The sequence below is a fragment of the Halalkalicoccus paucihalophilus genome, assembly GCF_001593955.1.
In the GTDB taxonomy this organism is placed as follows: Archaea; Halobacteriota; Halobacteria; order Halobacteriales; family Halalkalicoccaceae; genus Halalkalicoccus; species Halalkalicoccus paucihalophilus.
Map to the genome: position 1 here is coordinate 170,663 of NZ_LTAZ01000017.1, position 115,343 is coordinate 286,005.

The window sequence follows — 115,343 nt, forward strand, 5'->3', positions numbered from 1 at the left end:
TTTTGTGACAGGGAAGTCCCAGCGCCAGCACTTGCTCGGTATCGAGTGCCGCTGCGGCGACGGCTGCCGTCACCGTTGAGTCAATTCCGCCGCTCATTGGGACGACAACACCCTCCACGTCTGCCTCCTGGACACGCTGGCGAACGAATGAGACGGTTTCTTCCCGAATCCGCTCGGCCTCTGCTGATTCGACCAGAAATCGTTTCTCATCTCGATCTAGATGTGAGTGATTGGTATTCGTTTTATACGCTATATTATGACCATATTTATTCTTCTATCAGTAATAACGAACCAACTGAGGATATATAAGCACTATCCTTAAACAAGCAAAGGATATATCAGAATCCGAAAGCCTCTAGCTCACACCGCTCGTCTACTGGCACACTAGAGACGATCAATGCTCAGTCAATCCTGACGCTGAATTGGAGTGTTGCGCGTAAGTACTATAGGACACTGTTATCGATCGCCTGTTGGTGCTGTGCTTCCTGTTGCTCGACGACGACAACCTCGCGATCCGTTTCGTGGAGTCGGGTTGCAATGGTCTTCCCGAATGTCCCGTATCCACAAATGATGATGTGATGGTGCACTGGGACACCTGCTGGATCATCTCCCAGATGGGTACCGCGTCTGTGGATTCAGTGGCGCCTCTGGTGGAGCTATCACCGCGACAGCCGCCTGGTACGGCTCCTTTCGAATGCTCAGACACCGAAGGGTGTACTAGAGGGACTGTGGAGCGACATCGCTGCGACCACTGGCTGGGAACAGTGGGTAAACACCGCCGCAGTGGTGACAGCACGACTGGACCCAGGTGGACTTCTAACCCCCTCTCTAAGTCCATATCTCGTTCTCGACGGCAGTATAGCCCACCAACAGCTGTCTACGATCCTTTCCGAGCACATAGGGTTCGATGAATTCCAACAGTTGCTTGCTACTGATAACCAGCCTCCCCGTCTCTTTGTCGGCGCTGTCGATCCCTTGAATGGATACCCGGCTACGTTTACAAACGAAGGAGTAACCCTGGATGCGCTACTAGCCTCTACCGCTCTTCCCACGCTATTTCGTGCCGTCGAGATCAATGATCGTCCCTACTGGGACGGCGTGTTCGCGCAAAATCCTCCAATCCGCCAGTTCGTCACGACGGCGGCCCTTCCTCCGATCGACGAGCTCTGGATTGTCCAGCTAACCCCGCAATCTGTCGATGAAACGCCGACCACAACCGAAGCGATCGCAGACCGAATGGCACAGCTCGTCGGAAATCTCTCACTCCAGCACGAACGCGTCTTCATCGAGATAGTGAGCGAGTGGGCCGCCAACGGGTACTTGCCGGAAGATCGATTCGCCACGACGACGATTCGGACTATCGCCCTCCCCCAAGACAAGGCCGCAGCATCCACTGTCGATCGACGGCGCTCGTTCGTTGAATCCCTCTTTGCTGACGGTCGTACGGAGGCCATCCACCTGCTCGAACAACTCGAGATCTATCCTCACGCAGTCGAAACGTGGTGTCTCAAGCGCGTGGAGTGATGGACTCCGTCGGATCGCGCGAAGTCGCCATGTGACACGCCGAGGAATGCGCGCTTCGATGAGTCTCGAAGATGACGACTGAAAGGAAGTTGTGGCGCTGTTGAAATCCAATGAATTGGATACGGTACTCGGTGAGGCAGTTGAACTTCCGATACAGTACTTGTCACACGTCGGTTAACTATAGTACTAAGGAAGACACACGCCCACCACTCTCCAAGGTATTCGCAGTTGGAACGGATTACTGACGTTTATCGTCCTTCTCGTCCACCTCCTTCCAATGGCCGGGCTCAACGCCGTGGATTTCTCCTTTCGCCTCGCGTTTACCCGGCCAGAACGCAATCAAAAAGACAGTGATATAGAACAAAGCCAGCACTGTTGCGACGACCAGGCCAGGGATCCCCGGGAGCGCCGCGGCCTGAGTCCACTGTGCTCCGGGGCTAAAGAGAGTGATCTTAGAGACCCAGGCGAGCCCGACGACAACAAACAGTAACGCGTAGACCCGACGGACCCGACGAGACAGGGCTTCAAGGTATGAGACCTTGAATGTCGGCTGACGAAGATCGTCACTGATTTTTTCTCTCCAATTCGGATGGTATTCGACGTCTGCGGGATTGAAGACGTTCGCGAAGACGTTCTCCTCAATGAACCGGACTTGAGACCGCCATACGTCGAAGAACCGATAGCGTCGGACTTCGAAAAAGAGGAACATACCCAGCAGTATCAGCCCGATCAGCAAGAGGTACGCCGGCATACTCTCGCTTGCAAACACTATTGAGAGCAACGCGGCGATCAGGGTGATTGCCCAGTCGGTTGTTCGGTCGAGCCGATCCTGTGCCCGTGTCGTCTGACTTACACTCCCTCGATAAAAATGCGGGAGGACCGAAAGGAACGCTTCTGGATCAGCGCCGGCATTGGCCGCAACCTCCTCATCGTGAGCATCAAGTCGGTCGGATGTCTCGTCCATATCAATTGCACACCTCCGACGGGGATAACGCTCTCTACGTGCCCAATACAGTGAGACAAGCATCATCTGCTCTGCTATAAATTTCATCCCTAATCTATAAATCTTATATTAGATAGAAAAAGAAGCTTCATCGAAATAACAGCGACGATGGGCTGAATGCATTCTCCGGGGCTTGTTTAGATATTCAGCAGGCCAGTCCTGACAACATCCAAAGAGCCAGAGTCCTGTCTCGATAACTGTACTTCATCAATCGGGCCTCTGTCAGCTAGCGTTTGGAGGCGATCAATGGCCCCAATCTGGGGTGGATTGAGTCCACTGGGGCCCAACGTTCGCACTCGAACGACCGCTCGGACTGGGTTTCTGCTCAGAGATTTCCTCCGCTTGTTGTCTGCTGTTGGCAGACATACTGAGTCCCTGTCCGATCGACGTGATCCGTTGTGGTGAGTATCTGGAGTAACGGGTAGAGGGTGATCTTCTTCATTCCGAGTGCGGCGTGCAGCTCATCGATTGTTGCTTCATTCTCGACCCGTAAATAGAGGTAAACGAGTTTGGCGTCGGCTGTATCGAGCGTCTCTGGCAGGTTGAGGTCTGCGTGTCGCTGGTGCTGTGATTGGGTCTGGATCACAGTGATGGATCGCTCGCCAGTTCAGTAAACAGCCCACCTGTCACACCACCGTCTTCATGCTCCGGGTGATGTAAGCACCGAATCTCCTCGTTGACTACGACGAGCTTTTTCCCACAACGTTTCGTCTACTCGATGTCGTCTTTTTCGAGCTTCTCGAGAAAGTTCATGATACGGGCCACAGTCTGACCATTATACCGAGGTGGGAGGTACAATTACGAGTGGTACGTAGCTCCGAAAGGCTGCTTAGGCCAGTTTCCAGCAGGGAATCTACGAAAACGGAGCGACAGTGGGAGTTCGCCTACACTACTTCGCTAGAGAATCGTCGGTCTTAGAGGTCGCGGGGCTGAACGGTCTTGCGATCGTTGTCTGTGGCTCGTTGGGCTGCATCCTCGAGTAATTCTTCGACTTCCTCGTCGAGTGAGTCGTAGAAATCCGACGCGACGTTCTGATCATCGAGCGTCTCTTTGACTGCCGACTGAACGATGAGATCTGCCATCAACTGCTGTTACAGAGGGTGCTACTGTATGCTTTCTGTTTGGGATACCATGAAAGAGCATTAGTAGAACCGCTCTGGAGACGCGTGGAGTTACTAACTGAATCACGAACTCCTATCATCCAGAATTTCACGCGTTAATTGAATCGATTGAGATTCGCTTCCAACGCAGTCATGGAGCTATTGAGCAATAACTGGGGTGGTATACCAACCATGGTTATTATTAGCACAGACGGCGTATACAACTAGTGTCAAAAATACACTATCTTCGGGCCCGACTCCCGATATAACACAGAGGAGAGTTTCCAATGCAATCTTCAGACAGTGACCGTACTCTCACCTTGCCCGCAAGTAGTACCAGTGACCACAAGACAGCCCGTTCTAATATAAACCGATTGTATCGAAAACGGTTGTTCGAGACATTGAAACAAGCCATTCAAACCGGCCATAACGGGGTCGATATTGTTCATCTCGACCAGGAATCCAGGACCGGACTCAGGCTGAATGTATGGCAGGCAACGAAATGGAAAACAGAACCCCCAGCCATATCTGCAAACCACTGCCGAAGATACGATTTTCGCTATTATGATCGCGAAAAGCTTCTTGCTTCCCTGTCGCAGGGCGAATGGCCCGGTGTCCATGAAGGGAGACACATTTTACCGGCTGAATACGGGCAGAAATGGCAGCCTAGTTACTCCCTCTGAATCTCGCACGTAGTTTCTGACAGAGATTAAGTAGATGGCTACCCAGAGCGACACATCGTTCGTCTGTATCTCTCGATCCTCCAAGTACAATCAACAGGTGTAAACTAACCTCTGATACGTAGTATATGTAACTCTATGGCCATGTAAATTTTTCAAATGAGTGCGTGGTTTTCAAAACGGAGAAAACTATATCACGCTGCTTTAGGTGTCATCGCACGGAAGGCCAGCACGGCACCAACCACGAACACGAGTGTTGCGAGGTAGATGGGAGCAAGGTGTGTCACCCAGTTATGTGCGAATCCACCCAGATAGTGCATCGGCAGAGCGAGCGCCAGCGCAACGACTGCTGCTGTGACGGCAGTCACCAACGCCCACAGCTGGCCGGTGCGGACGCCATACCAAGCTAACGCTGCGACCGCAACGCCGGTAGCGATGATGAACCCAGCGAGGGCGACATGAAGATGGGTGATGTAGTACACCGCTTCTGGGTTTGTCCCAGCCAATTCAGCACGGGTAAGGCCATCAAGCATGTGCACCCCGAGTTCGAATCCACTACCGATGAGTGCGAGAACCAAGAAGACGAGGCCGTAGCCAACGAAAGCCACCCCAGCAAGGGCCATCATAAGTGATCCATTCCGTAATCGGGAACTGGTTTTGATTTCTGTTTCCCGGGACGGTATTGTTGGTTGCTTTGTAGCCATATTCTACACTGTTTATCATTATGGTCTACAAAGAGATATACTATTCTATGGCAAGACCATCACGTCTGATAACTGACGATCCATCTATAGTAAGAAGGCTAAGTATACTGTACTCACCGATGATTCGGGCGATCGATAAGTATGCTATCACGCCAGAGGAGTACATTGCTGGCCGGGAGCTAAAACATCGCATTTAACTTACTCCCTGAGCGACAGTGCCCTGCTCTGAAGAAGTGATATATTCTTCTCAGTGAGTCGCAAGTAGATACGAGAAATCACATATCAATCTATCTTTTGTGTGAATTTCGTTAAAATGGACGCTATAATTGTGCAATATCCAGAATCATGAAACACGGATGTGAAACCTAGCAGGGGCACGGAGAATAGAATCGCAGGTAGTCCAAACGTTGTATGACTCAGCAGCCGTCCGCCTGCTGTACAAGATGCGACAAACGACGAAGCCACATTATTAGATGACCTCCGGCGAACCGTCAGCGACAGTCGACTCCTTATGGAATATCTGCAGGTGACAATAGAGCTGGTGCATGATATATGATTCTATCTGAAGACTGAAAACAACAGTATTCTGCTGGAATATGTATTATCTATTCGGACTAAATTTTCTCTTCTTTAAGATACGTTGATAAGGAGCGTAGCTCCGAAGTATCCCTTCCAAAGGCATCAATGTCGTTGTGATCAGTCACGTTGGACATCTCCAGTGATCGGGCCTGATTAATACCGAAGGGTATCCATGGAAGGGGCTCAGCCGCGTAGAGGCCAACCTGTGCGAGCCACATCGGCACCGAGACAATCTTGACGGATTTTCCTTCTGCTTGATAGAGCATCCGAGTGACCTCACCAAACGACAGTACTTCCGGCCCCCCAAGATCGTATTCCTTGCCGCCATGTTTCTCCTTTTCGAGTGCGTCAGCGGTGATGCGGGCAACGTCTTCAACCCAAATTGGCTGAAATGTCGGTTCATCCCCTCCGTTCGGAAGAACGGTCACGTAAGGGGTAGTGTACGTTTTAATGAACGTAAAGGTCTCACTTCCCTCTCCAAAGATAAATGATGGACGCAACACGACCCAGTCGAGATCTGAGTACTCGATGATCATATCACCGAGCCCCTGTGTCCGCCAATAGGCAATTGGACTCTGCATTGTTGCTCCGAGCGAACTCATCTCAACGTATCGATCGACGTCGTGTTGACTTGCAGCGTGGGCCGCATTTACTGCACCGCCGATACAGACTGTATCGTGAAACGTCCCAGGACGAGGTTCGTGAAGTGGTGGGAGCGCCGTGAGATTGACAGCGGCATCCTGATTCTCGTATGCATCGACAATCGAGTCATAATCTGTCACATCACCAGTTTTCGTTTCAACCTCATCGGGGAGTACGTCAGGATCTGGTGATCGGGAAAGCGAGGTTACCATGTGACCACGCTCGACGAGTTCGGGACAGAGATAGCGTCCAACGAATCCATCACCACCTGTAACGAGTATATTCATTGTTCTCCCCTCCCAGCGGATGCTCGTACCTGCTTACTACCCAGTGTTTCGGAGAGAGGTAAAGAGGTACGTTGAGCAAACGACCCATTTGAAGAGAACCGTCGATACACAACAGCGCTAATGAGCGCAACCAGCACGAGTCCGACAGAGATCAGTTGCGTGGGATGTGTGATCGCCCAGAGCAGGTAACTCCGGCTTCTCGCTCGCTCATCGAATCGTCCGTGGACACCATAGTCCGTTTCATCGTCGACCGGTTCCCAGAGGTTGTACTCCCTGCCGGGATCCTCCGGCTCGACAGTCATCTGTGCTCCCCATCCGGATCGGGCCAACAAGTGATCGAGCCACCGAGGGACGAGTCGATTACCCAGTATTGCCTTCACCGTTGACCGCCCGACCCACAGTTCGTCGCGATCATGATGGGCCACCCAAACGATGGCATCCGCCGCGACTTCGGGCTGATAGATCGGCGGGACGGGCTGGGGTTTGTCTGGGAGGCGACTTTTCACCCACTCGAACTGTGGTGTGTTCATTGCCGGCAGTTGAACCATCGACAGTTGGACGTTGCTCTCGTCGTGGAGCAGCTCGGTACGCACTGATTCAGTGAACCCCTGAATGGCATGTTTTGAGCCACAATACGCCGACTGTAACGGAATGCCACGATAGGCCAGCGCCGACCCGACTTGGACGATCGTGCCCTCGTCTCGTGGCACCATTCGATCAAGCGCGACTTGCGTGCCGTACACGCAACCGAGATAGGTCACATCGGTAACTCGATGGTACTCATCGGCTTCCATTTCGTTCGCCGGCGAGAACACGGAGGTCATCGCATTGTTCACCCAGACGTCGATCGGGCCGAACTCGTTTTCGACAGTCTCTGCTGCTGCTTCGACCTGATCGGCGTCGGCAACGTCAGTCGGAACGACTAAGGCCTCACCACCTGCCGCTTCAACGTCTCGTCGCGCACCCTCAAGTCCCGTCTTACCGCGTGCGAGGAGGCCGATCCGCGCTCCCCGTTCGGCGAAGGCTCGAGCTGTCGCTCGACCGACGCCGGCCGATGCTCCTGTTACCACAACGACTTCGGATTGGTTCATTGTGTCCATATGGATCATTTCCTGTATCTGTTCAAACAATGTAGCGTGGCCACCATTCGCCGTACTGGTCCCGAATCGTTCCGCGGGGGATACTAAGGAGGATCAGCAACAAGCCGATGAGGGCGCCATTTGCCGTCACGAGAATCGGCGCACCAAATACCCAGGGCGCCGCGATCACCCAGACACCGAGTGGGAGATTGAGGAACCGAACGGCACGTGCCGGTTCGCCCGTCGCAATGACGGTGAACGAGACGATGAGTGCACCGACGAGGTGGCTACTATTGACCAGTGGTCCCTGTGTTCCAAAGACCGCCGGTGAGAGCATCAACCAGAAGCCCAGCGCCATCGCACCCAGCAAGTACCAGGGAATCGAGACCCCCCAAAACATCCCCGCGGGCCGATCGCGCTCCGAGCGCGTCTCTCCGTTCAGGCCGGCGTCCTCCTCAGAGAGATTTCCGCCCATCCAGAACGCGTGCCAGAGCCCGACTCCCTCACTCATTCGGCGCTTGAGGAGCTGCATCATCGCGACGACCTCGTCGACGGTCAGCGAGATCATCCAGAGCATCCCGAACGCCGAGAGCAGACAGAGCGTACACCACGTGCCCACGAGAAGCGGCTGGAAAATGACGAGCAATACCTGGACAAAGCCAAGCGGGATGACGACGATCCCGAAAAAGGAGACCATCCACGGCATCGTTCGCCAGCGGCTCTTATCTCCCATAAAGCCCATCAGCCCCTCAATGGCGTACGCGACCGCACCCAACCCAGCGTCCGAGACGGGAAACGCCGCCGAGACGCGCGAATCGAGTATCTGGACGGTGCCATCTCCGAAGAACGGATCCCAGACGAAATCGATGTGTCCGAGCTGGTAGGCGGCCATGTAGCGCGAGACGAAGAACCCGAAGAGTCCCAGTGCGATCAGTGGGGCGCGCTGGGCTGCGGTCGAGGGGTTGTACGACCAGCCCGGGGGGACAGTCGCGCCGTCCATCTCCATTCGCATCATGATGATGATCGAGAACGTAATCACCAGGATGCCAACGAGCGTATCGTTCAGGTAGCCGGCGGCTGTCGGTGCGTGGAACACGAGCGGTGCCATTAGCAGCCAGAGCCCCACGAAGGCGTTGGCGTACGACGCCCAGGGATTCTCCCGTACGAGCGTCACCGTACTTAGTCCAATGAGAACAACACCGGTGACAATGTCACTCACCGACAGGAGTGTGCTCTCGTAACCGAGGGTGAACGGACTGAATAACAACCAGAGGCCAAACGAGATGACACCGTACTGGATCCACCGTTCTTTAAGTGGATGGTTGAGCATCATCTTGCCCGGTTCTTGCATCTCACCATTCGACGAGTCGTCGTGGTGATCCTGCTCGTCAGTCTCCGACGATCGTGTCGTATGGTTTTCGGTCATTGGGTCTCACTTCCAGCTTGGGATCGTGTCGTACAATCGGACGCTGCACTGCCTTGCGTGTCTCTTCTCGCACCGTTTTCGGCGGGTGGTTTCGCATCCGCTTCGTCCGGGTTGAGCCCGCTGTCGGACTCTGTCGACAGAGCGAGTGCCCCGTTTATGAGCCCAATATGACTGAACGCCTGCGGGACGTTGCCGAGTTGAATACCCTCCTCGGAATCGACCTCCTCGGAAAGAAGACCGAGCGGGCTCACATGCTGTCTCGTGTCCTCGAATATCGCCTCCGCCTCGTCTACCCGTCCGGACTGAGCCAGCGCTGAGACAAGCCAGAACGAACAGAGGAGGAATGCACCCTCCTCGCCGGGGAGTCCGTCATCGCCCTCGTAGCGCATGACCAACCCACCATCGACAAGCAACCGGTCCAGAATTGCGTCGATCGTAGACTGGACACGACTGTCGTCGGCCGGAAGAAAGCCGACGAGTGGAATCAGGAGACTCGTCGCGTCGAGTCGGTCCTCGTCGCCGAACGCACTCACGAAGCTCTCGGCCGTTTCGCTGTACCCCTTCTCGAGGACGGTCTCCTTGATCTCGCGCCGGCACGTCTCCCAGCGATCGGTAGGCGCGTCGAAGTCGGTCTCTGCGGCGATTTTAAGCCCGCGGTCAAGGGCGACCCAGCACATCATCTTCGAGTAGACGAACTGCTGACGGTCCGTTCGCATCTCCCAGATGCCTGCGTCAGGCTCCTCCCACGCCTCACACACGTAGTCGATGAGATCATACATCGCCGTCCAGTCGTCCTCGTCGACGGTCTTCCCGTAGCGCGTCGTCTCGTAGATGCCGTGAATCAGTTCACCGTAGACGTCGACCTGGTGCTGGTCTGCCGCCGCGTTACCGACGCGGACGGGTGCTGATCCACGGTATCCCGAGAGGTGATCGAGCGTCCGTTCGTCCGGAACGGGATCGCCATACACGCTGTAGACCGGGTTGACGTCCGACGGAGGCCCACGCGAGCAGTGGGTCAGACAGAGATCAAAGTAGTCCTTCGCCTCCTCGACATGCCCTAGTTCCGTGAGTGCCCGCACGGTGAACGCCGCGTCTCGAATCCAGTTGTACCGATAGTCCCAGTTCCGTACGCCCCCGATATCCTCGGGAAGCGACGTTGTAGGAGCTGCACAGATCGCGCCCGTTTCGTGGTTGATCAGGAGTTTGAGAACGAGCGCAGATCGCACGACGTCCCGGTGCCATGGTCCACCCACCGAACATTCATCGCCGTCCGAGCAGGTATGAACCCAGTCTCGCCAGTAGTCAACGACGTCGTCGAGAATCCCCTGGTGGTCGTCTGATTCGAGGGGCGGTTCGTGGCCATATCCCAGGACGAACCAGTGGGTATCTCCTTCCTCGAGAGTGACCGTCGTTCCCGCACTCTGCGCTGAGACCGACAGCGGAACCGAGCTCGAGAGCACCGTGAACTCCTCGTCTCCCCGCGCGATCGCTCCCTCTTGGATGGACTCGAAGGTCGGCGTCGTCCGAGCGTACTCGAACCGAGGCGTGAAATCGACACGGAGCTCGACCTGACCGTGCTCGCACGTCACACGTCGGAATATCGTCTCCATCGGCGTTTGGTCTTCTCGAGCGAGCGGCGGGACAGGCATGAAATCGGTGACCGTCGCCTGACCTGAGACCGTTTGAAAGCGCGTCTGGAGCACGTTCGTTCGGTCAACGTACTCCTGAACCGCCTCGAACGATCGTGTCGGTTGGACGGTGAAGTGGCCACCTCGCTGATCATCGAGAATACGAGCGAAGATGCTCGAGGATTCAACGTGGGGAAAGCAACACCAGTCGATCGCCCCGTCAGAGCCAACGAGCGCGACCGTCTCCAGATTGCCGATGATACCGTACTCTTCTAACGGTTTGTATCCCTCATCGTTCGACTGTACCCTGTTCGAATCTCGTGAGGTCATTGTGACATCTCGTCTGAGGAGGAAGTGGCCGACCGTTCTATACGAGGTGCTGCATAGACGTTATACCCCGCGAATGCTACTACCAGTACGCCTACAGAGACACTGTTCCACAGTGCTCTACCGGAGATCCCATAGACGAACGGGGCGATAATAAGCCAGCCTCCAAGGACACCATTGATTGCTGCTACGCGTCGGTTGATGGTTCCCTGTGTTCGCTCGGAATAGTAGTTATACCCCGCCAGGATCACAATTATCCCGCCGACGAGGGGGTCGTTCCAGTGGTCTATTGCTAGAGCATCTAGGAGGGAAGCGACAATGAGCCAGAGGCCCAGTACGCCGTTGAACGCTGTGATCCACTGTAATGGAGATCTCATTAGGAAATATCGGGGACAGGTCGGGACGGTGATCTGATTCTAATCGATGGCTTAGGCTGATGCCATCTCGCGGCAGGTTTCCGCGCACTCACGGAGCACGTCAGCACAGACCTGGCAGTGCTCAGCATCATGGCGCTCACATTCCTCGGCGCATTCCTCACAGGCTCCCGCAGTGACCTCAGCGAACTTGCTACTGTAATTGGAGTCGCGCGCCATGAATCGAGCGTGGAGCGTCGTGAGGTCGGCGACGTCCCGACAGAGGCGCAGACACTCAGCCATCTCCTCGCCTTCGCCAGCACATTCATCAGCGCACCACTCACACGCCTGAGCGCACGTGAAGCACTCATCGATACAGTCGGCGGTCGTACCTTCCACGTGATCGATTTGGGTTAGCGCCATTGCAGGTTACACTATGAGAGGGCCATACTTTGTTATCCGTTCCCCAGGTTCAGGCGCTAATTAATGAGACGGGACTAATGCCGGCTTAGGGTGGACCAGATAATCCATGAGGTCCATCGGTAGAGCGCTTCACAGGGGGTTTCGATAGTGGCGTGTACTGTCAGTCTGTTGTAGCAGATGCGCCTTCGGGACTGTCTCTAGTGAGTGGCACCCTATCTAATATCGGGTAGTAATATACGGTCGGATCAAGCCGGCACCGGATTAAAGGGATCACCTACTCTTCTCCCGGATATAGTGGATACAACGATTCACACACTCGGTGCGATCTTTGCGATTATCGGCGGGACTGGAGCGGGGCTACTTTCGGTCTTAGTGTGGAACGTTCTTCGTGAATCCCCGTTTGGCACTATTATCGCTCTCCTTTCGATAACGATGTCCGGGATGATCGTCTACCATGTCGTTTTGTTCGCCGTTGGGGCTGATTCATTCTTCTTGGATACGTTTCGAAGTGCTTTACAGACGATCCTCGCCATCTTCCTCTGGTTGGTCATCGTAACGCATCACCAACTTCAGCACACCGCATCCGGGTCCGGAGGCTGATTCCAGATGCTTAATATATCTCTGTTTACTGCGTACAATCTTATAATAGGGCTGGTAACGGGAATTGGCATCATCTATTTCCTCCTGTTCAAACAGACCGTTATAGAGTACCGAGGATTTCTCTTCATGACGATCACTGGCTTAATGCTGTTTCTCGTTGGCGGACCCGTCGTTGAGGTCGTCTACCCGAAGTTCGTCCACTGGGTTCATGGTATTGCAGCCGTGCTCGTCATTCTTGGCCTGTATAATCCGGTGCAGAACGACTCGCGGCACGACCTCTGGACGGAGATACTGCTGAAGGATCCAACGCAAGTGCGACGGGCTTCTGAATGGATGCTTCCAGTTGACGATGCAGTTCTCAGCTTATTTCATACTACCGACCTTATTCTGACGCCTTCTATTGTCGCATACAATATCGATTATAGTCGGGATGAAGTGAATCGCCGACTAACGGAGTTAGAGCAGCGAGGTTTCGTCGAGAAGGTCGAACGCGGGAAGTATCGAATAACCGCGTTAGGAAAACAGTATATCGAGGGACCGGCATCGTCTGATCTCAGGAACCATCTGCAGTATCTCCGGCAAGCTCACTCCAAACGATAACTCTATGTCGTCCTATGGGATCGGTTCGCCTATCTACCGTTATTTTGTATTGCGATAGGTTGAGAGCCCACACTCTATATCCGATAATGCGTTGAGGCTGGCCTGCTATCTATGTATCACCAGAAGAATACACCCAAGTACGAGCAAAGTTAGTGTCGATGCTGGCCACATAGATGCACGAAACGGATAATCCGATACTCACCGGGCCGGTTTGCCCCGACACCTATAGGAGGATGTTCAGCGGACTTGACTAACATGTGCATATCGTGACCGAACTCTGTAGCTAGGCCTCACTAGTTTATTCGTTCGGACTTGATCGCTCTCAGACGCAGTCACTGGTTGAATCTAGCAGAGGGTCGGCTTGCGGCTAGCCATCGTTCAACGACAGCACTGCTAAGCGCAACCCAGCACAAGCCTGGCAGAGACCCGTTGCTTAGGATGGGTAAGCACACCGTGTCATCACAAATGTGGTCTACCAGATTTGAGATATTTGCTGGTGCTCATTCGGTTTTAGGCTACTTCGTACCCCTCTCTCAAGAGCCCTATATTTCGCTGAGGAGGTTCCTAGCTTCCTCTTGAAGAGATTGTTGGAGGGATCCATCTTCAACGAGTTTCCGAAGCATCGAATCACACTGTGCGGTGCCGAGAGAACGGAGTGCTTGCTGTCGAAACTGATCGTCTATATCCTCATTTGATACAAGTCTCGCGAGTTCATCGCACTCGTTTGCCAGTTTTAGCTCGTGAATGGCATCCATTCGATCGTCCTGATCTGCGGATGCGTTAGCAGCAAGCTCAACACACTCCGTCGGTGTTCGTGAACTCATACGATTCAGTTCAATCTCGCTATCAATAGTCTTTGAGGAAAACGGACGGTCAAGATCTCTTCCAATCGCCGTCAATCATTAGAGAAGTGTCTCAAACAGACGCGTAAATAATAGATGCAGCACGACTCAGTCGAAATTTGAGTACTCAATAACCATATCACCGAGCCCCTCTGTCCGCCAGTAGGCGATGATCTGCGGTGCCGTATCCCTCGTAAGTGCTTTTATGACCCAGTTTCACTGTTACTACTCGTTTATAAGCCCAAAAGTTGATAATGAATATAGATGTTATGGCGATATGCCCCAATGTGATGGGTGTGGTGAACACGTGACCGTAGATTTCCACCGTGTGTTCGCTGATAATGATGGAGGCTCTATGGCTGTCCGGCTTGTATGAGTACAACGGCAATCAAGAACGGGAAAGCAACTGGCCTGTAAGTCATTCTGGTCACCTTGTGTAACAAAAGATCGTTACAGGAGAAGTGGATTGCACAAGGTACTGTCGGACTAATCACACCGTGGTGTGATATGGTTCCGAAGGTAGAACCAGCAAAATCGTTTCTACTCCCTCCACTACTACTGTACTATACTAGATTTGTTCAGAGTTATGACTAGGAGAGGAGGGCGTGCGTGGGATAGTTGTCGTCGACTATGCTCCTTGTTGTTGTCCCGTTGTTAGGTCATCACGCTCTCTGTAGGGGGTTGCTCAATATCCCGATCACAACGATCGTGATAGCGGTCGGCTGCTTCCTCCTCGACCACGACGAGTTTCTTCCCGCGCCGCTTGGTTTGTTCGACGTCGTCCTTTCCGAGCTTCTCGAGGAAATCCATGACACGGGCCACAGTTTGCGTGTGTGGCTTCGTTCCTTTCATCGCGGTAAGACCTTCGTGATGGTTCGACTATCGAGCACGAGCCCAGCAGGTGCCTTCTCGGCGTAGTCACGAACGTCCCGAGCAATGAACCGAGCGCGCTCCTGGTTCGACGTGAGCTCACGATCGGCGACGTGCTCGGGGAGCGCACAGATCCGCTCAAGCGGTGTTTCGACGTTTTGTGACTCCGTTGTTGTCTCCGCCCCCGAAGCGCCGTTGTTGGAAGCGAGCGCTTGTACGTCGTCGAGTCGACTGTGGGCTCGATCAACGTCCTCCGTCGTGTTTTGAAGGATCGATCCCACGGGAATCCCGGCGATCCAGATATCCGTCAGGCCTGCAGTGTCGCCGTCTGCGTTGATCTCAATGGGGTCGTTGTCGCGCTGGGCTTCAAGCTCCTCGATGCGGTCGTCCTTGCGTTCGACTTCGGCCTCGAATTCTGCAACGCGGTCGGTAAGCGTTTCGAGCTGTTCACAGACGGACTCAAGGGTTGGGTCGTCGGTCGTCGCAGGCTGGTCAGTGGCGGTGCTCTCAGGGGTCGTAGTCGTGGATTCAGTCATCGGAAATGCGGTGTGTCGCAAGTGAGACAATTGCGTCCGTCTCGTGGCTAATAGCGGACGATACGGACGCGTGGCTGATTGGAGTGAATACGCTGGAGAGAGACGCGTCTCTCAGTCTGTAGCGAGCGCTGTCGCTGTGGGAATGTCCACTCATTGCTTGTGTGGACTACTCCTGCTGGCTGTGAGCGCTCGTGCCCGTTGCGTGGCGCCTGGCGCGCTGGAACTCGCCGATTGCTGGGTCGGAAGGGGAATCAGCAGTCTCAGCCTGAACGTGGTGGGGGCCCCCTCTTAGCGAGTCGCATTCGCTCTGAGAGACGCTACGGCAGGTCCGACAGCAGTGTGCGCTCGATATTTCGAGATCGGCGAACGCTACGCACGTGTAGTCTGTGTCGGGCGAACAGTTGCACAGTGGTGTCCGCTGCTATCCAATCAAAAGCATACTTGAGACCGTACTAAGCCACCCAGGAATTAGCTGGGCCTCACGATAGATAATCGGATCGCGAAGAATAACTGTATACAGTTGAACGCCAAACCCGCTGGTTAATCCAATAAGCCCCGACACTCGGAGAGCGTTTGCGAAATTACTCATGGTAGATGAATGACTGGAACACTGTGATCAGGTACCATCTACGTTTCCTGTGATAATAATTCAAAGACTGCAGTACTTACTACTCTTGATAATGTGGGTGTATCAGTCATTGACTTTACCACTGAAGATGCCTCACTCGAAGAACTTTTCATGAATTATACGACTGATTAGCCGAATCAGTTGGGCAAAGCAAATTCGGAAATGAGCCAGTCACGAAAGGCGATTATTGCACAGGGAAGGATATCAGAGAATGATCTGACTGACTTGATTTCACGCCAAACTTCGGCGACCATACTGATACGTAGAACGTGCGAATCTAACGCGCTCACTCCATCAACTAATAAAGTTATGATTGAGCCACTGCTGAATATACATCGCGTACCTCTCAGGGAGGCAACAATCTCGCGACAGGAAATGGTTCACAGAGATCGCGAGGTACACACAATAGAAGGGGGTTTTACTCCGGAGACGGTACTCCACGTGGACAATGGTCGTTCTACGCAGACGGGGGGATGCCGCTTACGTTATCGCCGTCGTGTCCGGGGCTCACTTCGTCTCGCACATCTTTCTGTTGGCGTTTCCACCGCTGTTCCCGTTGCTCGCCCGGGAATTCGGGCTTTCGACGGCTCGACTCGGCCTCCTGATTACGGCAATGTACGTCCCCACCCTGCTGTTTCAACTCCCCGTCGGTGACCTCATCGACCGGATCGGCGCACGGCGCGTGCTCGCGAGCGGCATCGCGGTGACTGCACTCGGAATCGCGCTTGCGGGGCTCGCCCCGAACTATCCTGTACTGCTCGCCTGTGCGTTTCTCTCTGGGATGGGACAAACCGTCTTTCATCCCGCCGACTACGCGCTGCTCAGCACCGTCACTGAAGCCTCTACCGAGGGAACCGCGTTCAGCATCCATACTTTCGGGGGGTACGCGGGCTTCGCCGCCGCACCCGTTGTCGTCGGGGGCGTGGCGCTCGCGATCGGCTGGGAGATCGCTCTCATCGCGGTTGGATTGATTGGGGCCGGGTACGCAGTGGTCGTTCACCTGACGGTAGAGGCCGTGCACACTCGGACGATCCGAGCCCGCAGGCCCGACGAGCCTGGATCGTCTCCCGACGCCAGCGAATCAGTACGGGAGACGATCGGGGCGTTGCTGACGTTCGCTCGACGGTCCAAGATGCTCCTGGTATTCAGTTTCTACCTGGTGACCATGATGGCATTCGTGGGGTTCCAGTCGTTCACCACGGTGCTCGCGGTCGAGACCTACGGCTTCGACGAGTCAACGGCGAACAGCCTGCTGACGGCGCACCTCACGGCAACCGCCATCGGCGTCCTCGTCGGCGGGCCCCTGGCCGACCGCCTGCCGGTCCGCGAAATCCTCGTCGCGATGCTCCTCTCAGCCGCGCTCAGCGTGTGGGCCCTTGTCATCACCGGCGTCTCGAGCCTTCTCCTCGCGGGGGCGCTGTTGTCGATCGTCGGGTTGCTGCTCGGAGTCTCGCTTCCCTCCCGGGACAAGTTCGCGAACGTCGTCGCCGACCGCGGTGCAGCAGGGAAGAGTTTCGGCTTCTTTTTTACGGGGCTCTCGTTGGGTGCTGTGGTCAGTCCTGTCTTCCTCGGGGCGGTCATCGATCGCTCCTCGCCGTCGGTCGCGTTCCTCTTCGTGGGGGGGTTCCTGATCGTGGCCGTCGTGGTCGTGGTCGCCGCTCACGTTACGGGAATCGGCCACCCGGTGCAGGAATCGACTCGGAACGACGATTGAGACGAGTGACTTCGGTGAACGATGACACTCTACGGAATTGGACTGGGGCCGGGTGCGACCGACCTGCTCACCGTTCGCGGGGAGCAACGACTCGAATCGGTCGACGTCGTCTACTCGCCAGGACGACTGTCACGGCGCGTCGCAGCCGAGTACGTTCCCGAATCGAAACTGAGTGACCTCGAGTTCCCGATGACGACCGATTCCGATGAACTGCAGGCGGCTTGGAAGACGGCAGCTGCGGAAGTCGCCCCGAAAGCCCGAGACGCCGACGCGGCCTTTGTCACGCTCGGCGATCCATGTATCTACTCGACGTTCGGACACCTGCGTCGGACGCTTCGTGACGAGCATCCTGCTGTCGACGTCGAAGTCGTTCCCGGTGTTAGCAGTGTGACGGCGTTCACCTCGGTCCTCGGGGTTGACATCGACGCCGGCGCGGAGTTGACACTATGCGAGGCGACCGACGGTGCAGCACCTACCGGTCCGAATCGGTTGATCTGTTCAAAGTGACCGACGCACCGACGACCCACGAAAAGCTGACTGCGGCAGGGTATGAGGTGACGTTCGGTCGGCGACTCTTCAGGGATACGGAAGAGACCCTCGTTACGAACGATCCCGGTGATGTGACCGGTCAGGACTACTACACGCTTGCCTACGCCGAGAAACAGGAGTCGACCGGATCTAAGTGATGCGCGAACGCTGTCGGTCGTCCGAGTGGGATCAATGAGAGACGGCCTCAGGCGGTGACGCCAAGGGTTTCTAGGTCTTCGGCGGAGTATTCAGCGCGGAGTTCTTCCGTCGAGTGTTCTTCGAGAACCTCCGCTCGCTCTTCGTCACTCATCTCGGTCAGGTCGCTGAAGCAGTGGCACATTGCAACCGTATCTAGGTGCCACAGCTACTAAATACCTTTTAGCACACTTCTCGGGTTTATGTAATACGGAATCTGAGGTAGCAACGATTAGCAATTCTAGGGCCCACATTAGTTGTTCCGACACTGGTTAGTAAAGGATACCTCCACGTAGTGAGTCTTTATTAACTCCACACCATAAAATCATAGCTCTTATTATCTATATCGCTAGTGTTAATAACAGATGCCTCGATACACCCGACGACGCCTCGTCGCAGCCGGAATCGGATACACCACTATCGGCTCTCTCGCTGGCTGTCTCTCGAACGACGCCGCCTCCACTGATTCAGGTAGAGACGGACCACAGGCCCAGTCTTCGTTCTTCGTGTTCGGGGAACTCGCTAGTCAGGTCGCGGGCGACATCGCGACGGCTGAGACACTCGTCCCGATCGGCCAACACGGCCACGGATGGGAACCCGGCCCCCAGATCCAGGGAACGGTCCTCGACTCGGACCTCTTCGTCTACGGAATGGAAGGGTTCCAGCCGTGGGCCGACGACCTCGTGACGAGTCTCCGTGACGACGATACCGGCGTCGACATCGTTGCTGCCGGTGCTGGTATCGACCTCATCGAAGGCGGGCGCAGCCACGATCACGGTCACGACGAAGGCCACGACGGTGACGGAGAACACGACCACGAGGAAGGCGACCACAGCGAACACGAAGGTGAGGAGAACGACACCGGCCACGAAGGGGAGGGTGGCCACGACCACAGCCATGCTGGCGGGGGGGACCCGCACTTCTGGCTGGACCCAATACGAGCGAAGCAAGCCGTAGACAACATCCAGAGCGGGTTCGCCGACGTGGACAGCGATAACGATAGTACCTACGGCGAGAACGCCAACGCGTATCGGTCCCGACTCGATGAACTCGACGAGTCGTTTCAGTCCGCGCTGGAGAGCGCCTCGAAAGACGTCGTATTCGTCGCTGGTCACAACGCCTTCCAGTACCTCGGCCAGCACTATGACTTCGAAGTGCAGACGCTGACAGGACTGTCACCGGACGACCAACCGACTCCGAAGGACATCGAGCGGGCCCAGGAGATCATTGCCGAGCACGACCTCCAGTACGTCTGTGCGGATCCGCTTGAATCCCAGACGGCGGCGAACCAGCTCGTTGAAGAAACCGACGCCACCGAAGTCCTGCCACTGACGCCGATTCCCGGACAGACCCAAGAATGGGCCGACGAGGACTGGGGCTACGTCGAGATCATGGCAAATGTCAATCTCGAGACGCTGAAGCAGGCACTCGACGCAGAATGAGCGACACCACGTCTGGAGACACGGAATTGGAGTGGGACGGGAACGCCGAGCCCGGCCCGTCAGAGAGCCCTCGTTCGGGATTGATGGCACTGGTCGTCGGCCCGGCGGAGAGACCCGTCTGTACGATCTATCCGCCGGACGTGGCCGTACCGTATCGGACGATGACCTGGATTACGGCGTACGGGAATGCGTTCGTCGACCTCGACGACTACCGATGACGACAGTAATGACGGAGAAGGAACCGTCGGCGGAGTCACTCATCAGTGTCGACGTTGTCACATTCGGCTACGGAAATGTCTCGGTTCTCGAGTCGGTGTCGATCGACGTCGAATCCGGGTCCTTCCTCGGATTGATCGGGCCGAACGGGAGCGACAAGAGCACGTTGCTCGATCTGATGCTCGGACTTCGTCGACCAAGCGAGGGAACGGTTTCACTGTTCGGCGAACCCGCCCACGAGTTCGATGCCGGTGAGCGAATCGGATACGTCGCACAGGACGCGACAAAGGTGGCGCGCGATACGTCGGTCACGGTTCAGGAGGTTGTCGAGATGAGGCGTTACCCGTGGCGGCTCTTCGGCCGATTCTCGGTAGAGGACCGGCGAGCGGTCGACGAACCGACGGTCGGCGTCGATGCCGAATCCAGAGAGGAGTTCTACAGCCTCCTGGCCGGCCTAAATGCAACCGGGTTGACCGTCATCCTCATCGAGCACGACATCGGCGTCGTCACCACCTACGCAACGGATATCAGGTGTCTTAACCGTCAGCTGTATTTCGACGGTGACCCGAGCGCGTTCGTCGAAACGGACGCTCTCGCGCAAGCGTACGGAACTGACCAACATGTCCTCTACCACGACCACTGACCATGATACAATCCTCCTCTCTGGACGCCAACGTGCTGTTCGATGAAGTGACCACAGTCCTATGGATCGGTGGCATGCTTCTCGACGGCGTCGAATGGTTCCTTGAGCACGTCTTCGGCGCCGGAATGGACGTGCTGGCTGATCTGCTCGGCACGCCGATGCTCGGGTATCCCTACATGCAGCGAGCCTACCTTGCTGCGGTGTGTATCGCCGTTATCGGGCCGGTCGTCGGTACGTTCCTCGTCCATCGAGAAATGGCGATGATCGGCGACACCCTTGCACACACTGCTTTCGCCGGTGTCGCCGTTGGGTTGTTCCTTAATTCGGCCCTCTCGCTCACGCTGTCCCCGCTGCTTACCGCGTTCGTAGTCGCAGTCGTCACGGCACTACTCGTGGAGTTGCTCGTCGAACACGCCGGGGCATACAGCGACACTTCGCTGGCAATCGTCCTGACAGGGGGGTTCGCCGTCGGCAGTATCCTCATCACAGCAACCGACGGTGGCATCGCGGTCGGCATAGACGCCTACCTGTTCGGCAGTCTCTCAACCGTCTCGACAGAGAACGTCGGTATCCTCATCCTGATGAGCATCCTTGTAGGCGGTCTCGTCACGATAGCATATCGACCACTGCTGTACGTTACATTCGACGCGGTCGCCGCACGAGCGGCGCGGCTGAACGTCAGTCTGTACAAACGCCTCATGGTCGTGCTCACAGCACTTGTTGTCGTTAGTGGGATGCAGATCATGGGTGTGATCCTGGTCGCCGCGATGCTCGTCGTTCCAGTCGCCGCCGCAACAGAGGTAGCACGCAGTTTCAAACAATCCATCCTACTCGCGATACTAGCCGCCGAGTTCGCGGCGATAACCGGGGTTACACTATCGTACGTCTATGGAATCGCTGCTGGTGGTTCAGTTGTTATTGCGGCAATCAGCGTGTACGCCATCGCTCTCGCTTCCCAGAAACTGACATACTGGCTGCCAAGTGTACGACGCAGTAGACACCGACCTGAACAGTCTCAGAAGGAACTTGGAGCCGATGGAGGCAAGCAAGAATGACCGCGGGGTGACTATCTTGCTTAGAGTAATTGATCCCGTATCCGACTGAGACGAGGCAGATGATCCCCGCCGATTTCGATGAGCCCTACATTGTGGGCTGCAAGGTAAACGAAGAGCGCCCCAAAAAAGGTCGCCGGCGTCAACAAGAAATGCCAGAGGAGAGTGTTGGTCGCCTCAATGCCAATTTGACGTAATGGGACGTCTGTGCGCTCTAGTACGTACAAGACGGCGGGATGGACGACATAGATGCCGACAGCGTATTTCCCCCATGATGGTACTGACGTAGATCGGCCAAGATTGGGCCGTGAGAGAAGAAAGAGGAACAACGAGAAAGTAAGGAACGCAGTACTGATTGTGTAACTCGCCGTATAGGTTCCCTGGGCAAGCGTCTCACCGGTAAGGACATAGCCAAGAACGTATCGTTCTCCGATGTGAAGGATACTAACCAAGATAGTGGCACCGAGGTAGAATGAACTGTGCGCAGAGTTCGGTTGCCAATCGGATGCAGCAATCCAGTAGCCGAGACTAGTATAAAAGAATCCAAAGAAGAGTGCATCTCGAGTCTCAACGGGAATATCGACGAACATTGTATAACTCGCTCCCAGTAAGCCGATGATATGAAGGGCCATTGAGAGGGGCAGAAGGTATTTTGTCGTCTTCGAGAGAATAGCGAGGTAGATAAATCCAAGCGAGAACAGTAATGCGGGAAGAAACCAGAGAATCACTGAGATAGAGGTGCCATAGTAGAGCAGCTCAAGCGGTGAGATGAACTCGCCGATTCTGAGCAGACTACTCTGGACTAACGCTTCGGTGTCAGTTTCTGTGCGACTGACAGTTCCAGCGAGAAACACAGGAAACGCAAGCAAGAGTCCGAAGATGTATAGTGATGTGATCGTGGTCGCTCGCTTGATGAAATACGTCGTTGGGTCACGGTGGACTGCTTTAAGCGCGAAAAAATACCCGGAGGTCACGAAGAAGAACGGAACTGCGAATCGCGCTGTACTGTCTATAAGGAAGTTGAGGGTGTTGCCGTAGACTCCTAATCCTCTAAATGGGTCTGTATGGATCGAGACAATGAAGATCATCGCGATTATTCGCATCGAATCGATACTCCATATTCGATCGGCCATAGGTTGAGAGGAGACGATTCTGGTTGTGGGCTTTTCGGTTCATTGGATAAGAGTTAAATTATCATGTGGAAAGTGGGCAGGTCGTTCAAGGTCGAAGCTGGAAAAGAGATAATAATAATATAGAGTTTCAAATATAGCTTCTGGAATGTGAACTCCTAAATGAAGTCACTGAGTCACAGGACCAATCGTAATGGAAATGACCGCAACAGTTACATCTTCTTAGCAAGTCTACACACATGGTGATATGTGATATATTAACACATGTCACAGGGTAATATGGTAGTAATCAAACCGATGAAACCGATTGGCAAAGTGATCAAGACAGTTGGGAAGGTCATGTCGTCTGTTGACAAGGCAGTGCGGCGCGATGGACGCCAACGGGATCAAGACAATCAGCGAGACAGGAAACGGCGGAACAACCGGCGAGAGAGAGGGCGACAGGACAACCAAAGGGACCACAGACGGCGGGACGAGACACCACCGCCACGACGGCGAGATCACCGAACTGACGACCGCCAGCGGGGGCGAAATGAGCGCGACCGAACACAAGTGCGTAGCCGCAGGGGGAGCAAAGCTAAGCGAGACGAAAGCAAGTAAGGGCAACGCTAGATCTCTCCTTGAGGTCGGCTACAGTATCACCTATCTCTTGGCCCCATGCCGATACACTCACGTAATCGATTCAATCAGCTCAAAACCGTCTTTGAACGTGATCTGGTAAGTGAATCCTGCTGCTTCAACGGCCGTAACGACCCCCTGACCAGCATCGGTGTCTGTCGTTACAAGACATACTGATGGTGCCGATCCCTGGAGAAGGAGTTGGACTGCGACGCCTGCGAGTGCGGTGTCTGCCCGCTCGATTTGGTCTTCAGGCCGATTGGACGAATTGGCGATGTGACATCCTCCCCGCCGTGAACGACGGGGCTTCCCACAAGACCGACCTTGCTGAGTTGGGTATTTGCAGGGTCGCACACCGACGAGGTGCTGGCACTGCCACAGTGCCGTTACTCCTATCCCTGAGCCGCAGTCGTTTCGGTCGTTTCGGTTCCGACCAAACGCGGTTCCACTCGGGTTTTCGGGATTCAGAGGTACCTGATTCTTTAACGTCGGATAAACACAGATACCCCCCCCCCGAAAGCACCTAAGCCTACCGATTCGGGGGGGTTTGCGAACCGCGCGGCGATTCACGCCCGCCGTAAACGGCGGGATTCTCTCGCCTAAGAGAGATAGCTTTGTGTCCTATCCATCACCGTTGCTATCGTGCTGTTTGTATAGTCAAGTTCCTCAGAAACAGTCACCCAGCCACTCGTGATTGCACTGTCAATCGGTATCTGTCCCGGTGTACTCTGTGCTGGTGCACCGGTGAGCTCCTCGTAGACGTGCTGTGGAACGACGAACGTGATCTGGTTGTGCGTTGCAAAACGTTCAAGAGCAGTGTATTTGGTATTCTCTTGGCGGCCACATGCAATGAACAACCCTGAATCAGCAATCCAGGCAGTACTATCGGACGGAGTACTCATAGAAACAGGCCCATCTATGAATCGCGATTAGCTGCTTCAGTCCGAGCGTTTCGAATCTGGTCGAAATAGGGATCGTGCGTGCGCATGTCCTGAATGACCTCCCGGAGTGCGTGCAAAACGGCGATTCCAACTGCCGGTTGGAGATCGAGCTCACGAGCAGCGACCCGTTCGGTCATCTCGCCGTCTACATATAGAACTGCGTACGTTACCGCAGCAGCAAGTTTGCCGAGGCCGTATCTCTCGACCACAAACGCGAGATCCCGATCGTTCGACGTGCGACCAACGGCTTCGATAAGTGTGGGGGTAATCGTATATGTATCCCCGTCAAGGTTCGTGGTTAGCCTGATCGGGGTTGCCGTGTAGGTGTGGGTTTTCTGTGATTCATCACGCGTGAGCAGTCCTAGATCGACGAGTGTTCCTGTATCAGCGTATACTGTCGTGCGTGGTGTCTCCAGGTCAGCGGTGATTGTATCAATCGTTGCCTTGTCCTCGCGAAGGATATACGTATAGAGGCGGGCGAGGCGTGGCTCTTCGAGTACGTGAGCCACAGAGAGGAGCCTATTGATCGCTCGTTCCGAAGCGCCGATAGCCTGTGACATACAATTCATGATTTGTGTATTGAGTAACAACTCTTGTTACGGGAAGTGCGGTATGGCGTCGTAACGAAAGCAGACAGTAGAATACTATGAGGCCTTGTGCAACGGGATGCATCAGAGGAGGAGAGTTGTTGCACAAGGCGCTGTCTAATTGATCACACCGTGGTGTGATATACTTCCGAAGGTAGAACCAGCAAAATCATTTCTACTCCTTCCACTACTACTAATCCAAGGGAAGGCTGCTCGGAGTTGTGACTAGGAGCGGAGGGCGTGCCCGGGGTGGTTGTCGTCGACTATGCTCCTTGTTGTTGTCCCGTTGTTAGGACATCACGCTCTCTGCGGGGGGTCGCTCAATATCCCGATCACAACGATCGTGATAGCGCATAGTCGCCTTTAACCTATGAAGGTATGATTTCTTCCTACAGCCTCTGTCTGCTTGATTCCACCCTTTTAGAACTTCTTTGAGCAGTTTGAGAAGAGATGTCTTACCCCGTTCGTTTGGGAAAGCCAGCATTATAATATATATGTTGTAAATAAATTTATGCATTCTGATAGTGATATTCTAAGTGGCTAATAAGAATACAGTCTCACGGCGGCAGGTGATGAAAGCAGTAGGAGGAGGAATAGGTCTCACAGTTGGTTCAAATGCTTTTGCTACTAGAGCAAAGGCAGTAGACTCTGTTACAGTACGCCAGAACAATCGTGACTTGCGGGGTCAACAAGAACGCTGCATAATCAGCGAGGATCTCCATTCCGCGCTGAAAATGACAATAAATGGACAAGTACGTGTCGGAGGACAGAATGATGAGACAAAATACGAATCCGGGTTGTATACAGTTACGGAGACCAGTCTTGAATCGACTACAGTCGAGATGAGTAAAGACGGATTAGACCGGCTTGGCTTTACGAACAATTCATCTGGATTTGTTGATCCGAATGCACCCCACCCAGAATATGAGACGAGAAGGATGGCGGACAAAAAAGATGAATACGTCGAGATACTCGTCGACAATGAGGAGCAGTCAGACCTAGTTGCGTGTGCACCTCATGGGGGTTGGATCGAATACCGAACTGATGCGCAATCAGCATACGTTGCTACTGCATTAGACGTAACTGAATGGTCATGTGCAGGTTACAACAGTGGAGGAGGAGCATATGACCGATGGCACATTACGTCAACAGCGATTGATAGACGGTCGTTCCCGAAGCTAGACAGTATTAGCGATCGAGAATTCACGCACGCAGTGAGTTTCCATGGGTTTTCCCGCTCGGGAATCGTAATCGGTGGCAATGCAGATAATCACCTCAAGAAGAAAGTGCGTGATAAAATAGACTCACTGACTAATGGGAAGTATGATATCACTCTCGTTGATAGTGATAGTCCTTACTCGGGTACTTCCTCCGAGAATTTCGTCAATTGGCTCACTAAAGACGGAAATGGACTTCAAATAGAGCAAGGGTGGGAAGCACGGACTACTGATTGGAAAACGATTGCGACAGCGGTTGCCAAGGTATATAGAAATGAGATTGGGTAAATTCTGATAGAATATAATATGATTTTACTATTCTACTAAGAACATTCTTTATTGAAGTTTTACGTGTGAAATGGCATATCATTTGACTATCTATAGTGTTATCAATGCACATCTACCGTTAGACATCCCAGCGACTAAAACAGTTCAAAGCATAGGAAGCCGATACGATGATCAGAGGGAGGGGGAAAGTAGATAGTGCCAACAAGGTAACGTATAGCTTCAGACCAAGCATTCTCTTTCGGAGAGAAACAGAGAAATGATTGCCGCGGTTGCAATTACAGTCCTTGGATTACTGCTTGGAATCGGAATCGTACAACGAACAGGACTACGCGTAGGGGGGGTTATCGTAGTTCCGCTGCTAGCTGTTTACTCGCTATATACGATCGCGGCATTACCACTATTTGTTCTTAGTACGGTGATAGCGTATATCGGCGTTGGGCTAATCCGGAGTCGGACGTTGATTCATGGCCGGCAATTGCTTCTGGCAAGTCTGGGCGTCGGGGTTACTGTCCCATTAGTCTCAACAGTCGTTTTTGAGATCTGGCCACTATTCGATAGTCTTGCTGAAATAGCCTTTATTGGAACTATTCTCCCTGGGATTGCTGCCTATAACTTCCACAAAATCGGTACAGAAGATCGCCTAACGGATATTGCGGTCAGCTTTGGTGTTCTCGGAGGTCTAATGATCTTCGGTGCAGCCCTTGTCAATCCGACGCTCGCAACATCAGTGAGTCCCGGACTGACATCGATCTTGTTCACACCCAGCTCCGATATTGCTCAGTTCAACGGGGCTGTCCGAGGTGCAGTTGCCTCAGCAACGTTCCTACCTCGAGAGCCAACCGTTCTTTTGCTGTTAGCGGGACTAGTTGCCTCTGAGAGTGCACATTCACGGTGGGGTGTTCGAACTGGTGGTTTGATCGCTGTTCCACTATTAGTCGTGCTGGCGTTGACCAACGTGTGGACAATCCCAGTATATCTTGGTGGACTTGTGGTTGTCTATGGTGCGATCAATCTAATTCATCGACAGACACTCTTGTATGGCCGTGTGCTCCTTAGCCTCGGACTTGTTGTATCAATGCTCTACGTCAGTGTTGTTGCGGCTGTACTCAGCACTGTCACTGGATTTCTCCTGTATTTCACAGCGATTCTGGCAGGTGTTGGGGCCTACAATTATCACATGGTCGCACCGGCTGAGCGTCTCGAATCGGCTGTACTCGCAGCAGGATTGTTCAGTGCATTAATCGCGGTTACCCGAGTGCTCGTTGAGCCGACCGAAGTTGGTGCGCTTGCAACGGTTTCCTCAATCCATATGGCGGTCCTTGGAGGGAGCGTTATCGGGGCTTGCTATGCAATGTATCGACTCGAACAACGACGCCGTCCGGTCGCACGGCACCATAGTAGAGGGATGAACATTTGAGATGGCATCCAGAAATCTTAATCAATCCGAATCAACCACCGAACCGCTCCGACAGCGAATCGCAAACCTCGTTGAGACGATTACGACGGGCTGCACTCGTGGACGCCACCACCAGAATCGGCTCGATGAAATCGACCCGAAAATCGTTGTTTCAGGTACAAGAGGGAAATCCAGCCTCACACAGTGGCTCTACGAAATCCTCCAGTCGCGTGATTACAATACGTTCGCGAAGATCACGGGCAACCGACCAGTCACGGAACATGGGGGAGAGACGTACGACATCAAACGAGGCAATCGTGTCACATTATACGAGAACGAACGTGAGCTTCGAAAGCATACCCCTGAGGACGCAATGGTCGTCGAGAATCAGGCGATCTCGTCGTACACGACTCGGATGGTCAACCGGTCATTTACAGATGCTCGCGTCGTCGTTCTTAGCAACGTTCGAGAGGACCATCTTTCGACGCTTGGTAGTGACCGCTATCAGGTTGCTCGAGGACTCGTCCGTGCGATTCCAGCAGGAACGCATGTCGTAAATGCTGAACGGGATCCACATCTCCGATCGTATCTTGAAGAAGAAATTCATCGGCGTGGAGCGACCGTTTCGCATGTCACTGTCCCTGAAGAATACGAATCCATTCCGGGAATCGAATCGATTTATGCGCTGAATCACGTGCTTGCGGCGATCGGTGAAGCGCCCCTCACAGAGGATTCATTGGAAGCATATCGTGATGAGATGCGTGTCGAATGGACGGACCTTCCAAACGGGAAAGTGTACAATGCTGCAGAGGTCAACGACGTGCAGTCGACCGAGATGGTCCGTCAGGCTCTCTTGGGTGGAAACGAGACTACAGAGGAAACACCTGTTACACCGTTTCTCTACTTGCGGGGTGATAGACGTGGAAGGACGGTTTCGTTCTTGTACTATCTCAACGAGCTCTACGAGGAGAACGAGCGCGCATTCGAGACGGTGCATGTTGGTGGCGAGACGACTGAGGTATTCAAACGAAAAGCCCAGTTCCCGGTTGAGATCCACAATACCGATGTTGAGAGTGCTGGAGAAGTATTGGATGCGCTGCTTGAGACTGGATATCCCGCATTTCTGATGGGCAATACAGTCGCGGAATTCATGCGCGAGTTCGAAACTGAGATCGACCGTCGCGAGAGTGTCACACAACTCGATGTTCAGTCCCAACAGACGGTTGGAGATATGGCCACCACTATCACTGATGGTGGATATCCTAGAGAGGAGCTTCCGGGGCCTCCAGTACCATCTCCCCAAGCCAAGAACGAATCTAATCACGACGGAGAGTGATGGTATCTACCCTCGGAAGGCCCACTATCTCGGAGACGGTCCGTGAGAGATCGGCATATACCTCCCCGATAGCGGGTTGTCTCCGGTAACCGTGAGTGGATGCGATCTAAGGGGGATTCCGCCCCCTCGATAGCCCGTTTTACGCAGAGAGGGTGCTGTGCGATGGGGCTCTCTCGAAGACGGGCTCGAATTGAGCGAGAAAAACAGGCAGTATACACACGCATATAATGGCAAAAGATACGACCAATTCAAAGCAGTCACGACGCGGATTCCTCGGGGGGTTAGTTGCAACACCCGTTTTACTGGGTGGGGCAGTCAATGCCTACGAATCCTCCGCTCGTGATGAATCAGTACAGTCAGTCAACTCTCGAGCGATCGATCGATCGGGTAGTCAGACAAGCGCGACACTTGGCTATCCGATTGATGACGAACAGTTCAATGCAGAGACGTTCACATACGTCTCCGCTGATAGCGACCTGCTCGGTGAGGTCGGTCGAACGGTTGGTGAACAAATTCGCCTTCGACGTACCGACGAGGACACGAAAAACGAGTACGCCGTCTATACGGTGCGCGAAGAGAAAAACGAAGGCGAGCAACTCGTTCGATCGAACGATGCCGGACGTGCCCGGCTCGACATCGCAAATACCTCGTGGGTCCAGACAGGTGATCGTCGGTTGTTTTGCCCGCGGCCACAGCAAGATGCACCGATCAACGACGAGGACGAAACGACCATCGAAGTCGATCCAATGGTCGTCCATCCCGAACTCGATGAGAGTGAGGCACGCGAGCAAAACGAATATATCGAATTCGGTGATCAAGCCGGCTCGAATGCGATCATCCTTGCACCACACGGTGGAGACGTTCAACCTGAGACGGATCGTCAGGCCGAACACGTCTCGAGTCTCCTCGGGGAGGATGTCTCCCTATGGGGAACCAAGGGCTATCGAAAGGGTGGCGGTGCATTCATCCGCTGGTACGTGCCGTCCTACAACATGTCGTATACCTCGTACCCGTTCCTTGCCGAGATGGCAGAGACGGAGTACGAATACGCTGTCGCGTTCCACGGAACCTGTACCAAGAACGTCCAAATCGGAGGACAGGCACCGGAAGGCTTCCGGGTAGAAATCCGAGACGCAATAAACAGTGTCCTTGAAGAAAAGAATGCACAGCAGCGTGCAGTTCTTGGAACCGGCGAGCATCGTGTTGATGGCGATAACACGCTCGCCAACCGTCTTGCAACTCGGTGTGGCGTCTGGATTGGTCAGGACGAAACAACGCGTGCGAAACACGGTGAGGAAGTTGCTACGGCAGTTGCGGATGTCCTTAACTCGCGCGTCTGAGTATAGGATCTTCCCCCATTTGGTACTCGAACGGAGTTAGTTACACTCCGTTTTTTATTCGCTGCTTGAATCCAGATTGCTTGTTTCTTCGGCAAGTGGCGACCAACTGACTTCCTGATTAGCTTCGCCCGAGGGCTGATTGGCTCTAAGGTCAGCTGTTATTTCCCCATCCAGATAGAGGTGATCGTACTGACGGCCACCGGAAATAGAAGGGTCAGCCCACTCAATCAGTCGAATATCGTCGAGGAGAACTTCACGAATGCCGCCTTCTTCCGGTGGCTCTAAGAAGAAGAACATATCAATGAATTCGGCGTTTGTTGGCGGATCGAGATGCCAGACGAGTCGGTGCCACTCTCCAGTGCTCGAATCCGGTTCGAGTGATTCAGTCGTGAAGGAATTACCCCGACTCTCGTCATACCATGAAACGAGAATTTCGAAGTTCGCGTTCTCGGAATACTGATAGAGCAGACTGAGTGTATACCCCTGTTCATTCTCCAGAACCGGGAGGCGGTATCGGGGAGACAAGAGTGTTCGATCCTCATTACCCTCATGCCGAGTTAATCGGGCACCAGCATGGCCGTTGTGACCGATATTCGGCGTTATCGTGGGATCTGATTCCCGCCCATAACGCCAAAGAGGACCTTCAAACCGTTGTCCGTCGATAGTTGTGTCCTCAAAATCACCCGTAAGAAGACGATCACGACCGAGTTGAGCGTCCCCACTCGATACCGATATCTCCTCGATCCAACCCTGCTCCCGAGTATAGATTGATTCGGTACCCTCGAACGAACGCTGTTCCTGGTTAGTAATGGGATTCTCATCAGATTCGAAGGCTGGGCCTGTCGTCCATAGTTGATGCTCGGATAGATGTACGGTGTCTGGGGAGTGACCGGCGGTAGTTTGGAGAACGTGATCTCGCGGACGTCCGGTAATACCTTTTGGGAGATAGCCTTCCAGAAGGACGGGTTCGATCGATGTCTCGACGACACCATCTGCAGTCACGTGAGCGGTAAAGACATAGGAATCAAGCGTTTCCCAGAGTTCTTGATCAAAGACAAAGTTACCTAAGCTCCATGCGATTGTCCCATCCTCATATGATTCAATTCCACCGGCTACGTGAGGATGGTGATTAACGACTAAATCGGCACCAGCCTCGATTGCTTCTTCGCTTAGTGTTCGTATTCGCTCATCGGGATCGCGTGCATACTCATCGCCACCATGGATCTGGACGACGACGGCATCAGCGTTCTCCGTTGCTTGTTGGACGGCTGTTTGAAGACGATCGGACGTTGGCTCTGCAACCCCAATCGAAGCAGGGAGTGTCCGTTGTTCACCGTTGTGTTCGAAACGGTGTTGACTCGTCTCACTCTGGTCAGCCGACCAGTCAATCTCGACACTCTCGCCAACGATCGTTGTGCAGGAGATATAGGCGACTGTTAGTCCATTCTCTTCGATATAGGCCGGCTCCCATGCCTCGTCACTAGAAAATCCCGCACCGGAATAGGCAACGTCGTGTTCATCCAGCGAATCGATTGTATCTTCTAATCCAATATCAAGGGCGTCAAAAACGTGGTTATTACCGAGTGCAGTATATTCAATACCCGCTTCAGCAAGTACTTGGGCTGCAACGGGATGGCTGACATATGAGTATGTTTTCTCGGGATGACGGAGGTCAGTAGTCGTAAGCGGTGTCTCGAGATTGATCGAAGTAATATCGCCTGCTGCCAGAAGGGGTTGGATCCCCTGTAGTATTTCACGGTGGTCTTCAAGCCGTGTTTCAGGGTTGATCTGATAGCGAGGGGAAAGCGAATCGTGGTTTGGCTCGTAGAATCGCCGTCCAAACATCACATCGCCGGTAAATTGGAGCGACACTGCTCCTTCTCGTTCAGTCACTGTCTGGGTAACTGTCTCACCAGGACCGACAGCCTGCATTTCAGTTAGATACTCCTCGTGCCCAATTCGGAGCCACACTGGTCGCTGAAGGTCAATCGAGAAAGATCCGTCTTGGTCGGTCGTCGTGTCTGCAATAGTGGTATCCCCCTCCCGAATTGCTGTAATGGTTGCGTCGGTAATCGGATCGCCGCTTTGTGTAGTAACGGTACCACTTACCGGACTTGAATCTGGGAGTGACTCGTCGGATTCAGCACCTCTATCGGTTAATCCAAGATCTGATACGCAGCCTGCTGTACCGGCACCAATACCGGCCCCTAGTCCCCCCAGAACAGCCCTCCGATTAAACCCACTACCCATGGTACTAAGCTAGAGAAGGAAATTCAAGACAGTTCGCTTCTCTGATCCCTTTGCTAGTGATTCTGTAGTTGTGTGTCGAATAGATCCAATCAGACGATATCCGTTCGTCTCATGTACTGCGTTATATTACAACTAGAATATCGAATGATAAAGGAACGAATATAGTGGATACAAGCCTGCGTTCTTCTTATGCTTGATAAATTCTAGTATTTTTGTTCCTTGGTAAAGCATATGTGTGATTAGCGTAAATTCACTACAAATGAAATGGCTGCAGGAGTGGTTACCCTCTGTTTCGTTTGAGAATGTACGTGCGCGAAATTTCGAACGCTGTGTAGAGCAAGGGGCAGGAACACGGATTGTCGATCAACAATCAACTGCCACTGGACAACGGGTAACAGTCCGTCTTGCCCCGGATTCCTCGATCGATCAAGATCTCCTACAACTCATCAATACATCGAGTGTCGAGATGATCGGTATATCTACTGAAGAGGGTTCAACCTATCTTAAAGTTGAGATAGACTGACTATCTAATCACACCGTGGTGTGATATGGTTCCGAAGCTAGAACCAGCAAAATCGTTTCTACCCCCTACACTACTACTAACCCAAGGTACGACTCTTCGGAGTTGTGACTAGAGGAGGAGGGCTTGCCCGGGGTGGTTAGTTCGAACTGTGCGCCTTCCTTTTGGTCCGTTGTTAGGACATCACGCTCTCTGCGGGGGCGTGTTCGATATCCCGGTCACAACGATCGTGATAGCGGTCGGCTGCATTCTCATCGACCACCACGAGCTTCTTCCCACGTCGTTTGGTCTGTTCGATGTCGTCTTTCCCAAGCTTTGCGAGGAAGTTCATGACACGGGCCACAGTTTGGGTGTGGGGCTTCGTTCCCTCTGCAGCGGTGAATCCGGACGAGTAACGAACTAGTACCTCAATCGACGGCTGGTTGTTCGGGGAGACACCCTGGCTGCGACATGAAGAACGGAAACCGTTAGCGCTCGGGTCGCGGAGCGGTCTCGTATCGTTTGATGTCGTCTGTCTTCTCCACTCGATCGTAGATCTCGCGAAGCGTGTCTTGTGCCCGGAGGAGCTTGTGCTCATCGAGGAACTGCCGACCACTCTCACAGATTCCGTAGAACTTGTACGGGAGGTTATTCTTCCGGCGATCCTCGGGCAGGAGGACTTCCTCGACGATGCCAGCGTTGACGAGCTGCTGGAGGTGCTGACGAATCGTTGTCTGGCTCTTACTCGGGTTGACGTAGTCGAGTTCTTTTAGCGTCGGCAGTTCCGACGGATGCCCGAGGATGTCCTGGAGGAGCGCGAATCGCGTCTCCTGGGTGACGACATTGAGCCGCTCCCGAACGGACTCCAAGTCGCTTGGCGGATGATCGGATGTACTCATTACACCACAATTCGTGTAGTGCGTGCAAAAGTGTTTCGCTCAAATGCGAATCGGTCTATGGCGATACGGTGGCCGATGTATTCGCTACATTGAAGCAGAGTACGGGAGAACGCTAGGTGAAATGAGTGAGGACCCGGTCACTGTCGATGAACTCGCCGCGAAAGCCGATGAGTATCTGCACGAGGCCTCACTTACACCGGAGGAATACGAAGCGCTCAAACAGAGTGTTGCGGAGCTCACACCGATCTTCTCAGCTGAGAATTCGTACTTTGTTCTCGGCAGCTACGGAAAACCCGAAATTCGTCGTCTCCAGCTGGTGAAAGATCGATTCAACCGGCAGCCCGGTGCATACGCGTTCCTGATGGTCGACATTCGAAGCGAATGGACGAATACCTACCTCAAATTCCGGCTGCTTGCCGATTACACTGACATCATCGTGGGCATCGCCGAACACGCCCAGGGCGGCTTCCTCGTCGAGCAGGGCTACTTCACAGCCCTCGAGAAGTACTTCGCGAAGACTCACGTGTTCAAACGCGAGTACAACACAGTAGATGCGGACGCGATTGACACGAACGTCGATGTCGAGAATCCCTACAGTGGAATGCAGACCGCGATCTTCGAGATGCTCGACGATGCTGGGCGTCTCTGTCAGTGGACAACTGAGGACGACCTCATCAACTGTGCCGAGGCTCTCGTGAGTGATCAGGAATACCGGTAGACAGAGACGAATCGGTAGCTCACATCCCCGACGTTACTGTCATTTCTCCACGAAATCCTGTGTACCGATGGCCCAGACACCGAGTGACATCCTCCCCGGCCTAAAGGCCGGGGCTTCCTACAAGGGAAGGCTTCTTCGAGGTTTCAGGACTGTAGTCCGCAAGCGTCGTCTGTCGGGGTTTCCGACTCGGCGAGCGGTGTCCTGTGGCACTGTCACAAGTGCTCCCGTCCTGTGGAGAGTCATCGGTGTGCGGTTTCAGCGCGCACCTCTCTCCCCACGGGTTGACGCGGTCGGCGATGTTCGCCGCCGCGTTGATGTCTGCTTGATACTCCGAAACCCAACACTCCGAGTTCGTACAACGGAACTCGGCTTGAGAACCACGCCGACCGATGTGTCCGCACGCGTGGCACGTCTTCGAGGTGTACGCCGGGTTGACGAACCGGACCGGGATGCCTGCGTCAAGCGCCTTATCCTCGATCCTCCCGGTAAGGCGAGCGAAGGCCCACGCGTGAAGGCGTCGGTTCATGTACTTCCCGTAGTCGAGTCGTTCCCGGATGTCCGACAAGTCTTCAAGGACGATTACGGGGTCGTCGAAGGTTTCGGCGTATTCGACGGCACGCCGAGACGCCTTCTCAACGATGTCCGTTAAGGCGTTTTGGTAGTACCTTCGCAATCGTCCGACTATCGAGCACGAGTTCAGCAGGCGTGTGCTTGACGCTCGCTGTAACTGAATTGGGACGTACCCCAACGAGATTGCCGACGAATGAACTGCACTGTCTCATTCCCTCGACGAGTGCCAGACCGTCTAAAGAGAAACGGTTGAACGGTCGGTGAGAATGCTTCTGAAAGTGTCCCCACACTCCCGGAGTCCCTCTCAGAACCCATTTAGTGAGCTCCGCACTGTTCACTTTCACCACGGTTGGCACGTGCTTTTGACGGTAGGAGACCTGTAGTCAATTGGAGCCTGTCACACGCTCCATACCCGTCGATACTACCGCCAGATCACCTCTCAGAGCAACTGAGCAGTCCAATCTGTGAGTAGTGATTCGGAGCGAAAGTTCCCGAGCACGGACGAACTCGTCCAGCACAGGCGGGGAGATGAACGGGCGTTGGTTACTGTCACTGCGCGCCACAAGCGATTCAAACTAATTAGAGATGAGCACATACGCAAAAACACCATCATCTAGAGAACAGACGCCCGATCACGATCACGACCAGCGGGTCTGTCGTTCCCCGAACTGCTTTAGTCGCGAGGACGTGCAGCTCGTGCAGGCGTTTGGCGAACCATCTCCGCTCTGTCGCTCCTGCCGCCGGCTCTATTTGGGGGTGAGTTCATGAGCTCAGAAAAGCTGTTGTCTGAGCAAACGGCACTTGAGCGCGTACCGCGGTGGGAGCAACAAGCAGATCCTCGCCCAGCGGACTGTGAGTGTCTCCCGACGTTCGACGATCTCCCCTGTTGGCCCTGCTACCGAGACGGCTTCAGGACACCAAATCCCGACGCTGAATCGGATGCATGAGGGCAGTGTTCAGTTCTCATCTCGACCAATGATAGACTTCTATTGAATGGTATCCTATCAAGTCAACTAGCCAGTTCTTTCTGACCAGCCTAGCACTGTCGAATGATTCTTGCGAATAGGTATTGATATACCAGAGGTGGACCGGTTCCAGAACACACGACAGCCCGATTGGGAGTGGTGGAGCAGACTCTGGCCAACACCCGGCGCAACCCTCCGTCGTCTCGGGATCGAGCCCGGAACCTCACTTGCAGAGGTCCCCTGTGGTAACGGCTATTTCGCACTGCCTGCAGCCCGAATTACCGATTCAGGCGTCGTGTATGCACTTGATCTTGATGAAGAATTACTTAATGAACTCGAAACACTCGCCGATCAGCAAGACATCGAGAATATAGTGCCGATCCACGGGGATGCGCGGACACTCACAGAGTATCTTCCGGAGCCCGTTGATACGGTATTGATGGCGAATACGTTTCATGGGATTGAGGATAAAGAACCGTTCGTCCAGCAAGCCTTCGAAGCCCGCCATTCTGATGGACGGTTTATTATCGTCAACTGGCTCGACTTACCGCGTGAAACCACGACGGTCACCGGTGAACCCCGTGGCCCACCAACCGACCTTCGACTCTCACCCACTGAAACGGCGTAGTCCTTCATGTCTCGAATGGTAAAGATCCATAGAGACAACGGACTCTCCAAGGTGGCGGTCTATCTGCCAGCTCCGTTCCACCCAGGCACGGATTTAAGCGTACTGCCGTTCAAATCAGTGTATGGCCGCAGAACTCTCCGAGCGGGTTCGTGAGATCGCACAAGCACGTGATCTCTCCGAGTCAGCGGTCTTCGAACAAGCGCTTGAACGCGGACTCGAATCGATCTGGGAAGACGTTGTCCTCTCGGCATACTTTACTGGTGAGCTCTCGAAAGAAGAGGCCATTGAGCATCTTGGACGAGCGAAAGTCGAACGGGCAGACCGTGAACAAGAGATCGTTGAAGAAGACGTGGCGTGGGGACTTAACGGGTGAGTACCGTCGCGGTTGTGATACAGGCCCTCTCATTCATCTTGCAGAGATTGACGCCTTAGGCCTGCTAGAGACAATCGATGAGTTGCTTGTTCCGGAAACAGTCTATGAAGAACTGACAGCAGGCGGACTTCCCACAGGATTTGACTCGATTGGGACGACTCGAGTAACAGCTGATACTGATTCGATCGAGGCGGACCAGGTAAACGACCACGGGCGCGGTGGCCCGTGGCTTTTGTTGTTCCCTCAGCCTATGCCGATAGCACTCCACGCGAAGCGATTTCGCGGGATGAGGATGGGCGGTTTACAGAGCGCCCCGACCCAGACAGGCTCACCTTCCGAACAAATGGTTGGGTTTTGCGAGTCCGGTAATTAACCGATTCAACATCTACGCCAGCGTGGTTCGCCCACGCTCGCCACGCCACGTTCACACTCGCGTTCCGGTCAGCATGGTCTTGCTGAACCTCACACGAATCATTCGTACACCGGAACCGCCGACCTTGACGGTATCCACGGTGTCCACAACACGAACACGACTTCGAGTTGTACGGTGAATCCACCGTTTCACACGGAATCTGGTTCCACGTTGCTTTGTAGCGAACCTGTTGCTCGAACTTGTGGAACGGCAGTTTGTGCAGACGCCGATTCATGTATGTTCCGTACTTGATGGCGTCTCGAATCCCACTCAAGTCCTCAAAGACGATGACTGGGTTCGAGAACTGTTGGGCGAACTCCACCACGACACGGGACATTCGGTGAAGAATCCACTCTGTGTAGCGTTCTTCTTTCTCTCCGATTTGGTGGTGGATGGAGTATTGACCGTATTCTTGACAGCGTTTGGTGATGGTGTGGTAGCGTTGGCGTTCGGCTTTCACCGAGCCGTAGTCAAGCACGAGCGTTCCGAGTGTGTCCATCGTTTCACGGTTAAGAGCGGTGAGGGCGATGTTTCGCTCGTTAATATCTACGCCGACGAGTGTGTCCGTGTCTTCGGGTTCAGGTATTTCGATTTCTGTTTTGACCGTGACGTGTAGGTAGTACACGCCATCTCGGTACAGAAGTTCGGCCTGCCCTAACGACCACTCATCTTCAGTCAAGGCCGATTCAATCAACGCGAGGTCTTCCGGTCGTCCTCGAAGGTGTCCTTTCACCTTCTTGTACGGCTTTGGACTCACACGGAACGCTACTCGGCCAGTCTCGTCGTTGTAGGTGAGGCGGTAGCCTTCGGTGTGCGCCATAACAAGTGGGTAGGCTCCTTTCTTGTCCGTGGCTGGTGGCGACGGTTTCCCGACGTTGGTGTCGTCTTGGTCGTACCACCAGTTGAGGAGTTCTTTGTAAGAGTCCCACGCTTGCAGAGCCTTAGCGACGACCGCGCACTTGTTGTTCCGAAGGAAGTTGTCGCGGTCAACCTCGCGTTGAATCTCGGTCTTGTTATAGCCGTCTTGTTTGAGTCGGAGTGTGTCGTTGGAGATGTCTCGTGCGGTGAAGCGGGCATCTTTGAGCCACGACCGCTCACCAGACTCTATACAGAGCCGGGTGCGTGCGGTCTTCGTGACTTCTTCGATACCCATACTTTGACTATTGGATTTAGTATTAATAAAAGTAGGGATTAGGATGGAGGAGTACAGGAGCCATGCACATTCGATTAGTTTGTGTAAGTATCACTTTGTGTGGTGTCCGAAGTACCGACACCTCGTACTGGGACTTGTCAAAGACGAGGTGACAGAGTTGTTCACGGAGACAGCCGACCACTTCGGACACGAGATACTTGCGTTGGAAATCGCGGATGTCCACGTACACTTGTTTATCCAGACTGACCCAAAACACAGTCCGTCTGATGTTGCTCGGCAATTCAAGTCGTACTCTGGGAAGCACATTCTTGAACGGCGTCCAGAAATCCGCGAGTCGTATTTCTGGGGCGGTGGATTTTGGAAAGTAGGCTACTACGTCGGGACAACTGGCGCGGTATCAGAGGAAGTTGTTCAGCGGTACATCGAACAGACAGAACATTAAGCAGAGTGTCGGACTTCACCCCCGCGTCCGGTGACGCGGGGAACTCGCCCTTGAAACCAGTTAGATCCGGGCGAAACCGCCGCTCTTGCAGTTGCGACTGCACACGATGCGATTCTATTGACTGACGATCTTGCGGCTCGCGACACAGCGACGTCAGTTGGTATTGAGGTCCACGGATCAATTGGGATTATCGCTCGTGGGTACGCGGAGAATCGTCTCAGCCAAAATGAGGCAGCGGAGTTAATGCGAGCACTTCAGCATGAGACGAGCCTCTTTCTCACCGATGCTATCGTTGAACAAGGGATTGCGCTACTCAGAGGCGACAGTAATGACGAATAGGAACGGATCCACTCTTCGTAGATAGTGGACGAAAGAACAGAAAGGGAGGCTCGTCACTTCTGCACTTTTTTGGAAAGAAGTGGTCGGCGTTGTCTGACTAATCACACCGTGGTGTGATATACTTCCGAAGGTAGAACCAGCAAAATCGTTTCTACTTCCTCCACTACTACTATAACGGGAGGAGGCTGCTCGGAGTTGTAACTAGGAGCGGAGGGCTTGCCCGGGGTGGTTGGTTCGAACTGTGCGCCTTCCTTTTGGTCCGTTGTTAGGACATCACGCTCTCTGTAGGGGGTTGCTCGATATCCCGATCACAACGATCGTGATAGCGGTCAGCTGCTTCCTCCTCAACCACGACGAGTTTCTTGCCACGTCGCTTTGTTTGCTCGACCTCGCCCTTGCCCATCTTCGCGAGGAAGTCCATGACACGGGCCACAGTCTGCGTGTGGGGCTTCGAACCTTCTGCGGCAGTAATCACCTTGGCGATCGTCTGGCTATCGAGCACGAGCCCAGCAGGTGCCTTCTCGGCGTAATCGCGAACGTCCCGAGCAATGAAGCGAGCGCGTTTCTGGTTGGTCGTGAGCTCGCGATCGGCGACGTGCTCCGGGAGGGCACAGATCCGCTCAAGCGGAGTGTTGGTCTCGTACGACTCCGCCGTGTCCGTTTCCGCCCCTGAAGTACTGTTGTTGGAAGTGACCGCTTCTACGTTGTCGAGTCGATTGTGGGCTTGATCTGCGTTCTCTGTCGTGTTTTGGAGGATCGATCCCAGCGGAATCCCAGCGACCCAGATATCCGTGAGGCCCGCAGTGTCGCCGTCTGATTTGATCTCAACGGGAGTGTGTTCATGTTGGGCTTCGAGCTGCTCGATGCGCTCGTCTTTGCGTTCGACTTCGGCCTCGAGTTCTGCGACGCGGTCGGTGAGCGTTTCCAGCTGTTCACAGACGGCCTCGAGGGTTAGTTCCTCAGTCGTCGGCTGGTCAGTAGCGGTACTCTCAGCAGTCGTGGATGTGGGTTCAGTCATCGGAAATATGGTGTGTCGCGAGTGAGACGATCGCGTCCGTCTCGTGGCTAATAGCGGACGATACGGACGCGTGGCTGATTGGAGTGGATACGCTGGAGAGAGACGAGTCTCTCAGTCTGTAGCGAGCGCTGTCGCTGTGGGAATGTCCACTCATTGCTTGTGTGGACTACTCCTGCTGGCTGTGAGCGCTCGTGCCCGTTGCGTGGCGCCTGGCGCGCTGGAGCTCGCCGATTGCTGGGTCGGGAGGTGAATCAGCAGTCTCAGCCTGAGCGTGGTGGGGGCCCCCTCTTAGCGAGCAGTGGTCGTTCTGATAGACGGTGAGGCAGGTCCGACAGCAGCGTGCGCTCGGTGTTTCGAGATCGGCGAACGCAACGCGTGTGTAGTCTGTATCGGACGAACAGTTGCACAGTGGTGTCCGCTGCTCGTCGTCGCGCTCGATATGGTAGGTGGTGTTTGTGAGTTCTGGTAGGTCGGCGGTCGGAACGAGTGCTACTGGCCCGTCAGTGATGGCTGATCCCTCGCTTGGCGGGCTTGTTTGGATCGTGTGGACGTCCGAAAGGATGAGGGCCCCGTCGTTTGAGTGTGCTGTTGTCGTGAGGCGGGTCGCAAGGAGGTACTCACTGTATCCGAGTGTCGGTGAGGAGATGGTCTGATGGGCACAACTAGGACAGGAGAGCCCCGAGAGTGTGTAAGCTGATGCGCCCTCTGGACAGATTGCAAGCAGACTACAGCGATCGTCGGCGTCAAATGAGTGATTACAGTGGATGCATGTTGACTCTGACGGGAGGCGAGTGCCGGTGAATAGTTGGGCGAGGCTAGTGTCGATCTCGACTCGCATTAGGTGATCACCTCGCCGATCTGGTGGTTTGCAGGCGGTGCTATATGGTCAGCTGGTACCGTGAGAAAGCATTTATCCTCAGGGTACCGTGGTTTTGATGGCGTCATACTGGGTTGCCTTGGGTGGTCTGTACAGGACCAGGCAGCCATCGACGCTCTCCGCTGTGACAAGGGACTGCTCACATTCAATGTGGCACTTGGGTTGTGAGCGGTCCTCTATCTGCGGAGTGGAATAGGCCATCGACGAGCTCAGAACTTCCCCGAGTCGTACGTCGATTTGCCCTCAGTCATGTACATCCAGACCGAGTAGTCCCAGGGATATAGTTGCATTCCGTGACACAGTGTAGGAGGGGGTGCAACATTCTGTTAACCGAGTTACAATAACCACGAAAACAGCACTACTACGCGGACGGCTCGTTCATGAAGTCTGAGACAGGAACTGCATTATCACGATACTGGTTGTACATCGTTTCTACCCAGTCGAAAAATTCAATGGTATCCCCAGTTAGTGCTGCACTCAGATGTCCCTCCGAACCGTGAGCGCCAAACATTGCATGCAGATCCCCAAACATAGCGATCCCTACGTCGATAGATTCTGGATGAATCAGTAATCGGAAGTTATCCGCCTCGATCCCACGCATGTAATCGTCGTTATATTTCGTCGCGATATTCTTCAGGACCGTTGGATCAATAATCAGCTCGACTTCCGTTCCTTCTTCTAACATTCGTGCTGCATGCGTATTCATCACGGGACTTACGATCGGCAGCATTCCCCGGAGAGTATCTACTTCAAGCATACTGGCTTCAATGAAATCGTTCAAAACTGCATGCGGATCGTACTCTGTTGCCGTTGCTAGTGTTGAGGATTCAAGCACTTCAACAGGGATTGAGACATCATCATCCTGGAGTTGGTCGAATAGCTCCTTTTTCTCTGTAACTTGTTCAATATTCTCCTCAAACGTGTCGTAGTGACTGATGAGTAACTCTCCCGTTAGCGTGAGTTCAAATTCACGCGTGCTTTGCTCTTCTACCCATCCAGCTTCCTCCATTGCCTCTAATGAGCGATGAACGGTCGAGCGCGCGAGGTCACACCGTTCTTGTAACTCATGTTTACGGGCAGGTCCAGTAGAAAGAGTGCGCAACAGTTCGATACGGCTTCTTGAGGAGACCAATTTTGAGATATTTTCGTATGGGTTCGGCTTCATCGCGTCTCTCTTCATGAGGATCCCACCAAAGAATTACGCTCTCCGTCGTAATTTTGTCAATATAGAGAATGGTACTACAGTGCAGTCCGGTGATTGACTGCAAGCGGGACATATAACCGCATCGTCTCCCTCGTATCCTGTGATGGGGTCCGATCAGCCACCGGGTCTTAGCGCTCCTCTTGGTATCCGAAATCTCCTCGAGGTATATCGAGATCCGTTCGATATTTTTCCAGATTGGAACGACAAATACGGCGACTTCGTGAAAATTGAGACGAGTAAAGGCCCCCACTATCTTCTCTTTCATCCATCGTACTTCGATCAAGTACTAGTCGAGGATTTTGAACGCTATGGCAAGGGGACGATCCAAGAAGAAATTTTCGAGCCAATTACCGGTTCGAATAGTCTTCTTCTCTCCTCTGGAGATCAGTGGCACGAACGTCGCGAGATGATGCAGCCAGCATTCCAACGTGAGCAAGTCGCGACGTACGTTGATACGATGGCGTCCTATACAGAGGACCATATCCAGAGCTGGACTGCAAAGCAGACAGTTGCCATCGATAAGGAAATGACCCAGCTCTCACTTGCAATTCTCGGACAGACGCTCTTTGGAGAGGATATCCGAAATCGCGATGGGCCCATTCGCGAGGCTGGTGAGGCGATTGCTGATAAGACGGATGGATCCTCGATCAATTTCTATCTCCCAGATTGGCTGCCAACTCCAACCAATCGGCAGTTCGACAGTGCGATTGAGGCATTCGATCGCGAACTTGAGCAACTTATCAGAGAACGAGAGGAGGCGTTACAGGAGTCTTCAGCCTCTACCGTTGGGGACGATTTACTAACGAAGTTCGTCCAAATCCGTCAACGGGAGGGCGGTGAAGTGATGGATATTGCGACGATTCGGGATAACCTCAAGGGGCTTGTACTCGGTGGCCGGGATACCGCTGCACTTGCACTTACCTATACATTGTATCTTTTAGCGCAGCATCCAGCAGTCGCTGATCAGGTCTATCGGGAGTGCCAAGAGGTTCTTGGGGACGAGCAGCCAGATATCGAAGCACTCGCCGATCTTGAATATACGGACGCTGTAATCAACGAATCGCTCCGTCTCTATCCTCCAGTGTATGGTCTATTTCGGGAGCCTCGAGAACCAACAGAAATTGAGGGGTATAATATCTCCACAAATGCAACAGTGGTTCTCCCTGTATTTGCCGTGCAGCGCGATGAGCGGTGGTATGAGGATCCAGACACGTTTGATCCGGAGCGATGGCGAGGAACGTCGGATATCAAAGCAGAAAATCCGAACTTCGCGTACTGTCCGTTCGGTGGTGGACCGAACGTGTGCATTGGAGAAACGTTCGCAAAAGCCGAGCTCAAAACAGCGCTGGCGGCGATCCTTCGTGAGTGGGAACTTCGACCAGTAACGGAAGAGTTCGAACGGGCAATCGCGATTACTGCTCAACCTCGGGAAGAGCTGCTTGTTGAGGTTACTGAGCGGTAATCATACAAAAGATACTACAGTAATTTCTTCGCCGAAGATAGAACAGACGGTTTTTTTCAGAAATATAGAAGAACTATATGGCCTATCAAGAGAGAGGTAGCTATGACGAATCGTCTCGATCGGCCGGGTGTCGATCTCGTCCTTGGATTCGGCGAGCGGAATACACCCCGACCATGTGCGACCGATGACTGTGAGCACGATGCCGACTACTACATGCTGACTGATGACGTACTCTCGGAGTACGTCTGCGAAGTGCATCTTGAGCGGACTGTCGAACGAGCACAGGCCTGAATTCCCTTCTTGGTCAATAACGGAGTCCTATTCACTCCGTTTAGCTCAATAGCGACTGAGCGGTTCAGTGGTCAGTTGCTTTGCCATTCTTGATCGCCGTCGCACTCAGACAGTTGGGACAGCCAGAGAGCGTCCCGTCGTTAACGGCGAATACGACTTACTGTCTGATATCGATAGGAGTCCTGCGCTTCGGCCTCGCCGCTGATGATCCCTCGCTCACGGTCTGTTAGCAACGCTCGTTGTTTGCTTATGGTAGTCTATCCTACCATACTCTATCTTGTATATACGGGAATATAATATCCTCTCCATTATTAACGTTATATCAATATAATAGATTTAATAAATTGTAGATATACTATACAAATAGAGATATCCGATGCTAGTGGGCGTAAAGTCGCCCCGGTGGTAGAGATACCGAGGCCGGGTTTCTAGGGATCAAAACCCATGAGCACGAAAAACGCCGACACAAAAGAAGGTATCGACAAACGAACGCGCCGGACGGCCGTCGAAAGCATGAGCATCGACCGCCACGCCGGCGAGCCCAGCGAATTCGATGTCTACAGCGAGAGCGGGACCGTCTACCAGGCCTGATCACCGAGACGTGCGAGTGTCCCAATGCCACCTATCAGGACGGCGCGTGCAAGCACCAGCGTCGCGTCGAGATGGCACTCGGCCAGCGCGACGTGCCCGATCTCGACGAGGAGACGGACGTCGAGATGATGATCGCCGCTCGCGAGCAGTACCGCGGGCTGGGTGATTCGACAGTCGAGCACCGTCCGGCCGACGATGCCGTAGTCCTGACCGACGGCGGTGTTGCGACCGAGACCGCCTCGCAGGACACTGACGTCGATGGGCCAACCATTACCGGGCCGTGGACGGAACCGGCCGAGCAGGGTGGTGCGGAGTACTGGCGGTGCGAAGACTGTGGGCGAGAATCGCTGCGACGTGGGGATGTCGAGCGCTCGGAGTTCCACGCCAAGGAGTGCACGCTCCGCTGAGTTCCCAAGACGGCTCATCGGAACTAGCGAACGAATCCAGCCAGTGGTTCTCTTACTCGCCGACACCTGTCAGAAACGACGTGCGAGTTAGTATAGAAGGGAACGGCATAGCGGGGTGGTTGCGGGATACACCGATTTCGGAGGTAAGTAATGTGCGTGCTGGAGCACAGTCAATCTCTTTTATGGCTCGTTGGATACGGCTGGAATAGTAAGATGCGTAACTACTGCGTAGTGTGTGAGTGGTCAGCCAACCCACAGAATAGGGCGACACAGCAGGGGCATCCAGCTATTGAGCACTTCCTCGCGACCGGCCATTCAATTGCCTCTGACAGACAGAGCTCGGATTCCTGCGACAGCAACTACCAAATACAGCACGTCTTGAAGTAGCGCCTCAGACGCTCGTGTCCAGACGCGTTGCAGGTGCGACGGGAGGGGTAAATTCCGCAATAATTATTGTCTGTTTGACATTATACCCTGGTGACCAAGTGGGTGATTGACATGGTATCGGATCGAAGTGACTGATGGACCATTACACTGTGCACTCATGGCGTGATGGGTCCTAGGGAGGAGGGCGACGTTCCGACTCAGACTGCCTCTGACATCACCCTGAGTCGCCTCGTGGATGAGCTCATCCTCCCCTTGCTGCCAATTTCGTACTTGAGGGGGAGGGGAGGATAGTTGTGCCTCTGACAACCGGTCCCTACCGGCAGACTAGTATAGAGTCACTAACACATAGACCCTTCGTAGACTACCTCAACCAGTTATACCAAGTAGCAAAACATCACCGAATCGAGTCGCATTCACTATCGGACATCGTGGACACCACGTCTCTTCAGAAGAGAGACTTGGTATCATACATTATAGCTTGGTGGACCAGGCTATTGGTTCATAGGTATAGGCGGAGTAACACGATATGGACATCATCTTCAGACGCGGATCACGGTGAGAGACGGTCCTGGGACCTGATGTCCGGGCCTCTGACAGCCATTGGAGCGACACCGTCGCTCCACACGCCGCTCTCATTATTCCTTTGCACCCGATAACGAACACTCACAGCAACGACGCTACATCTCCGGTGTTTGCGCACTGGAAAACTGGACCGTATTCGAGGCGAGGGTTACGATCGCCCGCCGAAGCCGTTCGGTGATCGCTTGATCCGATACCCCGAGTTCCTCCGCTAACTCGAGCGTCGTACACTGGCGTGGGATCTCGTAGTAGCCCCGCTCAATCGCCAGTAAGAGCGTCTCCCGTTGGACTGGCGTCAACCCGAACCACGGACCACTGTCCGGGCGCGTTGGATTGTAGATGCGCGCGACATCCAATGCGATCTGCGCTTGGTTACAGTAGCGCTGGAAATCCGACAGCGACTCGTGAGACGGGAATCGGAGTTCGAACTCCCACTCGCGTGGGGTACCCGTCGCACTCAGGACTTGCGCTCCCTGTTGTTGGATCGCTTGAAAGAGCTGGTCCGTCTCACCGTTCCATTCCAGCGCGTACAACGTCTTGTTCTCGAGGGTGTCGATTTCCGAGATTTCGTTGACAACATCTTGATCGGTGAGATTGGCCGTGAACGTATCGCGATGAGAGTTATGCACCCAGAAAAACGGGATCGCGGTCTCGCCCATCGGAACCATACTCTCGAGCTCGATGGCGATTCCGGAGACGACCTCGAGAGCTTGCCCTAACCCGAAGTCTTCCCCAGGCACTGAGAGTTCGGCAATGACACTCATGTAACGTCCTTGAGAACCGTATGTGGAGAACGCCTAAAAGTAGGCGACTTGGTATACCACCCTATCATACTAGCACTTTATATGGGACATGGTATACCAGGTTAATGTAGGTTATTAGACCATAGTCATATAGGGGCCGGGCTCGGAGGGAGTACACGGACCGGATGAGAAGGTCACACTGGTATCGAGAGGAGACACGCTTACTCCACAGACAGGGGTCGATCAGCCTGGCCACTCAGATCATACCGCATCATGGACGATTTTGAAACAGGAGCTGAAACGGTCACCACAGAGGAAGCGTTCACTACCGCACTGCAGAAGCTTGTTCAGGCAGCCTACGCAAACGGGGTCGACATCGAGGGAGGGTGGGAGTGTCGGACCACAACCGATGATCCGGACTGGGAGATCATGATTCTCGAACTCGCGAAAAAAGGCTCCCATGGACGGGACGGTGCTGACGGTGGTGGATGACGCATGAGCGTCATCGCTGAAATCCAGATCGAGGGCAATTTCGTCCTCAGTGAATTGCTCGCGGAGCTGCCCGACGTTCCGATCCAACTCGAACGGGTGGTTCCAGCCGGGGAGCGAACGGTGCCCCTGATCTGGATCCATACGGACGAGCCCGAACCAGTCGAACAGCACCTTCGTGAGCATCGGTTGATCGAGTCGATCACCCAACTTGATGTCTTTGAGGATCGAGCATTGTATCGCATCGAGTGGACTGAAGAGCCCGATAGTATCTTCAATGAGATCCAGTCGAAGCGAGCGGATCTCCTTGATGCAGTAGGGATGGGCAGTACGTGGACGTTCGAGCTCCGATTTCCGAGCCATGAGGCGCTCTCGGAGTTTCACTCTCATTGTAAAGAGGCAGGCCTCCCGCTGTCAGTCAATCGTATCTATCGGCCGAGCAGTGCTGAGTCACCCGAACGCTATGGATTAACTGATATCCAATATGACACACTCCTTTCAGCGCTGAAGCAGGGTTACTTTACGGTTCCGCGGGAGATAACCTCCAAGGAGTTAGGGGCGCAACTCGGGGTATCGGATCAGGCGGTGACCGAACGGATCCGCCGCGGGACCACGAATATCCTGTCCCACATTCTGGTCTCACCAGACGACACCTGACTGAGCGAGCAGGGGCACTATCAGTGGGGTCGGGTACCGAGCCACGAGAACTCACTGTTGCAGGTGTACTTACGAATGGCTCACTTCTGGCGATGATGGAGCAATCTCGTAGACCATTACCTCTAGATCAGGTCGATCGTCGTACCGGCAGACCCAGGTGGATCTGATTGGCACGTTATTCCTCTCGGCGGATCGGAAGAGCCGACACAACTCCTGTGCTAACTCCTCTTCACTCTGAATCTCAGTGGGCGTGATGATAAAACAACTACGTGCTGACGCCGCATAGTCTACTGACTTGGTATGCCACTGAGATTCGAGACTCGAAATTCTTCCTCATACAGTCGAAACGTGTGTCTCAGGCAGAAGGGCGATAAACCCTGCCGGATCGCGCCGAAGGTCGACCGCCATGTGACACGCCGAGAGCGGGATACGACTACCGAGTGGACGTCGTCGCGGGCGAGTGCGAGATCAAATACAGCATGTTTTGAAGTGAAGCCTCAGAAACTCATGTCCAGAAGCGCCGCAGGTGCAATGGGAGGTTTAAATTCCGAAATATTTATTATCTGTTTGAATAGTAAGCTTGGTTGACCAGGTGGAGGATTGGTATGGGATAGGGCCGATAGGGTAAATGGTCCGTCACACTGTGCGCTCATGGCGTGACGGGTTCCAATTGGGAGAGGGGGATTGCGACTCAGATTGCCTCTGACATCACCCTGAGTCGGCTCGTGGATGAGCTCATCCTTCCTCTGCTAATAATTTCTTGATCGTGAGAGGGTTATCCGTGCCTCTGACAACCGGTACGTATCGAATAGACACGTGGTATCATATAACACCCTTTAGTATACCAAGCCCGATCACTATCAGCATAGCCGACCAATAGAGAGTTACATCAAAGAATTACATTCTCCGGCTATTTCGAACCCGGCACCCGAGCCAAGACCGAGGGTAGCTTCCACTGCACCTCCACAGGATAAGCGAGCTCGCGGCCTGCCTCCAGGGAGTGAGTCTGACGACGAGACAGCCCGTTCTGTGTCGAAGTTGTATCAACAACAGGTACTAACGACGTTGCAACAAGCCATTCAAACCGACTACAACGGGGTTGATATCGTTCATCTCGACCAGGAGTCGAGGGCGGGATTCAGTCTGACCACGTGGCAGGCAACCAAATGGGAAACAGAACCTCCAGCCCCAGCCGCATCCGCAGACGGGTGCCAGAGATATGATTTTCGCTACTACGATCGCGACACGCTTCTTTCCTCTCTGTCGCACGGGAAATGGCCTGGTCCATGAAGTGCTGCAGGTGATCCGACCACCTCTTCCAGTTTTGGAACGATCCACGAAATCCTGACCACAGAGCGTATTGCCGTGTTCTACGAGGTGATAAGATACGAGTTTCTCAGTCTGTACGGGAGACAGCGCGGTGTTCAGTTGAGCCGCTCAGAGAGATCGCAGACAGGATGAGCGCCGCGATCGAGCACTGACTAGCCGACGATGCCGTGGTCGTGACCGACGGCGGTGTTGCGACGAGACTGCCACGCAGAGCGATCAGAAGGCTCGAATCACCGGCTCGAACCTCGAGCCGCCGGAGCAGGGTGGCGAGACATACTACCGGTGCGAGGACTGCGGTCGGGAGTCGCTCCGTCGTGGGGACGTCGAGCGCTCGGAGTGATACCTGAACGGGAAGATTCTCACACAAGGTGGAGGCGGTCTTGGTCGGGCGAGTAGATCTCGCCTTTGTCGTGGAGCTTCTGGATCTCGTGTTTGGTGCGCTTCGGGGGCATGCCCTCCTGCCCGGCACGCTGGTAAACTTTTTCCTTGGGAGCACCGCACTCGCCGTCATACATTTCCTGCAGTTCGTGGACGATCGTCTTGATCGCCTTCACGTGTTCGCGAGCCGTCTTCGCTCGTCCGGTCTCGATTACCTCAACGTCATATTCACCCACCTCCTCCTCAGTGGCGACGCCGAGTTGCCCGAGACAGTCCTCGATTAGTTCTACTACGTTGGTGAGGTGGCTCTCCACGACTGTTTCGGAGGAGGTGAGACGGGCGTTCGCCTCGGTTAATCGCCGCACCGCGTTAGGATGGATTTGCAGCGGGACGCCCACCTCCTTGATGGACTCGTTTATGTGGTGAGTGGAGGCGGCGATCTCCTCAGCCAGTGTATCGGAGACTGTCGGCGTGATCATCCGCACGGTGCCGAGATACTCTGCAGCCTCATCGACAGTGAACGCCTCAGTGTCGTACGAGACTGGCTGGGGCGAGGAGCTCGCCGCGACGAGGTCGACCTTTGAAGGGAGCTCACCGTATGGTGAGATTTGCTCAACCAGCGGCTCATACGAATCTCAATGGCCGATTTCGGCGTATCAATTAGGAGGTGACTTGCGTGGTTTTCCACGTCCTCGTTCGACGCCTGTGGTGCCTCTCCCGCTTTAGCGGTAGCGTTCCCAGTGTTGGTTTGAATAGGCTCAGGATTAGGTGGAGAACTGCTCTCATTCTCATCGTTTTCTCGGGTGAGCAGCCACGTCGTTGCCCCGCTTACGGTTATGCCTACGGTTGTTGCTACACTGGCAATCGTACCTCTCCGCTTCGTCGTTCCCTGCTCATGCTTCTACGCTCATTCAGGTCTTACCGGTCGATGTCAGTTCGGGTCATAGGGATTTGTCGCTGTGTCGAGCCGATATACATCCTCTATAGCATCGAAATCATCATCGAACGCATACAGATAGCCAAGCCCCTCGGTTTGCATATACGCGATAATACAGGAATCAACGAACGAGAGAGGCTCGTGCTGTCGGAACAGGGCTTTTCCCGTCGCGAAAGCGTCAGCGTTGAGTGAGTCGATATGGAAGCAACTGTTCTCCTCTATTCGGTCCAGAAGGTCGACAGCAGCGTTGTGACCTGCATGGGTCGTGAGCCCGTTGAGAGTTTCCGCGAGGACGTAGTCGAGAACGACCGCTTCGGGGAGAGACCCTCTATCGGTACCTTTGAGGATGGGGAGTGCAGCCTCATGTGAACTATCCCGCCGATACACCGCTGCGAAGAGGACCGTTGTATCGATCAGTGCACGCGGCATTTACTCAACGTCGACGCCCCAGACGTCGTGATCCTTCCTCACATCAGTCGTCTCCTCACCATCGTAGCCGTCGAATTCCGCAAATGTTCCCGTTTGCTGTTGTACCACTCGGATTCGGGCAGTCCCATCTGCTTCGAGGTGCCACCGAAGTTGGTCGCCGTCATCGATTCCAAGTTCACGCCGAACACGAGCGGGAATATTCGCTTGATTCCCCGAGACCTTGCTTTCGGCGTCGACTCGATCGCTGCTCATATCTCTCAGTATGAGATCAGCCGTGAAAAGCCTAGTGTGTCATCACACTAGACCCGGTGCATAGATTCATTGGTTGTCTAGTCATGATACGTTCTCGCACTTGACCATCTTCCCGGGCTTGTTGGAGGGGGTCTCGTAGATTTGCTGAAGCGCCTCCTCAGCGACGAGCAAATTTGATCGTTGAAAAACTCACGACCACTGGAGGCGGTGTCCGTCGCGATAGAGGAAGAAGGCGAACGTCAGTGCGAGCGTCATATGCAGCAATCTGGTCGAGATTGCGCCGAGCCTCAGAGCACCACGTTGATCCCCTGTTCGGCTTGTGAGAGTTGTCCCATCCGGCTGGGCCGGTCCACAAGTTGCGGCAGGTTCTGGATGGCTCTGGCGAGCGACTGCTGATTGCCCGGCAGGCGCTCCAGCAGCACGTTCACCGTCTCGGAGCCGACGGTCGCGGTTGAATTGTCGGACCGCGACGAACCCAGTGGCTATCTAGTCAAAGAGCGAACATCTCTTGGAGACGAGAAGAGCATCGAGGTAACTTGGAATCAATCATATACAGCAGCGGATGCTTCACTCTCTTCACGCTCGCCGATCCGATAGCGTGTCTCCAGAGGGTAACCTTCGTAGCGTGCAAGCGCAAGATGGAGGGCGACTGCAACGGCGAGCAAGCCGAAGTTCCAGATAGGAGAGTTGTAGTAGATGACGTCGATGATTATGTGTTCGGGGTAGACTGGCCAAAACGGGGCGAGCGGTGCCGCGATGTCGGGCGCAGAGAGCAAGTCCGCGAAGATGTGACTGACGCCCCCAGTGAGTAACCCAGCCGTGGCGAAGAGGAACACCGTCTCTGTGGGGATTGTCGTGCTTCTAATCCATCGATGAGTATTGAAGTGGGCAGTAAGCCAGCGTGCGGCAACAGCCCCACTGAGAACGCTGACGAGTGCAACGAACAGCACGGTATGGGTCACGCCGTGATGAGAGACTGGGAGATAGTGTTGAAGGACCAAGTCAGAGTCTGGCAACATCGCCGTCACCAACGTGAACCCGGTAAATCCGAGGGCACCACGATGACCCCAGAGGACCCACGCAGGAGCGGCGAACAACAGTGCCATCGCGAAATGCCCACTCACGTCTACCATGCCTCAAGAACAAAGGGGTCGGGAGTATACGTATTCTGGTTTGTAGGGCTCCCTCCTCAGGAGAGAGGAATGGCCTTGTTGACACCCTTCATCGACGACAGCCTTGTGAGGTGTTTCACCCCAGACAGGAAAAGTCGTCAGAGCTGGGCTCCTCTCCCTCCGGCCAGGCCTCCATACTAGCATCTTGAGGGTAGTAGAGACTGCCACTGTTATCCCAACCCCACCCAGCATCTTCAAGAATTTGTCGTGCTTGATCCGTGTCCGATCTCTCGCCTGCGATTTCGGTCAGAACTTCCTCGTTGTACCACGGGTGTTCTTGGGAGTTGAACGTAGCATGAGTCACCACCTCTGATTCGCCAAATGCATATGTTGCATTTAGCGTCTGTCGGTCGATCATGTGGGAGAGAGCCTGCCGGAATTCAGGAAACATCCCCGGTGCGTATGACATCTGAGGCATCACTCCGAACGGCAAATGCGCCACGCCAGTGATGACCTGCACACTGTCGCCCATCTGTTCCTGCAACTGTTGACCCGCCTCCGGGTGAAGGGCGACGGCTACGTTGAGTTCTTCATTTTCGAACGCACGGACTACCCCATCCGTACTATCGTACAGTTGTAGCAGGATCGGTGTATCGGTTTGGTAGGTTGGATGTCCGTCATGAGGTTCAAGCCGCATATTTTCCTGATTGTTATATGCCGTGATTTGATAGGGACCTGCGCCAATCATCGGATCCTCGAAATCGGTTGGATTATCTTCAATACCCGCATCGACATAGGGTGCCTGCGGGAGGACTCCATAAATCGAAAGGCTCGCTGTGAGCAGTGTTGGGGCCGGATCTTCAGTGTTGAAGCTCACTGTACTGTTATCGATAATTTCGACAGTAAGATTTTCTGGAAGATTCGTCCACTGATAGTTGCCAGCGTGGTACTGTTCAGCTAGGAATTCGTAAGTCCATTTGATATCTTCTGGTGTAACAGGATCACCGTTATGGAAGGTTGCTTCACGGAGGTTAAATGTAGTAGATGTTCCGTCCTCTGAAACTTCCCAATCTTCTGCCAGAACAGGTACAAGCTCATAATTAGAATTATACATGAGAAGTGGCGAATGAGTTAAGCTTGTATACAGACCCATGGAGTCACCATCAGCCACAGTTGGATAAAAGCTGCTCGTCAGATGCTCTGACGGTAGATTAGCGATAAGACTGTCTGTACCACTTTGAGCACTTACACCTGCTTCTACGAGTGCGGCCCAATGAGTATCAGTCAGTCCGGCCGAACCAGTTTCAATGGATTGAATCTGGGAAGTGTTAATGGCAGCGGTCGTTGGACGCTCAATAGTTGGAATGAACGCGATATCCGATGAAAAAACACTCATTGCTTCACCGACAACTTGTTCTCGCTCCTCAGTGGTACCTGTAGAGGCCTGTTGCGCAGCAAATTCAGAAAATTCACAGCTGGCATAGTTTGTTGGATTGTAGTTGCCATTTGCACCTGCAAAATCAATACTATAATTGGTCAACAGTTCGTTTGGATCAAGTCGCCCTGGCGAAGGACCATGGCTATTTACTGCAATGTGAAAGCCACGACTATCGTTAGCGACTGCATCCAATCCTTCAGCTGTGGTCATCGGCATTGTTTCAATTTCAATACCGAGCTCATCGGCAGCAGTTCGGATATTTGAGATCGTCTCTTCAAAGAGTACGGTCGGTGGGCCTTGGTCGGACCAATACTGGAACGTTAGTGTAGGAACACGCTCGCCCAGATCTTCTGTACCACCCCCGCCAAGACAACCAGCGAGAGCAGCACCAGAGGCTGCCCCAATTGTTTGTAATACTCGGCGTCGACTGACACTTTGCTCCGAATCTCGCTTGCCATTTGGTGGCATACACCAAACACACAAGTCAATTGAGAAAAAGATTTCGGTAAATATCTTCCTGCTGGCAGCTACTATCTGGTCTAATCATGCGTCGAAGTACAGATATCTTATGTGTAAATATAAACTGATGATCCAACACCGATATAGTGATAAACTTGATTTATTTTTGAAATTAGTAGAATTATTGTGTATTATTCATTGTTATCATTTCCAACAGATACGCGGGGATCGATAACTCCATAAAGCAGATCCACAAGGAAATTACCTAGAATAACCCATACAGCTGCGACGAGGAAAACAAATTGGATAACAGGGAAGTCCCTCGCTAATACAGAGTCAACTAACAATCGTCCAATCCCAGGCCAATTAAAGACGATCTCTATTAGGACAAGCCCACTGATGGAACTGGCTAGTGAAATTGGATATAGCGTCACGACTGGGAGCGAAGCATGTCTCATGAGTTTGCGCAGTAGTGCTGGTCGTGGGAGTCCCTTCAGCCGGTGATAGTGAAGAAATTCTTGATTACTTACCTCCACGACACTGTTACGCATGATAAGTGCCGGATACTGCATGAAATAGAGTGTGATTGTGGCAAAGGGTAGTGCATAGTGCATCCAAAATTCCTTCAGGAAAAATCGGTGCCAGAAGGGTTCACCTCCGATCATAACCGCAGTTTCTGTTGAGAGCATGCCTGAAGTCGGAAAGATGTTTATCGTTTGGGAAAACGCTGCGATCAGCAGGATACCTAGGAAGAAGTCCGGAATCGAGTGGAATACCGAGACGGTAATAATGCTTGATTTTTCAAAGAGGCCACCCCGATATCGTCCGATAACCGTACCAACTAGACTACCGATAATATATGTCGCTGTTATTGCTGGGAACACTAGAATAGCTGAATTGATAATACGGGGGCGAACGAGGTCCCAAACTGGCGCATTATGCCGAAATGATTGACCAGCATCTGCAGTCAAGAGGTTCGTTATGTATCTAACATACTGTTCATGAAGTGGTGCGTTCAGGCCCCATTTCGCCTCTAATCGAGCAATTTGATCCGCATTCATCCCCTGTTGAACAAGCAGGGATGAATAATCACCCGGCATTAATCGGAAAAACACAAACAATGATGAAGCGACTAAGAAAATGAGTGCCACTGTAATAGCTGTCCGGTGAGCAAAATATCGGAGACGACTCATGATACTTCTCCTTCAATTCCCGTAATCACTGATAATCGACTATTATCCACCAATACATCGTAACTGATGTTAGTATGCGGTTTCATTGTGCTTGCTCCGTCTTTTCGGTAGAATGATCATAGTAGAGATGACATGCTACTGTACGATTAGTATCATCTGAAAGAGCCACATCCATTGGTGTCTGATCACAGACGTCCATCCGTTCGGGGCAGCGATTTTTGAACCGACATCCCGCAGGCATATTAATCGGATCACCCGGTTCACCGCCAACAGCTGCCCGTTCACGTTCATAGTGTGGGTCTGGAATCGGAATAGACTGGATGAGTGCCTGCGTGTAGGGATGTTTAGGCTCGGTTAACAGTTGTTTAGTCGGCGCTTCCTCTACAACTCTACCAAGATACATCACATTGATTTTGTCACAGATATACGAAACCGTCGAGAGATCGTGAGAAATATACACCATAGAGACACCAAATTCATCAGTAAGTTTATTTAGAAGGTTTAGAATCTCTGCTTGAGTCGACACATCAAGCATTGATGCTGGTTCATCTGCTAAAATGACGTCCGGTTTGGTGATGAGTCCGCGTGCAATAGCAACACGCTGTTTCTCACCGCCTGAGAGCTGATTGGGAAACCGACCAAGATACTTTTCGGCAGGTGTCAGTCCCACTGATTCTAGCATTTCCTTGATTTGACCAATATCATAGGCGATACCGTGTATTTCAAGGGGTTCAGCTACTGTTCGACGGACACTGAACTTTGGATCTAATGAATTGAATGGGTCTTGGAAAACAATCTGGACGTGCCGACGAAATTCCTTCCACTCTTCTTTAGTGAACTCTGACACTGGGTCTCCGTGAAATAAAAGTTGGCCATTGGTTGGTTTATAAAGCCCGATAAGTGTTCGGAGTAATGTGGTTTTCCCACAGCCGCTCTCACCGATAACGCCCTGTACCTGATTTTCCCACAGCTGCATGTTCACACCATCAACAGCTTGGACAAACGTTGGGCTCTTTCTTGTAATTCGGTTTTTAACAGTATCGAGAAGACCCGATGATGTGTTAAAGTACTTTTCTAATCCTCGTAGTTCAAGGACTGGTACATCGCTACTCATTGAATGTCCTCCAAAATGCTCCTTCCTTCAGCTGGTTTTGTAAGGTGATCCGCTGCCAGTTCATCCATTTCATTGGCTCTGATACACCATGCTTGATGGTCCTCATCACCCTCAACTGATTGAGGGTCCGGGGCACCCTCATAGCATTCTGCAATAGACCACGGACATCGATCTGCAAACGTACAGAAATCAGGCTTTTCCCGCAACTGTGGGGGATGTCCCTCGATGACGGCTAACTCTCGATCAGGATATCTCACGTCCGGGAATGCGTTCTGAAGCAGGATAGCGTAGGGATGACGCGGTCGGTCGAAGAGATCGACGACATTGCCTGCTTCCGCAATTTGCCCACCATGCATTACTGCCATTGTATCGCAGTTCTCGAAAACGACTGAGATATCATGGGTAATCATCAACATGCTAATTTCCCATTCTTCTTTCAAACTATTGATGTGGTCGAGGATCTGGTCCTGCATAATCACATCGAGCGCCGTTGTAGGTTCATCTGCGATGATGAGACTAGGCTGGAGAAAAAGCGAGAATGCGATGATGGCCCGCTGTTGCATTCCACCAGAGAATTGATGAGGGTAATCATGGATCCGTGATTCCGAGAGTCCGACCACATCGAATAGTTCGCGGAGACGATCAATCGCCTCGGCTTTGGAGAGGTCAGTATGGTACTTTGCTATCTCAACGGCCTGCTGACTCAACTTCATAACTGGGTCAAGACTATTCATTGACGACTGGGGAATAACCGATATCTCCTTCCAGCGAATTTCCTTGTTGAACTGTGATTCCGAATAGTTCTGAATTTCCGTTCCCTTATATCGAATCGTGCCAGAAGAAATCTCACCGTTGTCGTCAAGGCCACCGACGATCGCGTCAGCAATGGTGCTCTTGCCACAACCGCTTTCACCAACTAACCCGAAATAATCATGCTCGTCAATAGTAAATGTGGCATCATTGACTGCGTGAACGGCGTTATCTCCACGGGTTTGATACTCGATATCGACGTTGTTGAATTCAAGAATTGGATCAGACATCTTACACCACCACCTCATCATCCCCGCTCGTACCTTCATAGCCCCGACCGAGAAGATACAGCGATAGTACTGTAAGCGAAATCATGATTCCTGGCGGGAATGACCACCACCAAGCATCAGCGACACGACCCGATTGGTGTGCATTCCGTATCATTATCCCCCAAGTTGGTGTGAACGGATCAGTAACGCCGATAAATGACAAGCCGGCTTGTTCAAGAATCGCTAATCCGACTCCCATAGCAAAGAAAAGTGCGGCCATATTGGCAATATTCGGTAGAATATGTTTTCGGATGATCCATGGGGTGCTAGCTCCAGAGGCTTTGGCCGCCATGATGTATGGTCGTTGTTTTATTTGTAGTACTTGAGAACGTATCACTCGTGCAATAAAGCGCCAGAGAACTAATCCGATAATCGCGATCGTGGTGTAAAAGCCTGCACCGAAGAAGGTGATAAGAACGATAGCAAATGGAATGAACGGAATACCATACATGAAGTCCACAAAGCGCATTAGCACGCTTTCCGTCTGACCACCGATATAGCCCGCTGTAACGCCAATAGATAACCCGAGAACTAGCATCAGGCTTCCGGCCAGTAGTCCAGTGATGAGGGTGGCTCGCGCTCCAACGAGGAGCCGTGAAAGCACGTCTTCACCCCGATCGTTCGTCCCTAACAGGTGGTCTGCCGACGGTGGCGAATAGCGGTCTAACTGTCCATCTGCAGTGAGTTGTTGCTCATTGTAGTCATATGGTGCAACTAATGGTCCAATAGCACCTGTAAATAGAATCAAGATTAAGCATGCGAATGCAAGTTTAGTAATTCGCTCACGTAATAGGTTTTGTAATGTCTTCTTTGCAAGGATGCTAAGATCGCCGCTGGCAGATTCCTGTACTTTTCTTACTATATTCATATTATCTTAATAGTACACTTATTCAAATCATATCCCGTACACCCAAAACAATGATTTACATTTTCGTTTACCATAGAGATATGCGTTAACAACCAACAACCAGCGATCCATATTAAGTATTTCGTTAGACGAGGTCGTCTCCGTCTTTAATCAGCGAGGGAATCCCCCCTTCGGAAAGAGCGGGAATCGCGTACGTCCTACTACGCACCCGCCGGAATTGTCAGGTGTAGGACCCTACGTCCCGTAGCTACGCCCGTCGCAAGAAGGTGGCAGAATAGTCACTGATGCAGATGGTCGGTTGCGCAACCACAGGACGTCTTAGCAGGGTAGATGAATTGAACGCAGTTGCAGTCGCCACCGTTCTCAGTGGGACCACGCGACTGTTCTTTGTTGAGACGGGCCAACAGTCACTGGCGTCTGGAATTGGGAACGATGCCCCGACTCGTCCGAGACGGACCGTGTGAAACCTTATATGGGTGCGTAGCAGGGCTGGAGCGTGAGAACACCGGTAAGAAGATGCTCCGTTGGTTTGGTACTCTAACAGGCAAGCCCTTCACAGCAGGGTGGGTGACTTCAGTCATATAGTGAACTATCCCGCCCTAAAGGATGGAAGGGAGTCACCTTTTGCACTTGGCCAGTTCCGCTTTGATAGCACGGCAACCCTGGTTCCCATATAACCGTGTCTCAACGGTCCCATTGCGCATAAATAGTAATACAGGTCCCGCAGTAACCTCATATTCACTTATTAAGAAGTCTTGATGATTTGGCCCATACACCGCAAACGGCATTACTTCGTGAGTACCTGTAAAAATCGATTCAAGGTCCGTTTTCGTCTTATCACATGGAGGGCACTCATCAAGCCAAATATAGACGATCGCTGGAGAATAGATCACTGTCAAGTGTGGAATGTGCGGTGCTGGTATCGGTATAAATGATTCAGGAACTCCTTCTAGTAGCGTCTCTGTATCACGGAATAAGTATAATATTGGCAGCAATGATAACCAACTATCAACTGGTGATCTCATTGCCGTACCAGCAGGATCCAGATGATCATAGAGCGCACATAATTCAGCGATAGATCGGTGATCCTCAGATTCAAGATTCAGGAATGGTTCGACAAGTAATTCCTCTTGGATTCGATTGTTGATAATACCGGACAGTTCTTCTGGTAGGAGTCCCCGTGTTTCACGACTATATTTCTCAACTGTGGATTCAAACTGGTCTGTTGTTGTGATTCCTCCATTTTGTAGGGTCAGTACCCCGGTAGTGAACAGCAACTCGCTGGTACTCCCTTTATCCATGATTATTCATATTATACTAGTGGTATAAAGAGTTCCCCCCGAATCAGCTATTGCTCACATCGGGTAATCATGTATCCAGGGACGCTCCCGTTCTATGGCTGCGCTGATTGCCAGTACATCGTCATCTGCATGTCTGCGGCCTACTACTTGCATTCCAATGGGGAGCCCATCCTCTGAAAGTCCTGCAGGAACAGCCCCAACGGGGTGACCCGAGAAATTGAATGGCTGAGTAAGCAGCCAGCCTCGAAGCGGTTCGATCTCGATCCCATCGATCATTGTTGGAAACTCACCGTGTGGAAACGGCTGGACACCGAGCGTCGGAGTTATGAGGATATCGTACTCCCGGAGGAGATCAACGATTCCCTCATATACTGTTGTTCTCGTCACATCTGCGCGCTTGTACTCTTGAGTTGTGACTGACTCACTCTCTAGAATGGTTTTGACAGTAACTGGTCGAAGTTTCTCTTTATCTGTGCCACGTGGGTCTAGTCCGTAGATGGTTTCCAAGTTGTCAAATAACGATTCCCAGAGTACCTTGGCAAACGTATAGAAGGCATCAAGAACGTCGGTTTGTTTGCAGTCAAACTCCGGATTAGCGTATTCGACTACGGCACCTGCATCGGACAATACCTCGACGGCCTCATCCACGACATCCCGGACAGTTGACTCGACTGGGTAGATCTGTAGATCAGGGCTGTAGGCCACTCGAAGGTTATCGATCGATCGCTCGGTGGCCGCGACATAGTCCGTTCCATCATCCGGAAGACTGAATGGATCATCTGGATCTGGTCCTGACATTACATTAAGCATTAAAGCTGCATCCGCCACTGTTCGTGCCATTGGACCGGTGTGTGAAAATGGTGTATGATCAGAGAACGCATTGGGTCGACTCACACGTGGAACACGGCCAAACGATGGTTTCAGGCCAAACACACCACAGCAAGAAGACGGAGTACGAATCGAGCCACCGGTATCCGAACCTTGGGCAAGCGGGACTAATCCGTCTGCTAATGCTGCACCAGCGCCGCCTGAGGAACCGCCGGCGATTTTTGTTGGATCAAACGGTGTCCCTGTCGGCCCAACGGTGAGATTGTCTGTAGTACAGCCAAGACCAAACTCGGGGGTATTTGTCTTACCAATCACAATAGCACCAGCTGCTTTGAGTCGTCGTACAAACTCATCATCTTCTTCAGCGATATGGTTTTCAAATAATCTTGAACCAAATGTCGTCCGAATATTTGCGACATTATTCAGATCTTTTATAGCTACCGGGACACCATGAAGGGGCCCCAATGCGTTCCCTTCTACTACAGCACGCTCGGCTTCTTGGGCAGTTTGTCGTGCCTGTTCGGCAGTAGTAGTGACAAATGCGTTTGTTCGATCATTGTATCTATCAATGCGATCCAATAGTTCGTCAACGACCGTCACTGGGGAACGATTACCGGTACGTATTTCTTGGGCAAGGTGGGTGGCCGAAAGTGTGTGTGTTTTTGGCATACCATTATATGGTGAGGTGAATCGCTCAAAAAGGTTTCTGAATTGGTAGCGTATCACACGAGAACAAATAGCTTATTATGTCTCGATCACAATTCCTTGCTTCATTCGATGGTTATCGTACGTGATTTCGATCGCCCGTCAAAAGAGGTGATCAGTGAACTTTCGGAGTACAGTACAGCTGACATCCACGAAGCACTGGGTAAAACGAATGCCATGGCACCCGATATTGGTCCCATTAGTGGGGAGGAGACCGTCTGCGGACCTGCATGCACTGTACAGGTCCCACCTGGCGACAATATGATGGTCCACGCGGGGGTTGATTATGCGCAGAAGGGAGATATACTTGTAGTCGCGACTGCCTCTGACCGTGCGGCAGTATGGGGGGAACTGTCGACTCTGAACGCTCAGAAACAAGGGCTCGCTGGTTTCGTTTCCGATGGTAACGTTCGTGATTCAGCATGGCTTGCGAATAACGAGTTCCCAGTATTTGCGCCCACGATCTCTCAGGCAGGTGCAGTCAAAGAGACACCTGGATCGGTAAACGTTCCTGTTGCTGTTGGTGGTGTTGTCGTTTCACCGGGAGATATTCTCAGTGGCGATTCCGATGGCATTACCGTAGTCCCGCGTGAAAACGCTTCTGAGATCTTAGAAGCTACAAAAGCAAAAGCTGACCAGGAGGACTACCTACGACGACAGATACACGAAGGGGAGTCTCTCTACGAACTTCTTAATCTTGATAAGAAAATCGCTGAGCATGACGTACAAATTGTTGATTCTGTCAATGAGGGATAGAACAAGTGAATATGTATGCAGTTCAATAATGTTCGACAGATAGCGTCCATTACGCTCTAGAATCTATTGATTTGGAACAAAGTCGTGCGTTTCATCACCAGAAAACTTGCTCGCACGATAGTCGTTTTTGAGCGTTCCAATACCCTCGATTTCCACCTCAACCACATCTCCACCACTGATCGGGCCGACACCTTCTGGTGTTCCCGTAGCGATAATATCACCCGCTTCGAGTGAGATTAGTTCGGTGATTTCAGCGATGAGTTCCGGGATATCAAAAATAAGGTCGTCAATAGATGACGATTGTTGTACCTCGCCATTGAGTCGAGTTTCGACAGTTGCACCATCTGGCAGATGTTCAGGTGTTGCCAGTACCGGGCCAATTGGTGCAGAGTTGTCGAACGATTTTCCGCGTACCCAGTTTTGTTCAATACGCTGATCATCGCGATTCGAGAGATCATTAACGCATGTATATCCTGCAATAACCTTTTCTGCATCTTCTATGGAAACATTTCGACATTGCTCGCCAATAACCACCCCAAGTTCACCCTCAAAATCGACACGGTCTTTGGATTCCGGAAGGGTAATTGTATCCCGATGGCCGGCGAGAGTATTGGGTGTTTTGAAGAACAACAATGGCCGTTCTGGAATATCTGAATCTGTCTCCTTAGCGTGATTCGCGTAGTTCAATCCAATACAGATAATTTTCGAGGGGTTTGTTGGTGGAAGCAGAGACACATCCTCAAGATCGAACCGTTGATTACCGAATTCAACTGAATTGCCGTTCCACTCACCAGTTCGTATACTGCCTGCCGGATCTAGGAATCGTGCAGTTTTCATACCAAGTCATATGCTGGCACAGTACAATATAAATGTATCTAGATTTTACAATAATCCTACATTTGACAACCCAGTTGGCAGCCTCGTTCTTTTCCTTGTACTCAAGCCAGCAAGTTCTTCGAGAAGGTGCTGAAACGTTCGGCGGCTGGTTCAAAAAGCGCAAGAACTGTAACTCAAACGCAAATCCACCCGTTACTAGAAGTGTGGCGACCACCCACGCTTTCCCGTAACGAAGTAACAGAACAACATCAAACACTCTTCTAAGCACAGCAAACACCGTCTCTCCGAAGACTTCAACGCTTAAACAACACCGCTCAGACTTCATCCTCGCAGAATACGAGACGCGACCGGACGTGAACGACGCGATGAACATTCGTCAAATGATAACATAGAATCCTCTGACAGAGGATATGGTAACAGTCAGCTGGCATGGCTAGTAATCTACCTGTTCAATCAAACTTCGGGATATTTCATATCAAAATAATATAAGGAAATAAACTATACTCTCCTTACACTTGAAATTTCCACGTCTTCAGGCGCAAGAGACGGTCAATGATTATTTTCGATATAATTCTCGAGTTTCATTGTGTCAAGTTTGTCAGCTATTGTCTCAAGTCGTTCATCAAGATACTCAACAAATTCTGCAGTATGCTCGGTCACAGTTGCTCCCTGCGGAGAAGGCTCGATAAGTTCACTTTTTTCGAGAATTCTAAGTGAATAGCGGACCTTGTGATTCTTATATCCACCCTCATTCGACAGCTTTACGATCCCGATAGGCTCATTTTCAATGACTCTACTCAGAATATCTATATGCCGTTCGATAATTATCATCTCTTTTTCTAATTGATTTAGCATTGTTCCACTTCTATGTCACTCTAAACTATAGTGTTTGGTATTCTCTCTCATCCGTACATGCGAGCTGCTCATGGTACGCGCCAATCACCACAAGGCAGCCAACGCCTATGCGGTCGCGCGGACTTCGAGGACCTCGTGCGGGTCTCGCTCAAACCGGTATCAAGTAATTTTGATCATTACGATCGTCAGTAGTGGTTCGCTCAGTATTGCCGCCGCGTCGCCGTTCTCGAAGTTCTCCAGAAGATCCACTAAACCGTACAGCGGTCAGTCCGGCTGCGCTAGCAACGAGTCTACCTAAAACAGAATCAGACGGAGTATCGAGTCTTGTGCAACAGTCCCTACTGGAGAGCCACGATGTTGCACAAGGCGTTGTCTGACTAATCACACCGTGGTGTGATATACTTCCGAAGGTAGAACCAGCAAAATCGTTTCTACTCCCTCCACTACTACTACACCAAGGGAAGGCTGCTCGGAGTTGTGACTAGGAGCGGAGGGCGTGCCCGGGGTGGTTGTCGGAAGCTCTGCTCCTTGTTGTTGTCCCGTTGTTAGGAAATCACGCCTCCTGCGGGGGGTTGCTCAATATCCCGATCACAACGATCGTGATAGCGGTCGGCTGCTTCCTCATTGATGACCACGAGTTTCTTCCCGCGTCGTTTCGTCTGCTCAACCTCGTCTTTTCCGAGCTTTTCGAGGAAGTTCATGACACGGGCCACAGTTTGCGTGTGGGGCTTCGTTCCCTCCATCGCAGTCAAGACCTTCGTGATGGTTCGACTATCGAGCACAAGGCCAGCAGGCGCTCTCTCGGCGTAGTCCTGCACGTCCCGAGCAATGAAGCGCGCGCGTTTCTGGTTGGTCGTGAGCTCGCGATCGACGACGTGCTCGGGAAGCGTACAGATCCGCTCTAATGGTGTCTCCGTAGTCGTGGTCTGGGAGGCTCCGTTCTCCTCGGCGTCAACGGTGGTGGTCGCTGTGGGCGTCTCCTGGAGTGTCGTTTCGAGCTCTTGGGTCTGGTCTTCGACCTCGGTGATCCGTCCGCGAACGTCGGCAAACTCCGAACCGGCAAAGCGCTTGTACTCGGTGAGCTCTGCTTCGAGTTCCTCGATCCGGTCGTCTTTGCGTTCGACTTCGGCCTCGAGTTCCGCAACGCGATCGGTGAGCGCCTCGAGCTGTTCGTAGACGGCCTCGAGGGTTAGTTCCTCAGTCGTCGGCTGGTCAGTAGCGGTACTCTCGGTAGGTGTGGTGGTTTCATTCATCGGAAATGTGGTGTGTCACAAATGAGACGATCGAGCCCGTCTCATGGCTGGCAAGCGATTCGACCGCGTGGCTCAGCGGGGTGACTCCACGCAGGACAAGAGGTGCTACAGGCAGGGCTCTCGGTGGGCGTACAGTGCTGGCGCTGTGCGAGAGCCCGCCCATTGCTGGCGCGGGTTACTCCTGGCGCTGGTGGAGCGGTGTACGAGCGCCCGTGCGTGTGGCCGGGCTCGTGGCACGCTGGGTCTGGGTGATCGCAGGGTCGCCGTCGGGATCGGTCTCCTCGGCGGCGTCGGTCGGATCACCCGTACACGCCCGGACGTGTTGGGGCCACGCACTCATCCCGATCTGAGTACTGCAGTGCGGGCAGGGCTGGGTTGCCTGTTCGCCCTGGCAGGCGATTTGGCAGTTCCCGCACTGACGGGCCGTACTCGCCTCGGCTTCCGCGAGTGGCACGGGCGTGTACTGGGCGTCGCTCGTGCAGTTACAGAGGGGCTGACCCTCGCCGTCATCGATGTGATAGACGGCGCTGGCGGGATTCTGGATGTGGGTATCCCGGAGGAGGGCTGTCGGGGGGTCTTCGTTGTGGGCTTCGGCCGTGCCTTGGCTCGGGGCGCTTGCATCGAGTGTCGTGATTTCGCCGAGTGTCTGAAACTCGCCCTGGGTGCAGACGTCCAGCGTTCGAGTGAGCCGAGACTGGAGGAGGTGTTCGCTCAGGCCCAGCGTCGGGCTGGTGAGCTTCTCGGGGGTGCACTCGCGGCAGTAGATGCGTTCGATCGCGAAGGTGGGGGCGTCCTCCTGGCGGGCAGCGTAGATCGTGACCTGTTCGCCTTCTCTAAGCGTTCGGTTGCAGGCGGTACACTCGGGATTGGTTTGTGAGAGTCGCGCGCCGGCGAACAGTTGGGTGGTGTCGGTGCTGATTTCGGTCAGCATCGGTCGGCCACCTCACAGTCCTCGGCGTGGAAACCCTCGCGGTGAAGATCCTGCTCGCGGATGGATTCCCGTTCGCAGGCTTCACAGCGCCAGTAGGTGGTGGCGTTAGCGACTGTTGGGGGTTCGATGTGAGGACCGGTGATTCGGGTAGTTTGTTCGGAGGCGATACTGTTTTCTGGGGCTGAGTTGCTAGTGCTCATTGCTTCTGTTGGTCCAGAAGCGCGGTCCGGTGTCTCTATCACCGGGCCAGATTGATTCTGGCGACTTTTGCGCTTCCAAGTTTGATTATAATCGACTGGCACTTATAGCTTTGTATTACAAACTGCAATAAGAAACGCAAAATGATTTGTATTATAAACGATAAGATACTATGTATCACGTATGCGTATTCAGGTCCAGCAAATGGTTAACGAGGATTACGAACCTACTGAAAAAGACGAACTCATCCTAGAGGCTCTAAAAGACGGAAGAAAGGAAAAAAAGCCCTGGGGACGAGCAAACCCCACTTGGCTTATCGAAAAAACAGAACTCGATAAGGGAAATGTCGAGTTTTGTCTCCGTAGTCTAACGAGTGCCGGGTGGATAAAACGGACTGCTCGTGGTCTCTATGAGTTTGTAGATGACCCTCGAGAATAGCGAACTATACTCAAAGACCCCCGTAGTTTTCAGCCAACAGGTACCTAATCAGCTCCCGTCGCGCTTGTTATTCTTCATGACGCTTCGCAATCAACAGCCTGCGTAAGGGCGATATACAGAAGCACCTCCAAGTAGCACTGATTTTGTCATCTCGCATTACGAGGGTCACCGTTGGCATGCAATCCAACCAGATATTAGTCTCAGGGATGGTCAATGTATTGTCAGAATTGCTTAGCAACCTACTTCTGATCAAGCTGATTTCAAAGCCATCAATTTATTACGTAGGTAGAAGAGATAATCTCCTATGGAATTGGGGGAACAGGAGCCATTCACATATGATGGCCGATTGGTTTTTAACGGCATTTATACCACAAAAATTATCAATTCTGATTTAGATTTTCAGGAAGTAATCAGTAACGACTTGACGAATTTTTCCGACGGTTCTATTGATAACCCTGGGCACGGTTATCAAGTTCTTCCATTTTCTCAATTCATGGAAGATACCTCTGTTAGCCCTAAGATTGAGCGTGAATTAGGTGAGATCCATGGTTTCAGATACTTGGAAGAAATATGGGAATACCATGAAGTTGCTATAAATGGGTCTACTGAGAACCGACCTACTTTAGCCAAAAATTCATCCTTCGATGCATATTGGGCTTACCCTGACTATTTCTTTATAAAGGGTAATAAAACTGAAACTCGAAAAGCAGAAGAACTAGTCCAATATGCCTTAGATGATTACATACAAATCAAAGAAATCAGTTTCCATCCTGAGTTCTTACTCTGGCTTTTCTCGAAGGAGAAAAACGGAGATGATCTTCCTGGAAGTATATCAATCAATATGCTGACCGACGCAGAGATTAGTGGTGAAAGTCCGGATCTGCTTGGACAGCATAGTAAAGTGACTGACTCAATAGATATTACTAAATCTGCCCTCGTGTTAATCGGAGTGCTTCAACAGAAAGGACTTGTAGCCTTAGAGGGAGTATTCGAAATAGGTGGACAATTCGTTCGAGCACGTATCTCAACTGATGGACGAATCCACATCAAAGCCGATCATGCAATTAAAGGGTCATCCGATTTTGAAAGAATCATCTTATCTCTCGCCTTTATGAGGAGCTTTACAGGTCTTTATCAATATTGGGAGGACCTTGATGCTGAAAATCGTTATCCACCTGTTGAGTTTTTCATAGATCTCTACAATGAATGCGATAGACAAGGGATTGAAATCAATTTCTCTATAGATGATGTTATAGGAAAATTCAGGAAAAAAGGAAGCACAGAGGAGTATGAACAGTATCAGTCTGGGCTGGCTGATTTTAATAGATAACTAGTTATGAGACCAAATCCTATACTCTATGAGCATGGAGATAGAGAGGTAAACTACTATGGCCGTCGCTAACCTACGCAGAGCGGATACGGCCGGCCCTACTTGGGAGGGTCTCTTACCAGAAACTTCTACAGAAAATCTTTCAATTGAATTTGTCGAATCTGAACCAGCCGAACCCCTCTGTGAGAATTATCCGTTCGATCAGCAGATTCACAAAGGCACAGCGATCTACAAAGAACCATCACAATACACTTCTGGACGCAATATATCTCTTGATTTTGAATTTAGAGATGGATCAAATCTACTTATCATTGAATTGAAAACCGATGTTACGTCTATTGATTCAATTTATAGCTCTTTAGCCGATATAGTTCCTACTGAGATAACCATCTATCGTAATCTTCATGCTGCAGAGGATTCTCTTTGGGATTTCTTTTCCCAAGCAGATAGGATTCTAAAAATCCACGTTCTCGACAATGGATTTGAGGTTCCATATCAAGAAATTGAGGGTGTCGATAAAGAAGATGTTATCGGCAATTACGCTATTGAGACGGCAACAGTCGGATTTCAATATCAAGACGAGTCAATTCTTGTCAAATATGACCAAGGAAAACTCCAGATTGAAGCTTCTTCTGAAGAAGGACGAGAATACATCATACAAGTTTTTGAACGTGAAGTGCTAGCTGATAGTTAGCTCAATTTCATGGCAAGCGGAGATATCTCTTATAGATCATCTATTCTCCTTTCTACTAGAAAATTCATATCTCACTATAGGGCAACGAATGCACAATACGTAGCAGTTACTGGTGCATCTATTATTTTTGGGCTCTCAGGCCTTCCATCACTCCAACCTCGCCAAAATTTACTAGCTATACTCGCTCTGTTATTTATCATTATTTCTATTCTATATCATTATATCTCTGGCAGACCTTTCGGTATTGATCTTTCTTGTACACCGACTCACTTAGTAGATGGACAGCGTCAGCCAGACAAAATTGCAGAGAACAGAGATCTGTTACTCCTCCAAGATGGATCTTGTACTCTTCATGGACACATTCAGCTATCAAAGCTCATTTCACAGTTCAACATTCAATTTTCGCCCTCTAATGAAATTAACGCTGATCTCCGAAATAAGCCTAAACGAGAACATACATATTTACCACAAGACGGCATTCTAAAGTGCGAAAAAGTTTCTGAGAGAAACTTTCCTTGGGTACTTGAAATCTATTCTAATAGTTCGGTATCTACCAATGATCGGTATCATAAATTGGAGCTTATAGATCTGGATAGTAATCGGACTTTAGCCAGATTTGATGTTATAGATGTGTCGTATTAAACCCACTTACCATAATTGCTATCCCCAATCTACGTTAGCATGGTAAGGTTTCTGTATGACCAGGATACCACCAGACCGTACTTCTTCTACTGCTCGACGAGAACCTGTATAACGATCCCGAGGCTCGTGAGCAGAATAGCCAGGAATAGTACACCATTCAGTAACCCTGTCAGTGCATATTTGAATCGAGCCGAATTTTGGCGCACTACTCGCTTGTTCTGGTAGATCGCGTCGCTGTACGTCCTAAGCATGATCTCCGCATAGAGCTTCTCGCCAATATCGTGATCCGCAATGTCCTCGGCAAATTCCCGTCGTGGCCCGTACTGAAACACGCTCGAGAGATACGTGATAATCGAGAACACTACTGAGACAGTCAACGCCAAGAGTCCCAGTACCAACGTCGTGAACAACGACAGTTCGGAAACGAATCCATCTGCAACTCCGACATCGAGCACGAACGACGCACCAGTAAACAGAAGCGCAATAAGAATCGCCAAGTAACGAGTGAGATACTCCGCTTTGTTATCGATGTCATTGAGCGTCTGAATTTGGACGTCAATCATACGCTCGTACCGGTCAAGAGCATCCAACTTCTCACTTGCATTCGTCTGCGTATGTGGTGTGACGGAAGCGGTAGAACCCGAAGTATTGGTTGTAGTCGCACCCTCCTCACCCTCCGTATGGTCCTCTGGTTCGGTCAATGTTATACTCCTAGTTGTGTCCAGTATTTGCGGAGATACGAATCAACACCGTTACCGGGTGCGAAATCCGGATATCGTTCACTGAATGCCGCCTTCGCTGTCGCGTAATCCTCATTCGGAATGACTTCTTCGCGCTTTGCGAGATACAGTAGTGCAAGTGCCGGTGATCGTGATTGCCCTTGGTTGCAATGAATGAGGACCTCTCTGTCTGGCAGATGCGTATCAATGAAGTCGAACGCTGCTTCTATGATTGGTTCTGTGTACTCGTGGGAAAGCGGTCGGTTCATATCGACGAGGTTGAGATAGAGGTCTATTTCCCGGTCGGCAACGAGGTATTCTGGATGATCGGATGAAAGCGATCCGCGATATCCAACAGCATCCTGATGACAGCTGTGTTTGCAGGCGTGAACGACAGCCCAATCCGACGGAGCAGCGTGGCAATCTCGGTCGTCACCAACGTAGAGCCCGTCATATACTTCTTGCATATAAGTATATATTCTATATTGGCGGTAATAACGTTGGGACAAGTTCGTTCATCGCTCTGATTCTTATTCTGCATCAATCCAGTTGTCTGCTAACTCGTCGTATTTCTCCAGCACCAGATCGAAGTAGTCATCAGTCATCAATCGCGGGTTCTGTACTCGGTGGAAATCATCACAGACGAACTGAGTCTCCTCCCTATCCAATCCATAGGCGTGGAACGCGGCCGCGTCGATCTCCGCCTGCAGGCGTTTCCGCTCCTCGGGGTCAGTGGCGGGGTTAATCCCACCAAGGCGCTCGCGCATCTCCACGAAGGCCTCCCCGTAGCAGTTTAACCGCGCGGCGCGCGAAGATATGTACTCGAACCAGTCATCGCCCTCCGTGAGGCGGGGCATCTGGGATTCGGTGAATTTGTAGCGGACAATATGAGTGTCAACCTTGGTCCGCATAAGGAAATCAAATGGAAGACTGTTTAAGAGACCTACGAGTACGAACAGTTCTCTGTCGCTGTATGCTCGTTTATACGCACTATGTAGGGGGCAATCGCTGAGATTCTTTTCTTCGATCTCGATATTATAAGCTGGAAACGTCTGAAGCGTATGTACGCAAACGATGCCTTTCGGTATAACTGTCGCAATCATAGTACGCTCGTTTGTAGAATTACTAATGTCTCGGTAGACAGCTCGGTATTCAGTAAAATCAGGTAAGACATCTGCTTCTGAGAGTGACTCTTTTCGATATTCAGAAAGCAGGTCGTTGACAAATTGTTTCTGCGATTTGTTCGTTTCTGTACCACCGAACTGTTCGTAGATGGCTCGTTTTAGGTTCCCGTTATTAAATAAACGCTCCCGAACTCGATATTTTGCACTTTTATCTGGCTGATTTTCCTCAACACTCCATAATACAGGTGGTTCAATCTCTTCCGAGAGTTCGGATCCATGATGGAATTGATGAATGTTTTTACCACCATAGACTGGATAATGCCCCTCGGATTTTTCGACAAACCGGTCAGAAGCGCGAGCACGGTCGAGTTCTCGACGTGGAATACCACTCCATTTTTCTGAAATATTCTCCCCAAGAGAGGGATAAGACAGTATTTTCCGTAGGACATCGACTTCCTCTTTACTTTTTACGAAAGGGAAGGACCGAGCTTCTGGGGAATATTCTTCTAATACCTGTCGAGGTATTTCCAATCCTTGTTGATCGAGATCAAATAGAACGCTAATGTCTCGTTGGTCGAATAAACCTGTCAGTACATCTGTTGTTCCTGAATTCTCGAAGACCGCTATTCCGAATTTGTACTGAGCATGCAATCCTTCAAATATTCCGTGATTTTCAAATTGTACAAGTGCTCTAATATTGGAATCGTTTAGCATCTTCAAACGGAGCTCTTTCGAGAAGGAGCCATTGAAAATTACACCGGGAAGGACCTGCGCGACAGATCCGTTCTCCTGAACAAGATTGAACACCCGCTCTAGAAACAGCGCAGCCAAATTGTTCTCATTCGGGTCTTTCCGTCCTGCGACTACTGGCTTCTGTAGCTCATAGGCTGATCCATCTGTGAAGTACCGCATCTGGATCTCAATGTTCCGCTGATGATCCTTCCAACCCTCTGCAATCCGTTCATCCGACAGCAGTTCCTCTTGTTTCGCGTCTTTGTCCGAAGGCATTCGGGTTCTGAACCGCTCGTCGAATCGGGAGAAGTAATCGTCCCGACTCGGACGTAGCTGGTCCCACGGCGGATTCCCGACCACCACGTCGAACCCACCATCCGCATACACCGAAGCGAACTCCAAGACCCAGTGGAACGGCTCGAACTCCCGAATCCTCTCCAAATCGATGTTTTCCACGCCGGCCTCCTGGAAGTCCGCAAGCACCTTCTCGTCGAGGTCCACCCGGTACTCCCCTAACAGCTTCTCGGCCTCCCGGAGGTAGCGCTGGGCCTCCTCGGTCGTCTCCGCACGCTTGTGCTCCGAGACCTTTGTAATGATATTCCCGTACCGCTGGCGCACACTATCAGGCCCCCACGCCGATAACCGGGCCTGATCCCCATCCCCACTCGTTTCCATCAGATCCGTATAGCCGATTAGACTGTTGCCCTGCCGGACGTTGAACACAACGTTGGGCAACGCCAACTCGTCCTCGCTATACTCCCTAACCTCCTCAATATTGACTTCCGCAATGATCGATAACCAGAGCCGAAGCTTCGCGATCTCCACCGCAGGTTCAACAATATCAACGCCGTAGATATTCTCTACAACGGTCTGCTTGCGCAGTTCCCACTCATCGGGCTCTTCCTCTTGGCCCTCATACAGTGCCTTCCGAATTCCAACGATCTCCGCCTGCACAGAAGTAAGGAAATGCCCACTCCCACAGGCGGGATCAAGCGCCCGAAAGCTCTCGATCTCCGCCAATAGCGACTTGATCACGTCCATGTTCGAATCAGGGACGGCCTCGATCAACGCATACACGTCATCATAGTCGGCCATCTCTTCAGTCCAGCCCCACTGCTCGATCATCACTTCCTCAAACCGCTCTTGCAGTGCAGGCCGAACCGTCTCCTCAGCACAGAACCGAGTAATCTCGTCAGGCGTATAGTAGGCTCCAAGCTCCTTTTTCTGGTCGCCCGCATCGCCGGTAATGTGGTTGATCGTCTTCTCGAAGACATTGCCCAGGATACTCGGATCCAAATCTGTGGGCCCACCGTCCGCCGAGAAGGTATACCGTTCGAGTAGATTGATAATCGAGCCCAGAACGGAATCACGAACGTCGAAATCCGTATCATCAATGCCACCCTCTCCGGTCTCAGTCGGCCGGAATAGCCCACCGTTGAGGTACGGAATGTCCTCATAGAGGGCCATCCCACGGACTCGTTCGGGACGCTCACTCGGGCGTTCATCGAGCACGCCGAAAAACAGGGGTTCCAGGAACGTCTTGTAGAAACTATCAGGGTGCATCCCCTGACTGTGAGCTGTCTGCAGACTCCGGAGGAGCCCTGAGTCGACAAGCTCCTTGTCCTCGAGGAACTTGACGAAGATGAGCCGGTTCATCAACTCGACGGCGAACAGCCGGATATCATCGCCGGTCGCCTTCGGTGGTGCAACAATCCCCTCACCAATCAATGACCGCGATCGGGGTTCATCCTCGCCGTCACCGATCCCGAAAACCCGCTGAACGTACTCATCATAGAACTCGTCGGTAATCGCTTGCTTGCGTTCCTTGATGACCGTCGGGGCATCCCCAGCAATCGAGAGGAAGTTCTCGAATTCGAAGACACGGGTGAACTCCTCAATTATGGAGCGCAGCTCATCGTCAAGCCATACGTCGGTGGCTTCGTTCGGACCGACGAGATTTTCGAAGGCCGCAAGCACCACAGGCTGCAAATCAACTTCCGCGATCGTGTCGTGCGTATAGGTATCCCGATCGTACTTGATGAAAATCCAGCGGAGGCCGTCGGTTGCCATGCCGAGATTGGCTTCGAACTTGTCCTTCTCGAGCCAATCCTTGACTTGGCTGAGGCCGTGTTTCGATTGATCGAGGCGTTTGTTGACTGGCTCCGCTTCGATCAACAGTCGGTTCGAGTCGATGTCAGCGTACTCGTTGAGAGAGGCCGCATAGTCGGCCTGCTGACCGCGTTGATCGGAGAGGTCACCAGCTTCGAGAGAGAGTGTTGGGTAGTTTAGCGCGTCAAAGAGCGGCTCAATGAAGACCTGCTGGGTGAGCGGTTCGGGGTCACTCCGTTCGACCGAGTCGGCTTCCCGAAGGACGCGGGACCGATTACGGAGAAGCTCCTCAATCAGATCATCGTCACCAATTGCTCGCCGGAGTGAACGCACAATCTCCTCGATCTCGCGAGCGAGCTGTGTTGTAGTTTCCTCCGTGACGCTGGTTTCGAATTCCTCAGCGACAAACTCACGTTGTGTTGGGGTAGCAGATTGGGACATGAAATCCGGTGAGGCCGTTATGCTCCGCTTGTCTCATCCATGAGTGATTAACGATTCGGTGTCACTGTCACCTATGGTGAGCTGACAGTCGCCACAACCCACAAAAACCTGCTCTCTACAACCCGAGTTCTCCCGAACGTAGGCCTCAGTAAGAATCCCACTCTCAACAAAGAAATCCTGCAGCCCAACACCCTGATACCCACCAGGACCAAGCCGAAACTCCGGGTCCCGAAGAGAGTTCTCAAGCAGTTCAATAACGGCGTTAGCCTCGAGCAACCGGACCTCCCGAATCGGCGTCCGGATCTTCAGCGCACGAATTTCTTCACGAGCCTCATCAACGAACGACCCCGGGATAACGACGAAATAGATGTTATCGATGCCTCGCCGTTGAAGCTTGCCAATATGCTGATTGATGTAATCCTCAAACTGCCGTTCGTTTCCCGTTCGTAGCCGATACGGTTCAGCACTCGATTTGGCATCGTAAATAACCGCGTAACTACTGTCATTCCCCCGGTAGATGGAAATTCCATCCGGATTACGGCTACTCCCTTGCCCGAAATATCGTCACTAGCCTTAGTCGCTGCAACTGCCGCGTCAAACTAAGCCATTTGATCAAGATAACACCTAGTCTCTGGGATAAATAGTCAAGATAGGAGTCAAACAGGGGACGCTAAATCAGTCAACATGGGTTCTTAATATCTCGCTCCGTAATCCAAATAGATATGAGTGAGTCAATCGAGCAACTCTTGAACAAAATCGAAAACAGAGAGTTAGTGCTCCCTGAATTCCAGCGTGAGTTTACATGGTCACATGAGCAAGCAAAACTGCTAGTGGATTCTCTCATGGAAGGCTATCCGACTGGCTCACTTCTACTATGGAAAACCAATGAACCGCCTGCGTTGAAGAATATGCCTGACTATGAGCCAGATGGCCGTGTCGAAGTGTTACTGGACGGGCAACAGCGACTAACGGTCCTCTATCTTCTAGTCAAAGATAAAATTCCACCATACTATGCAGACCTTCCGAAAGATCCGCGGAATCTCTACTACAATCTGGCTACTGGTAATCTCAAGTACTACAAAAAGAGTGAGATGAGTGGGGATCCACGGTGGGTACGAGTAGCAGATTGTTTTTCCTCGGAGAACGAACCAAACGTCAGTAGCATTGTCGATAACTTATTTGACGAAGACAAATTCGAGAAGTACACTAAATTCGATGAGAACCTCAATCAGTTAGAGGACATCATCGAAGAAGAAGTGCCGGTCATGTATGTGAAGGACGACGCTAGTCTAAAAGCTGCTTTGACGGTGTTCGATCGGGTCAATAGTCAAGGGACTCCACTTACCGAATCGGACATTGCGCTTGCTCATATGGTTAGTTCCTGGCCAGAAACGCGCCGTGTTTTCAAAGAGAAGCTTCAAGATTTGGAACAAGAGGGCTTCGAATTTGATCTGCCGTTTTTAGCAAGAGGAATGAACGCAGTTATCAATTGCCGAGCGGAGTACAGCCAACTCCACGAGGTAAGTGAAGAGAGTTTGCGAAATGGGTGGGATGAACTTACGGAAATTCTGGACTATCTCATCAACATCCTTCGTCATCACGCATACATCTACACAACAGACGATCTCAATACACCGAATGTTCTTATTCCGATGATAGCACATCTTTCCCGCCATAATAAGGAGTTCCGTTCAGAGAACGAGCGCAACATGATGTTATACTGGATGTACGGAGCGCTACTTCTCCGTCGGTATAGTCGTTCTGTAGATGCTAATTTAGCACAAGATTTGAATGCACTTTCAGAAACAGAACCGCTCAAAGCCCTTGTAGCGACTCTCAAAGAAGAGGAAGGGGAGCCGACTGTGACAGCATCTAATTTAGATCTGCGTGCCGTCAATCACCCCCTGTACAATATGATGTGTATTGTTATTCGTAGCCGAGGCGGTGTCGATTGGCGGAATGGGCTTGATCTATCCGAGCCCTATGGTAACTCGTATAAGATTGAACGGCATCATATCTTCCCGCGAAGTCGGTTGTCTGAGGCAGGATACGATACAGGCGATAACCATTACGACAAGAAGCGAGTGAATGAGATTGCTAATCGTGTCCCACTTACCAAATCCGGAAATATCGGCATATTCAACGATCATCCGATCGACTATCTTCCGCAGGTAGAACGGAATTATCCTGATGCATTGGATACTCATATGGTACCTACTGATAGGGATCTCTGGGAAATAGACCAGTACGAAGAGTTCCTTGCTGCACGCCGAGATCTGATTGCAGCAGGAATTAATGACTATCTGGAGTCGCTTATTGGTGGAATCAAACCGATAGAAGCAGAAACAATTGTGGAGACACCAGCCGATAGTTAGACAACCTAACTCCCAGTCTACCAATAGCTGGTTTTGTTACTCAGACTACCCGCGAATCCTTCTTGAACTCCGTGAGCGGAATCCAGGCAAGTTCGATCTCCGGACTGTCGAGAAGGTGTATTACCAGCAGTATCGAGATGCGTACGATGTCGGCCGCTGGTAAGGAGCGTATCCGTTGATTAGGATAACAGAGGGGAGTCGCTCCTCAAGGAGAGTCTACCTTGTGCAACACCTCGTACCCAAGGATGTTTGTTGCACAAGGGCGACTACGCCAAGAGATAGCAGTCCGTGCGCACAGCCAGAGACGGGACAATCAATAGCTCTGTTGAATCATCAGACATAGTGTGGTTGGTCGACGTTATTTAGTGACGAGACGGAAATGTGAAGGCGAGTTCGATCGGATATAGTCTCTTCCAGAGATATACCGAAACACTATCCGTGTGATGACTGGATGAGTTACTATGGTTGAACGTCTTGAGCGGCCTAGTGTCGATCTCGTTCTCACGCTTGATGATCGGAACACGCCTTGATCGTGTGTCGGCGATGGCTGTGACGCTGATGCCGACTACTACGTGCTGACTGATGACGTGCTCTCAGCGTACACCTGCGAAGAGCATCTTGAGGGAACAGTCGAGCGGGTACAGGCTTAGGGGGCCGTTTTATCCGGAAAAGGAATACTAGTAGGCTACGAATCAGCCTCCTCAAGCGCCAGTATGACAGATTCATCAGCAAGTATTGAGTGTTTCTCAACCAACACAAGACCGTTGGTAACAATGGGATCGGAAAACTCCGTGTCCTCTGCGTCATCGACTTCCCAGCGAAGGGTGCCATCGTCGGCATCGAGTGCAATCGCTCTCCCCGCTTCTACGGTCCCGCGCTCGCTGAGGAAATCAGCAAATCCAGCTACGTGACTATAGAGGACACCATCAGCAACCGCTGGTGCCCCAACGACAATGTCGCGCTCGAACAATGTCATCCACTGCTCGGTCCCAGTAGTCGCAGAAAGCGCGTACATCGCCGTTGCATCCTCACGGGCATAGTCGGTCAACCCGAAGTAGATCGTTTTATCGACGATTGCCGGTGCTGACGGAAACGCATACTCAGCCGGCCGATCGTTAACGGTAGCGACGTACTCCCATTGCTCAGAGCCATCACTCGCCGACAGCGCACGCACGCCTGGCGAAAAAGTCACATAGACCGTGTCGTTCGCTACAGCGGGAGTCCGTCCACTGTCAGGGTTCCGCCACATTTCTTCACCATCTGTGTCAATCGCGACCACCTCAGAACCGCCGATAAAGATGGTATCATTGGCAACTGCTGGTGCACTCGGTTCCTCCATATCGAGTGGTTGGGTCCACTGAACCGTTCCATCGGCCGTAGAAAGAGCAACTAACGATGAGGACGTCTCCTCGTCGTTAGCGTCAGATTCCTCAATGATCGAATACAGGTCGTCACCAACCGTAGGCACGAATATCGATTGGAACTGTTCGTTGCGCCATCGTTCAGTGCCATCAGCTATTGACAGCGCGAGGAGACTCGACCAATTATTGCCGCCGACGGCAGCATAGATCGTTTCATCGCCGGCAGACAAACTCACTCTCGACCCTGCAGTCTGCACTCGCCACCGTTCGGATCCGTCTGCAAGCCGGATGGCTCGAATAGTGCCGGAATCTCCAATATAGGCACAGTCACCGACAACAACACCGCTACTGTTCCCTGTTACCGACCAGCGGGTTTGTACCGTATCTTTCGGTCCACTTGCGGCCGTAGAGGCTGTACGTGCGGCGTTGGCCCGCGGCTGAGGCCAGTCCGCACTTGGGTCTGCACTCGCGGTCCCGATGAACGCGCTGGCGGCAACGGCACCTCCACTCAATCGAAGGAAATCACGTCGATCAATCTTACTAACTGGCAGTTTTTGGCCCACGGTACTTCGATTCTCTCTATATAAATAAACTTAATCTTCAAATAGCTAAGGAATTACTGACGCGTCTTGCAATCCATAGCGCTCCCTTGTTTAGTCTGGAAGGCGTCAACCGTAACGTGAAGAACGTAGCCGAGCATAGGTGACTATCTCACTCAAGGAAGAGACAGGAGAACGCTCGGAATTCAGTAGGGGTGCATATGAAACCGGACATCGGTTGGCCCACATCCCTGCGGTAGTTGGTGAGTAAAGAGGGTTCACCTAGTAGTACAATGACTGCTCGTCGACTGTTGGATCACTCATTCGGTTTCTGAATAACGTAGAGGTACTGTGTTAGATTGAAGAAGGTGTTTCCCAGGTCGTCAGTTTCCTGTAGATCATCAATCCACGCTGTGGCGACGTCTTCTGTGATTTTACCACGGGTTACGACGTAGGTTTTGATTGCCTCCATGAGATGATAGGCAAACGTCTCCTCATCTAACCGAGTATTGAGAATTGAGTTCGGTTCTACCCACTCAACTGCCAGCCCAACATTCCGGAGGTGAGGTGCGAGCTGGGAACCTAAATGCGGCCTCGGACAGTGGTCATTGAACGCCTCACAGATGGCTCCTATCCGCTCTTGATCTGTGGCATGCCAGATGAGTGAATCAAAATCCGTATCGTAGACTACTGCTCGCCCTCCTGGTCGGAGAATCCGAGCGAGTTCCGCAAGTGCTGTGTCAAGATTTTCGATATACTCGTAGACTTGAACAGCGACAGCCGCATCAAAGGCATCGTCTGCGAACGGGAGGGCAACGGCATCCGCTCTTGAGAGCGTGATATTTGACGTGCTGGAGCATCGTTGCTCTGCCAAGGTGAGCATCGCTTCGCTCTGATCAATAGCATGGACGTGTCCGTTCTGGCCGATACCTTCCGCGATTTCAGCCGGCTCAAAGCCCGGCCCACAGCCAATTGAGAGGACGTTGTCGTCCGGTTGGAAATCAAGCCTCTCTCGAACGAGCTGGCGACGTGCTCTCGCTGGTGGGGTCTTGAACGTGGATTCTTCCTGTTGGGCTTCCTCGTCAGTATATTCGAGTGTATCGCCCATCTTCTGAAGTGATATGTATTCGGAGAGGAAGGCATTAACGCACTATCAACTAGAAGAGACGTGCTTTGAGGCTAGGACAGTCACAAGAAAAAGACTATGTACCCATCTGGGATCATATGATGTGAGATGATATCATGACTCGTTCCGGGGTTGATATCGGCGGGACCTTTACCGACGTAATCATCTTCGACGAAGAAACACAAACGATCGAAGTAGCGAAGACACCATCTACTCCAGATAATCCTGCAGAGGGAGTTATCAACGGACTCACGAAAGCAGAGACAAGTATCGAGGCCCTTGATTTCTTTTCGCATGGATCGACTGTGGGGACGAACGCACTTATCGAACGAAAACTCCCCCGTATTGGGCTTATCACGACAGAGGGCTTCCGAGATGTTCACGAAATTCGAGACGGAACGAAAGCTGCCATCTGGGATGCATACGAGGACGTTGCCGACCCATACGTCCAGCGGCGCGATCGACTTGAGGTAAGCGAGCGGGTCGATTATAGAGGGAACGTCGTCACACCACTCAACGAAAATGATGTGCGGAAAGCTGCTCGTATCTTCAAAAAGCGTGGGATCGACACCATTGCCGTCTCCCTTGTCAACGCCTACGTCAATGGGGATCACGAACAACAAGTAGCAGAGATCATCGCCGAGGAATATCCAGACGCCTTCGTGTGCCAATCACACGAAATTCTTCCTGAGATGTTCGAACACGAGCGGACGAGTACGACAGTCATCAACGCAGCACTCGTCCCTGTCGTTCGGGCATACCTCACAGATCTCTCGAGCCAACTCTCTGAACGAGGCTACGATGGTGACGTTCTGGCCATGCACTCGGGAGGTGGAGTCATGACCACAGATGCCATCGCGTTCTACGCCGCCCGGATCGCGAACTCAGGACCGACTGCCGGTGCCATCGCTGGTCAATATATCGCCGAGCAATGCGGATTCGAAAATGCGATTGGATTCGATATGGGCGGTACGAGCGCGGACGTCTCTCTTACTCATAAGGGCGAAATAGAGATGACCGACGAATGGGCCGTTGAATACGGGTATCCAATTATGTTCCCGTCAACCGATCTTGAGACGATCGGTGCTGGCGGGGGATCTATCGCCTGGATCGATGAAGGCGGCTCACTTCGCGTCGGACCAAAGAGCCAGGGGGCGGATCCCGGACCAGCATGTTACCTTCGTGGTGGCGATAAACCGACGACTACCGATGCAAACGTCGTGCTTGGTTGGGTCGATCCAGACGCGTTTCTTGGTGGCGATATGGAAGCAACTGCGGATCCCGCAGAACGCGTTATCAAGCGAGATATTGCAGATCCCCTTGATTTGACACTGATCGAGGCAGCATCGGCGATCGAGCAGATCGCTGTCGCAAATATGTGTAACGCAGTTCGACTCGTTTCGACGAGCAAAGGATATGATCCACGGGATTTCGCGCTTGTGGCATTCGGGGGTGCTGGTCCAATGCATGCAGCCCACGTTGCACGGGAGATGAACATTCCAACCGTTATCGTTCCCCCGTATCCTGGTATTAACTCCGCGCTAGGCTGTCTACTAGTCGATGTCGAGCACGATCTCTCTCAGACGTTCATCGCTGAGGCAACTGAAGATGTTATCGACGATGTCGAAGATCATTTCAGTGAAATGGAAGAGGAAATCGGCGAACGACTACACAGCGAAGGGATTGGTGATGAAGATATTCGGATCGATTACACGGTTCAGATGCGGTACGCGGGCCAATGGCGCTCGCTCAAGGTGTCCTGTTCCCGTCCGATCGAAAGTATAGAATCAATACGGCAACGATTCCACGAGGAACACGAACGTGTCTACGCGTACTCAGATACGGACCAGACCGTCGAGATATATGGTCTACGGGTTACTGGTCGCGGCGTTGTTGACAAGCCAGCATTTCCTGAAATCGATGCTGGTGATACAGCTGCGGACGCAGAAACGGGGACGCGTCAAGCGTACTTCGACGAAGCTGGAGAATTTGTCGAAACAACGGTCTATGATCGACGTCGGCTGGGAGCGGGAACGACAATCGCTGGACCGGCGATCGTCGAACAGATGGATTCAACCGTTATCGTACCGCCTGCTGCTGAGGCTGAAGTTGAACGAACAGGGAACCTCATTATCACCGTCTAACTATGGCAGAACCACAACCACAATCCGAAATCGATCTCGACCCCGTCACATTCGAAGTTCTGCGCAGTTCGTTTACGAATCTCGTTGATCGGATGGCCGAACAGATTCAACGAACGTGCTACTCATTCGTGATCTATAACCGCGACTTCAGTAACTGTCTAAATGACGCTGATGGGAACACGGTGATGCAAGGCTCACAAGATATCGCGGTTCACGTCGGAACACTTCACTATACATGCAAAGAGACACTCGAGTATTTTGAGAGGAATATCAATCCAGGCGATGTCTACATTGTCAACGATCCGTACCTCGGCGGGACGCACATCAATGACGTTCGCATCATGCGTCCGGTATTCTACGATGAGGAACTCATTGCGGTAACACAGTCAAATGGGCATTGGGCCGATGTTGGAGGTCCAGCCCCTGGATCTTTTAATATTGACGCAGCGAGTCATTTCGCAGAAGGTATGCGTATCCCACCTGTCAAGCTCTGGGATGCTGGTGACTTCCGAGAAGACGTTGCGAATCTACTGACTGTCAATATGCGACTTTCTGAGGATCGGCTCGGAGATATGCGAGCCCAAACCGAAGCGACCAGAATCGCCGAAGAACGGTTGCTAGAGCTTATCGAGAAGTATGGAGTTGAAACGGTGAAAAACGCGTTCAGCGAGTCAAAGAACTACGTTGAGCGGATTATGCGTGAACGAATCAGCGACCTCCCTGATGGAACGTGGCGTACACAGGACTATATCGACGCAGATCCAAACAAGGAGGAAGGCTTCGTGACCGTTGACGTCGAGATGACTATCGATGGAGACGAGGTACACTATGATCTGTCCGGATCCGATGAGTATGTCGGAAATTTCTTGAATTCCACGTATGGAACATCGTTCTCAGCGGTCATCGCTGGGACGAAGATGTTCTTCCCAGATGTCCCACTCAACTCCGGAATGTACCGAGTTATCAATGCAACACTTCCGGAAGGGACCGTAGTGAATGCACCAGAACCCGTAGCTGTTACAGGATCTGTTGCTGGTGCCTACGAGAAAGTTATGAACGCGATATTCGACCTCTGGTCGGAGGTGCTTCCAGAGCGTGCGATGGCGGGTGCATTCAATCTCGAATATCTTCTTGCCGGAGGTACGGATCGCCGCCCAGGGCGGGACAGCGAGGAATTCATGTGGTACGACTGGATGGCTGGTGGCTGGGGCGGTCGTGACGGCAAAGATGGGGCGAATGCAACGTCACCTGTTTTCGGTGCAGGGCTTGCAGTGCAATCGCTCGAAGGACAGGAGCGCGACACACCACTCATCACGAGTGAGCACACGATCGTCACCGATTCAGCAGGTCCTGGCCAATTCCGTGGCGGATGTGGCGTCCGAAAGGGAGGACAACTACTACAATGTGAGAATAGCGTGATCTCGTACTGTTCTGACCGGAACCGGTCGGTCACGTGGGGAAGTGAAGGGGGGCTGCCTGGGATCCCCCATGGAGTCACGCTCGAAACTGACGGCGAGAGCAACGAGATGGGGACAGTGTTCTCAAATATCCCCATCAGCGAAGCTGATCGATTTGTTCGCCCGTCATCCGGCGGTGGTGGTTTTGGTGATCCGCTTGACCGTGATCCAGAAGCGGTGCTCGAGGATGTCATTGATGAATATGTCTCTATTGACCGTGCAAAGAAGGATTACGGGGTGATCATTCAAGAGATAGATGCAGAGCGATGTGAGTACAGACTTGACCGGTCAGCCACACAAGAGCACCGAGAGTATATTCGACAGCATCGAGAGGAGTGGCTTCAGGACGATCCAGAGGAGATTGCTGAGCGATATCGTACTGGTGAGCTCAACCAGCTCGATCTAATTCGTCGATACGGTGTTATTGTCGAGTGGGATACCGGAGAGTTACTTGAGAATACTACCGAACAATTCCGGAGTATGCTCCAGGATCGGGCTGTATCTGGATGGGACTAAAAAGTAGGTTGTACCTTAGCGACTGAGCAGTATCGAGATACGTAGATGTCGGTTGGTGGTAAAGAGCGTATCCGTTGTCTAGAACCGACAGGGCGTAGTCGCTCTGCAAAGAGAGTCCCCTTGTGTAACATCCCGCATTCAAGGACGTTCTGTTGCACAAGATTGGTCACGTTGAGAGATGGTAGTCCGTGCGCACAACTGCAAACGGTAACCCGCAGCCGGCATGCTTACAGTAACCGTACTGTGAATCTAGTTGACTTGCACCAAAGACATTTGTATGATTAGCGATAGTATCAATCGCCTATGGCGACCGAAGTGACAGCTAAAGCCGACCACCCACTTGATCCGCTGACAAGAAATGAAATCACTGCTGCAAGAGAGATACTAGAGGAAAACCAAGATATCGACCCTGAAAGCAGATACGTCAAGATTGTTCTGGATGAGCCATCAAAAGACAAGCTTCAAGAGGACAACTCAGATGGTTCAGCAATTGCCCGTCAAGCATTCATTATCGTTCGCGACCGCAACGAGCGGACGACATACGAAGCAGTCGTATCCCTTGACCAGAACGAAGTTGTGTCGTGGGAACACAAGCCAGGGATTCAACCATCAATCACGCTTGAAGAATTCGATAAGTGTGAAGAGGTAGTCAAGAACAACTCAGAATGGCGAGAAGCCGCACGAAAGCGCGGTGTCGAGGATTTCGATCTAGCGATCGTAGACCCATGGTCCGCTGGCTATCACCTAATACCCGAAGACATCGACAAAGACCGCCGACTGTCTCATGCGATGTCGTGGGTTCGAACGAGTGAAGAAGACAACGGGTATGCGCGACCATTAGATGGGATACATGCCTGGGTCGATCTCGACGAAATGGAGGTCGTCAAGGTCCTTGACCGTGGTACGAAAATTGACGACGTTGTCAATGATCTTGAGGACGCAAAGTACCGCGAAGAGGACCGCGACCTCCGTACTGATCTGAAACCATACAACGTCGACCAGCCTGAGGGACCGAGCTGGGAGATCGATGGACGAAAACTCGAATGGCAAAAGTGGCAGATGCGTGTCGGGTGGACACAGCGAGAAGGCCTTGTCCTGCACAATATCCGCTATGATGATGATGGAGATGTCCGGCAAATCATCAATCGAGCATCGTGTGTGGAGATGTCGGTGCCCTATGGTGACCCAGACCCTAACCACAACTGGAAAAACGCTTTCGACGTCGGTGAGTACAATATCGGGCGCTTAGCCAACCCACTCATGGAAGGGTGCGATTGCCTTGGGTACATGCACTACTTTGACGCTGTCATGAACGACACTGACGGCGAAGTTAACGTCGTCCCTAATGCAATCTGCATTCATGAAGAAGACTATGGTACACTCTGGAAGCATACGAACTGGCGAACCGAGAATACCGAGGTTCGTCGCAATCGTCGCCTTGTCGTCTCGTTCGTGTCGACGGTTGGGAATTACGACTACCAGTTTAACTGGTACTTCTACCAAGACGGATCTGTTGAGCCGCAAGTCCGCCTAACTGGCATCAACAGCAATGGCCTCGTCGAACCCGGGAGCGAACAGGGTCCGGGATATTACGAAATGATGGCACCCCACATCAAGGGCATGGTCCATCAGCACTTCTTCAATTTCCGGATCGATATCGACGTGGACGGACCGGAGAACCAACTGTATAGACGCCAGAACCAACAGGTTCCCAAAGGTGCCGACAAGAACATTGGTTGGGACGGGGAGACCGATCCAGGCGATATCAATCCGACCGGCGCAGCGTTCTACTGCGACAAGACGCAGCTGACGTCAGAGCAAGAGGCTCAGGACCTTATCAATCAACGCAAGGGACGCTACTGGCAAATCGAAAATCCCAACAAAACGAACTATCTTGACAGACCAGTAGGATACAGGCTGGTTCCTGGTGAGAATGTTGAGGCTGGTGCACAGAAGGATTCGAGTATTATGGAACGGGCTACGTTCATCGACAACCATCTCTGGGCGACCCCGTACCATGAGGAAGAGCGGTTCCCAGCGGGAGAGTACCCGAACCAGCACGAAGGTGGAATCGGTCTTCCAGAGTGGACCGAGCAGGACCGTTCACTTGATGGGGAAGACATCGTATTGTGGTATTCACTGGGAGTGAACCACGTCGATCGGCCTGAAGATTGGCCGATTCTTCCCGCTCATCTGGCCAGCTTCAAACTAGAGCCCGTGAATTTCTTCGACGAAAGCCCGGCGATGGACGTCCCGCCGGAACACGCAATCAAGGATATACAAGCGCGTCGAGAACAGAAGTACAGCGATCCAGACGACGTCACGGCGGACGACGACTAACACCAAGCTCGCTGCTTTTACGCCCTGACGAAGACTTAGATAGGGCCTTGGAGGTGAACGGTGGGAACGTCATCAATCTTATCTCAACCGCAGGATTGTACGGCTGGCAGAGCCAGCTCGCGTACAACACATCAAAAGATGCCGCCAAGCAGATCACGGAGACAGTGGCTACGGAACACAGTCCGGACGGAATTCGCGCGAACGCCATCTGTCCCGGATTCGCACCGACCGCTCTACCGGAACTCACCCCAGGTCCCGACAAGTTCGCCGTTTACGTACCGGCGCTGCTCGAAGCCAAGTGCGTTGCAGATGAGCGTGTGCCCCATGAACGACAGAGTGTAGTCGGCCATGCCAAAGGGGTGAAGCTCCCGTTGATTTGCCGGCGGTAGAACAGAGCCGATCACGTTGATCTCTGCGTCGCCGGCTGATAGCATACCGGCGCCGACGTCACCGTCTTCGCCGAGAATACCGGCGACAGTGCCACCGGCGGCGGTGAAGGCGTCAGTATCGATGGTCCAAACCGGCGAGTCGTCGCCCGTAGTGTAGCCGAGCTGGGAAATTTTCCAAATCTCCTGCTGGATCGGTCTGACGTCCGTCAGCAGCGGGTGGTCGAGGTCCCGGTCCATGAGGTTCGGGAAGTCCGTCGTTCCGTACTCGATGTCGTCAGCCCCGATGGCCGCGGCCTGACCGACGTCGAGTCGCCCGAGGAGGTTTACCCCCGCGTCAGTGAGTACGAGGTCACCGCCGGCCTCGACGAATTCCTCGATAGCGGCGATGTACCGCTGATCGTCGACGCCATCGTCGTGAGAGATGACGAGGTTGTCGTACTGGCGCTCGCCGGAGTTGCCTCGCATCAGCCGGCCAATGCGCACGTCGTGGACGCGCAGGCCGTCGATCGTCCCCTCTTCGAGGAACGGTTTGAGATCCTCGAAGAACTGCATCGGGTTAACGACATATTCGCGCTGAGAGTAGCCGAGGACCTCCTCGGGGTTCGGATATTCGTCCTCGGTCTCAAGAAGAATCATCTCGACGTCGATGTCGGCGTCACCGTCATACTCGATCGACCAGTCGCCATCGTCCGGATCGGGGACGTAGAAGTGACCCTGGTCATCGGACAGCGGGTCGGCGAGGTCGATCTCACGGACGGTTTGGCCGCCGGGATTGACGAGCCTGACGACGCCCTCGTCAATGCCGTGGGCGTCGAACTGGACGGCTAACGAGTGGGTAGTACGATTCGACGATGCGCTTGCACTCCCGCCGGGTCCCGGCTGGACGGTCTCATGACGGTGTTGGACCCGGGTAGCACGGGGGTGACCCTCGCCAGGACCCTCGTCAGTATACGGGAGATCCGCTGATCGACGCGTCAGGACACCGGAGCCAACGTAGGCAGTATCCTGTCCGTCGGTAGCTACGGTTGCGTTGGTCTTCGCGGCGGTCATCTCGGCGTACTCGCGCATCGAGATACGGTAGGCCATCTCGAGGCGACGCTCGATGAATGGCTTGAAATCATAGCCATCCCGGAGCACCAGCTCGGGAGCGACCGTCACAGCACCGAGGCCGCCGAACTCCTCGGGCTGGCCCGCCCAGCCAAGTAACCCGCCGGTGATCTGGTACGAGAGTGAATCGTAGATCGTCCCGTAGTCCAGCAACCGCTCTGGGACGTACCCCTCGACGCCGTGGATAGCCTCGCTGGCGCGAGACGTGTCGTCGGCAATCGCCTCCGGGCTGCCCCAGTGGTTCGTCATTCCGTCCCCGATCCGGATGTTGACCTCGTCCAGGTTGTGAGTCCCGCTGTGGTCATAGGGCGCGTTGGACTCGAGGTTCAACACCATGGAATCCGACAGGTCCATCATGTGGTAGTCACAGAGGTACTCGACGTTGTCGTACCTACGTAGATGCTCGACGACCGCCAGCGCATCCGGAACCATGTCCCTGTATCCCCGACCCTGTGGGTCGTCGGGACGCACCTCAGGAGTGTCCTCGGGCTCAGCGGGCCAGTATCCGGGATTAACCCATCCCATCGTAGGGTACTGCCGGTTGGTGTCCCCAACGGCCGCGTTTCCGCGGTCGTATCGGAACCGCTCCGTGCCGCCCCACCACGTCTCGAATTCGTACTGCGGCTTCCGGACGACCCACCCATCGGGATTGATAAAGACGAACACGATGACGATGTCGTCGAGGACGTCCTCGAAGTCGTCGGCCGCGCCTTTCGTGGCCTCCTCGATAAGACGAGTGCCGGCCACGCGGCCTGCAGGTTCGTCGCCGTGGATGCTAAGTGAGAAGACAACCTTGTCTTTCTCGGCGAACGACGCCTCGTCTTGGATGTCCTTCGTGACTTCCGCGACGTAGACGTCCTTCGGGTCGGAATCTTCACCCGTGTACAGGTTCTCCCAGCCCGGACTCTGGCCCATAGCGTGCACCTGGAGGCGATCCGAGTACTCCTCCGCCAGATAGTGGAGCCCCTGGTCCAGCTCGCTGTGGGACACGAAGTCGCGTGCGTCCTCGACCTTGGGGAAGACACGGTCGTCGTAGGCATCGCCGAGCTTCCAAAACGGGTTTGCGCCCGGCGAGAAGTCGACATACTCGATGCCGCCGCGATCGAGCGCCTCCGCGAGTTCGGCGGCGGTGAGATAGGCGTGGGCCGCGGGTGTTGGCTTCTCGCGAGTTACAGCTTTCGGGGGCAAATCGTCTTCCTCAATGTCCCAGTCCGGTTGGCCGTACTCGTCGTAGAACGCGTTAAGGGCATCCGTATCCTCGAATTCGATGACCAGCGTTACGTGGTGGTCATCAGGTGTGGCATTGATGGCGAACTCGGCGAGGTCGGTCATCGCGTCGTCAGTGACCTCAGCCGATACCGTACTCGGTACAGTGAGTGCGACACCGGTCGCAGCCGCTACGCTTAGAAACGTGCGACGGCCGATCGAGCTGCCGTCGAACGCACTCTTCTCGAGTTCCGCTGCATCTTTGGCGGTGTATCGATCCGTTTCGTCATGCGATTCAGTCAGTTTGTGCCGTCGGTTGCTGCTCATAATCAATGATTGTGTGAATTCTGTCTCACACAAAATTTTTCATATAGATATGTTACCTTAATATCTCTCAAACCCATGTGAGTTGGCCGAGAACCAAACATTTATAATTATCCTATATTAATACGAATGATTAGAGAAATAGATAGAAGGAATCGCAACATTAGATAGAATGGCCTATCTTCTTCAAGGCGAGAATCCCGCTCTTTAGAGCGGGCGTGAAGCCGACAACTGCCTCACGTTCCACCGTCGGTTGCAGGCCGAATATTCCACGACGGCAAACATTTGTTAGAATTGGGTGTGTGGAAATCAGTACGGCCAAATGAAGTACAACCTCGAAAAAGGGTCGCACACGGTCTACGCGCTCCAATATCACTTTGTGACCGTCACAAAGCACCGTGCGGACATCCTCACCGACGAGATAGCCGAACGCATCGGTGAGATTGCCAGCGACATCTCCGAGGACTTCGGAGTGAGCATCCAGAACGTCAACGGCGGTTCCGACCACGTTCACATTCTGTTCACGGCGAAGCCCACCACGAACCTCACCAAGTTCATCAACTCGCTCAAAGGCGTCTCGTCTCGCAAGATTCGGGACGAGTACCCCGAGACTCGGCAGGCGCTCGACAGCGCGTTCTGGCAGCCGGGATACTTCCTCGCCACCACGGCTACTGGTGAGGAGCGTATCCGTTGATGAGGACTAACAGAGAGGAGTCGCTCCTCAAAGAAAGTCTTCCTTGTGCAACATCCTGTATCCAAGAAGCGATTTGTTGCACAAGGCATGAAATGTGATCAGCGCGTACCGACGAAGCTACTCCTTGAGTAGTCCGCTGATAGCCATCAGACCATCGAGTCGGTGGGTTAGCAGAAGATATAGTTCGACTGAATGAGTAGATAACACTTGAAATGTCGTGGCCACTGTTGATACTGGCTGGGTTGTTTGAGATCGGATGGGCAATCGGACTCAAATATTCAGACGGCTTTTCAAAACCAGTCCCGACGCTTGGCACTGCTGTTGCCCTCATCATTAGCATGGTGCTACTGTCACAGGCAATCAAAGACCTCCCTATAGGCACGGCGTACGCTGTCTGGACTGGTATCGGTGCTGTTGGAACAGCTTCGCTCGGAATTATCCTGTTTGATGAACCTGCAACCCTTGCTCGGATCGGATTCATCAGCGTGATTCTCGTCGGTATCGTCGGTCTCCATTCCGTTTCCGGTGGCCACTAACTTCCGCTGGTGTCGTACGTTTCGTGGTAATTCGAATTTAGATATTTACACCTGCATATATCGTCCAATAGTTTTTCAATCGGTTTGTGATTATATACATATATAACAATATTCGAGGAAAAGTCGTACTTTGTATTATTTCTATCTTCTAGGTATTAGTCTAATAATCTAACATAGAAGTCATAGAATCTACACAAAAAATATTATCAAACCAGTGTACGATAATTATGCGAAGATGGTAGATAATACCACACACAGAGAAGAAAAGTTCGTACATACTCGACGAGATCATCTAAAAGGAGTTCTCGGTGGTGTAGCACTGTCTGGGCTTTCTACTGGTGGGTTTGCGTACGCTGCGGCAGGACATGCTGATGACGAAAATATACGCAAAGACACGGAGGTGACCGTGACAGACGGGACCAATATTGCGCTCACTGCATCACCCGATGGAGAATCGATCGTGATGGATCTACATGGGGTCCTCTTTCGCATACCAAGAGAAGGGGGCGAAACAGAACAACTGACTGATGTTGAATTAGAACCTGCTCGGCCCGACCATGCGCCAGACGGAGCGCGTATTGCATTTCAAGGCTATGCAGATGGGAACTTCGATATCTGGACGATAGCTGCCGATGGCAGCGATATTCAACAGATGACTGATGGGTTTTGGGACGATCGAGAACCCCAATGGTCTCCTGATGGCACTCAAATCGCTTTTTCCTCTGATCGGAACGAAAACTATGATATTTGGACAGTAGATGTCGAGACCGGCGACTTACAGCAATGGACGGACGATTCTAGTGAGAATTTCGAACCAACGTGGTCTCCTGATGGAACTGAAATCGCGTACGTCGCTGATCCTGCCGGAGAATATGGTGATGGCGACGATTCTCCGATAACGATCGAAGCAGTCAATCAGGACGGTGAGACCCGAACGCTCGTCTCCGGCCAGACGGGACAAACACTCCATTCGCCATCGTGGTCTCCAAGCGGAGAGGACCTTGCATACGTTCGTATTAACGAACAGGAGAACCGAACAAGTGAAATCGATCTAATGGTCTCCGAGTCACAGGTGACTGATGGAGAAGACGTCTTCATCTTTGCTCCTCACTGGTTGTCCACAAATGAGATCTTGTATTCTGCTGATGGCAACGTCAGAACACTGGATTTAGACTCTGGTACGTCATCTAATGTTCCATTCAGCGCTACTTTTGACATTCCTGCGCTCGATTATGACCAGAAGTCGTATGACTTTGATAATACGGGTGCGTGTGAGGTACAGGGGATTCTAACCCCACGTCTGAGCCCGGATGGCGAGCACGTGGCGTTTATCGCTCTGAACGATCTCTGGTTAATGCGTATTGGGCAACCACCGCAACGCATCACAGACGACTCATTCTATCAGGCTGACCCAGCGTGGTCTCCTGATGGCCGGTACGTGGCCTACTCATCCGATGAAAATGGAACGCAAGATCTGTATGTACACGATCTACAAACCGGCGAGAATCAGCAAGTAACTACGCGGGACGATGCTGTAGTAGCGGCGACGTGGTCTCCGGACGGTTCCAGGATCGCATTTCAGAACCAGCATAGAGCGACCCTAATTGCCGAGGTAGAACGTAGCGAGAACGAGGTAGAACTCAGCGATATTCAGGACGCCATACGACCACTGTTTCTTCCAGGCCGTCCAACGTGGTCAGCGGATGGAAATACAGTGGCTGTGGCGGCTGTCAAACAGTATTCGGATCGATTCCGTTCAGGCACGAGCCAGATTCTGACTGTTGATGTCGAAACTGGAGAAGAGACCTTCTATCCACCGGGTGAGGAATTTAAATCGCTCTCAACACGGGGTAACGACGGTCCAGTTTGGTCACCAGACGGACGCTGGATGGCCTTCGTGGTTGAAAGCACCTTACGTGTCATGCCAGTCGATGAAGGCGGTGAACCGACCGGCCCGGCAACACAGATCACAGAGGAAGCCACAGATGCACCGACATGGAGTGGTGATTCGGAGTGGCTCTTATACCTAAACAATGGAACACTTAAAAAGGTCAGGCGCGATGGGAGCGAAACACGGGATGTCCCGGTTCGGCAACTCAACTATCATCGCGATCAACCAGCTGGTCGTACCGTCATCCACGTCGGAAAGTTGTGGGATGGTACGAGCCAGGACATCCAAGAAGACGTCAATATCACTGTCGTCAACAATCGAATTCAGAAAGTTGTGCCAGATAGTGAGCCGCCGAATGGTGACTACGTAGATGCGTCCGAACTCACAGTAATTCCGGGTCTCTGGGATTCACACGTTCACCAGACGTTTAGTGATCACTTCTTCGGCGACCGAATGGGACGGATCAATCTCGCGTACGGAATTACATCAACAGTCTCTCCCGGTGACCGTGTTTACAGTGCCATTGAACAGCGCGAAGCGATCGAGTCTGGAGATCGGATTGGACCGCGTTTCTTCGCAAGCGGTGAACCGATCGACGGCTCGCGTGTCTATTATGGCTTTATCGGTCGACCCACTACGAGTCTGGAACAAATCCCCTTGGAACTGTCACGGGCAATAGAGCTCGATTACGACTTCGTGAAAACATACGTTCGATTAAACGCTAAACGTATGGCTGCGGTTACCGATGCCGCCCATGAAGAACTCGGTGTACCAGTCAAATCGCACTACCTTGCTCCGGGTGCTTTCGTTGGGCAAGACGGGACAACACATCTGTCCGCAACCCAACGCCTTGGCTATGCCCGAACGGAATCCGCGACAAACCAAACCTATGATGATGTTATCAACCTCTACGGTGAAGGAGAACGGTCAGTTATAACGACAGTCTTCACATCCGATTTTATTCTTGCTGACGATGTCGAGGACGATCCTCGATTACAGCTATTTATTCCCGGAGGAAGTATCGATACACCGGGTCCGACCGGACTTGCGGCCCGTGACGATTTACGAGAGAACGTCGCGGATAACACAGAATTCCCCTCGGATCCTGATTGTGAGACCAGCCTCTGCAGAAATGTAACTACTTTCAAAAATATATTTGATGCAGGTGGAGTGGTGCTTACGGGCACAGATATGCCATTGGACTATCCTGGTATCGGAGTACACGGAAACCTGCGTCCCTTGGCTGCGTATGGGTTCACTCCATACGAGGCTCTCTTGACAGCAACGCGATTTGCCGCTAAAGAACAAGGAGTTGATGATGACCTTGGAACGCTTGAATCGGGCAAACTAGCTGATATGGTCTTTGTTGAGGGGAATCCACTCGAACAAATCGAAGACGCAATAGATGTGAGAATGACAATGAAAAACGGAGAGTTGTTTACTATTCAAGATCTTGTAGAACCGTTTTCAGCTAACCAGACATAAGGCAGAAATTCAAGTTCTCACTAAGATATTATTTCTTCAAAGTACGTACTCAGGAGCACAATTGGATTTGACGGGTTCAAGCATGTCTCGAAGAAGAGGTTGAGGAGCACTCGAGACTCAGCAAAGGCCACCCTTACATCGGTTTTCAGTATCGGGACCGTCACAGTCGGTTTCGCATTTCCTAATCCGGTGAACTATACAATACAGTCGGTGATTGATACATGGGTGAGTTCTATCGTGGTATCATTCCCGAAACCAGGTTCTGATTGTTGGATACGTGGGATAGAGTAGTGAAATCCTCGGCAGTTGAGAGAAGTGACGTGCTGAATACAGAGCGTGAGTTTAACTCGACAGCGGAGTATTATCAGTGGTTATCGAAACTGCATACCACCGTTGACATTAACGATCTCACCTTGCACGTACTCATTTTCCAGCAAGTACGCGACAGTATGGGCAACCTCTTTGGGAGGACAGGCGTACTGAGGTAGGTGGGTATCAACGTTCTCGTGGCCGCGGAACTCGATCGTTTCTAGATACTCAACGATAGCATCGTTCATATCGGTCTCAACGGGGCCAGGAGCCACGGCGTTGACCTGAAGACCACTATTCCCATATTCGCGTGCAAGTGAACGGGTCAGTCCGTGGAGCCCTGCCTTGCTCGCCGCGTAACTGGCGTCCACCGTTCCTCCGGTACCACCAATGCTAGAGATAAACACGATGTCACCGTCTGGCTCAATATGCGGGAGAGCGGCACGAGTAACCTTGAAAGCTCCCGTGAGATTCGTATCAATAACACGAGCCCACTGATTATCGTCAATTTCAGTCGCAAGAGACGGTTCGACGATACCTGCATTGTTTACAATGGCGTCGAGCCCACCGAGGCTGTCGACGGCCTCTACAATCATTGAATCAACAGCCTCCGAATCACAAATGTCCGCACCTACTGCGACGGCCTTACTGCCTCGTTCTCTAATCGCTTCAACAACCTGAGCAGCCTCTGTCTCAGAGGTCCGGTAGTTGACCGCGATATCGTGATCTGTTCCAAGTGTGAGTGCAATGGATCGTCCTATGCCTCGGCTCGCGCCAGTAACGAGAATACGCATGATATAATAATATGATACAACCGATTAATAGTTTGTTGGTTTCGGGAAGAAGCGTGATGGTCAAGACCAGATGGAGCTGTTTTAATCCCGACCGTAACTTCTATCATCTTAATAACAGATTCTAAACCACGTGCTGTATACGCGCTCTGTATTCAGCACGACTTCTGGAACCCACCACCGTTCGAGGAGGTCCAACAATGCCAACTCGCTCACCGAAAGAACGGCCAGCTCACAAAATATCATCCGTAGTCTCGGCCGTCCGAAACGACTCGAGGTCGGTATACCGCAGCCCATACGGAACACGCGTTGCCAGCGGAAGTGGATCGGATAACTCATACAACGACTCAGGTTCAAACACAACGACACGCTTGTTCTGATCGAACGTTGCCTGGTCACCCGTATATGATTCAAGCGAGCGTGACAATGTCGCTTCGCTCGCCGGCACGATCTCTTTGACACGTGCAACGTACATGACGGCTCCAACATCACCGGTGAGGTACATTCCAGCATACTCCGGAGTCTACCTGATACGGGTGACCCAGGCAGTGTTTTCCTCGAGATGGTCCTCAACCCAGTCAGCTGAGACGAGCGCATCGCTCGCGTACTCAGTTGTGCTCATGCATCCCTGATTGATGGACGACTGTACTTAGTGGTGCGTTTGTTCAGAACCAACTTTATACAGCTAAAATACATACTTCCATCTGAAGTGGGAGAGATAGTTTGCTACTGTTGGTAGCGTTCGAGCGCCCCTTCTCTCCCGTTTCCCTTGGCAGTGGATTGTACTGTGACCGTATTCTGGTGACACTATTTCCGAGAGAATAAGCGCTTGTCCCGGTGGATGATGGTCCACAGGAGTTGAGACAACTCACACAGTTACCGCGTAAAGACGAGCGCGTAGTGATACGGCGGCAAATCCACCTGTTCGACGAGACGACAGTCACTCGCGTTACGGACGATCGACTCCGTTGCAGTCGGTGACAGTCGGAGATCAGTCGGCGGCCCACGTGCTTCACCGGCGATCGTCGTAGTTTCACGCGGCAGGTCGAGCCAGTTGACAACCACAAATCGTCCATCGGAGTGGAGGGACTCGAAGGCTTGTTGGACGAACGCTTCTTTATCATCAATTCCGTGGAACGTATTCGCCATCAAAACGGTATCCACGAGTTCCGGTAGCAGCTCCGTGAGTTCCCGCGCATCACCATGAATTAGTACGATATTCTCGATGCCTTGCTGGTTGGTGAGTGTTCTCAACTCCTCAAGGAGAGCTTCGTTGAGGTCGAGTGCATAGACAGTACCCGGATCGGTAATGCGGGCTGCGGGCAGTGCGAAATAGCCGTTGCCACAGGGGACTTCTGCGAGTGAGGTCTCGGGTTTGATCCCGAGACGACGGAGGGTCGCGCCGGGTGTTGGCCAGAGTTGGCCCCACCAATCCCAATCAGGCTGTCTCGTGTTTTGGAATCGGTCCACCTCGAATAGTTAGAGAAGCATCCTCAAGAACGGTTCGATCAGCGCAAGAGTGTGAAATACTACTGGCGTCAGTGTTTGATGAGCGCGATTACACTGGATCATCCGGTTCGTATTTCTCTTTCGTTCGCTTGACTTCAGCGGCATATTGTTCCTGTAAGTCTGACTCATTGACGGGTGAAAGATCGTCAGGAGCAACGGTCTTGGCGGCAGTCACCGTGTCCAGAGCTTGCGATGCGACCGGATTCAAGCAGCGCAGTTGTTCGGGCCGAGTTCGAGTTCCGATGCCTCGGATTCGTCCTCCGGAGGATCCGAACCCGTGTTGATTTCGATCACCCGCTCGTAGTTCGGCGGCTTCTCGGGTGCATTCTCGACTAGTCGATTCACGAACTCCTCTTTATTCAATCCAAGCAGGTCAAGTTCGTCACGGAGGTCGCTCAGTCGAGCACTAATTGGCTCACCCGGCGAGCTAACCTCGTATCGGTTGTCCTCGGTAACCGAGACATGACCGGGAAGGATCAGCGTTTCGTCCGACAACTCGAGGATGGTATCGTGGAGCGAGTCGTAGAGCAGTTCGGCGCCGCTAGATGCGTCTTCTTCACCAAACTGAAGTTCTGTCCGTCCGACCGATTCGATGAACAGTGTGTCACCAGTCAGTAACGCCTCACCATCGATGAGATAATTCACCATCTCAGTCGTGTGTCCTGGCGTATGCAGTGATTCGATTTCGATCTCGCCGAGTTCGATCGTCTCGCCGTCGGCGAGCGGCTCGTAGTCGTACTCAACACCCCGCTCGCTCGCCTTCTCTCCGAGATGATAGGGGACGTTGAGTTCGTCCGCCAGCGTCGCCCCACCTGAGATGTGGTCGGCGTGGACGTGAGTATCGAGGACGCGATCGATAGTGAATCCGGCCTCCTGGGCGACGATTTTAAACTGATCCGTTTGTCGTGTCGGGTCGATGACGACGGCCGCTTCCGTGCGTTTCGATCCGACGACGTAGCCGAGACAACCCTTTGCCCGTCGCTGCAACTGGAGGATAACGAGATCGTCGTTCTCGGTCTCAATGGAAACGACCTCGTACACTTTACTCCAGTCTTCCATCCCACCTTTCACGACGGAGACGTCGTCGTACCCGTGCTGCTGGAGTTTGAAACTAAACGGTGTCGACGTGAGTCCTTTTCCACAGATTGCGACGACCGATCCCCCGTTACTGGCGTCCTCAATTCGCTCGAGTTCCTCGTCCGTGAACTCATCGTCTGGACCGAACGGGATGTTCTCTGCTCCGTGGATCCGCCAGCCTTCATAACTATCTTCAGGACGTGTATCGATAAGCGTGAACGATTCACCGTCATCAAGCATGCTCGCGAGCTTCTCAGGGGATATCTGGTTCACCATTGGAATCACCTCACAAAACCAGCTAATAAGGGACTGCCAATAGTGTTCATGCCTGCATAAGCACCCTCGGTCTGTGAAGAATACTACTTTACTAGTATCATCATTCGATGAGCGCGATTACACTGGATCATCCGGTTCGTGTTTCTCTTTCATTCGCTCGACTTCAGTAGCGTATCGTTCCTGGGTCTCCGGTTCATCAACGGAGGCGAGATTGTCAGGGGCAACGTCTCTGGCAGCAGTTACCGTGTCCAGAGCTTGTGAGGCGACTTCTCTCTGAAAGACTTGTTCTCCGCTCGATATTGCGTATTTGAGGATGATCAGATCCCGATTGTTATAGCCACGTTCAACGAGCCATACACGTTCCTTGTCCTCATTCGGCTCTGATGCCATGGATCATTCAACGAACTCCGTGGGTTTACCATTTGAGGGGACTGAGGGCGACGCGAGTTTCTCGCGACGGATCGATAGCGCCATCCAGTCGAATTGGTGCCAATTGAGGTCGTTGAGGCTATACCTCCGAAGCGTCGGTAGATGGGCCGATAGATAGACGTGTTGAGTGGAATTACTGGCTGGGCTTTGTACCTTGTGCAACGACCCCATCGATTCAACGGATCGTTGCACAAGGCACGTTGAAACATGGTTTGCTAGTAGCAGGATCTGGAGGTACACTCCTAACTATTCTCCAAAGGGCTATGTGGGGCTGTTAACGACTACTAGAAGGGTATTGCCAGTCTCGAGTTTTCGATATACCATAATACAGACGTAGATAATAGCGGTACTATTCGCCGATTTCTAATACAGCAGCTAAATGGTTGTTTCGGAGTGTATCGCTCCATACTGAGCTTCTGCGGGCCTTTACCAGATGTGAGACTGGCCCGTCTATACACAGTTCTCACCGGCTACCGGGAGGACATATGTTCAACGCTCATTGGGACATCTATTGAGGCAGCGGTCGGGTGTCGTTACTGACCCGCTCTTCGATTCAGAAACGATGGGAACAAGCAAATCTCACATAGATATCGACCAGTTCGTTGCGAACCTTCTGGATTTCCGCTACCGGGAGGTGATGATGACGAGTGCGACGCTCGCCGTCATCACAGCGGCAATCGTGCTCTTTCCCGGAGCAGAAAACATCACGCAAGGGATTCAGTCGGACGTCTCAGTAGGACTGCTCGTCCTGTTTGTTGGCGTCGCGATCCTCGCCGGGACAGTCATGGGAATGCTCGGATTCGGGTTCTCGCTGATCGTGACACCCGTCTTTGCGAGTGTTATTGACCCAACGCTCACAGTTGTCGTTCTCGCGGTCCCGCCACTGATGGTAAATATGTTTCAGATGGGCGAAACGGGAACGGGTCTCGAGTTTGCTCGTGAGGAGTGGCCATTGCTGGGGCTTGCTATCGTCGGCACAATCCTTGGTGTGGCCTTTCTCTCGTGGTTTAGCACCGGCCCGATTGTCCCATTTCTCATCGGCCTTATCGTCCTCGGCTATGTGTTATTTCAGGTAATTCAGAACTTCGTCGTCATTGAGGAAGCCCATCATCCAGTCGCACTCGGTGGTATCGGACTCATCGAAGGATTCCTACTCGCCGCCGCAAACCTCGGTCCAGTTCTTCCGGCGTATTTCCATACGTTCGAACGCGACGCGGAGCGATACATCGGTGGACTGTCGATGACGCTCGGGACGATTTTCGCCACTCGTCTCGTGGTAATGACGTTCTTTACTGACCTGATGACGCCGTATCGGCTTTGGCTCGGGTCAACTATCGCCGTCATCACGATCGTCGGCTTATTGCTTGGCACTTACTTGCGACGTCTTGAGATTGACGAGCAGAAATTCACGTGGTTCGTCATTGCACTTCTGTTCATTATCTCGCTCAACATCTTCCGGAACACGGTCCCGGCACTATTCTTCTAACTTGTATGACGGGCTGAAGGTATCTCTTTCGGGTTAACGGTAGAATCACCAACTCCTAGGCTCTGAGACGCCCATTCTAGAGTCGGCCTGTATGAGGATCCCCTGATAAACTAGATCTCGAGAAATACCTCTTCGATACAAGAGGGGTTCCACTTTTTTCGCTTGTATAGGGTTATGGTTCACTGTACTCTCTTAATTCAGGTTAGTATTCCGCTTCTTATATATTTGATACTATGTCTTATTATTCGAAAGTATATTGAGAAAACTTCACATAATGGTTATAAGAATAATAGAGTGGCGCGGGAGTATCTGAAGATCTTCCCTTCTGCTTCCGCGCTCTCATGGTCATACAAATCTCACGTCAACTGAACCAACGTCAATCAAGCACCAGCAGTATGACAAATGACCGAAAAGGGACGTCCCCCGAGCCAAAGGGGAAGGTCCATGAGCTACATCTCCTCAAGGACGTCCCACTCTCTCCTTGCTGGCCTAGTTCATTGTAAGAGAGTTCTTACAAAATAGCTAGTCTCGAACGGAGTGCCTAGCCGTCGTTCTCGTTGTCGCTCACGCTCTCGCGGTCCTTAAGTAGTACCGAGTGACAAGTTCAAATTAGTAGCCGCTGACGTTCGCAGTCGTGAAGACTGTTATCAGATAGATTTCGGAATCCAGTCATCTGAAAATGTTTCGGATAGCAAATTGCTAGCAGGTATATGAAATATCTGACCATCTATCGATGTATTTCGGTTCGTCTGGACCCCATCGCTAATAAGTAGGCCACGAGTGTCGATATTTTTGTCAGAGAGATAGCCGCTTTGCTGTGCGAACTCGATGTATTTGAGCAATTCTTCCAGTCCGCGAGTAAAAGTCCGAGGACTATCACTGTACTTGATTTCACCTAAAATAACTTCGATTAAAACATCTCGTGCCCGTGATTCATACACCTCAAAGACAAAGTCGGGTCGGCCATTGAACAGCGATGGTCTCGTTTCGTTTCCGAGGAAAGCCTCAATCAAGGAACCGTGGCGATGTTGGATATTTCGATAGCGACGGACGTAGTCCGCATCAATGTCGTCAAGTTTCGAGAGAGGTACGTAGAACGAGAGCTTTCCACCTTGGTCATGATAGACATCAATCGTGTACTGATCGCCCTCAAGGACGGCGAGTTGGGCTGCCTTAGCTTCGATTGGTTGCAGTCGAAGTCCCTGCGAACTGAGACGACGGAGGAGCCGGAAAATACAGAAAAGCTCGAACAATCGTGGCAGCCGTTCTGGAATAACTAAGGTACTTGATAGGAGTTGTGAGATGTCCAAATCGGTGTACGCCCCTGCAAGCAATCGTCGATAGCGATCGTACAGCGTATAGGCGTCTGTGTAGAGCGGTTGCCGAGCGGTTCGAGCTGTGTTCAACATCCGCTGTGTGACTCGGATATTTTCTGCGTCACGGATTCGATCTAAATGGACGTTTCGCGCGTAAATACGATCAAACATAGCAATCCGATCCGTCGGCCAGGCCTCTGTCCGCCATTTGTAGTCAATGGCGGAGATGTCCTCCTGAACCGTCGAATGCACTATCCAGAGTAGTTTTTTCAATACGAGATTCTCGTCAATATCGTACTCTGTATTGGGCGTCTTACAGGCGAACCGGGTCCGGTCACCAGCCGCTTCACCGTATCGGAGTCGTGTCGTTGCTGGCCAGTCAATTGCACCGCGAACCTCGCCATGAGTGACTTCCCGATCGCGTTGGTTGGCGGTCTGGATCCGTCGGAGTCGTTCCTGAAGCGCCTCGACAAACTCGACTACGTCGTCGCTGAGACAGAAATGTATGCGCTTGAGCCGGTTGAGATCTTCAATCTCTAGGTCCGTGATATCTAGTGCTTGAGCGACCGCACGCTCGTTTACCGTGCCGTTCCGAAGATAGGTAACTAACTCCTCCTGAACTCCCTTAACCAGTTCTGTTCGACCCAGCTTACTCATCGGTTCGTGGTGGGAGGTCGAAGAAATCCTCTGCCTTCCGTTCGAGTCGACGTTCATCTAGTGTGAGATCGACCAGTCCAGCGTCCGTTTGTACGCTAGTACTAGTGAGTGAATCGACTAAACTCCGCTGATCTTGAGGTCTCATCCCTTCGAGCTGCGGGAATATTAGAGCAATAACAGCGTCAGTTAACGCGGGGCCGAGGTCTTTAAGCGTCGCTGGACCGCTCGCGTTGAGGTAGCCAAGCATATCACGGACGATAGAGGGACCGATCGTTTGGTGTTGGTTGACTCGATGCCATATCACGGATAATTGCTGGAAAGATGCCACTAAGGGCTCGCGAAGTGACTCGTCGGCCTCGATCCACGCTGTTGCATAGTTCTCCTCTCTGTCCGGATCCAGAAGCGACGTTCGAACCACCCCATCATTTGTCAGAGGTGGGACACCAACGTGGATAAAGTTGAAGCGTCGCATGAATGCATAGGAGAGTTCGTAGAGTGATGCTTTGTCATACGTGTTCATCGTTGCTAGCAGCCGCCACGAGGGTGTAACCGGGAAAATATCCTGGTTGGTGACGACAGCCTCTAATCGATCGTCAGTGGTCGACTCATCAAGCGAGGCGATTTCGATCGTCGACATCCGTTCGTAGGGGAGTTGGACGGAGTCTCCGGAGAGTACTGAGAACAACTGCCCGAACGCCTTGTCGATATCCGAGCGATTGATCTCGTCGACCACGAGCCACTCGTTCCGGATCTCACTATCCTTCCGGAAGCGGTCGAGGAAGAGACGGGGCTGGAAGACGAGTTCGTTACCTTCCGACGATCGGTTAGGGACATACCCGCCGATGGTGTCGAATGTTGTCCACTCAGCCGTCGCAGTAGTGAACCGATATCCATCGACGAGGTCGCCGTGCTCGTCAGCGACGGTCTCGCAGACGTGCTTTGCGAGCTTGGTCTTCCCCGTCCCTGGGGGACCAGTAAAGATGATATGCTGGCCCGAATTGAGCGAGGCTTGAATCTGCCGGCGAAGGTCGGATTCCGACTCGAAGTAGAGCCCGTCGGGGAGCTTGACGGAGACGGTCAGTGGCGCCAACCGCGCCCGAAGCGCCTCGATCCGTTGTGTGAGCGGATACTGCGAACGGATCGCCTCGTACGCGCGCTCCGGAAGTGGGAACAAGGCCCCCCGTGCATTAGTCCGGAGCACAGCCGTCCCCTCCAGCGTTTCTAGCGAGGTGAGCGTCTGCCAGTCGACCGGTTCGATTGAGCCATCGTAGCGGATCGTGATCCCCTCGGCGGGGTTGTCTCTGTGGTCGGGCCGCTCGCGATGGAGCCCTTCGACAACGGTCCCTTCGCCGACAAGCTGCTGCGTCGGTGAGGGCTTGTAAAACAGCACTCGGTCGCCCGGCTGGGCTGTCTCGAACGCCTCGTTAAGCTGTCGTTTCTGACCGGACCCAGTGGAGGCGGTGAAGAACACCTCATCCCCTTCAGCTGCGTTCTCCACGTCCCACAGCTCGGGGTTCGCGGTGGCCCAGAAGTGGACCGGCCCGCCTCGTTCTGCGAGCCCAGCGATCATCTCGTACTCTCGTTGGACGAGTTCCGTGAGGACATAATGGTTGTTCGTCTTGATTACGGGACTTTTCTGGAGCAACGGGAGCGACTGCAGTCGCTCCCAGCTGACACCCTCGAACAATTCGTCCCACACGATCGTGATGCCTTCCACCTGTTCACCGCGGCTCGCTACTTCCTCTTCGTGAAGTCCCTGTTCAACGTGTGCACGCCCGACGATCGCCTGCGTCGGCGCATTTCGATACACGAGCACCTCATCGCCCGGCCGTGCTCGTTCGAAGACGGACTGATTCAGTCGTGGATTCCCATTGGCTTTGGTCGTCTTGTAGAAATGCTGGCCACCTTCGTGATGCCAGTTATCGGTGTTCGAATTCACCCAGAAATAACGGGTCGGATCGTCTGTACCGCCCCTAGCCGTGTACACCTGTTCCCCTTTGGTCTCACCAAGGAACGCTGCCGGTGGATTGCTGGAGGCAACCATCTCGCGGTACGCGTCCACGAGGGTTCGAAGATCGTCAACGATCGTTTCCTCTGGGGGGAACGCATCTAACCGATACTCGGTGTAGTAAATCGTAGCCGCCCCGTACAGGTCGTTCCGTCCGGAGGCGTGCGGAAATTCGACTGGCCCGGCTTGGAACCCGTCTAAGGAAAGCTCGCTCCTGATGCGTGCCGCCTCTTCCTCCAGTCGAGTGCGTGCCGCAGCTTTCCCGAGATCTTTTTTGAGCTCTGTGACACCCTGGCCTAATACCAATCGGACGCGGCCCTCCTGCGGTTCGAACAGATAGACGACGTACACACCCTCTTGCGTATTGGTCGTTTCGCGAGGGTCTATGATTGCGACCCACGGTATCGCTGTCCAACGCCCCTTCCCAACCGATCCTTTAACCTTGAATTCACCATTTTGAAGGAGGTTCTCAATTGTATCAGGAATCCGTTCCTCAACGATAGAATATGCCTCATGGTCAGTGATTCCTTTCCCGATCTGATCGATCGGATACTTGGACAGAGTCCGTTGGAGAAGAACTCCAAGGTTGGAAGAAGATGAGTTCATATCTAGTCAAGACAAACTATTGGGTTAAAACTACCTCTTCAACCGCTCGAAGAACGTCCCGATCGTTTCGCGGAGATAATCCACGCCCTCCTCGTCAGCTGTCCGGAGGCCGATCACCGTGATCATGCCCGAGAGCAGCGCGTGGGCTCGCTCGTGGCTGTAGGTGTGTCTCCATACCTTTCTTCGTACTCTTCTATCTCTTAGGACACCTTACGCTCCGTAATATCTGAAATAGTATATTTTAGCATTTTCTTAGAACATCAACTGCTACATACCTGTGTTACGGACGTTGACTACACCAAGCAACCATCTCTGTTATATACACTGGAAACCAACATTTCCCTGTCGATCGCTCTCAGTGACGTATGCAACTCCTGGGGGTGGTCAACGGAACAACAAATGACGGAAATTGCACTCACCTCAATACAGGTGGTAATTATGGTATTGTTACTCGCAATCGCTGCGATGCAACTAGGAATCTCGTTAAGCGGGCGGGTATAACGCACCTGCCCTCTCAGTGACGTATGCACTCTAGCTTACGCAGAGTAAGTACTTTAGCGTAACGTTTGTAGTGTCTACTGCTCCTACAGTGTAATTACCAAGGTCCGACTCCTGCAACACTTTACAAAGGATTGTTGCCGTTGTCAAGCTTTAGGCATGATAGAGCATGAGTGCCGAACCCCGGTTCGACGCGGTTCATAGAGAGAGCCTTGTGCAACAGTCGCCTTTCTCGCAAAGGCCAGTGTTGACAAGGTAAGCTGAAAAACGAGAAGCCAGTTATCGTCGGAGGTCGTCGACCAAGATTTTGCCGGGCTTCTTGTCGTCGCTCTCCTCGGGCAGCTCGGTGATCGGGGTTCGGTCCCCGCTCGGCTCCAGGACCTCGAGGTCGTCGTCGGTCACGGCGAGCACATCGACCATGTCCCGGTCGATCCGACCGGGGAGTGCTGGGCGCTTGATCGGCGTCCACTCCGAGAAGTCTGTAATATCAGTTTCAGTCGCGGGGTAGACCGTCGGATCAGTGAATACGTCCTCGGGGTCGTCGAACGTCGCGAGCGTTTCACTGTCCGAATCCCTGAGTTCGACCCCCGGCCGCCCCTCATGAGTGAGCCATACCGTCTGGCCGCCTGCTGGCCGGTAGACCTTGATCTCGTTCGGCCCGGCCCGAACGTCCCCATTTGCATTGTACAGTCTGTGCGCGCCGTCTTCGCCTGAGAACGACCGCATACACTCGGGACACTCATCGAGTCGCCGAGCGATTGACGCGGCGGTGTCGGGCCACGCGAACAGCAAGCAACGCCGTCTATCCGAGATTGACTGGGCGATATGCTCGAGGGTCACGCCGGGGGCGGTATCACCCGTGGAGTGCTCGCTTCGATGTCGACCGCCCCGGCGTCGGTGAGTCGATTGAGCAGTGGGTTCTCCTCGCGGAATTGCTCGACGAGGGAGGCCACTTCTGTGGGCTTCAAGGTAGGGTTTGAGGCCGCACGACGGAGCTCCGCACTCTCTGGTTCGGCGATCGCGTCGGGGTCGTCGTCGCCCCCCTGCCGAACGACGTACAGTGGGAGGCCGATCTCAAGCAGGTCGTCGTAGGCTGCCCGCATGAGCTCGGTCTCGTACTGACGGTCGGCGATATCTCGAACCGCGGGGTAGTCGCGCCGCCACGAATTCCCTTCGTCGAGACGCGGACAGACTCCTGTTTCGCGATCGTCAACGCGAGCTCAACCTTCGAGAGGGTCTCACCACCGTCTGCGATGTCGGTGCCCTTGCGCGCGTACGTGAGCACCGAATCGTGTTCGTCACTAAATTCCGCGGCATACCGAGGAAGGTCCGCAAGGTCGGCCTGCTCTTCAACACCGAGCAGCCGGCGCATCGAGCCCTTCAGCAGCGCGAAATCACGATTGATGAAGTTCTCGAGTTCACGTTGCCAATCCAGCTACAGTACCTCGATTCGTAGGATATCGATCCGCCGGTCTATGCGTATCTGTCGATCCTTGATGCGGAGGGGTACAGAGTCGGGACAGGATTCACACGCCGCCAACAGTGGGCTCTGGATTCTGGAAGGCAGCTGCCGGAGGTGATGATTGAATCCTACGATATCGACCTCAAGGACGTATGCAACCAGCTCGTTGAGTATATTTACAACGCTGGCGGGCAGGCTGGGCCGAACTCGCAAGAATTGAGGTTTCGCATTCAGCGCGAGATGGTTTGTTAACACTAATCAGGCGTCAAGCGCCCGCACAGCGCCGCAGAAACAATGACGTTCCGATCTGAGCGCCTCACTCATTCGCCACTTACATCCGCGATCAACGTCGCGAGCGCATCGAGATACTCCGTCGATCGGTCCTCCCGGAGGAACCATCCACAAGGTGGTCAAGCGTCCGATTTGAGGGACCAGATCTCCAGTAGTATTTTCCCCAGACCGACCCCCATATAGCGTCGTAGACAACGCAGGGGTGGTAGCTATGCACAGTGTCGTTGTCGTCGCTGTACGGACCATGACTCCCACTACTCGATCGCTTGGCATCGAATTCGGTGAGCTACGCGATGAGTTCGAACACCTGCCCTATCCGATCGCAAACGCTGACCTTCTAGAACGACACGGCAACGCAACACTCAGCGTGCCAAATGGCGATTATTCCTTAGAGGAAGTATTAGCACCGTTTGAGACCAGCTCGTATGATGATAGTGACGACGTGCTCAACGCCATATTCACGATGGTGGGTGAGCAGGCGATCGGGCGGAAATTCTACTCCGATCGGACACCGCCAGCACTTGGAGAAGATCGTCCAGATGATGAACTCTCGTTTTGAATCTCGCCGTGAGTCCAGTATCTTCAATCAGAACAGTGTGATCGATACGTGATTGCAGCTCTCTTTGGTGGGGATCGGGCACTACGACCTTCTGATTACCCGCGACTCCTCGCTGAACTCCACGAACGAAATTCGGGTAAGTTCGGTCTCCGGACTGTCGAGACGGCGTCCTACCAGTAGTATCGAGAGATACGTACGATGGCGGCCGCTGATGAGGAGCGTATCCGTTGATTAGAACCGACAGTGGATAGTCGCTACGCGAGGAGAGTCTACCTTGTGCAACAGTTCACATCCAAGAAGCGTTTTGTTGCACAAGGCTGACCACGTCAAAAGAGGGCCTCTTACGAACAACCACAGAGGTCCAACCAGTACTCTATTGAAATTTGCAGACTGTGATAAGAATAGCGTGCTGCACAGAGAGACTGAAATGCAGTAGATCTCCCCAGCTCAACCCACACGCCTAAAACAGTGGTTTGGTTCGGCTATGAACTACTCACGCAGAGTCACTCGCAAGAACCTCTGCAAGAGTTTCCTCATAGAGTTCGTCGATCCGTCCAATCAAGGAAGGATTCGACACGATGTGGTCGTCGACAACAGTGGCTAATGCAGCAATATAGCTAGTGAACAGGCCATCATGTTCGTTTACACCGATCTCGTAGGTGCCCTCGACGACGTTCGATTTTCGACCACGTCGCTCAGATCTTTTCGGGAGGGCAGCAGCAATCCCACTATCCGAATTGAATCGTTCCGCGAATCGCGGATAGAATTCGTCGTTACCGGAACTGCATATCGATATCTACTGAGATGGAAAGAAGATTGGTAGCCACAAACTCATACCACCGCTTTCACCGAACAACGTAGTAGAATTATGGAATAGTAGCTACACAACTGTTGTATTCGTCGAATTTGTCGAGTTTGTTTCATTCGGTGCCGGACTCGGCGCAGGTTCAGGATTCTCGGGCGTCAGCCCAAAGGTCCGATTGGTATCACTCGTAATCGGGACGGTACTCGACATCGGCTCGTAGCCATCAGCCCGAACCGTCACCTCATAGCGTTCATATTCGGCGGCCGTCGTCGAGTATTCGCCGTTCGCATCCGTTTCACCGCCGAATACCATCTCCCCACCGCTTGGTAGTCGCCCGCCAACAGCTTCGATCGACGCGCCTTCAATCGGCTCACCAGTCGCGTTGTCAGCCACGCTAAAATTTACGTTATGAACGGTCGGTTCTTCGGGTTGTTCGGGCTCCTCAGGCTCTTCAGGCTCCTCTGGCTGATCAGGTTCTTCAGGATCTTCCGGTTCCTCGGGTTGCTCCGGTTCCTCTGGCTGTTCGGGCTCTTCCGGGTTCTCTGGTTCGTCAGGATTCTCGGGCTGTTCGGGTTCCCCAGTACTGTTCTCGTCCGCTCCGTTTTCGTCGCCTTCGCTTTCGTTACCCTCGCTACTACCACCGCTAGAGGAATCACTGTCCGTCTCGAGCGTAGCCTCCGTATCGCCATCGACCGTAACGGTCTCGGTGGCGTCGCCGGTCGAGAGGCTAAAGTCACCGTCAATCACGCTAAAGACGACCGTGCCATCCGCATCAGTCGTAAGGGTCCGTTCCTCGCCAGAATCGTCGTGCGTGGCCGTTACGTCCACACCCTCAACGGGGTTGCCGTCCGCGTCCGTAACCGTAACGGTGAGGTCACTGTGTTCTTGTTGTACATCGGTATCCTCGTCGTTTGAATCGGGAGTATCGGCATCCGAATCACTGCTTGAGTCGTCGCTATCGTCGGATTGTGGGCTTGAAGCATCCGAGTCGCTACTGTCCGCGTCCGAGGTGGATGAGTCCTCAGATCCAAGTGGTGTATCGGAGGTGTCTTCACTTGGATTCGTGTCGTTCTGTTCTTGCTCGAGGTCGTCGCTCTGGTTTGGTTCGCCGGTTGCGTTGTCGGCGGGGCTGCCGGTTCCCCATCCTGCACAGCCCGCAAGGGCGATTGATGCAACGAGTGCAATCACTAGGATCTGTGATCTTTGTAGCATTGTTTTGCTATTGTTCTGAAATATAGTCATCTTTTCTCAATCTTGTTGTCGTATTATCGCTACCCTTTATACCGCTACAACGGATGCCGTCTGTCTTACCCCTCGAAGGATTTCAGATGATTCACTCTGGCGCTGTTCTTTACCGACAGCAGTACACTCGCAACGCAGGCGACGAGCACACACCCGCCGAAAGCGAGGACAAAGAGGAGTTTCAGTTCGCGAAGGGAACCGTCGGAGTTTCGACCCCAGCGAAGCCGTGATCTGCCGGCAGAGAATAGGTGGGTCCACGGCCGGATCAAACTTGAGACACTCAGAACGTGATAGGAACGAGGTTCTGCATACAGAAGATGAGTTCAGCAGAGCGATTCCGACAGAGGAGTGCAGTTATCAGCATAGACGATATATGTATCTACATGCCTGAAGAAGTCCTGTTCAAATCGGAAAGCAATCAGAGTCGAGATGAGATCGCAGCGTACCTTCGCCGTGTAGCCGATAAATTGGAACAAGGGGACGCAATCACGCTAAAATCGGGATCCGAGTCCGTGACGATGGAGCCGCCAGCTCGCCCGACGTTCGAGGTCAAAGCCGAACGTGAGGGGCCAGCGGATGGATCCGGTGAATTGAGTATCGAGTTCGAACTTGAATGGGACGAGAACGCCAGTGGGGGAGACAGTGGGAGCGGCCAGCTAGAAATCGAGTGATTGTATCTCGCAGAAAGTCGGCTAACTACCCAACTGGTGGCAGAAGTGCCGTGCAAAATATAGAGCTTGTATTTAGAAGTGTCGGATTAAGCCACCACCTAGAAACAGCACGAAGATTCACCATGTTTCTTTCACAATGTTCGGGTGATGCCAGGACCCGTATTTCTCAAAGGAGAACAAGTGACGCTTCGTACAGTTCAGTCAGAGGATTACGAGTTTCTTGCTCGCAATCTCAATGATCCACAAGTACGACACGCCGGATACGAGACCATTCGGGCACCAGTCTCCGAAGAGGACATCGCGACAAACATCGAGTCCGACGATTGCCATACGTTCCTCGTGTGTCGGAAGGGGGATCCCGTTGGGAGCGCTTCTATCAAGGATATCGATCTAGAGGGCAGTAAGGCTGAGTTGAGCTACTGGATTGCCCCTGACGAGCAGGGGAAGGGATACGCGACCGGAGCGGCCGATCTCTGTTTGACCCACGCCTTCGATGAACTTGGCCTTCACAAGGTCTGGGCCCGCACAGTCGGAGACAACGTGGCTTCGAATAGAGTACTCGAAAAACTCGATTTCCAGCAAGAAGGGGTTCTCCACGACCATTGGTATGGGTTCGGCCGATACGTAGATGAGTACAGATTTGGTCTCCTGAGATCTGAGCGATAAGCGCTCTGTATTCAGCACGGCTCCTGAGACAGATCACCGTGAGAGGTCCAATAAGTACATTCATCGGTAGCATCGTCGTTCTCACGCTTCACAAACGAGTTCCTGCCCAGCCCGGTTCAATGGCGAATTACAGCTAGCTCTACATCTACAATGTACTACGCAAAAGCAAAGTGATAAACGGGCACACCTGCCTAATGAACGTTTCAGCGACAGTGATATCGGGCTATTATGATACCAACAGAGCCAGTCTCATCACCATGAGCTGAAACAATCGCGAAGCTCAGTCACGCTGTTCGTTGCTTCGAGCGCCAACAGGAGCTTGATCCGAGCTTTGTGAGCTGGTAGATCACCGCCGCTGATTGCACCATGGTCCTTGAGAGTTTGTCCACCCCCATTACCGTAGATCGCGTTCAGTGTGCCTGCGTGCGTTCGTGAGGTTACAACGACGGGAAGACCACTATCGATTGCATCTTGAACAGCATCACTCAAGATCTCACTGGTATTCCCAAGGCCAAACCCGTCGAGAACGAGTCCATCGTCACCTTGCTCAATTGCAAACTTGATTTGGCGGTCATCCATACCTTGTCCCGAAGCGGCGATTGACACTGTCTTATCCGGGCGAAGTGCTGAAAGTGACACAGAGTAGCTCTTCGGTTCACGGTACAGCCGCACGTTGTCGCGCGTAAATGCCGCAACCGGGCCTTTGTTCGGTGATTCGAACGTTTCTAACTTACTCGTATGACCCTTCGTCACGTCGCGAGCGGCGTGCAGTTCCTCATTGAAGGCAATATAGACGCCGTTACGGATCTCATCGTGTGTCGCAGCCCGAAACGAGGTTATGAGGTTCGCAGGACCGTCTGTACTCACTTCATCTGGACGACGCTGAGCACCAGTAAAGATGATCGGGATATCGAGATCTAACGCTAAATCAAGATGGTACGCTGATTCTTCCATCGTATCGGTGCCATGAGTTACGACAATACCATCAGCGATGTTTTCAACATTGCGAGCGGCTTCACCGAGATCGGCGACATCATCCTGATCAAGATTGAAGCTACCGAGTTGCGTAACTTGTTCGACGAGGATCTCATCAGCGTAGTTGTTCAGTTCGGGAACTGATTCGATTAGCGCCTCACCACTTTGGGAGGGAGAGGCCCCACCCTCTCCAGGAGTGCTTGCAATAGTCCCACCCATACTCAGTACTTGTACGACAGTCCCATCGTACTCTGGCACCTCATCAGCGTTCGCGTCGTCATCGGTTCCGACGGCAGTACTACTCGCAAGTCCTGTGCCACCAGCGATGCCCATCATCTGTATGAATGATCGACGTTTGAAATCATATGGAATCATTCATGAGTTATGATAACAGCTATCATAATAATGATCTGGGTATCTGCAAAATAGGAATATGCTCACTACAGTAATCGTACCTACATCCAACCTGCGTAAAAAGCATGCACTTAGATCAGTAGATGTTAGCGCAATTGAACGATTTAGTGTTGGATTAACGATAAATAATCGAAACAAAGGATGGTATGACGCACATCTGCTAGTAGGACCTGAGGACAGCCAGCTGACTACGGGGGATGTATTTGGCATATTACGAGTATGAGAGAGTTTAACATGGTATAGAGCGAATATAGCGGTGCGGCTGGCGATAGGAGGTGTATTCGCATGCCCAAAATCAAGTCAATCGCCCGTGAACAGGTCGTGAGTGTAGCTCCAGATGCGTCGCTCACTGACGCGGCACAGTTAATGGACGAAGAGAACGTGGGGAGTCTCGTTATCGTTGAAGAGGATCGTCCGCGCGGGATCGTCACGGATCGTGATATCGCAATTGAGGTAGTCGCACGTGACCAAGACCCCGCGTCGCTGACAGCTGCAGACGTGATGAGCGAAGACGTCGTTACGGTCGACGTTGAGAGCGGAATTTTCGACGTGTTACGCACAATGGAGGAGGCGAGTGTACGACGGATTCCAGCCGTCGATTCGGATGGAGACCTCGCTGGGATCGTCACGTTCGATGACTTTGTGATCCTTCTCGGGCGAGAACTCAAACTCCTCGGTGACGTGATTGAAGCCGAAATACCACCATACGACCACACATGAACTACCTCATCCTACCGCTTGTCTGACGGCTCGCACTAGAGAGTGGGGCTTCCTATTTCCACGATGCGCTTCGCATTTATAAGGGTGAATACAGGGGGTACCGGCATCACCAATAGCAGAGAGATTATAGACCGTAAGCCTACGCAGAAACATCCTCAGTACCGGCATAGCTGCATCGCGGTAATAAGGGCGAGTACGAGTAAACTCCGGATCACGAAGCGAATTCTCGAGCAGTTTAATAACAGCAGTTGCTCCAAGTAATCGAACCTCAAATTTGCTCCCAACCCTATTGAACTCAGGCGAATAAAACAAACGAGTATACAATAGTACCCCGTATTACTACATACATATTATCTATTTTATCTGGAATAGGAATAGACTTTAATAGTGATATGTGGACAAATCACATACAATGTCGGAGGACAGCGAAACCAGTGGTGAGGGGAAAGCAGTAGTTAAGAAGCACGGTATCGGTCGTCGCACAATTCTAAAAGCAGTCGGAGCGACCGGTGTTGTGAGCGCACTCTCTACTCCAGCAGTCGCAGGAATGGACAGTAACGATGAATCGTTCGATGTGATTGAAGCGACAGTATCAGATATCCACGCCGCGATCATCAACGAGCGCACGACTATTCGGGAGGTCGTCGAACAATATTTGGAACGGATCGAAGCGTACAACGACGAATTGAACGCTATTTTGACGGTCAATCCAAAGGCACTTGATCGCGCCGATGAACTTGATAGGAAACTCAAGGACGGCAATTTTGTTGGACCGCTGCACGGTATCCCGACGATCTTGAAGGATAATCAAGATACAAAGGATATGCCGACGACTGGTGGGGCGGTAACGCTCGAAGAGTCAATGGCACCAGACGACGCGTTCGTTGTGAAGCGGATGCGTGAAGCCGGCGCGATCATCCTTGCGAAAGCGAATCTTCACGAACTCGCCGGTGGCGGTACCAGTGTTAGTTCATTAGGTGGCCAAGTACGGAATCCATATGCATTGGATCGCACACCTGGCGGATCAAGCGGTGGAACTGGCGCAGCACTCGCCACAAACATGGCTCCGATTGGGTTCGGAACGGACACCGTGAATTCAGTGCGATCACCCGCCTCAGCCTGTAACCTGGTTGGGCTGCGTCCCAGTCATGGATTAGTCAGTCGAGACGGAACAATTCCAGTAGCGCTGACGCAAGACATGGTTGGACCGATCACCCAGTCGGTCACTGATGCTGCAAAAATGCTCGACGTTATTGCTGGGTATGATCCACAAGACCCGTCGACAGCAAAAGGGGTCGAACATATTCCTGATAGTTACACTGATTGTCTCAATCCGGATGGTTTGAACGATGCCCAAATTGGTATCCTCCGGAGTGTTTTCAGTAGCGGCCCTGAATCCAAACCAGTCGTTGAAGTCGCTGAAGAGGCTATTGGTGACCTCAAAGCATTGGGCGCGGAAACAATCGAGGTCGATGCAGAGATCGATGTCGATGAACTGATCGACTCATTCCACGTCGGAAGTTTCGAGCAACAAGAGCAGTTCAACGAGTATCTCGATAGTCTTGGATCCGGAGCTCCGATTGAGACGTTCGAGGATTTTGTTGAGGCCGACGAATACCACGAATCGCTTGAATCCGGATTACAGGCTGCGCTAGAAATCGAATCGCCAACGGATGAACCGGAGTATTTCGAACGACTCTACCGTCGGAACCAGTTCATAGGACGATTATACGACATTATGGCAGAAGATGAGCTGGATGCGTTTTTCTTCCCGCATCAGAAACAGCTTGTTGCCGAGATCGGCGACGATCAACTTGGCCGGAATGGCTTTCTCAGTTCCGGAACAGGGTTCTCCTCAATTACGGTTCCGGGCGGATTTTCAGGGGGATGCGTGCCTGTTGGTATGGAATTCCTGTGCCGACCGTTCGATGAACCAACGCTCTTTGAGGTTGCGTATGCCTATGAGCAGGGAACGCAGCATCGCCAGCCACCGAAAAATTTCGGCCCAGTAAAGCAATAATCCCATAGAAACGGATCTTACCTCCTTTCGTCGATTACTTTTTCTTTTTTACTGGTCCGTAGCTGGCGCCTCTCGTTTCATCGTCACCTGCTCGTAAGATACGCCAATCCGAACAGAGTCGGTTCACAGAACGCCTGCCCAAGGAACAAGACACTGAT

The 115,343-nt window shown here is 52.6% G+C and carries 99 protein-coding genes and 6 pseudogenes (2 of these 105 running past the window's edge); 44 read left to right on the forward strand and 61 right to left on the reverse strand.

The features are described 5' to 3' along the window. A protein-coding gene (locus tag HAPAU_RS18755; RefSeq protein WP_066385670.1) for an NAD+ synthase crosses the window boundary here: on the reverse strand, window positions 1-253 show its start. The gene continues 620 nt to the left of window position 1, outside the view; only the first 253 of its 873 coding nucleotides appear in the window; it begins with the start codon at window positions 251-253; its stop codon lies beyond the left edge, outside the window. A 190-nt stretch (window positions 254-443) separates the two neighbouring features. After that, complete coding sequence (locus HAPAU_RS20605) at window positions 444-587, reverse strand: NAD-binding protein (protein ID WP_245634258.1); 144 nt, start codon at window positions 585-587, stop codon at window positions 444-446. A 199-nt stretch (window positions 588-786) separates the two neighbouring features. On the opposite strand from HAPAU_RS20605, the gene HAPAU_RS20610 reads away from it, so the two are divergent. After that, window positions 787-1,524, forward strand: a complete 738-nt coding sequence (locus HAPAU_RS20610) for a patatin-like phospholipase family protein (RefSeq protein ID WP_368085908.1) — start codon at window positions 787-789, stop codon at window positions 1,522-1,524. Between the two features lie 238 nt (window positions 1,525-1,762). On the opposite strand, the gene HAPAU_RS18765 is transcribed toward HAPAU_RS20610, so the two are convergent. The 11 genes from HAPAU_RS18765 to HAPAU_RS18810 form a co-directional block, all read right to left on the reverse strand. After that, window positions 1,763-2,488: a DUF2270 domain-containing protein gene (locus HAPAU_RS18765; protein WP_066385674.1), complete on the reverse strand. Its 726-nt coding sequence runs from the start codon at window positions 2,486-2,488 to the stop codon at window positions 1,763-1,765. A gap of 176 nt (window positions 2,489-2,664) precedes the next feature. Next, window positions 2,665-2,889, reverse strand: coding sequence for an HTH domain-containing protein (locus tag HAPAU_RS23165; protein ID WP_368085909.1), 225 nt, complete (start codon window positions 2,887-2,889; stop codon window positions 2,665-2,667). Next, window positions 2,853-3,113 carry a hypothetical protein gene (locus HAPAU_RS18770; RefSeq protein ID WP_245634259.1) on the reverse strand — a complete coding sequence of 87 codons (261 nt, stop codon included), beginning with the start codon at window positions 3,111-3,113 and terminating at the stop codon, window positions 2,853-2,855. Before HAPAU_RS18770 ends, HAPAU_RS23165 begins: the two co-directional genes overlap by 37 nt. Window positions 3,114-3,441: 328 nt before the next feature. Next, entirely contained in the window at window positions 3,442-3,609 is a 168-nt protein-coding gene (locus HAPAU_RS18775) for a DUF1931 family protein (RefSeq protein ID WP_066385675.1), read from the reverse strand. 892 nt (window positions 3,610-4,501) lie between these two features. After that, window positions 4,502-4,930: a hypothetical protein gene (locus tag HAPAU_RS18780; protein WP_211263640.1), complete on the reverse strand. Its 429-nt coding sequence runs from the start codon at window positions 4,928-4,930 to the stop codon at window positions 4,502-4,504. A 695-nt stretch (window positions 4,931-5,625) separates the two neighbouring features. After that, window positions 5,626-6,519, reverse strand: coding sequence for a complex I NDUFA9 subunit family protein (locus HAPAU_RS18785; protein ID WP_066385678.1), 894 nt, complete (start codon window positions 6,517-6,519; stop codon window positions 5,626-5,628). Continuing rightward, window positions 6,516-7,619, reverse strand: a complete 1,104-nt coding sequence (locus tag HAPAU_RS18790) for an SDR family oxidoreductase (protein WP_084383937.1) — start codon at window positions 7,617-7,619, stop codon at window positions 6,516-6,518. The genes HAPAU_RS18785 and HAPAU_RS18790 overlap by 4 nt, the downstream gene beginning before the upstream one ends. A 22-nt stretch (window positions 7,620-7,641) precedes the next feature. Next, window positions 7,642-9,024 (reverse strand): vitamin K epoxide reductase family protein, encoded by a 1,383-nt coding sequence (locus HAPAU_RS18795; protein WP_157078566.1) that lies wholly within the window; start codon window positions 9,022-9,024, stop codon window positions 7,642-7,644. Then, entirely contained in the window at window positions 9,021-10,982 is a 1,962-nt protein-coding gene (locus HAPAU_RS18800; protein WP_084383902.1) for a glycoside hydrolase family 15 protein, read from the reverse strand. Before HAPAU_RS18800 ends, HAPAU_RS18795 begins: the two co-directional genes overlap by 4 nt. Beyond that, complete coding sequence (locus HAPAU_RS18805) at window positions 10,979-11,356, reverse strand: SPW repeat domain-containing protein (RefSeq protein ID WP_066385679.1); 378 nt, start codon at window positions 11,354-11,356, stop codon at window positions 10,979-10,981. The genes HAPAU_RS18800 and HAPAU_RS18805 overlap by 4 nt, the downstream gene beginning before the upstream one ends. 51 nt (window positions 11,357-11,407) lie before the next feature. Beyond that, window positions 11,408-11,755 (reverse strand): four-helix bundle copper-binding protein, encoded by a 348-nt coding sequence (locus tag HAPAU_RS18810; protein WP_066385681.1) that lies wholly within the window; start codon window positions 11,753-11,755, stop codon window positions 11,408-11,410. 726 nt (window positions 11,756-12,481) lie between these two features. On the opposite strand from HAPAU_RS18810, the gene HAPAU_RS18820 reads away from it, so the two are divergent. Next, window positions 12,482-12,955, forward strand: coding sequence for a hypothetical protein (locus tag HAPAU_RS18820; RefSeq protein ID WP_211263641.1), 474 nt, complete (start codon window positions 12,482-12,484; stop codon window positions 12,953-12,955). Between the two features lie 542 nt (window positions 12,956-13,497). Here the strand turns inward: HAPAU_RS18820 and HAPAU_RS18825 are convergent. Further along, complete coding sequence (locus HAPAU_RS18825; RefSeq protein WP_066385686.1) at window positions 13,498-13,779, reverse strand: hypothetical protein; 282 nt, start codon at window positions 13,777-13,779, stop codon at window positions 13,498-13,500. A gap of 295 nt (window positions 13,780-14,074) precedes the next feature. On the opposite strand from HAPAU_RS18825, the gene HAPAU_RS23340 reads away from it, so the two are divergent. Further along, window positions 14,075-14,173, forward strand: a complete 99-nt coding sequence (locus tag HAPAU_RS23340) for a DUF7563 family protein (protein ID WP_449267246.1) — start codon at window positions 14,075-14,077, stop codon at window positions 14,171-14,173. 278 nt (window positions 14,174-14,451) lie between these two features. Here HAPAU_RS23340 and HAPAU_RS22650 read toward each other — a convergent pair whose 3' ends face one another. Together HAPAU_RS22650 and HAPAU_RS18830 are read right to left on the reverse strand one after the other, a co-directional pair. After that, entirely contained in the window at window positions 14,452-14,649 is a 198-nt protein-coding gene (locus HAPAU_RS22650) for a hypothetical protein (RefSeq protein WP_245634260.1), read from the reverse strand. Further along, window positions 14,646-15,203: a hypothetical protein gene (locus tag HAPAU_RS18830; RefSeq protein ID WP_245634261.1), complete on the reverse strand. Its 558-nt coding sequence runs from the start codon at window positions 15,201-15,203 to the stop codon at window positions 14,646-14,648. Before HAPAU_RS18830 ends, HAPAU_RS22650 begins: the two co-directional genes overlap by 4 nt. Before the next feature lie 1,076 nt (window positions 15,204-16,279). Between HAPAU_RS18830 and HAPAU_RS18835 the strand changes: the two genes are divergently transcribed. The 6 genes and pseudogenes from HAPAU_RS18835 (at window position 16,280) to HAPAU_RS18860 (ending at window position 21,624) form a co-directional block, all read left to right on the forward strand. Continuing rightward, window positions 16,280-17,545 (forward strand): MFS transporter, encoded by a 1,266-nt coding sequence (locus HAPAU_RS18835; RefSeq protein ID WP_066385688.1) that lies wholly within the window; start codon window positions 16,280-16,282, stop codon window positions 17,543-17,545. Between the two features lie 21 nt (window positions 17,546-17,566). Next, a pseudogene (locus HAPAU_RS18840) lies at window positions 17,567-18,213 on the forward strand (cobalt-factor II C(20)-methyltransferase); the annotation flags it as partial. Window positions 18,214-18,633: 420 nt separating this feature from the next. Next, complete coding sequence (locus HAPAU_RS18845) at window positions 18,634-19,710, forward strand: metal ABC transporter substrate-binding protein (RefSeq protein WP_066385689.1); 1,077 nt, start codon at window positions 18,634-18,636, stop codon at window positions 19,708-19,710. Continuing rightward, complete coding sequence (locus HAPAU_RS18850; protein WP_066385691.1) at window positions 19,707-19,928, forward strand: DUF7511 domain-containing protein; 222 nt, start codon at window positions 19,707-19,709, stop codon at window positions 19,926-19,928. The genes HAPAU_RS18845 and HAPAU_RS18850 overlap by 4 nt, the downstream gene beginning before the upstream one ends. Next, the gene (locus HAPAU_RS18855) at window positions 19,925-20,569 is read left to right on the forward strand and encodes a metal ABC transporter ATP-binding protein (protein ID WP_066385692.1); all 645 of its coding nucleotides are present in this window, start codon (window positions 19,925-19,927) and stop codon (window positions 20,567-20,569) included. The genes HAPAU_RS18850 and HAPAU_RS18855 overlap by 4 nt, the downstream gene beginning before the upstream one ends. A gap of 74 nt (window positions 20,570-20,643) precedes the next feature. Continuing rightward, on the forward strand, window positions 20,644-21,624 hold the full coding sequence (locus HAPAU_RS18860; protein ID WP_394327304.1) for a metal ABC transporter permease: 981 nt from the start codon (window positions 20,644-20,646) through the stop codon (window positions 21,622-21,624). A 20-nt stretch (window positions 21,625-21,644) separates the two neighbouring features. Here HAPAU_RS18860 and HAPAU_RS18865 read toward each other — a convergent pair whose 3' ends face one another. Further along, window positions 21,645-22,754 (reverse strand): acyltransferase, encoded by a 1,110-nt coding sequence (locus HAPAU_RS18865; RefSeq protein ID WP_084383904.1) that lies wholly within the window; start codon window positions 22,752-22,754, stop codon window positions 21,645-21,647. A gap of 367 nt (window positions 22,755-23,121) precedes the next feature. On the opposite strand from HAPAU_RS18865, the gene HAPAU_RS21345 reads away from it, so the two are divergent. Continuing rightward, entirely contained in the window at window positions 23,122-23,472 is a 351-nt protein-coding gene (locus HAPAU_RS21345; RefSeq protein WP_066385694.1) for a hypothetical protein, read from the forward strand. Between the two features lie 499 nt (window positions 23,473-23,971). On the opposite strand, the pseudogene HAPAU_RS20620 reads toward HAPAU_RS21345, so the two are convergent. Both HAPAU_RS20620 and HAPAU_RS18875 read right to left on the reverse strand, forming a co-directional pair. Further along, a pseudogene (locus tag HAPAU_RS20620) lies at window positions 23,972-24,271 on the reverse strand (hypothetical protein); the annotation flags it as partial. 14 nt (window positions 24,272-24,285) lie between these two features. Then, window positions 24,286-24,870: a DUF7437 domain-containing protein gene (locus HAPAU_RS18875; protein WP_066385883.1), complete on the reverse strand. Its 585-nt coding sequence runs from the start codon at window positions 24,868-24,870 to the stop codon at window positions 24,286-24,288. 599 nt (window positions 24,871-25,469) lie between these two features. Between HAPAU_RS18875 and HAPAU_RS20625 the strand changes: the two genes are divergently transcribed. The 4 genes from HAPAU_RS20625 (at window position 25,470) to HAPAU_RS20640 (ending at window position 30,474) form a co-directional block, all read left to right on the forward strand. Further along, window positions 25,470-26,402, forward strand: a complete 933-nt coding sequence (locus tag HAPAU_RS20625; RefSeq protein ID WP_084383905.1) for a poly-gamma-glutamate hydrolase family protein — start codon at window positions 25,470-25,472, stop codon at window positions 26,400-26,402. A gap of 256 nt (window positions 26,403-26,658) precedes the next feature. Further along, window positions 26,659-27,819 (forward strand): poly-gamma-glutamate biosynthesis protein PgsC/CapC, encoded by a 1,161-nt coding sequence (locus HAPAU_RS20630; protein WP_084383906.1) that lies wholly within the window; start codon window positions 26,659-26,661, stop codon window positions 27,817-27,819. Between the two features lies 1 nt (window position 27,820). Next, the gene (locus HAPAU_RS20635) at window positions 27,821-29,134 is read left to right on the forward strand and encodes a Mur ligase family protein (protein ID WP_084383907.1); all 1,314 of its coding nucleotides are present in this window, start codon (window positions 27,821-27,823) and stop codon (window positions 29,132-29,134) included. Window positions 29,135-29,361: 227 nt separating this feature from the next. After that, complete coding sequence (locus tag HAPAU_RS20640; RefSeq protein WP_084383908.1) at window positions 29,362-30,474, forward strand: poly-gamma-glutamate hydrolase family protein; 1,113 nt, start codon at window positions 29,362-29,364, stop codon at window positions 30,472-30,474. 54 nt (window positions 30,475-30,528) lie between these two features. Here the strand turns inward: HAPAU_RS20640 and HAPAU_RS18900 are convergent, their stop codons facing one another. The 3 genes from HAPAU_RS18900 to HAPAU_RS18910 all read right to left on the reverse strand — a co-directional run bounded on the left by HAPAU_RS18900 (window position 30,529) and on the right by HAPAU_RS18910 (window position 34,122). Beyond that, window positions 30,529-32,724 carry a CapA family protein gene (locus HAPAU_RS18900; protein ID WP_084383909.1) on the reverse strand — a complete coding sequence of 732 codons (2,196 nt, stop codon included), beginning with the start codon at window positions 32,722-32,724 and terminating at the stop codon, window positions 30,529-30,531. Between the two features lie 695 nt (window positions 32,725-33,419). Then, complete coding sequence (locus HAPAU_RS18905; RefSeq protein WP_245634264.1) at window positions 33,420-33,575, reverse strand: hypothetical protein; 156 nt, start codon at window positions 33,573-33,575, stop codon at window positions 33,420-33,422. A 136-nt stretch (window positions 33,576-33,711) separates the two neighbouring features. Beyond that, window positions 33,712-34,122: a helix-turn-helix domain-containing protein gene (locus HAPAU_RS18910; RefSeq protein WP_066385705.1), complete on the reverse strand. Its 411-nt coding sequence runs from the start codon at window positions 34,120-34,122 to the stop codon at window positions 33,712-33,714. 121 nt (window positions 34,123-34,243) lie between these two features. Here HAPAU_RS18910 and HAPAU_RS18915 point away from each other — a divergent pair, with 121 nt between their 5' ends. After that, window positions 34,244-34,840, forward strand: a complete 597-nt coding sequence (locus tag HAPAU_RS18915) for a hypothetical protein (RefSeq protein WP_066385707.1) — start codon at window positions 34,244-34,246, stop codon at window positions 34,838-34,840. Between the two features lie 100 nt (window positions 34,841-34,940). Here HAPAU_RS18915 and HAPAU_RS18920 read toward each other — a convergent pair. Further along, window positions 34,941-35,504: pseudogene (locus HAPAU_RS18920) on the reverse strand (RNA-guided endonuclease TnpB family protein); the annotation flags it as partial. 989 nt (window positions 35,505-36,493) lie between these two features. Here HAPAU_RS18920 and HAPAU_RS20650 point away from each other — a divergent pair. Both HAPAU_RS20650 and HAPAU_RS18930 read left to right on the forward strand, forming a co-directional pair. Continuing rightward, entirely contained in the window at window positions 36,494-37,003 is a 510-nt protein-coding gene (locus HAPAU_RS20650; RefSeq protein ID WP_084383911.1) for a class I SAM-dependent methyltransferase, read from the forward strand. A 121-nt stretch (window positions 37,004-37,124) separates the two neighbouring features. Then, the gene (locus tag HAPAU_RS18930) at window positions 37,125-37,376 is read left to right on the forward strand and encodes a hypothetical protein (RefSeq protein WP_066385711.1); all 252 of its coding nucleotides are present in this window, start codon (window positions 37,125-37,127) and stop codon (window positions 37,374-37,376) included. Window positions 37,377-37,624: 248 nt separating this feature from the next. Here the strand turns inward: HAPAU_RS18930 and HAPAU_RS18935 are convergent, their stop codons facing one another. After that, window positions 37,625-38,941, reverse strand: coding sequence for an RNA-guided endonuclease TnpB family protein (locus HAPAU_RS18935; RefSeq protein WP_066385713.1), 1,317 nt, complete (start codon window positions 38,939-38,941; stop codon window positions 37,625-37,627). Between the two features lie 43 nt (window positions 38,942-38,984). Between HAPAU_RS18935 and tnpA (HAPAU_RS18940) the strand changes: the two genes are divergently transcribed. Both tnpA (HAPAU_RS18940) and HAPAU_RS23170 read left to right on the forward strand, forming a co-directional pair. Next, complete coding sequence (gene tnpA / locus HAPAU_RS18940) at window positions 38,985-39,383, forward strand: IS200/IS605 family transposase (protein ID WP_066385884.1); 399 nt, start codon at window positions 38,985-38,987, stop codon at window positions 39,381-39,383. 57 nt (window positions 39,384-39,440) lie between these two features. Further along, window positions 39,441-39,722 (forward strand): annotated as a pseudogene (locus HAPAU_RS23170) (nucleic acid-binding protein); the annotation flags it as partial. Between the two features lie 265 nt (window positions 39,723-39,987). Here HAPAU_RS23170 and HAPAU_RS21350 read toward each other — a convergent pair. Next, window positions 39,988-40,740 (reverse strand): hypothetical protein, encoded by a 753-nt coding sequence (locus HAPAU_RS21350; RefSeq protein ID WP_157078568.1) that lies wholly within the window; start codon window positions 40,738-40,740, stop codon window positions 39,988-39,990. A 1,238-nt stretch (window positions 40,741-41,978) separates the two neighbouring features. Beyond that, entirely contained in the window at window positions 41,979-42,797 is an 819-nt protein-coding gene (locus tag HAPAU_RS18955; RefSeq protein WP_084383912.1) for a helix-turn-helix transcriptional regulator, read from the reverse strand. Window positions 42,798-42,924: 127 nt separating this feature from the next. Here HAPAU_RS18955 and HAPAU_RS18960 point away from each other — a divergent pair, with 127 nt between their 5' ends. The 4 genes from HAPAU_RS18960 to HAPAU_RS22665 all read left to right on the forward strand — a co-directional run bounded on the left by HAPAU_RS18960 (window position 42,925) and on the right by HAPAU_RS22665 (window position 45,572). Beyond that, window positions 42,925-44,283, forward strand: coding sequence for a cytochrome P450 (locus tag HAPAU_RS18960; protein WP_066385718.1), 1,359 nt, complete (start codon window positions 42,925-42,927; stop codon window positions 44,281-44,283). A gap of 102 nt (window positions 44,284-44,385) precedes the next feature. Beyond that, a complete protein-coding gene (locus HAPAU_RS18965) occupies window positions 44,386-44,574 on the forward strand; it encodes a hypothetical protein (protein ID WP_066385720.1) in 189 nt (62 codons plus the stop codon). Window positions 44,575-45,018: 444 nt separating this feature from the next. After that, the gene (locus HAPAU_RS22660) at window positions 45,019-45,165 is read left to right on the forward strand and encodes a hypothetical protein (RefSeq protein ID WP_245634265.1); all 147 of its coding nucleotides are present in this window, start codon (window positions 45,019-45,021) and stop codon (window positions 45,163-45,165) included. A 71-nt stretch (window positions 45,166-45,236) separates the two neighbouring features. Beyond that, window positions 45,237-45,572 carry a hypothetical protein gene (locus HAPAU_RS22665; protein ID WP_245634266.1) on the forward strand — a complete coding sequence of 112 codons (336 nt, stop codon included), beginning with the start codon at window positions 45,237-45,239 and terminating at the stop codon, window positions 45,570-45,572. 1,064 nt (window positions 45,573-46,636) lie between these two features. On the opposite strand, the gene HAPAU_RS18975 is transcribed toward HAPAU_RS22665, so the two are convergent. Then, window positions 46,637-47,302 carry a helix-turn-helix domain-containing protein gene (locus tag HAPAU_RS18975; protein ID WP_066385722.1) on the reverse strand — a complete coding sequence of 222 codons (666 nt, stop codon included), beginning with the start codon at window positions 47,300-47,302 and terminating at the stop codon, window positions 46,637-46,639. Between the two features lie 252 nt (window positions 47,303-47,554). Here HAPAU_RS18975 and HAPAU_RS18980 point away from each other — a divergent pair, with 252 nt between their 5' ends. Together HAPAU_RS18980 and HAPAU_RS18985 are read left to right on the forward strand one after the other, a co-directional pair. Further along, window positions 47,555-47,773: a hypothetical protein gene (locus HAPAU_RS18980; RefSeq protein WP_066385725.1), complete on the forward strand. Its 219-nt coding sequence runs from the start codon at window positions 47,555-47,557 to the stop codon at window positions 47,771-47,773. Window positions 47,774-47,776: 3 nt separating this feature from the next. Then, window positions 47,777-48,427: a helix-turn-helix domain-containing protein gene (locus HAPAU_RS18985; protein ID WP_066385727.1), complete on the forward strand. Its 651-nt coding sequence runs from the start codon at window positions 47,777-47,779 to the stop codon at window positions 48,425-48,427. A gap of 1,688 nt (window positions 48,428-50,115) precedes the next feature. On the opposite strand, the gene HAPAU_RS18990 is transcribed toward HAPAU_RS18985, so the two are convergent. The 12 genes from HAPAU_RS18990 to HAPAU_RS19030 all read right to left on the reverse strand — a co-directional run bounded on the left by HAPAU_RS18990 (window position 50,116) and on the right by HAPAU_RS19030 (window position 61,813). Next, window positions 50,116-50,613, reverse strand: coding sequence for a minichromosome maintenance protein MCM (locus HAPAU_RS18990; protein ID WP_066385729.1), 498 nt, complete (start codon window positions 50,611-50,613; stop codon window positions 50,116-50,118). A 452-nt stretch (window positions 50,614-51,065) separates the two neighbouring features. After that, window positions 51,066-51,500 (reverse strand): PIN domain-containing protein, encoded by a 435-nt coding sequence (locus tag HAPAU_RS18995; protein ID WP_066385731.1) that lies wholly within the window; start codon window positions 51,498-51,500, stop codon window positions 51,066-51,068. Further along, complete coding sequence (locus HAPAU_RS19000) at window positions 51,501-51,752, reverse strand: AbrB/MazE/SpoVT family DNA-binding domain-containing protein (protein ID WP_066385733.1); 252 nt, start codon at window positions 51,750-51,752, stop codon at window positions 51,501-51,503. It abuts the gene before it with no gap. A gap of 287 nt (window positions 51,753-52,039) precedes the next feature. Further along, window positions 52,040-52,180 carry a hypothetical protein gene (locus HAPAU_RS21360; RefSeq protein WP_157078569.1) on the reverse strand — a complete coding sequence of 47 codons (141 nt, stop codon included), beginning with the start codon at window positions 52,178-52,180 and terminating at the stop codon, window positions 52,040-52,042. Window positions 52,181-52,294: 114 nt separating this feature from the next. Next, complete coding sequence (locus tag HAPAU_RS19005; RefSeq protein WP_066385735.1) at window positions 52,295-52,885, reverse strand: metal-dependent hydrolase; 591 nt, start codon at window positions 52,883-52,885, stop codon at window positions 52,295-52,297. Window positions 52,886-53,000: 115 nt separating this feature from the next. Continuing rightward, window positions 53,001-54,770 (reverse strand): ABC transporter substrate-binding protein, encoded by a 1,770-nt coding sequence (locus HAPAU_RS20655; RefSeq protein ID WP_084383913.1) that lies wholly within the window; start codon window positions 54,768-54,770, stop codon window positions 53,001-53,003. A gap of 182 nt (window positions 54,771-54,952) precedes the next feature. Next, window positions 54,953-55,954: an ABC transporter permease gene (locus HAPAU_RS20660; RefSeq protein ID WP_084383914.1), complete on the reverse strand. Its 1,002-nt coding sequence runs from the start codon at window positions 55,952-55,954 to the stop codon at window positions 54,953-54,955. Between the two features lie 82 nt (window positions 55,955-56,036). Next, window positions 56,037-57,068, reverse strand: coding sequence for an ABC transporter ATP-binding protein (locus HAPAU_RS20665; protein ID WP_084383915.1), 1,032 nt, complete (start codon window positions 57,066-57,068; stop codon window positions 56,037-56,039). Further along, on the reverse strand, window positions 57,065-58,108 hold the full coding sequence (locus HAPAU_RS19020; protein WP_066385740.1) for an ABC transporter ATP-binding protein: 1,044 nt from the start codon (window positions 58,106-58,108) through the stop codon (window positions 57,065-57,067). Before HAPAU_RS19020 ends, HAPAU_RS20665 begins: the two co-directional genes overlap by 4 nt. 1 nt (window position 58,109) lies before the next feature. Next, the gene (locus HAPAU_RS19025) at window positions 58,110-59,015 is read right to left on the reverse strand and encodes an ABC transporter permease (RefSeq protein ID WP_084383917.1); all 906 of its coding nucleotides are present in this window, start codon (window positions 59,013-59,015) and stop codon (window positions 58,110-58,112) included. A 617-nt stretch (window positions 59,016-59,632) separates the two neighbouring features. Next, complete coding sequence (locus HAPAU_RS21365; RefSeq protein WP_157078570.1) at window positions 59,633-60,316, reverse strand: thioredoxin family protein; 684 nt, start codon at window positions 60,314-60,316, stop codon at window positions 59,633-59,635. 54 nt (window positions 60,317-60,370) lie between these two features. Then, a complete protein-coding gene (locus HAPAU_RS19030) occupies window positions 60,371-61,813 on the reverse strand; it encodes an amidase (RefSeq protein WP_066385745.1) in 1,443 nt (480 codons plus the stop codon). A 108-nt stretch (window positions 61,814-61,921) separates the two neighbouring features. Between HAPAU_RS19030 and HAPAU_RS19035 the strand changes: the two genes are divergently transcribed. Beyond that, a complete protein-coding gene (locus HAPAU_RS19035; protein ID WP_066385746.1) occupies window positions 61,922-62,605 on the forward strand; it encodes a 4-carboxy-4-hydroxy-2-oxoadipate aldolase/oxaloacetate decarboxylase in 684 nt (227 codons plus the stop codon). Between the two features lie 63 nt (window positions 62,606-62,668). Here HAPAU_RS19035 and HAPAU_RS20670 read toward each other — a convergent pair whose 3' ends face one another. Next, window positions 62,669-63,442 (reverse strand): fumarylacetoacetate hydrolase family protein, encoded by a 774-nt coding sequence (locus HAPAU_RS20670; protein ID WP_084383918.1) that lies wholly within the window; start codon window positions 63,440-63,442, stop codon window positions 62,669-62,671. 101 nt (window positions 63,443-63,543) lie between these two features. Here HAPAU_RS20670 and HAPAU_RS23180 point away from each other — a divergent pair. Beyond that, a pseudogene (locus tag HAPAU_RS23180) lies at window positions 63,544-63,825 on the forward strand (RNA-guided endonuclease TnpB family protein); the annotation flags it as partial. Between the two features lie 166 nt (window positions 63,826-63,991). On the opposite strand, the gene HAPAU_RS20680 reads toward HAPAU_RS23180, so the two are convergent. The 4 genes from HAPAU_RS20680 to HAPAU_RS21370 all read right to left on the reverse strand — a co-directional run bounded on the left by HAPAU_RS20680 (window position 63,992) and on the right by HAPAU_RS21370 (window position 66,681). Further along, window positions 63,992-64,297, reverse strand: a complete 306-nt coding sequence (locus tag HAPAU_RS20680; RefSeq protein WP_084383919.1) for a hypothetical protein — start codon at window positions 64,295-64,297, stop codon at window positions 63,992-63,994. A gap of 545 nt (window positions 64,298-64,842) precedes the next feature. Then, entirely contained in the window at window positions 64,843-65,550 is a 708-nt protein-coding gene (locus HAPAU_RS20685) for a hypothetical protein (RefSeq protein ID WP_157078571.1), read from the reverse strand. Window positions 65,551-65,725: 175 nt separating this feature from the next. Then, window positions 65,726-66,481 (reverse strand): hypothetical protein, encoded by a 756-nt coding sequence (locus HAPAU_RS19050; RefSeq protein ID WP_066385750.1) that lies wholly within the window; start codon window positions 66,479-66,481, stop codon window positions 65,726-65,728. After that, window positions 66,475-66,681 carry a hypothetical protein gene (locus HAPAU_RS21370; protein WP_157078572.1) on the reverse strand — a complete coding sequence of 69 codons (207 nt, stop codon included), beginning with the start codon at window positions 66,679-66,681 and terminating at the stop codon, window positions 66,475-66,477. The genes HAPAU_RS19050 and HAPAU_RS21370 overlap by 7 nt, the downstream gene beginning before the upstream one ends. A gap of 202 nt (window positions 66,682-66,883) precedes the next feature. Between HAPAU_RS21370 and HAPAU_RS19055 the strand changes: the two genes are divergently transcribed. The 3 genes from HAPAU_RS19055 to HAPAU_RS21375 all read left to right on the forward strand — a co-directional run bounded on the left by HAPAU_RS19055 (window position 66,884) and on the right by HAPAU_RS21375 (window position 69,141). Then, window positions 66,884-67,117, forward strand: a complete 234-nt coding sequence (locus HAPAU_RS19055) for a hypothetical protein (RefSeq protein WP_066385891.1) — start codon at window positions 66,884-66,886, stop codon at window positions 67,115-67,117. A 304-nt stretch (window positions 67,118-67,421) separates the two neighbouring features. Beyond that, entirely contained in the window at window positions 67,422-68,447 is a 1,026-nt protein-coding gene (locus HAPAU_RS19060) for a hypothetical protein (RefSeq protein ID WP_157078573.1), read from the forward strand. A gap of 58 nt (window positions 68,448-68,505) precedes the next feature. Continuing rightward, a complete protein-coding gene (locus tag HAPAU_RS21375) occupies window positions 68,506-69,141 on the forward strand; it encodes a hypothetical protein (protein WP_157078574.1) in 636 nt (211 codons plus the stop codon). A 728-nt stretch (window positions 69,142-69,869) separates the two neighbouring features. Here the strand turns inward: HAPAU_RS21375 and HAPAU_RS19075 are convergent. The 3 genes from HAPAU_RS19075 to HAPAU_RS19080 all read right to left on the reverse strand — a co-directional run bounded on the left by HAPAU_RS19075 (window position 69,870) and on the right by HAPAU_RS19080 (window position 74,908). Beyond that, entirely contained in the window at window positions 69,870-70,484 is a 615-nt protein-coding gene (locus tag HAPAU_RS19075; RefSeq protein WP_157078575.1) for a hypothetical protein, read from the reverse strand. A 2-nt stretch (window positions 70,485-70,486) separates the two neighbouring features. Continuing rightward, the gene (locus HAPAU_RS20695) at window positions 70,487-70,969 is read right to left on the reverse strand and encodes a dual specificity protein phosphatase family protein (RefSeq protein WP_084383920.1); all 483 of its coding nucleotides are present in this window, start codon (window positions 70,967-70,969) and stop codon (window positions 70,487-70,489) included. Between the two features lie 63 nt (window positions 70,970-71,032). Then, window positions 71,033-74,908 (reverse strand): Eco57I restriction-modification methylase domain-containing protein, encoded by a 3,876-nt coding sequence (locus HAPAU_RS19080; protein ID WP_066385758.1) that lies wholly within the window; start codon window positions 74,906-74,908, stop codon window positions 71,033-71,035. A 722-nt stretch (window positions 74,909-75,630) separates the two neighbouring features. Here HAPAU_RS19080 and HAPAU_RS19085 point away from each other — a divergent pair. Continuing rightward, the gene (locus tag HAPAU_RS19085) at window positions 75,631-77,283 is read left to right on the forward strand and encodes a GmrSD restriction endonuclease domain-containing protein (protein WP_066385760.1); all 1,653 of its coding nucleotides are present in this window, start codon (window positions 75,631-75,633) and stop codon (window positions 77,281-77,283) included. Between the two features lie 685 nt (window positions 77,284-77,968). On the opposite strand, the gene HAPAU_RS22670 is transcribed toward HAPAU_RS19085, so the two are convergent. Together HAPAU_RS22670 and HAPAU_RS19095 are read right to left on the reverse strand one after the other, a co-directional pair. Beyond that, window positions 77,969-79,207: an outer membrane protein assembly factor BamB family protein gene (locus HAPAU_RS22670; protein WP_245634267.1), complete on the reverse strand. Its 1,239-nt coding sequence runs from the start codon at window positions 79,205-79,207 to the stop codon at window positions 77,969-77,971. A 292-nt stretch (window positions 79,208-79,499) separates the two neighbouring features. Continuing rightward, window positions 79,500-80,291 (reverse strand): methyltransferase domain-containing protein, encoded by a 792-nt coding sequence (locus tag HAPAU_RS19095; protein ID WP_066385762.1) that lies wholly within the window; start codon window positions 80,289-80,291, stop codon window positions 79,500-79,502. Between the two features lie 134 nt (window positions 80,292-80,425). Between HAPAU_RS19095 and HAPAU_RS19100 the strand changes: the two genes are divergently transcribed. The 4 genes and pseudogenes from HAPAU_RS19100 to HAPAU_RS23185 form a co-directional block, all read left to right on the forward strand. After that, window positions 80,426-82,453 (forward strand): hydantoinase/oxoprolinase family protein, encoded by a 2,028-nt coding sequence (locus HAPAU_RS19100; RefSeq protein ID WP_066385764.1) that lies wholly within the window; start codon window positions 80,426-80,428, stop codon window positions 82,451-82,453. 2 nt (window positions 82,454-82,455) lie between these two features. Continuing rightward, complete coding sequence (locus HAPAU_RS19105) at window positions 82,456-84,426, forward strand: hydantoinase B/oxoprolinase family protein (protein WP_066385766.1); 1,971 nt, start codon at window positions 82,456-82,458, stop codon at window positions 84,424-84,426. A gap of 303 nt (window positions 84,427-84,729) precedes the next feature. Then, on the forward strand, window positions 84,730-86,766 hold the full coding sequence (locus HAPAU_RS19110) for a primary-amine oxidase (protein WP_066385768.1): 2,037 nt from the start codon (window positions 84,730-84,732) through the stop codon (window positions 86,764-86,766). A gap of 53 nt (window positions 86,767-86,819) precedes the next feature. Beyond that, window positions 86,820-86,990, forward strand: a pseudogene (locus HAPAU_RS23185) (SDR family oxidoreductase); the annotation flags it as partial. A gap of 9 nt (window positions 86,991-86,999) precedes the next feature. Here HAPAU_RS23185 and HAPAU_RS19115 read toward each other — a convergent pair. Further along, entirely contained in the window at window positions 87,000-89,795 is a 2,796-nt protein-coding gene (locus HAPAU_RS19115) for a M14 family zinc carboxypeptidase (RefSeq protein ID WP_066385769.1), read from the reverse strand. A 319-nt stretch (window positions 89,796-90,114) separates the two neighbouring features. On the opposite strand from HAPAU_RS19115, the gene tnpA (HAPAU_RS19120) reads away from it, so the two are divergent. The 3 genes from tnpA (HAPAU_RS19120) to HAPAU_RS19130 all read left to right on the forward strand — a co-directional run bounded on the left by tnpA (HAPAU_RS19120) (window position 90,115) and on the right by HAPAU_RS19130 (window position 94,398). After that, complete coding sequence (tnpA, locus tag HAPAU_RS19120; protein WP_066385771.1) at window positions 90,115-90,486, forward strand: IS200/IS605 family transposase; 372 nt, start codon at window positions 90,115-90,117, stop codon at window positions 90,484-90,486. Window positions 90,487-90,698: 212 nt separating this feature from the next. Next, window positions 90,699-91,022, forward strand: a complete 324-nt coding sequence (sugE, locus tag HAPAU_RS19125) for a quaternary ammonium compound efflux SMR transporter SugE (RefSeq protein ID WP_066385774.1) — start codon at window positions 90,699-90,701, stop codon at window positions 91,020-91,022. Window positions 91,023-91,257: 235 nt separating this feature from the next. Beyond that, window positions 91,258-94,398 carry an amidohydrolase family protein gene (locus HAPAU_RS19130; protein ID WP_066385776.1) on the forward strand — a complete coding sequence of 1,047 codons (3,141 nt, stop codon included), beginning with the start codon at window positions 91,258-91,260 and terminating at the stop codon, window positions 94,396-94,398. 371 nt (window positions 94,399-94,769) lie between these two features. Here HAPAU_RS19130 and HAPAU_RS19135 read toward each other — a convergent pair whose 3' ends face one another. From HAPAU_RS19135 to HAPAU_RS19155, 4 genes are all read right to left on the reverse strand, one after another. Further along, window positions 94,770-95,501 (reverse strand): SDR family NAD(P)-dependent oxidoreductase, encoded by a 732-nt coding sequence (locus tag HAPAU_RS19135; protein ID WP_066385777.1) that lies wholly within the window; start codon window positions 95,499-95,501, stop codon window positions 94,770-94,772. Window positions 95,502-96,374: 873 nt separating this feature from the next. Continuing rightward, complete coding sequence (locus HAPAU_RS19145; RefSeq protein ID WP_066385778.1) at window positions 96,375-96,968, reverse strand: class I SAM-dependent methyltransferase; 594 nt, start codon at window positions 96,966-96,968, stop codon at window positions 96,375-96,377. Window positions 96,969-97,211: 243 nt separating this feature from the next. After that, complete coding sequence (locus HAPAU_RS19150) at window positions 97,212-98,360, reverse strand: MBL fold metallo-hydrolase (RefSeq protein ID WP_066385781.1); 1,149 nt, start codon at window positions 98,358-98,360, stop codon at window positions 97,212-97,214. A 117-nt stretch (window positions 98,361-98,477) separates the two neighbouring features. Continuing rightward, complete coding sequence (locus HAPAU_RS19155) at window positions 98,478-98,750, reverse strand: hypothetical protein (protein ID WP_066385783.1); 273 nt, start codon at window positions 98,748-98,750, stop codon at window positions 98,478-98,480. Between the two features lie 601 nt (window positions 98,751-99,351). Here HAPAU_RS19155 and HAPAU_RS19160 point away from each other — a divergent pair. Then, window positions 99,352-100,275: a sulfite exporter TauE/SafE family protein gene (locus HAPAU_RS19160; protein WP_066385784.1), complete on the forward strand. Its 924-nt coding sequence runs from the start codon at window positions 99,352-99,354 to the stop codon at window positions 100,273-100,275. Between the two features lie 647 nt (window positions 100,276-100,922). Here the strand turns inward: HAPAU_RS19160 and HAPAU_RS19165 are convergent. The 4 genes from HAPAU_RS19165 to HAPAU_RS22675 form a co-directional block, all read right to left on the reverse strand. Further along, on the reverse strand, window positions 100,923-102,248 hold the full coding sequence (locus HAPAU_RS19165) for a hypothetical protein (RefSeq protein ID WP_066385786.1): 1,326 nt from the start codon (window positions 102,246-102,248) through the stop codon (window positions 100,923-100,925). After that, window positions 102,241-104,862: an MrcB family domain-containing protein gene (locus HAPAU_RS19170; RefSeq protein WP_066385787.1), complete on the reverse strand. Its 2,622-nt coding sequence runs from the start codon at window positions 104,860-104,862 to the stop codon at window positions 102,241-102,243. Before HAPAU_RS19170 ends, HAPAU_RS19165 begins: the two co-directional genes overlap by 8 nt. A 777-nt stretch (window positions 104,863-105,639) precedes the next feature. Then, window positions 105,640-106,200 carry a hypothetical protein gene (locus tag HAPAU_RS21385; protein WP_245634268.1) on the reverse strand — a complete coding sequence of 187 codons (561 nt, stop codon included), beginning with the start codon at window positions 106,198-106,200 and terminating at the stop codon, window positions 105,640-105,642. Then, complete coding sequence (locus HAPAU_RS22675; protein WP_066385789.1) at window positions 106,197-106,463, reverse strand: hypothetical protein; 267 nt, start codon at window positions 106,461-106,463, stop codon at window positions 106,197-106,199. The genes HAPAU_RS21385 and HAPAU_RS22675 overlap by 4 nt, the downstream gene beginning before the upstream one ends. A gap of 894 nt (window positions 106,464-107,357) precedes the next feature. On the opposite strand from HAPAU_RS22675, the gene HAPAU_RS19185 reads away from it, so the two are divergent. Then, window positions 107,358-107,672, forward strand: a complete 315-nt coding sequence (locus HAPAU_RS19185) for a DUF5789 family protein (protein WP_169802694.1) — start codon at window positions 107,358-107,360, stop codon at window positions 107,670-107,672. 880 nt (window positions 107,673-108,552) lie between these two features. Here the strand turns inward: HAPAU_RS19185 and HAPAU_RS21390 are convergent. Continuing rightward, window positions 108,553-109,719, reverse strand: a complete 1,167-nt coding sequence (locus HAPAU_RS21390; RefSeq protein ID WP_157078577.1) for a carboxypeptidase regulatory-like domain-containing protein — start codon at window positions 109,717-109,719, stop codon at window positions 108,553-108,555. A 383-nt stretch (window positions 109,720-110,102) separates the two neighbouring features. Between HAPAU_RS21390 and HAPAU_RS19195 the strand changes: the two genes are divergently transcribed. Then, the gene (locus tag HAPAU_RS19195; protein ID WP_066385896.1) at window positions 110,103-110,390 is read left to right on the forward strand and encodes an amphi-Trp domain-containing protein; all 288 of its coding nucleotides are present in this window, start codon (window positions 110,103-110,105) and stop codon (window positions 110,388-110,390) included. 180 nt (window positions 110,391-110,570) lie between these two features. After that, window positions 110,571-111,056 (forward strand): GNAT family N-acetyltransferase, encoded by a 486-nt coding sequence (locus HAPAU_RS19200; protein WP_169802695.1) that lies wholly within the window; start codon window positions 110,571-110,573, stop codon window positions 111,054-111,056. A gap of 252 nt (window positions 111,057-111,308) precedes the next feature. On the opposite strand, the gene HAPAU_RS19205 is transcribed toward HAPAU_RS19200, so the two are convergent. After that, window positions 111,309-112,406 carry an asparaginase gene (locus HAPAU_RS19205; protein ID WP_084383924.1) on the reverse strand — a complete coding sequence of 366 codons (1,098 nt, stop codon included), beginning with the start codon at window positions 112,404-112,406 and terminating at the stop codon, window positions 111,309-111,311. Between the two features lie 324 nt (window positions 112,407-112,730). Between HAPAU_RS19205 and HAPAU_RS19210 the strand changes: the two genes are divergently transcribed. Together HAPAU_RS19210 and HAPAU_RS19215 are read left to right on the forward strand one after the other, a co-directional pair. Continuing rightward, window positions 112,731-113,165 carry a CBS domain-containing protein gene (locus tag HAPAU_RS19210; protein ID WP_066385795.1) on the forward strand — a complete coding sequence of 145 codons (435 nt, stop codon included), beginning with the start codon at window positions 112,731-112,733 and terminating at the stop codon, window positions 113,163-113,165. A 412-nt stretch (window positions 113,166-113,577) separates the two neighbouring features. Next, the gene (locus HAPAU_RS19215; protein WP_245634269.1) at window positions 113,578-115,185 is read left to right on the forward strand and encodes an amidase family protein; all 1,608 of its coding nucleotides are present in this window, start codon (window positions 113,578-113,580) and stop codon (window positions 115,183-115,185) included. Between the two features lie 83 nt (window positions 115,186-115,268). Here HAPAU_RS19215 and HAPAU_RS19220 read toward each other — a convergent pair whose 3' ends face one another. Beyond that, a protein-coding gene (locus tag HAPAU_RS19220; RefSeq protein WP_066385797.1) for an amidase family protein crosses the window boundary here: on the reverse strand, window positions 115,269-115,343 show its final stretch. The gene runs 441 nt beyond the window's last position; 75 of the gene's 516 nt are visible here — the last part of the coding sequence; its start codon lies off the right edge, out of view — the gene reads right to left on this strand; the stop codon is at window positions 115,269-115,271.

Coding starts and splice junctions, on each gene's coding strand:
- HAPAU_RS19130 (WP_066385776.1), top strand. CDS start 91,258: ATGGTAGATAATACCACACACAGAGAAGAAAAGTTCGTACATACTCGA.
- tnpA (WP_066385771.1), top strand. CDS start 90,115: ATGAAGTACAACCTCGAAAAAGGGTCGCACACGGTCTACGCGCTCCAA.
- HAPAU_RS21365 (WP_157078570.1), bottom strand. CDS start 60,316: ATGGATAAAGGGAGTACCAGCGAGTTGCTGTTCACTACCGGGGTACTG.
- HAPAU_RS19110 (WP_066385768.1), top strand. CDS start 84,730: ATGGCGACCGAAGTGACAGCTAAAGCCGACCACCCACTTGATCCGCTG.
- HAPAU_RS20655 (WP_084383913.1), bottom strand. CDS start 54,770: ATGCCACCAAATGGCAAGCGAGATTCGGAGCAAAGTGTCAGTCGACGC.
- HAPAU_RS19000 (WP_066385733.1), bottom strand. CDS start 51,752: ATGAGCAGCGATCGAGTCGACGCCGAAAGCAAGGTCTCGGGGAATCAA.
- HAPAU_RS18865 (WP_084383904.1), bottom strand. CDS start 22,754: ATGGCCGATCGAATATGGAGTATCGATTCGATGCGAATAATCGCGATG.
- HAPAU_RS18975 (WP_066385722.1), bottom strand. CDS start 47,302: ATGAGTGTCATTGCCGAACTCTCAGTGCCTGGGGAAGACTTCGGGTTA.
- HAPAU_RS19085 (WP_066385760.1), top strand. CDS start 75,631: ATGAGTGAGTCAATCGAGCAACTCTTGAACAAAATCGAAAACAGAGAG.
- HAPAU_RS18820 (WP_211263641.1), top strand. CDS start 12,482: ATGACGATCACTGGCTTAATGCTGTTTCTCGTTGGCGGACCCGTCGTT.
- HAPAU_RS18995 (WP_066385731.1), bottom strand. CDS start 51,500: ATGCCGCGTGCACTGATCGATACAACGGTCCTCTTCGCAGCGGTGTAT.
- HAPAU_RS19135 (WP_066385777.1), bottom strand. CDS start 95,501: ATGCGTATTCTCGTTACTGGCGCGAGCCGAGGCATAGGACGATCCATT.
- HAPAU_RS19060 (WP_157078573.1), top strand. CDS start 67,422: ATGGAATTGGGGGAACAGGAGCCATTCACATATGATGGCCGATTGGTT.
- HAPAU_RS20630 (WP_084383906.1), top strand. CDS start 26,659: ATGATTGCCGCGGTTGCAATTACAGTCCTTGGATTACTGCTTGGAATC.
- sugE (WP_066385774.1), top strand. CDS start 90,699: ATGTCGTGGCCACTGTTGATACTGGCTGGGTTGTTTGAGATCGGATGG.
- HAPAU_RS22650 (WP_245634260.1), bottom strand. CDS start 14,649: ATGAAAGGAACGAAGCCACACACGCAAACTGTGGCCCGTGTCATGGAT.
- HAPAU_RS18980 (WP_066385725.1), top strand. CDS start 47,555: ATGGACGATTTTGAAACAGGAGCTGAAACGGTCACCACAGAGGAAGCG.
- HAPAU_RS18780 (WP_211263640.1), bottom strand. CDS start 4,930: ATGGCCCTTGCTGGGGTGGCTTTCGTTGGCTACGGCCTCGTCTTCTTG.
- HAPAU_RS19100 (WP_066385764.1), top strand. CDS start 80,426: ATGACTCGTTCCGGGGTTGATATCGGCGGGACCTTTACCGACGTAATC.
- HAPAU_RS18875 (WP_066385883.1), bottom strand. CDS start 24,870: ATGTCACAGGCTATCGGCGCTTCGGAACGAGCGATCAATAGGCTCCTC.
- HAPAU_RS18835 (WP_066385688.1), top strand. CDS start 16,280: ATGGTCGTTCTACGCAGACGGGGGGATGCCGCTTACGTTATCGCCGTC.
- HAPAU_RS19105 (WP_066385766.1), top strand. CDS start 82,456: ATGGCAGAACCACAACCACAATCCGAAATCGATCTCGACCCCGTCACA.
- HAPAU_RS18965 (WP_066385720.1), top strand. CDS start 44,386: ATGACGAATCGTCTCGATCGGCCGGGTGTCGATCTCGTCCTTGGATTC.
- HAPAU_RS19155 (WP_066385783.1), bottom strand. CDS start 98,750: ATGGCATCAGAGCCGAATGAGGACAAGGAACGTGTATGGCTCGTTGAA.
- HAPAU_RS19020 (WP_066385740.1), bottom strand. CDS start 58,108: ATGTCTGATCCAATTCTTGAATTCAACAACGTCGATATCGAGTATCAA.
- HAPAU_RS18845 (WP_066385689.1), top strand. CDS start 18,634: ATGCCTCGATACACCCGACGACGCCTCGTCGCAGCCGGAATCGGATAC.
- HAPAU_RS18935 (WP_066385713.1), bottom strand. CDS start 38,941: ATGGGTATCGAAGAAGTCACGAAGACCGCACGCACCCGGCTCTGTATA.
- HAPAU_RS18960 (WP_066385718.1), top strand. CDS start 42,925: ATGGGGTCCGATCAGCCACCGGGTCTTAGCGCTCCTCTTGGTATCCGA.
- HAPAU_RS23340 (WP_449267246.1), top strand. CDS start 14,075: ATGCCCCAATGTGATGGGTGTGGTGAACACGTGACCGTAGATTTCCAC.
- HAPAU_RS18775 (WP_066385675.1), bottom strand. CDS start 3,609: ATGGCAGATCTCATCGTTCAGTCGGCAGTCAAAGAGACGCTCGATGAT.
- HAPAU_RS20680 (WP_084383919.1), bottom strand. CDS start 64,297: ATGCTAAATCAATTAGAAAAAGAGATGATAATTATCGAACGGCATATA.
- HAPAU_RS20685 (WP_157078571.1), bottom strand. CDS start 65,550: ATGAATGAAACCACCACACCTACCGAGAGTACCGCTACTGACCAGCCG.
- HAPAU_RS18850 (WP_066385691.1), top strand. CDS start 19,707: ATGAGCGACACCACGTCTGGAGACACGGAATTGGAGTGGGACGGGAAC.
- HAPAU_RS18990 (WP_066385729.1), bottom strand. CDS start 50,613: ATGATCACGCCGACAGTCTCCGATACACTGGCTGAGGAGATCGCCGCC.
- HAPAU_RS20665 (WP_084383915.1), bottom strand. CDS start 57,068: ATGAGTAGCGATGTACCAGTCCTTGAACTACGAGGATTAGAAAAGTAC.
- HAPAU_RS18795 (WP_157078566.1), bottom strand. CDS start 9,024: ATGACCGAAAACCATACGACACGATCGTCGGAGACTGACGAGCAGGAT.
- HAPAU_RS19195 (WP_066385896.1), top strand. CDS start 110,103: ATGCCTGAAGAAGTCCTGTTCAAATCGGAAAGCAATCAGAGTCGAGAT.
- HAPAU_RS19115 (WP_066385769.1), bottom strand. CDS start 89,795: ATGAGCAGCAACCGACGGCACAAACTGACTGAATCGCATGACGAAACG.
- HAPAU_RS18930 (WP_066385711.1), top strand. CDS start 37,125: ATGGCCGCAGAACTCTCCGAGCGGGTTCGTGAGATCGCACAAGCACGT.
- HAPAU_RS18785 (WP_066385678.1), bottom strand. CDS start 6,519: ATGAATATACTCGTTACAGGTGGTGATGGATTCGTTGGACGCTATCTC.
- HAPAU_RS19030 (WP_066385745.1), bottom strand. CDS start 61,813: ATGCCAAAAACACACACACTTTCGGCCACCCACCTTGCCCAAGAAATA.
- HAPAU_RS22660 (WP_245634265.1), top strand. CDS start 45,019: ATGAGCACGAAAAACGCCGACACAAAAGAAGGTATCGACAAACGAACG.
- HAPAU_RS19055 (WP_066385891.1), top strand. CDS start 66,884: ATGGTTAACGAGGATTACGAACCTACTGAAAAAGACGAACTCATCCTA.
- HAPAU_RS22665 (WP_245634266.1), top strand. CDS start 45,237: ATGGCACTCGGCCAGCGCGACGTGCCCGATCTCGACGAGGAGACGGAC.
- HAPAU_RS18955 (WP_084383912.1), bottom strand. CDS start 42,797: ATGAAGAGAGACGCGATGAAGCCGAACCCATACGAAAATATCTCAAAA.
- HAPAU_RS21390 (WP_157078577.1), bottom strand. CDS start 109,719: ATGACTATATTTCAGAACAATAGCAAAACAATGCTACAAAGATCACAG.
- HAPAU_RS19050 (WP_066385750.1), bottom strand. CDS start 66,481: ATGCTGACCGAAATCAGCACCGACACCACCCAACTGTTCGCCGGCGCG.
- HAPAU_RS18800 (WP_084383902.1), bottom strand. CDS start 10,982: ATGACCTCACGAGATTCGAACAGGGTACAGTCGAACGATGAGGGATAC.
- HAPAU_RS21350 (WP_157078568.1), bottom strand. CDS start 40,740: ATGACTGAACCCACATCCACGACTGCTGAGAGTACCGCTACTGACCAG.
- HAPAU_RS18900 (WP_084383909.1), bottom strand. CDS start 32,724: ATGGGTAGTGGGTTTAATCGGAGGGCTGTTCTGGGGGGACTAGGGGCC.
- tnpA (WP_066385884.1), top strand. CDS start 38,985: ATGGAGGAGTACAGGAGCCATGCACATTCGATTAGTTTGTGTAAGTAT.
- HAPAU_RS22675 (WP_066385789.1), bottom strand. CDS start 106,463: ATGCGGGCAGCCTACGACGACCTGCTTGAGATCGGCCTCCCACTGTAC.
- HAPAU_RS19215 (WP_245634269.1), top strand. CDS start 113,578: ATGTCGGAGGACAGCGAAACCAGTGGTGAGGGGAAAGCAGTAGTTAAG.
- HAPAU_RS19160 (WP_066385784.1), top strand. CDS start 99,352: ATGGGAACAAGCAAATCTCACATAGATATCGACCAGTTCGTTGCGAAC.
- HAPAU_RS19205 (WP_084383924.1), bottom strand. CDS start 112,406: ATGATTCCATATGATTTCAAACGTCGATCATTCATACAGATGATGGGC.
- HAPAU_RS20640 (WP_084383908.1), top strand. CDS start 29,362: ATGGCAAAAGATACGACCAATTCAAAGCAGTCACGACGCGGATTCCTC.
- HAPAU_RS18825 (WP_066385686.1), bottom strand. CDS start 13,779: ATGAGTTCACGAACACCGACGGAGTGTGTTGAGCTTGCTGCTAACGCA.
- HAPAU_RS20660 (WP_084383914.1), bottom strand. CDS start 55,954: ATGAGTCGTCTCCGATATTTTGCTCACCGGACAGCTATTACAGTGGCA.
- HAPAU_RS21345 (WP_066385694.1), top strand. CDS start 23,122: ATGGACGCCAACGGGATCAAGACAATCAGCGAGACAGGAAACGGCGGA.
- HAPAU_RS18905 (WP_245634264.1), bottom strand. CDS start 33,575: ATGAACTTCCTCGCAAAGCTTGGGAAAGACGACATCGAACAGACCAAA.
- HAPAU_RS19035 (WP_066385746.1), top strand. CDS start 61,922: ATGGTTATCGTACGTGATTTCGATCGCCCGTCAAAAGAGGTGATCAGT.
- HAPAU_RS18860 (WP_394327304.1), top strand. CDS start 20,644: ATGCTTCTCGACGGCGTCGAATGGTTCCTTGAGCACGTCTTCGGCGCC.
- HAPAU_RS19150 (WP_066385781.1), bottom strand. CDS start 98,360: ATGGTGAACCAGATATCCCCTGAGAAGCTCGCGAGCATGCTTGATGAC.
- HAPAU_RS19005 (WP_066385735.1), bottom strand. CDS start 52,885: ATGGTAGACGTGAGTGGGCATTTCGCGATGGCACTGTTGTTCGCCGCT.
- HAPAU_RS20670 (WP_084383918.1), bottom strand. CDS start 63,442: ATGAAAACTGCACGATTCCTAGATCCGGCAGGCAGTATACGAACTGGT.
- HAPAU_RS19170 (WP_066385787.1), bottom strand. CDS start 104,862: ATGAACTCATCTTCTTCCAACCTTGGAGTTCTTCTCCAACGGACTCTG.
- HAPAU_RS19185 (WP_169802694.1), top strand. CDS start 107,358: ATGACTCCCACTACTCGATCGCTTGGCATCGAATTCGGTGAGCTACGC.
- HAPAU_RS19210 (WP_066385795.1), top strand. CDS start 112,731: ATGCCCAAAATCAAGTCAATCGCCCGTGAACAGGTCGTGAGTGTAGCT.
- HAPAU_RS19025 (WP_084383917.1), bottom strand. CDS start 59,015: ATGAATATAGTAAGAAAAGTACAGGAATCTGCCAGCGGCGATCTTAGC.
- HAPAU_RS18810 (WP_066385681.1), bottom strand. CDS start 11,755: ATGGCGCTAACCCAAATCGATCACGTGGAAGGTACGACCGCCGACTGT.
- HAPAU_RS20625 (WP_084383905.1), top strand. CDS start 25,470: ATGAAAGCAGTAGGAGGAGGAATAGGTCTCACAGTTGGTTCAAATGCT.
- HAPAU_RS19095 (WP_066385762.1), bottom strand. CDS start 80,291: ATGGGCGATACACTCGAATATACTGACGAGGAAGCCCAACAGGAAGAA.
- HAPAU_RS19080 (WP_066385758.1), bottom strand. CDS start 74,908: ATGTCCCAATCTGCTACCCCAACACAACGTGAGTTTGTCGCTGAGGAA.
- HAPAU_RS18765 (WP_066385674.1), bottom strand. CDS start 2,488: ATGGACGAGACATCCGACCGACTTGATGCTCACGATGAGGAGGTTGCG.
- HAPAU_RS20695 (WP_084383920.1), bottom strand. CDS start 70,969: ATGCAAGAAGTATATGACGGGCTCTACGTTGGTGACGACCGAGATTGC.
- HAPAU_RS18985 (WP_066385727.1), top strand. CDS start 47,777: ATGAGCGTCATCGCTGAAATCCAGATCGAGGGCAATTTCGTCCTCAGT.
- HAPAU_RS18790 (WP_084383937.1), bottom strand. CDS start 7,619: ATGGACACAATGAACCAATCCGAAGTCGTTGTGGTAACAGGAGCATCG.
- HAPAU_RS21370 (WP_157078572.1), bottom strand. CDS start 66,681: ATGAGCACTAGCAACTCAGCCCCAGAAAACAGTATCGCCTCCGAACAA.
- HAPAU_RS19165 (WP_066385786.1), bottom strand. CDS start 102,248: ATGAGTAAGCTGGGTCGAACAGAACTGGTTAAGGGAGTTCAGGAGGAG.
- HAPAU_RS18915 (WP_066385707.1), top strand. CDS start 34,244: ATGAGTGAGGACCCGGTCACTGTCGATGAACTCGCCGCGAAAGCCGAT.
- HAPAU_RS18805 (WP_066385679.1), bottom strand. CDS start 11,356: ATGAGATCTCCATTACAGTGGATCACAGCGTTCAACGGCGTACTGGGC.
- HAPAU_RS21375 (WP_157078574.1), top strand. CDS start 68,506: ATGGCCGTCGCTAACCTACGCAGAGCGGATACGGCCGGCCCTACTTGG.
- HAPAU_RS18855 (WP_066385692.1), top strand. CDS start 19,925: ATGACGACAGTAATGACGGAGAAGGAACCGTCGGCGGAGTCACTCATC.
- HAPAU_RS18910 (WP_066385705.1), bottom strand. CDS start 34,122: ATGAGTACATCCGATCATCCGCCAAGCGACTTGGAGTCCGTTCGGGAG.
- HAPAU_RS20635 (WP_084383907.1), top strand. CDS start 27,821: ATGGCATCCAGAAATCTTAATCAATCCGAATCAACCACCGAACCGCTC.
- HAPAU_RS18830 (WP_245634261.1), bottom strand. CDS start 15,203: ATGACTGAATCCACGACTACGACCCCTGAGAGCACCGCCACTGACCAG.